A 113,963-nucleotide genomic window follows, 5' to 3' on the forward strand; every position below is an offset into this window, starting at 1 on the left:
CGGAGGGGCGATGAGCCAGGTAGAGTTAAACGGTGAGTTATTCACATTAGAGCGGTTCCCACCTAACGCTGAAGAAGAAGCGCTTCAGGCATGGGAAGCGGCGGATGAATATCTGCTGCAACAGGTGAATGACGTCGACGGCCTGACGCTCATCTTCAACGACGGCTTCGGCGCGCTCTCCTGCGCGCTGGCGGAGCGCAACCCGGCCAGCATCAACGATTCCTTTATTTCCGAGCTGGCGACCCGCCACAACCTGCGGATGAACGGTATCGATGAAGAGAGCGTGCGCTTTCAGGATAGCCTGAGCCCGCTGCCGGCCGCGCCGGCGCTGGTGCTGATTAAGGTGCCAAAACAGCTGGCGCTGCTGGAACAGCAACTGCGCGCGCTGCGCGAAGTGGTGACGCCGGAAACCCGCATTATCGCCGCGGCGAAAGCCCGAGATGTGCACAACTCGACGCTGGCGCTGTTTGAAAAAATCCTCGGCACTACCACCACCTCGCTGGCGTGGAAAAAAGCGCGTCTGATCCACTGCGTTTTCACGGCCCCCAAGCTTGCCGATGCGCCGCAAACCTACAGCTGGAAGCTGGACGGTACGCCGTGGACCATCCATAACCACGCCAACGTTTTTGCCCGCAGCGGCCTGGACATCGGCGCGCGTTTCTTCCTTCAGCACTTACCGTCTGATTTAGAAGGCGAGATCGCCGATCTCGGCTGCGGCAATGGGGTGATTGGCCTGCAGGCGCTGGCGCAAAATCCAAACGCCAGCGTGATGTTCACCGATGAGTCGCACATGGCGGTGGCTTCCAGCCGTTTGAACGTCGAGCGCAACCTGCCGGAAGATATCGCACGCTGTGAATTCATGGTCAACAATTCGCTTTCCGGCATAGCGCCCGACCGCTTTACGGCGATTCTGTGTAATCCGCCGTTCCATCAGCAGCACGCTATTACCGACCATATCGCCTGGCAGATGTTTAACGATGCCCGCCGCAGCCTGAAATACGGCGGCGAGCTGTACGTCGTCGGCAACCGCCACCTCGATTACTTCCGTAAGCTGAAGCGCGCTTTTGGTAATTGCACGACGATTGCGACGAACAATAAGTTTGTCATTTTGAAAGCAACGAAGGTGCGTAAGCAGCGCTGATTCTTGTTGTTGTTTCCCCCCGGCTTGCGGCTGTCGCCTTAGCCGGGCTACCGACTGTCGCCTTAGCCGGGCAACCGTTCGGGATTATCGTGGTAGCCCGGGGAAGGCGCATCGCGCCGCCCCCGGGACAGGGCTAAATCGCCAGCGCCAGTTTTGTGCCCTGGGCAATCGCCCGGCGCGCATCCAGCTCCGCCGCCACGTCGCAACCGCCGATGAGATGTACCGTTTTCCCCGCCGCGCGCAGCGGATCCGCCAGCTCGCGGCGCGGTTCCTGACCGGCGCAGATCACCACCTGATCGACCGCCAACAGTTGGCGCTCGCCGCCGATAGTGACATGTAACCCTTCATCATCGATCTTTTCATAGCTGACCGCCGGGATCATTTTCACGCCGCGCGCCAGCAGCGTCACGCGGTGGATCCAACCGGTGGTTTTGCCGAGCCCTTCGCCCGGTTTGCTGGCTTTGCGCTGTAGCATCACAATCTGTCGCGGGCTTTTACTCAGCTGTGGGCCCTCAGGACTCAGCCCTCCCGCCGTTTGCAGGCTGGTATCGATACCCCATTCGCGGCAGAACTCGCCGATATCCAGGCTGGTGGCCGCGCCCGACTGGCTTAAATACATCGCGGTGTCGAAGCCGATGCCGCCGCAGCCGATAATCGCCACCTTCGCGCCAACCGGCGCTTTATCACGCAAGACATTAAGGTAGCTCAGCACTTTGGGATGATCGATCCCGTCGATCGCCGGCAGGCGCGGGGCGATACCGGTGGCGAGGATCGTCTCATCGAACGCCAGCAGATCGTCTGTCGTGACGCGGGTGTTCAGGCGTAGATCGACACCATGAAGATCGAGCATGGTGCGGTAGTAACGCAACGTCTCGTGAAACTCCTCTTTGCCGGGGATCTGTTTGGCGATATTAAACTGGCCGCCGATCTCCGGGAGCGCATCGAACAACGTGACATGATGACCGCGGGCGGCGGCGTTAACGGAGAAGGCCAGACCGGCCGGCCCGGCGCCGACCACCGCCAGCCGTTTAGGCGCGTTGGCAGGCAGGACCGTCATCAGGGTTTCATGACAGGCGCGCGGGTTGACCAGACAAGAGGTGACTTTGCCGGCGAAGATCCGATCGAGACACGCCTGGTTGCAACCGATGCAGGTATTGATCTCCCTGGCGCGATCGCGCTGCGCTTTCGACATAAATTCGGCGTCGGCGAGGAACGGGCGGGCCATCGATACCATATCGGCATCGCCGCGGGCGAGAATATCCTCCGCGACCTGCGGATCGTTGATGCGGTTGGTGGTGATCAACGGGATCGACACCGCGCCTTTCAGCTTGCGGGTGACCCAACTGAAAGCTCCGCGCGGTACCGGCGTGGCGATGGTCGGAATGCGCGCTTCGTGCCAGCCAATCCCGGTGTTGATAATTGTCGCCCCCGCCGCTTCAATCGCTTTGGCCAGTTCGGTGACTTCCGCCAGCGTGCTGCCGTCGTTGACCAGATCGAGCATCGACAGACGGTAGATGATAATGAAATCGTGGCCGGCGCGCTGGCGTACCGCCTTAACCACCTCTACGGCGAAACGCATGCGCCTGACATAATCGCCGCCCCATTGGTCGTCGCGCTGGTTGGTGCGCGCGGCGAGAAATTCGTTAATCAGATAGCCCTCAGAGCCCATCACTTCGACGCCGTCATATCCCGCTTCACGCGCCAGTTGGGCGCAGTGGGCAAAATCATCGATCAGCGTCAGGATCTCATCGTGGCTCAGTTCATGGGGTGTAAAACGATTAATCGGCGCCTGTAGCGCCGAAGGGGCTACTAGCGCGGGCTGGTAGCTGTAGCGCCCGGTGTGCAGGATCTGCAGGGCGATTTTGCCGCCTTCCTGATGTACCGCGTCGGTAATATGGCGATGGTGGGCCAGATGGCTGGCATCGTTGAGTAGCGCGCCGCCGGCCATGGTGACGCCAGAGGGCGCCGGAGCGATGCCGCCGGTGACGATCAGCGCCACGCCGTGACGGGCGCGTTCGGCGTAAAAGGCCGCCAGCCGCTGTGCGCCGTCCGGCAGCTCTTCCAGCCCGGTGTGCATTGAGCCCATCAACACGCGGTTTTTGAGCGTTGTGAAGCCCAGCTCAAGCGGGGCGAAAAGCGACGGATAGCGGCTCATAGTGGCTTCCAATGTAAAATTATTGTTATGTGGTCGGATGAGTTACTAATTTAGCCGTCGCGGAGAAAAAGGGAAAAGGGGAGTGCGGTGATTGTGATGGGATTCAAAGAACGGAAATCGTTGTCCCTCACCCCGGCCCTCTCCCAAAGGGAGAGGGGGAAAGGCGGATCGGTACCGGTGGTTAGGGTGACGGGGAAGACGCTACGCGCTGGCGGCGCTCCAGGCCCGGTGCCTGCCACATCGATGTTGTCAGCCCGCTATCGACAAGGCCAAGCTGATCGGCGTACACCGTCTGCCACTTGCTCATCATCTCCTGATACAGCTCGCGATGCTGCGGATTTGGGGTGAACTCGCGGTGCCAGCTCACTAACCGTTCTCCTGTACTGGCCATATCGCCATACAGTCCGGCGCCGGTTCCGGCGGCGATGGCGCAGCCCAGAGCGGTGGCTTCGCGGACCACCGGCACCCGCACCGGCAGGCCGATGACGTCGCTGAGGATCTGGCTCCACAGCGCGCCTTTAGAGCCGCCGCCGGCAAACACCAGGCTCTCGAATGTCACCCCGGAGAACTGTGAAATCTGCGCCAGGTTGCAGGCGGAGACAATCGCCGCGTTCTCCTCCAGCGCGCGGAACAGGGTCGCTTTGTTGCACTTCTCCGGATCGATGGAGAGGTTAATAAACGACGGCGCGGCGTGGTACCACTGCTTAAAGTGCATGGCGTCGGAAAAAATAGGCATCACGCCATGGGAACCGGCTGGCACGCGGCTGGCCATCTCTTCCAGTAGTGAATAGGCATCAACGCCGAGCCGCTCGGCAATCAGTTTTTCTTCAGCGCAGAAGGCGTCGCGGAACCAGCGCATGGTCAGCCCGGTAAAGAAGCTGATCGATTCCGCCTGCGCCATGCCGGGAATGACATGAGGATTAACACGAATATTCATCTGCGGATCGGTACGCACCTGCGGCAGGTTGACCACCTGCTGCCAGAAAGTGCCGCCGAGTACTGCAGTTTGCCCGGCGCGCACCACCCCAAGGCCCAGGCAGCCGAGCTGGACGTCGCCGCCGCCCATCACTACCGGCGTCCCGGCGCGCAGGCCGCTCTGCTGTGCCGCCGTTTCGGTGACGGCGCCCAGCAGGGTACCGGTCTCTTTGACCGGCGACAGCATATCGGCGCGCAGCCCGGCCATATCCAGCAGCGCCGGACGCCAGTCGCGGCTGAACAGGTCGAGCATGCCGGTGGTGCCGGCGTTTGACGGGTCGACCGCCAGCTCGCCGGATAGCTTCGCCGCCAGCCAGTCGCTGATCATGGTGATGGTTGCCGCTTTGCGGTAGATATCGGGGCGGTGGTGCGCCAGCCACAGCAGGCGCGGCATGGCGCTAAGCGCCAGGGTTTGTCCCGAGACCTCGTATACCTCGGATTCAAAACGATAGTCGTGGATCTCCTTAAGCTCCGCCACTTCGCGGCTGGCGCGGGCATCGACGTTGGCGCAGGCCCAGATGGCCTCGCCGTCGCGGTCATAGAGGACGATCCCTTCGCGCATCGAACAGCAGGCGACGGACTGAATATCGGCGGCAGAGAGCCGGGCGGCATCGAGCGCCTGGCGAATGCACTGGCAGGCCAGCTGCCAGTTGGTGGTAAGGTCGAACTCCATCGAGCCGGGGACGTTATCGACGCTCAGGTGTTTCCATTCGGCCTGGCCTACCGCCAGCTGGCGCCCATTAAGATCGAAAATGACCGCCCGAATGCTGCCGGTCCCGGCATCTAACGCTAACAGGTAACTCATGACATGCGCCTCGCTGTTGTCGCGCGGCGCCAGGCCGTCAGGAGGCCAGTGCGAGCACCGCGCGTGCTGTTGTCTCTTCCGTTACCAGGCCATTAATGCGCTTGCCAATCAGAGCGGCATGAATCGCCTGCGCTTTTTGTTCTCCCCCGGCGACGCCGACAATGGTTGGCAGCTGCGCCAGCTCATCAAGGGTTATGCCGAGCAGTTCCCGATGGATCTCCAGTCCTTCTACCGGCCGGCCGTCGGCCTGCAGGAAATAACCTAAAATGTCGCCGACCGCGCCTTTGCGCGCGTACATCAGCTGTTCGCCCTCGCTGATATAGCCGGAGCGTAAAATAGTGGCGTCGCGCCGCTGATCGATGGCGCCAATGCCAACCACCGCCGCGTCCGCCGCCGTCGCCGCCAGCATCACGTCGCGCACGCTCGACTCGCGGCGCAGGATCTCGGCGACCTCCGCCGAAGAGACCCGCAGCGGCGCCGGAATAATGCTGACGCTGCAGGCGGCATCAAGCTGGCCGATGCCGGTCATATAGGGGCCGACGCCGCCGGAGAGGGTCACCAGCCGCACCTGCTGCGAGCCGATAAAGCCGCTGAGATGCTGCAGGCAGCTCATGGTGGCTTCGCCGAAACCGACTGCCAATAATTGCCCCGGTTGCAGAATGCCCATCAGCGACTGCGCCGCGCCGATACCCAGCCGGGTATTCATCGGCGGGGTGTTGAGCGCCGGCAGAACGCGGGCAATCTTGAGGCCAAAACGCTGCTGGAGTTCACTTTCCAGCGCCAGACAGCCCTCATAGCGCGAGTTGATCTGCACGCGGATCACCCCGGACTGGCGGCCTTTCTCCAGCAGACGGGAAATCTTCAGCCGCGGCAGCCCCAAACGCTCGCCGATGTCATTTTGCGTCAGGCCGTCGTGGTAGTAGCACCACGCCACCCGCGCCACCAGCTCTTCCTCGGCTAACGCCAACCCGGCGTAGCGGTTCTCTTCCGTAATGCGTTTTTCGCTCATAAATTGAACTCTTATAAAAATTTAGATCATATGTTCGCTATTGCGTGATCGGAAAGTGTGAGCCGACTGGCAAAACGGATCTTTCATCGCTGGCCTATTTTTTCCTGATGATCTAAAGCACCAAAGTGTGATCTTCGCACGGTTGTAAATATAGTTCACCGTCTACGCTTTTGAACATTATTAAATTTAAAAATCATTTGTTCAATCGAGGCGCGATGATGAAGCCACTGCTTGAAGCTCGCCAGATTTGCAAACAGTTCTCCGGCGTTGCGGTGCTCAAGGGCATTGATTTCACGCTAGGCGCGGGCCAGGTGCATGCGCTGATGGGCGGCAACGGCGCGGGTAAATCGACGCTGATGAAGATCATCGCCGGCGTCGAAACGCCGGATAGCGGTGAACTGACGATCGGCGAACGCGCGTTTGCGCGCCTCAATCCGGCGCTGGCTCATCAGTTAGGCATCTATTTGGTGCCGCAGGAGCCGATGCTGTTTCCCAACCTCAGCGTGCGCGAGAACATTCTTTTCCGCCTGCCGAAGCGGGCGGATACCGCCGCGCGGTTGCAGGACAAACTGCAGCAGTTGAACTGCCAGATCAACCTCGACGCCAGCGCCAGCACGCTCGAGGTAGCCGATCAACAGATGGTCGAGATCCTGCGCGGGCTGATGCGCGAGGCCTGGATCCTGATCCTGGATGAACCCACCGCCTCTTTAACGCCGGGTGAAACTGAGAGACTGTTTAGCCAGATCCGCGCGTTACAGGCGCTGGACGTTGGGATCGTCTTTATCTCACACAAATTGCCCGAAATCCGCCAGCTTGCCAGCCATATTTCGGTGATGCGCGACGGCGCGGTGGTGCTGAGCGGCGAGACCGCGGCATACCGCGATGAGCAACTGATTAACGCGATGACGCCGGTCAGCCGCGACCATGCGCTGAGCGACACGCAAAAGCTGTGGCTGTCGCTACCGGGCAACCGCCGTACTCAACCGCAGGACTTTCCCGTGCTGCGGGTGGAAGATCTTACCGGCGAAGGCTTTATCGATCTCAATCTGGAGATCCGCGCCGGAGAGATCGTCGGTCTGGCCGGGTTGGTGGGATCCGGGCGCACCGAATTTGCTGAAACCTTATACGGCCTGCGTACACCGCGCGCCGGGCGAATCTGGCTGGAGAACCGCGAGATTAGCCGCGACAGCACCCGCGCCAGGTTGGCCAGCGGGCTGGTCTATCTGCCGGAAGACCGCCAGGTCTCGGGGCTGTTTCTCGATGCGCCGGTGCGCTGGAACACGGTGATGTTCAATCAGCCGTCGTGGTGGCAGCAGGGGAAACGGGAGGCGGCGGTGGTTGAACGCTATCACCGGGCACTGGGGATCAAGCTGGCCGATGGCGATCAGCCGGTGTGCACTCTCTCTGGCGGTAACCAGCAGAAGGTGCTGCTGGCGCGCTGTCTGGAAGCTAATCCGTTACTGCTGATTGTCGATGAGCCGACGCGCGGCGTGGATGTCTCCGCCCGCGCCGATATCTATCAACTGCTAAAAAGCGTTGCCGCGCAAAACGTGGCGGTGCTGATGATCTCTTCCGATGTGGATGAGTTCGTCGGCCTTGCCGACCGGGTGCTGGTGATGCATCAGGGCCGCTACAGCGGCGAGCTGGCGCGGCAGGCGGTGACCGTGGATCGCATGATGACCCTGGCCTTCGGAGGACAGGCATGAAAACGTTACTGAAGAATCGCGAACTGAGCGCCTTCTTTGCCATCGTGGCGCTCTTTGTCGTGCTGGTGGCGCTCAATCCAGCCTATTTCAGCCTGCAGACCCTGGCGATGATTTTCGCCAGCTCGCAGATCCTCTGCCTGCTGGCATTGGGCGCGACGCTGGTGATGCTGACCCGCAATATTGACGTGTCGGTAGGTTCGACCGTTGGGCTGTGCGCCATCGCCGTCGGCGTGGCGCTGAACAACGGTTACGGGCTGGCGACGGCTATCGCCTTCGCGCTGGCGATTGGCGCGCTGGCCGGAGCTTTTAACGGCCTGCTGGTAGTGGGACTGCGCATTCCGGCGATCGTCGCGACGCTCGGTACGCTGGGGTTGTATCGCGGGGTGATGTTGCTGTGGACCGGTGGTAAATGGATCGAAGGCTTGCCCGACAGCCTGAAATCGCTCTCGGAGCCCGCGTTTATCGGCGTGTCGCCGCTGGGCTGGCTGGTGCTGGCGCTGCTGCTGGCAGGCGGCTGGCTGCTGTCGCGCACCGCATTCGGTCGTGATTTTTACGCCGTTGGCGATAACCTCGCCGCCGCGCGCCAGCTGGGCGTGGCGGTCAACCGCACGCGGATGCTGGCCTTTACTCTCAACGGTATGCTGGCGGCCTGCGCCGGGATCGTCTTCGCCGCGCAGATTGGTTTTGTGCCTAATCAGACCGGCAGCGGCCTGGAGATGAAAGCCATCGCCGCCTGCGTGCTGGGCGGGATCTCGCTGCTCGGCGGCACCGGCACGCTGCTTGGCGCGTTTCTCGGCGCCTTTTTCCTCACCCAAATTGACACCGTACTGGTGCTGTTCCGCCTTCCCGCCTGGTGGAATGACTTTATCGCCGGCCTGGTGCTGCTCGGTGTGCTGGTGCTCGATGGCCGCCTGCGTCAGGCGCTGGCCCGCCATCAGCGGGCGCTGAAGTACAGCCGTTTTCAGCCAGGTAACAAAGGAAGCAAACAGGTTGCCCGCTTTCCCGAACGCAAAAGCAAAGAGGTGGCTTAAATGAAGCTGAAGCTTAACTGGGAAAGCGCGCTGCTGGCGTTGCTGATCGCGGAAATCCTGCTATTCGGCACCTTGAATCCGCGCATGCTGGATATCAATATGCTGCTCTTTAGCACCAGCGACTTTATCTGCATCGGCATCGTCGCGCTGCCGCTGACGCTGGTGATCATCAGCGGCGGGATCGATATTTCGTTGGGCTCGACCATCGGCCTGTGCGCCATCGCCCTCGGGGTGATGACCCAGGCGGGCTGGCCGCTGTGGCTCGCGGTATCGCTGACGTTGCTCTTGGGGCTGCTGTGCGGGTTATTCAACGCCGCGCTGATTCACTACACCGGCATCAGCCCGCTGGTGATCACGCTTGGTACGCTATATCTGTACGGCGGCGGCGCGCTGTTGCTTTCCGGGATGGCCGGCGCGACCGGTTACGAGGGGATTGGCGGTTTTCCCGATAGCTTCACCGCCTTCGCCAATTTAACCCTCGCCGGACTGCCGCTGCCGCTGGTGCTATTCGCGATTATCACCTTTTTCTTCTGGCTACTGGCCCATCGCGGGCGCTTTGGCCGCCACCTCTTTTTACTCGGGCAAAACCCGCGCGCCGCGCGCTATGCCGCGCTGTCGGTGAACGGCATCCCGTACGTGCTGTATGGCCTGGTTGGCGTCGCCTCGGCGGTCGCGGCGCTGGTGATGGTCTCCTATTTCGGCTCGGCGCGTTCGGATTTAGGCCGCGACCTGCTGATGCCGGCGCTGACCGCGGCGGTGCTCGGCGGGGCCAATATTTACGGCGGCTCGGGATCGATACTGGGTACCGCGCTGGCGGCATTGCTGGTGGGGTATCTGCAACAGGGTTTACAGATGGTCGGCATCCCCAACCAGGTGTCGAGCGCGCTGTCAGGGGCGCTGTTGGTTGTGGTGGTGATGGGGCGTTCGCTGAGCCTGCACCGTGAATGGGTGCGCGCGACCTGGCGGCGTCTTTTCTCGCATAAAACAATCGGAGCATAAAATGAAATTAAAACTGATCGTGCTGGCGCTGGCGATGAGCGTAGTCACCGCACAGGCGGCGGACCGCATCGCCTTTATTCCTAAGCTGGTCGGCGTCGGCTTCTTTACCAGCGGCGGCAACGGCGCGAAAGAGGCGGGGAAAGCGCTGGGCGTGGATGTCACCTATGACGGTCCCACCGAGCCCAGCGTCTCCGGCCAGGTGCAGCTTATCAACAACTTCGTCAACCAGGGCTACAACGCGATTATCGTCTCCGCCGTCTCGCCGGACGGCCTGTGTCCGGCGCTGAAGCGGGCGATGCAGCGCGGGGTGAAAGTCCTGACCTGGGATTCCGATACCAAGCCGGAGTGCCGCAGCATCTATATCAACCAGGGCACGCCGCAGCAGCTCGGCGGCCTGCTGGTCGAGATGGCGGAAAAGCAGGTCAGCAAACCTGCCGCCAAAGTCGCGTTTTTCTACTCCAGCCCGACGGTGACCGACCAGAACCAGTGGGTGAAGGAAGCCAAAGCCAAAATCGAAAAAGAGCATCCGCAGTGGCAAATCGTCACCACCCAGTTTGGCTATAACGATGCCACCAAATCGCTGCAAACCGCCGAGGGGATCTTAAAAGCGTATCCGGATCTCGACGCCATTATCGCGCCGGATGCCAATGCGCTGCCGGCGGCGGCGCAGGCGGCGGAGAACCTCAAGCGTCAGGGCGTGGCGATCGTCGGCTTTAGTACTCCGAACGTGATGCGCCCGTACGTTGAGCGCGGCACGGTGAAAGCGTTCGGCCTGTGGGATGTGGTTCAGCAGGGCAAAATTGCGGTTAACGTCGCCGATCGATTGCTGAAAAAGGGCGATCTTAACGTCGGCGACAGCGTTGAGGTGAAAGATATCGGCTCGCTGAAGGTCGAACCGAATAGCGTGCAGGGCTACCAGTATGAGGCGAAGGGCAACGGTATCGTGCTGCTGCCGGAGCGCGTGGTGTTCAGCAAAGAGAACATCAACAACTACGACTTCTGACGGAGGAAAAGATGGCTGATTTAGACGATATCAAAGAGGGTAAGGACTTCGGCATCGATCGCCCGCAGCAGAATACGCTGTATACCCTGAAAGGCTGTGGTTCACTGGATTGGGGCATGCAGTCACGGCTGGCGCGCATCTTTAATCCGCACAGCAACCGCACGGTGATGCTGGCCTTCGATCACGGTTACTTCCAGGGGCCAACGACCGGGCTTGAGCGTATCGACCTGTCGATTGCGCCGCTATTTGCCGACACCGACGTGCTGATGTGTACCCGCGGCGTACTGCGCAGCCAGGTACCGGCGGCCACCAATAAGCCGGTGGTGCTGCGCGCCTCCGGCGGCAATTCGATTTTGAGCGAACTCTCTAACGAATGCGTGGCGGTGGCGATGGAAGACGCGCTTCGTCTCAACGTTTGCGCGGTGGCGGCGCAGGTCTATATCGGCAGCGAATACGAACATCAGTCGATCAATAACATCATCAAACTGGTGGATGCCGGCAATCGCTACGGTATGCCGGTACTGGCGGTTACCGGCGTCGGCAAAGAGATGACCCGCGACGCGCGCTACTTCTCGCTGGCCAGCCGGATTGCCGCCGAAATGGGGGCGCAGTTTGTGAAGACCTATTTCGTTGAGGAAGGCTTTGAAAAAGTGACCGCCAGCTGTCCGGTGCCGATCGTCATCGCCGGCGGTAAAAAACTGCCGGAGCATGAGGCGCTGGAGATGTGCTGGCGGGCGATCGACCAGGGGGCGTCCGGGGTGGATATGGGGCGCAATATCTTCCAGTCCAGCGCCCCGCGCGCGATGCTGAAGGCGGTGAAAAAGGTGGTGCATGAGAATCTGAACGCGCGCGAAGCGTATCAGTTCTGGCAGGAAGAGAAACAGGGAGAGCTGAAATGAACGTGACGCTGGTAGAGATCAATATTAAACCCGAGCGGGTGGATGAGTTTCTCGAGGTGTTTCGCGCCAACCACGAGGGCGCGCTGCGGGAACCAGGCAACCTGCGCTTTGATGTCCTGCAGGATCCCGAGGTGAAAACCCGCTTTTTTATCTACGAAGCCTATAAAGACGATGAGGCGGTGCTGGCGCATAAGAAGACGCCGCACTATTTAGCCTGCGTCGAAAAGCTGGAGGAGATGATGTCGCAGCCGCGGCAGAAGCGCAGCTTTATCGGCCTGTTACCGCAGGTGTGAGGTTCCCTCTCCCCTGTGGGGAGAGGGTTAGGGTGAGGGGAAAACGCTAGGGCTTACGGAAAAACTCGTTATACAACATATATAAATGCGCCGCGCTCCACGAGAAGTTAGGCGCCCCCTGCTGGGCGCCGGTCAGCGGATTGTAGTTCTCCTGAATAGGGCCATCGGCGGTTAAGCCTTTGGCGTGCTGGAAGAAGGCGTCCGCCAGCTTCAGCGCCTCATCGCGATGACCGTAGCGCTCCATTCCCTTCAGGCCGAACCAGAACTGATCCACCCACACCCGTCCACGCCAGTAAATATCGGCGCCAAAGGCCGGGTTGGTCAGCGCGGCGGTACCCAGCGGCACAAAGGTGTTGAACTCTTTCGGGTCGAGCATCACCGAAACCACATCGTCAGCATGTTGCTGCGTCGCCGCGCCGTTAAACAGCGGCGACCAGCCTTCCGGCCCCTTGCCGCGCTCGACGATCGGTTTACCGGCGCAGCCGTTGGCCAGCGGTTGTTCTTCGATACGAATGTCGTAATAGAAACGAGTCTGCGGGTCGAACATGCAGGTATTGATATAATCCGCCAGCTTCGCCGCCAGCGCCTGATAGCGCTTTGCCTCTTCCGCTTTGCCAAGAATGGTCGCCATCTGCGCCAGATAGTGGTTATCGCTGTACATATAGCTGGCCTGATCGACCGATTCCTGGAGCAGCGAATACCCCAGCAGGTTGCCGTCGCGGTCGCGGTTTTCGGCGAATTTCACCGTCCAGTCGCTGCGTTTGCCGCCGTTGGCGACGTATTTATCCAGCTGTTCTTTATCGATAAAACCAAATACCGCCGCATCGTCGCGCCCGGACTCCCACGACGCCGCTACCTGCGCCGGAATTTCGAGGCTGTCGTAATCGCCTTTGGCCGTCACCTGTTCGTAGGCGCGAAGGCCGGAAAGCGTCTGCTCGGTTTGCCCTTTTTTCACCGTGAACAGCATGGCGCCGTCGGCGGTGTTGTGCACCTTATCGCGGGTCGCGCCATATTCCGGCACGCCGTTACCGTTATGGTCGCGATTGCGCAGCCACCAGTCGTGATAGGCCACCAGCTTCGGATACATCTCTTCCAGCCACGCTTTATCTTTGGTGACGTTATACACCTCCATCACCGACCAGGCCGCGAGGCTTGGCTTGGTGTTGCGTTCGTTCCAGTTGCCGCCGTCGCCGCCGCGCTCGGGGCTCATGTTCCAGGCAATCAGGTCGGGCACAAATCCGGCATCCTGCGGGCGCACCTTATCATTGGCTTTAATCTGCCAGGAGAAGACGGCGCGGATATTCTCTTTGGCGATATCCGGGTTGAAGTGGGCCATGGCGTAGGCCTGTTTCCAGGTATCCCACGGCCAGGTCTGGTTGCCGGAGAACCAGCGGCCGGTCACGGATGGAGTGACGGTGTGGTAATGCACCGCGCCGCCCGGCGCGCGCCAGTTGCCGTTGAGCGTCTCAATAGCTTTCACCGCCACGCGGGTCTGTTCGGCGGTAGCGTCGGGGTTGCTGAGCCCTTTTTGCAGATAACCGTCCCAGCGCTGTTCGGAGGCGGCGAGATAGTAAGCCGGCCGCGCCAGAATATCGCGGATCTGCGCTTTTTCCCGCCGCGCTTGCTCCGCAGTGAGTAGGTGCGAATAGGTGGTGTAGAGGGTGGTGGAGCCGCGGATCTCCGCGCTGCTGGTAAAGCGGTGGCCGTCGATACGGGTCTCGGTTACCAGCGAACGGTGGATCTGATACTGCGATTCGCCGGAGGTCATCAGGTCGGAGGCGGCGCGAACCTTGCCAAAGCTGACCGTCAGGCCGTCGGGCGTGGCGCTCAGACGGCGCTGATAGTCCGGGAAGGCTTCATCAATGGTTTTGTTCGATAGCGCTTTACCCTCTTTGGCGGCCAGTTTTTCCAGCAGTTCGCCATCCCACACCAGCTTCAGCGGAGTGTTGCTGGTGATTTTGGTCTCCAGCAGTGAAGTGTGGGCGCTGGCGAAGCGCAGCGTCATCTCCACCTTCACGCCGGGGGCGGTCAGCGTTTGTTTCAGCGCGCCCGGCAGGCTCCAGGCCTGCAGGGTGAAATCGACCTTTTTGCCGTTCTGATACACCGTCAGGCGATCGAAGTTGGTGGCCATAAAGTTGATGTACTCTTCGGTCAGCAGCGCCGGGCCGGGGAAGCCGCCCATGGTCGCCGGGCCGTCGGGCAGCAGGTGGCCGTGCCACGCCCCGAGGTCGAAAAAGGGGTTGAAGCGCTGGTGGTCATCGGCGTCGAAATCCTGCATATACTGCGGCGCGCCGCTGCGGTCGATGACGTTTTTAAACGCCTGCGCGGTGACGGCATGGGCGGAAAAACTCAGCATCAGCGCGCAGGCCAGCGGCGTCAGCGTAGTGGTGAAGTTCATGGTATCTCGGCTCCTTGTTACCAGTAGAAGTATTGCATCAGGAAAATTTTGTCGCTCGGGTCGCCGCTGGCGTTGCTGGTATAGAAACGGCTGTCGGCGGCGGTGGCGAAACGCCCGCCGCCGTATTCGTACCAGATGCCAAATTGCATAAACGCGGTGGTTTCATCAGCGGCGTGGTCCGGACGGTGTTTGGCGTAGCTGTATGCGGTGGAGAAGTAGAGCCCGCTTAATGCTTCATACATGGCGCTGGCCATAAAGCCGGTTTCGCTGCCGGGGACATCCAGCCCTTTGGCGCGGCCGGTATGGTGCCAGGCGCGGAAGGCCAGATTGGGCGACAGAACGCCGGTCAGGAATAGCTGCCCGGTGCCGTCGGTCACTTCAAGGCCGTTCATCCAGGTGACGTCTTTGACGATGTCGTACTGTACGTAGCCGTTGATCATCGCCGGATAGGTGTACTTATCGTCATAGCGATCATATTTGCCGAAGTGCAGCCAGGCCTTGCTTTCATCGTGATGCCCGGCCGGCGTGGCGGTGACGCTATAGCGGAAATCGCCGCTGCGGTTTTGTACTTTCAGCGCGTACATGATGTCGCGGGTATTGGGGATCACGTAACCCAGATCGGGGGTAAAGTCGCCCCACCACTGCAGGTCGTCCAGCGACGAGTCCTGGCGCAGGCTGAGCATGATCTCGGTGTTGTTATCGGTTTTATAGCCGCCATAGAGGCGGTTAAGGCCGCCTTCCACGCCGCCCCAGCTGTGGCCCGGCGTCCAGGCATTGCCCTGGCTATCGGCCTGTACCGTCCAGGCTTCGCCGTAAATCAGCCCGAACCAGTGGCCGTTTTTGACCTCCAGCCCGCCCTCGATATAGGTGCCATCGCTGTATTTATGTTTGTCCTCGCCTTCTAAATCCATGTATCCGCCAACCCCCAACTCGCCGTAAAAGCGATAGGAGGTGGTGGTTAATTCCGGCGTTTTGGTATCGTCGTGCTCGGCCGGATGGACAGTCTCAGCGGCCGCCGCAGGGGCGCAAAAAGCCAGGGCAACGAGTGCCCCGTATAAGTAAGAGTTAGTTTTCATTTTTTTAAGGTATTTAAGAGGTATGGGAAGCCGGAGCCGCTTCTATTTGTTGTTGTTCCTGGGTTAATCCTTTGACGTATCTGCTGTATTTCCACCACGCGAAGCCAAGGAAAATCACGATCCCGCCGACGTTGTAGAAAATGATGGTCAGGATGTTGCCGCCGGTTGGGAAGGTTGAGGCGACGAAACCGATGGCGAAAATCACAATCAGCATGGATACCACCACGATGCCGGTAGTACGCGAGCCCATGCGGAAATCGCGCGGCAGATGGTCGAGCTTGCGGCGCAGGTTGAGGTAGGCCAGCATGATGAACAGCGGCGGCAGCATGGAAGCGGCGGCGGTCATGTTGATGATGGTGTTCATCAGATCCTGCACGGTGTTGGATCCCAGCGTCGGGATAATCATCAGCGGAATGACGATCAGATACTGGATCCAGGCCGCGCGCGCCGGGACGCCGTTCTCATTGAGCTCGACGGTTTTCTTACCAAAGATGCCGGAGGGGATTTCCGAGAAGAAAATTTTAACCGGGGTGGCGGTCCACATCAGCAGCGAGCCAAACATCGCGGTAAACGAAACGAGGCCGACGAAGCGGTTCATCAGAATTTCCGGCAGGCCAAAGTAAGCCGCCAGGCCGTGGAACACCTGCACCGATCCGCCGGTAAACTTCAGCTCTTTACTGCTGACGAAGACGTTGATCAGCACGGAGGAGATCGAGTACAGCACGCCGATGAAGATCCCGGCGAGGATGATCACTTTGACGAAGGATTTCGAGCCGCCTTTCACATCGTTGACGTATACCGCCACCGATTCCGCGCCGCCCGCCGCCATAAAGATCCACGTGGTAATACCAAGGAACGCCCAGTTGAAGTTAGGGATCATCGCCTCGACGGTGATCGGATCCGCTGGCTGCACGCCGCCCACCAGCGCGGTACCGGCCAGCAAAATATAGGAGAGCGTCAGCAGCAGCATCAGCGATGAGGTAACGGAGGTGATAGGCCCCAGCATTTTCGCGCCGTTGGTGGAGATCCAGGTGGAGAAAGCGAACAGCGCCATGCTCAACACGGTGGTGGCGAACGGCGTCAGAATGTATTCGTAGCCGAGGAAGGCGTAAGAGGCATAGGCGATCACGCGCGGCAGCAGCGAGGTGAAGAAAAACAGGTTTACGAACCAGTAGGTATAGGCGGTGATAAACGCCCAACGGCCGCCGAGCGAACTCTTCACCCAGGCGTAAACCCCGGCCTCGGAGTTTTTATTCAGTGACACGAACTCGGCGATAATCAGGCAAAACGGAATGAAGTAGAACAGGGTAGCGAGGAAGAACATCGGCGCCGACGCCAGCCCCAGTTCGATGTTGTTGTTGATGACGTTATTGAAACTGTAAACGGCGGCAAAGGTCAGCGATAACAGGCCAAACTTGCCGATGGTATTACGTTTAGTATCAGACATAACACATCTCCACACATTGTCCTTCAGAGGGTCGCTGAAGGGGGTTGTGTTGTTTATAGGGTAGAGGTAGTTAAGAATTAATGTCGATTTTAGTAAAAGTTTTAGTAAATAGAAGTAAAGAAACCGAATAGCTTTAACTCGATCACGAAAAAGGTTGAGTAATACGTAATCAGGCGAGGGATAAAAAAATCCCGCCAGTCGCTGAGGCGCTGACGGGACGACAGGAACGTTATTTACCGGCGGCGGCAGCGTTAACCGGCGCCGCGGCGCGCAGACGTTGCTGCTTTTTTTCAAAGCGGGTGATCCACCACCACGCCAGGCCGGAGAAGACCGCGGTCATAAAGACGTTGATAAAGAAAGCGTTAACCAGATCGACGCCCGGCGGGAAGGCGGAAGCGGTCATGCTAACCACGAAAATCACTATCAGCATCGATACCACGCTCATGCCCACTTTCCTTGAGCCCATACGGAAGTCGCGCGGCGTGTCATCGTGTTTCCAGCGGAAGACGAAGTAGGCGGCCATGATGAACAGCGGCGGCAGCATGGCGGTGCCGGCGGTGAGATTAATGGCGGTGTTCATCATCTGCTGCACGCTGGCGGAACCGAAGCCGTTAACAATCAACATCAGGAAGACGAACAGGAACTGCCACCAGGCGGCGCGTACCGGCACGCCGTGAGCGTTCAACTCGGTGGTTTTCTGGCCGTAGATACCTTTCGGGATTTCCGAGAAGTGGATTTTGACCGGCGCGGCGGTCCACATCATCATGCTGCCGAAGATGGCGATAAACAGAATGATGCCGACGAAGCGGCCCATCAGCGCTTCAGAAATGTGGAAGTAGGCGCCGAGACCGGTAAAGATTTCCACCATTCCGCCGGCGTAGGTCAGGTTTTCACGGGCGACAAAGACGTTAACCAGCAGCGAACCTAAGGCATACATACCGCCAATCAGCACCCCGGCGGTGATGATGACTTTAATAAAGGATTTCTGCCCGCCCTTGGTGTCGTTGAGGTAGGCGGCAACGGTTTCCGCGCCGCCAGCGGCCTGGAAAATCCAGCACATGATACCGAGCGTCGCCCAGTTGATGGTCGGCTCCATCGCCGCCAGGGTAATCGGCTGCGCCGGGACGTGACCGGAACCCAGTGCGGTCAGCGCGCCGACGACGTAAATCGCGAACAAAGCGAACACGCCGTAGGCCACGCATTCGGAAATTTTACCCAGCCAGGTCGCCCCTTTGGTGGATATATGGGTGGCCATGGCGAACAGCACGATGGAGATAAGCGAGGTCACCATCGGCGAGAAGGGGATCGCGTACCCGGTGATCGCGTATGAGGCGTAGGCCACTACGTTCGGCAACAGCGAGAGGAAAAAGAACAGGTTCACAAACCAGTAGAGGAAGGAACCAAGATAGGCGGCGCGGGTACCCAGCGGCTGCTTCAGCCACGCGTACATCCCGGATTCGGAGTGTTTATTGGCCGAGACGAATTCGGCGATGATAAACACGAACGGGATAAAGTAAACGATAGTGGCGAATAAGAAGATAGGCGCGGAACTGAGACCTAACTCGATGTTATTATTGACGATATTTCGCACGTTAAAGACGGCGGTAAAGGCCATCGATAGCAGCGCGAACTTGCCGATTTTGGCACGTACAGACTCGGACATACGTCCTCCAATCATTCATCTACCCGTCTTAGCGGGCTGGAACCGAAAGGCCAACGGGCGTACCCGTTGACCTCCCTTGTCGCTTAACGCGGGTTTACTTATTGAGGAAGTATCCGTCTTCAACCGTGACTCGCAGCACCACTTTTTTTACCGGCGCATCGCAGATAAAGCGGTAGGCTTCGTCGATATCGCAAATCACCATCTGCCCTTCGTGAACCTTCACCGTTTCACCGATCCCTTTCAGGTACTCGCGATCGGTTTCGTCGCGGTAGCAGGCCACGGTTTGCAGATTTTCTTTGGCGGCAAACTCGATTTTCTGCTGCCCTTGCAGGTAATAGTGCACCTCAAAGTAGCGGCGGTTACCGACAAATAGCGCGTCGGTCGTACTATCGGTTTCCACCCGATAGGAGAGCGAATCGCCAATGGAATGCGCCACGCCCGGGCGGATGTTGTCGATGTTATTGATGGCTTCCACGCAGCGCTGCCATTTGCGGCCGCTATGATAAACCTGCTTAAACTGTTCTAAATTATCGAGAATTCTCATTGTTCAGCCTCGCTGTGTGCAACGGGGGAAAAGAAACCGGCGCCGAAGCTATGGTTCGCCAGTACCTGCGAGGTGCCGCATCCGCCCTCCAGCGGCAGCAGCGTAAAGCCATAGTTGAAGGTGTTGAGCCAGACGCGCCAGCTATCCAGCACTTCGCTGCCCCAGGAGTTGGAGCCGAGGCCGAGTAGTTGCGCATCGATATTCAGGGTGATGTCATCGCTGCGCTGCAGTTCGTTGCAGTGCTGGGCGGCGTGCAGGTTTTCTGCCGTAAAGTGCCATGCGCTGACGTTGAGCGGATTGCGCGGAACGACCAGCAGACCGCTGCCGTGGCGGTCGCTGAACGATGCCCAGCGCACGTGCTGACGATTAGCGTTGTTCTGCGGGAATGGATAATTGACGAACATATCGTCGACGGTGGTATGCCAGATATCAATGATGTTGCTTTGCTGGCTGTCGGCGTAGTTCTCGCCCGGCCCGCGGCCGTAGTAGTTCACCTGGTCGAACTCACCGTTAATGCCCAGCATAAAGCCGATGCACGGGACAATGTGTGGATAGTCGCCGTAGCGCTCGCCGGCCAGCTCAACGTTGATGTGGCCCTGCGGGGTAATCTGCCAGCGATAGGTACAGCGCATACCGAAGTCGAACACCGGCGGCGCAATCACGCTGCGGGTGGTGATGACCACCGTTTCGCCCTCTATTTCAGCGCTGAATTCGCGCAGATGCTCCTGCATTATCTGCAGGTGGGCCGGCTGCCACAGTCCTTCGTATTCCTGTTTATGGTTATCAATCATGGGCTTGAAGAAATTGATCTTCGGTTCGCGGGTTACCTGGTCGACGCCGTTGACCTGCCATTCGCTCAGTTTGCCGCTAACCTTGCTGAACACCACGCGGAAGTTATGGCCGCAGATGGTGTAGCTGAGGCGTTCATCGACAATCTGCAGCGGCGTGGCGCTGGCGTTTAACAGCGGGGTTCGCGCGGCGGTTCGCGCTTTAAGTGGGAACTGATAGACGGCGATATCGTGATTGGCTTCGCTATACGGAGTGCGCGAATCTTTGGTCACCATGATGTTGACGAAAGCCTCACGCTCGTCGAGCTGCGGCAGGACGATTTGCAGGTCGCGGCCGCTGTTCGGCGCCAGGTCTTTCACTTTCAGCAACTGACTCGAGAGCGTTTCGCCTTCGGCGCGCACTTCAACGCGCAGGGTGTAGTCATCGAGAGTGGAGAACCACAGTTTGTTTTCCACCCGCAGTTCGCCGCGGCAGATATCCCGTGCCTGTACTTTCACCGGGGCGATGACCTGCTTGTATTCGCGCAGGCCCGGCCCCGGCGTTTGGTCGGAGAAAATCAGACCATCGAGACAGAAGTTGTAGTTGTTCGGGTAGTCGCCATAATCGCCGCCGAATTTGTACCACACCGCGCCGTTATCGTCGCTGGCCTGAATCCCGTGGTCGCACCATTCCCACACGTAGTGGCCCTGGATACAGTCGTGCTGGTAAAAAACATTCTGATATTCAGTTAATCCGCCGGGACCGTTGCCCATCGCATGGGCGTACTCACAGATAATGCGTGGTTTTTCATGCGGATGCTCGCCAAATTCGTTCATCAGCGGCACGCGGGTGTACATGGTGGAGATGATATCCACCACCTCGGCGTCGCGATCCTCTTCGTAGTGCACCAGCCGGGTATCATCCAGCGCTTTGGTGGCGTGGTACATGGCGCGGATGTTGCAGCCATAGCCGGATTCGTTACCCAGCGACCAGATGACGATCGACGGATGGTTTTTCTGCGCGTGCACGTGGCGCACGATGCGCTCAACGTAGATGTGTTCCCAGGCCGGGTCGTCGGTGATGGCGCTGAGGTTGCCGACGTTGGCGAAACCGTGGGACTCCACGTCGGTTTCCGCCATCACGAACAATCCGTAGATGTCGCACATTTCATAGAAACGCGGGTCGTTCGGATAGTGAGCGGTGCGTACCGAGTTGATGTTGTGCTGCTTCATCAACAGCAGATCTTTTTCCACGCGATCCATGCCGACCGCGCGGCCTTTCAGATGGTCGTTATCGTGGCGGTTCACGCCGTGCAGCATTACGTAGCGGTTGTTGATGTAGAACAAGCCGTCACGCACTTTGATATCGCGGAAACCGACGCGCTGCGGAATGATTTCCAGCACCTCGCCGGCGGCGTTCTTTAACGTCAGCACCAGATGATAGAGATACGGGCATTCCGCCGACCACTGCTGCGGCGCGCTCACATCAATTGTGAAGCCGGTATTTAGCTGCTGGCTGACCTGCAGTTGACCGACGTTGCCCGAATAAAGCGCTTTTTCGCCGTCGAACAGGGTATATTCCAGCGTTGCCGCCGCCGTCTGCGGAGCCAGGTTTTCCAGCGTCAGCTGGCAGGAGAGGGTCGCGTCGATGTAGTCATCGTTAAAATCGGTGCGCACGGTGAAATCCTGCACGTGCAGCGGATTTTTCCCCACCAGATAGACGTCGCGGAAAATGCCCGCCGACCACCACATGTCCTGATCTTCAATATAGGTGGAGTCCGCCCACTGCATCACGCGCACGCACAGCAGGTTGTCGCCGGTTTTCACCGCCGCGCTGATATCGAACTCGGCGGTCAGGCGGCTGCCTTTGCTAAAGCCGATGTACTGGCCGTTAACGTAGACTTCGAAATAGGTTTCGACGCCATCGAATTTAATGATGGTTTGTTTGCCCTGCCAGCCGTCGCCGAGGGTGAACAGGCGCTGGTAGGCGCCGGTCGGGTTATCGGTCGGGACATAGGGCACGTCGATGGGGAAGGGGAAACCTTCGTCGGTGTACTGCAGCTGGCCGTGGCCTTCCATCTGCCACATGCCCGGTACGGTAATCGGCCCCCACTCGTTCTGATAGCATGAGGTAAAGCTCTCCGGTACCAGCAGCGGGTTGGTGAAGAAGCGGAAGTTCCACTGCCCGCTGAGGGACAGGAAGCGGCTGCTGGTTTCGCGGGCGAAGGTCCGCGCCTGGGCCAGTGAGTCGTAAGAGAAGAAATACGCCCGCGGCGGCAGCCTGTTTTCATGAGTGAGTTGAAGGTTTTCCCAGCGATTCATATCGCCTCCCTGAACGGCTTAATAAGATAAAACTCATTTTAGTAAAACTTTTACTAAATAAAATCGCCAGGGATGATTTACTTTAACTCGATCACAAAATGAACCGCTTTGTGTCGGGTAGCGGCTTCGCCTTACCCGACCTACAGAATGGCGTTCCGACCAGGCGCAGCGCCGCCGGGTAACAGGATGCGGGTAGCGGCTTCGCCTTACCCGACCTACGGAATGGCGTTCCGGCCAGGACCGGTAGCCCGGCCAAGCGCAGCGCCGCCGGGATGGGGTTGGATTAACGGGTGGTGCCGCGCAGCTTCAACACGCTGGGAACAAAAACGTTAAGCGGTAGGGCGCGGCCATCGCGGGCCTTCTCGATCAGCAGGTTCACCCCCTGACTACCCATCATTTCGGAGTGGATCCGCACCGTCGACAGCGGCGGGAAGGTAAAGCGCGCGGTGGGGATATCGTTGACGCTAATCAGCGAAATATCTTCCGGGATCGCCAGCCCGCGTTCGTGAATGGCGCGCAGCACGCCGATGGCGATGGAGTCCGAGGCGACAAACAGCGCCCGCGGAAACTCCGCTTGCGCCAGCATCTGCTTCGCCAGCTCATAACCCGACGAGCTGGAAAAACCGCCGCGCCAGATATCATCGGCTGAAACCACGCCCTTCAACTGGCCGTACTCCACAAACGCCACTTCGCGAATATCGGCCTTGCCGGGCTGGTCCTGGCCGCCGATAAATCCAATACGCGACGCGCCCTGCTGGATAAAGAAGTCGACCACCTCTTTAGCGATACGTACCAGGTCGATATCCACCGCATCGTACGGGCTGCCGGCTTCGTGGAAATCAATAAAGCAGATATTGTCGGTCAGCGCGCTGGCGGTCTCGCGCAGCTCGCGCGTCGGCTGGCCGATAATCAATACGCCGGTGACCTTTTTCAGCTCGGGCAGGGTGTTATTGAGATAGCAGTTGGTGAGCTCGATGGCGAGCTTTTCGCACTGGGTTTCAATACCGTGGCGAATGGCGAGATAGTAAGGGTCGTTAATTTCCAGCTCTTGCTGGTAGCTGTACAGCGCCAGGATATGATGGTGGCCGACGGGTAGGACCTGCGTTTTACGCGCGCTGCTGCTTTTATATTCAAGCTTCTCCGCAATTTCGAGAATGCGATGCTTGGTCTCTTCTTTCACGTTCAGGGTGGGATCGTCGTTTAACACCCGGGAAACCGTCGCCAGCGAAACACCCGCTTCGGTCGCAATGTCTTTTAGCGTTGCCATCTTTTTCCTTTATCGGACGTTGCCCATGTTTGCCCATCTATTGTAAAGCAAGCGTCGCGTCCTGCACCTTATTTCAGTAAAAAACGCCTGCGCGCGAGGGCTGTTTTCCCCGGCGATAGCGTGACAGAAGTAGCATTATTATCAGCATTATGCAGACGAACGGCAAAAACTTGCTATCTTTTAGTAAAAATTTACTGGAGGTGAGAGATGGATACTGTAGCTTACGCTGATTTTGCCAAACTGGAGATGCGCGTCGGCAAGATTGTCGAGGTGAAGCACCATGACAATGCTGACAAACTGTACATCGCGCGAATTGATGTCGGCGACCGCACGCTGCAGACGGTCACTAGCCTGGTGCCCTACTACAGCGAAGAGGAGCTGCTGGGGAAAACGGTGGTGGTGCTGTGTAATCTGGCGAAAGCCAAAATGCGTGGCGAAACTTCTGAGTGCATGCTGTTATGCGCGGAAACCGAGGATGAAAGCGAAAGCGTGCTGTTGACGCCGGAACGCGTCATGCCGGCGGGCGTGCGGATTGTATAACGTGAAAAGACCCTCTCCCGATGGGAGAGGGTCGGGTGTGAATTATGTCTCTTCGACCGAAATGCGCAGTGCCGCCAGCGCTTTGCGAGCCGCCTTCAGCACCTGTTCGCACTGTTCGAGGGTGAGCGTCAGCGGCGGTTCAACGCGGATCGTCTTGGCGTTGTTTAACGTCCCGGCGACCAGCACCCGCTGTCTGAACATCTCGCTGGCAAAGTTGTAGCCAATCTCGTTATCGACAAACTCAATAGCCATCAACATGCCTTTCCCGCGGACTTCATTCACCAGATCCGGATATTCGCGCGCCAGTTGACGGAAGCCGTCCAGCAACAGATCGCCTTTCTGCTCAGCCTGCGCCGGCAGGTTCTGTGAGAGCAAGACGTTGATCGTCGCCAACGCCGCCGCGCAGGCCAGCGGGTTGCCGCCGAAGGTGGTGGTGTGCAGGAATGGGTTATCGAACAGCACCGAGAAGACCTCTTCCGTCGCTACCGTCGCGCCGATCGGCATTACGCCGCCGCCGAGCGCTTTAGCCAGACACAGAATATCCGGCTGCACGTTTTCATGCTCGCAGGCGAACATCTTGCCGGTGCGGCCCATGCCGGTCTGTACTTCGTCGAGGATCAGCAACGCGCCAAACTCGTCGCACAGTTTACGGACCGCCGGTAGGTAACCCGCCGGCGGCAGGATCACGCCGCCTTCGCCCTGGATAGGCTCAAGGATCACCGCCGCGACGTCATCGCCGGTTTTTTTGCACTCGCTCAGTATGGAACGCATGGCGTTGATATCACCGAACGGCACGTGACGGAAGCCCGGCAGTAGCGGCATAAACGGTTTGCGGAAGGTCGATTTCGCGGTGGCCGACAGCGCGCCCAGCGATTTACCGTGGAACGCGCCGCTGGTAGCGACGAAGGTAAATTTGCCGCGCGGAGACTGATAGGCTTTTGCCAGCTTCAGCGCCGCTTCCACCGATTCCGTGCCGCTGTTGCAGAAGAAACTGTATTTGAGCTTGCCGGGCGTTAAGGCCGCCAGCGTTTTCGCCAGCATCGCCCTTAGCGGGTCCAGCAGCTCCTGGCTGTGAAGCGGTTGTTTCGCGAGTTGATTTTCGACGGCGGATACCACAACTGGATTACGGTGCCCTACATTGAAGATGCCAAACCCACCAAGGCAGTCGATAAACTCCTGTCCCTGGGTGTCGACAAGCGTATTTAACCCTCCCGCTTGCCACTCTACGGCTCCGTAATCCCCGCCGGCTGTGACCGATTTTCTATACTCCAGAAACCCCGGGTTCACATGTTCTTTAAAGTATTCTCTCACCTCCTGGTTCAGTGCTTTCATTTCGTCATGGGAGAGCGATTGCTTCTCAATGAGATTCAGTGCGTGCGCGCTGCAGGCCAGAGCCGATGCGCTGGAAGGTAACCTGTTCAAAATGTGCTCCTGGGGGGGCGTATCACATGATACTGAATTAAGTATTGCAGGGATTACGCCAGCCTGGCAGCGACGATGAAAATCGGGATAAACGCAAAGTTAAGGCGCAATTGTGCGAAATTTAATCTCATAACTTAAATATTGGCACGTTTTATTCCTGAGGCTGCAAGATAAACTGCCGTTGGGGTGTGAAGCGGTATGACGTGGGGTGGTGCAGGCCGCTGCGTGATGGAGCAGCCTGGGAACCATTGTGGTGCGAGAGGTTAATCGAGTTGGGAGATTTCCATCGCCGCGCGGTCAATTACGCCGATGATCTGTTTCAACTGCGCGTCGCTGATGCTCTGCTGGTTGACCTTCAGGTCCAGGACCGCTTTAAAGTTTTCCAGCGCGCGTTTCATCTGCGGATTTTTGCGCAATTCGCAGCCGACCATGCGTTCCTGCAGGCGCGTCTGAATTTGGCTTAACTGCTCGCCGCTTTCGGCGCACAGGCGGCGTCCCTCTTCGGTGATAGCGATTTTTTTACGCCCATTTTCCTCTTCTACGCTAATCAATCCCTGATCCTGCAGCAGGTCGAGCGTCGGGTAGATAACGCCGGGGCTGGGGCTGTAATTGCCCTGCGTCAGCGCCTCAATCTCTTTAATCAGCTCATAGCCGTGGCTGGCGTTGCGCGAAAGGATATCGAGGATCACCAGGCGCAATTCGCCATGGCCAAAGAAACGCTGGCGGCGTCCGCCGCCGCGACGGCCCTGTTCGCCGTGGCCTTCTTCGTGATGATGTCGCATCAGTTCTCCTGCATATTTTTGATATATCTAATTTATATCTAAATAGTAAAAAAAGACAATGTATAATTTATAATTGATTGATATTAATTGGTTTATTGTTGTTTTTAGCTTTGATGAAGCTTTCCTGTAATTTATATCAAAAAAAACTTGCCATTTTCATTAATGGCAATCATTATCATTTGCACTGAGTTTAGATATATCTATTTACCCTTCACCAAGGCGATGACGGATGACAATAATCAATCAAACTAAATACCCGCAGCGCGTGCGTAACGAACTACGTTTTCGCGAATTAACCGTGCTGCGCATTGAGCGTATCGGCCAGGCGTTCCAGCGGATCGTGCTGGGGGGCGAGGCGCTGGATGGCTTTGTTTCACAAGGTTTTGACGACCATACCAAACTGTTTTTCCCGCAGGCGGGCAGCGTATTTACACCGCCGGAAGTGACCGATGAAGGCATTAACTGGGGCGAGGGCGTGCGCCCGGCGACCCGCGACTACACGCCGCTGTACGATGCCGAACGCCACGAGCTGGCTTACGATTTTTATATCCACGATGGCGGTATTGCCAGCCGCTGGGCGCTGGAAGCGCAAGTGGGTGATACGCTGGTGATCGGCGGGCCGCGCGGCTCGCTGGTGGTGCCGGAAGATTACGCCTGGCAGCTTTATGTCTGTGACGAGTCGGGCATGCCGGCGCTGCGCCGTCGCCTGCTGGGATTACGTCAGCTGCCGGTGACGCCGCAGGTGACGGCCATCGTCACCGTCGCGGATGCTTCGTATAAAGATTATCTGGCGGATCTCGACGGCTTTAATATCGAATGGGTGGTAGGCCACAACCCGGCGTTCGTCGCCGAGCGGCTGGCGCAGGTTAAGGTGCCGTCAGAAGATTATTTTATCTGGCTGACCGGAGAAGGCGGCGTGCTGAAATCGCTGCTGGCGCGCTTTGAGGTGCCGAGTATCGATCAGCAACTGGTGCGTTCGCAGGCGTACTGGCATAGCAAATAATCGGCAGTGTGGTAAACCCGGATGGCGGCGCGTTGCGCCTTCTCCGGGCTACCTTTCAATGGTGTTATGTCGCCCCGGTAAGCGCAGCGCCACCGGGTGAGGCTTAGTGTTCTGCCAGCGCCTTAAACACCATCGCCACCGCGTGGGCGCCGGGGTCCATATTGCCGAGCAGGCTCTCGCTGTTGAGATAGGAGGCGCGTCCGGCGCCGGCTTTGCTCGACTGGCAGGTGCGATCCGCGCCGGCCTGCGCCGCGACAAAAGCGGCCTGCAGATTATCCGGTTCGGCCAGCAGCGCCGCCAGCGCCGGCTGTAGAGCGTCAATCATTGTCCGGTCGCCCTCATCGGCGCCGCCGTAAAATTTCATCTGCCCCAGACCGGCGTTCAGCGCTTCCGCCATGCTGGCGCCTTGCTCCAGCTTCTGCCCGGCGGCGGTGAAGAAAATCGACATCAATACGCCGCTGGAGCCGCCCATCACTACCGTCAGGCGTTCGCCAATTAGCGCGAACAGCGTGGGTAAATCATTTAACGGCAGTTGCTGGCGTTGCAATAGAGCGGCAATCTCACGTGCGCCAGCGGCGAAAGTGGAGCCGGTATCGCCGTCGCCCACTTTGGCGTCAAGCGCGTTGAGATGGTTTTCGAGGCCGGAGAGGGTGCTGGTCACCTGCGCCACGTAATCGCCAACCTGCGGGTTGGCCGATGGCGTAAAGGAGACGCGTGCGCTGGCGAGCGCGGACGGCATGATATTAACGGCCCGTGGCTGCACCGGCTTCTGCCAACTGGCGGTTTCGACATCCGACAGCAGCGCCTTTTCGATGCTCTCTTCCAGCACGATAGTGGTCAGCGAAAAGCCTTTCATATCCAGCGCCGTTACCAGCGAAGCCGGGCCAATCAACCAGTCAACGCGTGCATGGAGTGGGGTATTGGCCAGCTCGCGGGTCAGAATCGCCATCTCGGCCACCGACACGCCGCCGAGGTTATTGAGCATCACCGCCAGGCGGCCGGTTTCAGGTAGGGCGGCGGTCAGCTTCTCTACCATAATCTGCATGATTTCAGCGCTGTTATGGGTCGCGATCGTCGAAGCTCCTGGCTCGCCGTGGATGCCCATCCCCAGCTCGGCGTGGCCGGGCTGATGGCGCGGCGCGCTTTCCGCTTCCTGCGGCAGGTGACAGCTGGCCAGCGCCACCCCGATGCTGGCGGTATGGTTGGCGGCGTATTGCGCTTCACGCAGGACGGTGGCGAGGTTGAAGCCGCGCTCGGCGAAATAGCCCGCTACCTTATGCACCAGAATAGTCCCGGCGATGCCGCGCGGCTGTTTATTATCCGGCAGCGAAATATCGTCGCCGACGATCAGCATCTCTACGTTATAGCCAAGACGGCGCGCTTTCTCCGCCGCGAGGCCGAAGTTAAGCCGATCGCCGGTGTAGTTTTTGACGATCAGCAGACAGCCCGCCTCGCCGGTCACCGCCTGAATCGCGGTGAGTACCGCATCGACGCTCGGCGAGGCGAACAGATCGCCGCAGACCGCGGCGGTCAGCATGCCTTTACCAATAAAGCCGACGTGCGCCGGTTCATGGCCGGAGCCGCCGCCGGAAATCACCGCCACGTTGTTTTTATTCAGATCGCGGCGTACCACTACACGGATCGCCGGGTCGCTCTCCAGCCTGGCGAGGTTGTTCCACGGGCTGGCAATAATGGTTCCCTCGATCACGTCGTTAACGAGGCTGACGCGCTGGTTAAAAAAGAATTGAGACATAGTGGTTCCTGATCAGTAAGCGAAAACTCACCCTCCGGAGGCGGGCCTCCGGAGTGGTAACGGTCAAAGTGGATTTAGCGACGAATAAGACGTTGCTGACGCATATCAAGCGTGATGGCTTCGCCAGGCTGAATATCATTCAGCGCTTCGCCCTGCTGGCATAGCCAGGCGATCCCCGCCGCGCGGGCGATAATCGCGCCGTGGGCCTGTTCGCTGCCGTCGCGCAGGCACAGACCGGTGACCTTGCTGGCATCCAGTTGGAGTACGGTCGAGGGATAAATATTGTCGGCGATAATAATCGTCGGCTCACTGGCGAATGGCAGCGTCTCCTTTATACCCTGCAGATGGCGCAGCGTGCGCTGCAGAATATCGTCGACATCGATATAACGGGCCTGCAGATAGGCGTCATCCAGCTGACGATACTGCTGGCTGAGCTCCATCAGCACCTGATGCCACGCCCATTCCGCCGAGCACTGTTCGGTGAGCAGGCGATCGTTGGCGGCATCAAACAGATCTTCATCGTCGAGCAAGGTGTGATGACCGGCGAAGATCGCCGCGATATCGGCGTTAAATTTGTTTTCCGCCAGCTCGGTGAGCGCATTGAGATCGGCCAGCGTCTGGTCGATCGCCTGGCGCAGGCGCTGCTGCTCGCGAGCAACGTCGGCGGCGGCGGGGAGCGCCGGTTGGATCGGCGCCAGCGGATAAAGCAGCGCCGCGCCTTCAACACGCGCAGGTATGGCGGGTTCCGCTGTCGGCTGCGCCTCCGGCGACTCGCCGAAGTTATCGGCGGCTAGCGCCTGAAACGCCGCCAGCGCCGCATCGGCGTCCGGACCGCGGGCCAGCAGGCGCAGCTTATCGTGGCGGCGCACCTGCAGCAGAGCGATTTGATTCAGACTGTCCGGGGTGACGCATTTGCCGTTTTTCTCCAGCACCAGGTCGGCGTGAAAACCCGCCAGCGCGGCGACCAGCTTTGATGCCGGACGCACGTGCAGGCCGTTGTGATTGTTAATAATGACTGAAACCGATTTAGCATCGCCGTCGTCAGCAAGCGTTGGGGCGGCGGCGTCAGGCGTGTGCGAAGGTAAACCCAGCTGAACCCGCTTGGCTTCCAGGGCGTTCATGGCATCGGCGATAACCTTGTCGATCCCGGCGCCGGAGGCGGCGCTGACGGTGGCCGCCAGCGTCCCTTCGACCAGCGGCGCGGCGCACAGCCGCACCTTTGCCGCCATCGCCGGATCGAGCAGATCGAGTGCGGTTTCGGCGCTGAGCAGGGCGCTGCCGATATCCATCATCACCAGTACATGGTCGGTATCGGCGACGGATTCGATCGCCTCCATAACTTTAATCGGATCGGTGCCGATTGGGTTGTCGGGATCGTCGATCCCGGCGGCGATCGCCAGCTTACAGCCATCGTTCATTAACATCTGCCGGGCCAGTTCTCCGACACCTTCACCCAGCCGGGCGCTATGAGAAACAATAACCAGGTTTACCATCGCGATTTCCTTACTCTTTGGCGGCGGCAGCCAGCATCTGAACCATAAACAGCACCGAGGTCGCGCCGGGATCCTGATGCCCGATGCTGCGCTCGCCGAGATAGCTGGCGCGGCCTTTACGGGCCTGCATGGTGATGGTGGCGTGGGCGGCGCGCTCGGCCACTTCGCAGGCGGCATCCAGCGCGGCAGGGATAGACAGATGTTGCTCGCTGGAATGACGCAGGGATTCCACCACCGGCAGCCAGACGTCGCACATCGTCTTATCGCCCGGCTCCGCTTTACCACGGTTGACGACGCCGTCCGCGCCTTCGCGGATCATCTGATAAAGCTCGTCGAGGGTCAGGCTCTGATGCGCCTGGGTGACCTGGGCGGCGCGGATAAAGAAGGTGCCGAACAGCGGGCCGCTGGCGCCGCCGACGTTGGAAAGCAGCGTCATCCCGGTATTCTTGAGAATAAAACCGATGTCTTTATCGGCGATCGACGGCAGCTTTTCGACGACTTTGCTGAAGCCGCGATGCATATTGAGGCCGTGGTCGGCGTCGCCGATCTCTTTATCAAGGCCGGTGAGAAAATCGCTCTGTTTGGTGAAAATGTCGCCGCAGCGGTACAGCCAGTCGACGATTTGCGTTCTGTTCAGTGACATGTCGTGCTCCTTATTTTCCCCAGTTCAGCGCCGGGGTATGGACCGGGGCGTCCCATAACGCCAGCGTGTCATCATCCGCTTTCAGCAGGGTGATGGAGAAACCCGCCATATCCAGCGAGGTGCAGTAGCTGCCGATGAGGTTGCGTTCAATCACAATGCCGGACGCTTCGCAGCGCTGGGCGAGGCGGTTGTAAACGCCGTACAGTTCAGAAAGCGGCGTGGCGCCGAGGTTATTGACCAGCGCGATAACCCGATCGCCGTTTTGCAGCGCGGTTTTGCTCTGTTTCACTTCCTGCCACGCTCCCTTGACGTTATCCCACTGGCGCAGCGTGCGGCTGTATGCGCCGTTTTCCAGCAGGGTATCGAACATCTCATCGACGGTTTGGTCGAGCGAGCTGAAGCGGCGGCGGTCGATACCCGGCTCGCCATGGATGCCGACGCCGAACTCCATCTCATCGTCTTTCAGGGTAAAGGAGGGCTGTCCGGCGGCCGGTACGGTGCAGGCGCCCAGCGCGATGCCAATCGAGTGACCAAGGTTATTTAAACGGCGGCCCAGTTCAGCGCAGGCTTCCAGCGAGTCGCCGCGTTCGGCGGCGGCGCCGACCAGTTTTTCAATCAGCACGGTATTGGCGACGCCGCGGCGTCCGGCGGTATAGAGGCTATCTTTTACCGCCACGTCGTCATCCACCACGACGGTGGTGACCTTAACGCCGCTTTCGTGCAGCAGCTCGGTGGCGGTCTCAAAGTTCAGGATGTCGCCGGTATAGTTTTTGATAATCAGCAGGACGCCTTCGCCGCCGTCAATCTGCATCGCGCATTCGAACATTTTGTCCGGCGTCGGCGAGGTGAAAATTTCCCCCGGACAGGCGCCGGAGAGCATGCCCTGGCCGATGTAGCCGCAGTGCATCGGTTCGTGTCCGCTGCCGCCGCCGGAGAGCAGCGCCACTTTGCCGGCGACCGGCGCATCAGCGCGGGTGACATAGACCGGGTCCTGGTGCAGCGTCAGTTCAGGATGCGCCTTCGCCAGGCCGATAAGCTGTTCACTCAGTACATCTTCCACACGGTTAATCAGTTTTTTCATTGTTTATGCTCCGTAGGGTAGGGAGAGGTCGCCTGTCTATAAGGGTAGCCCGGCGATGTAGTGATTCTGGCTGAGCGGGCGCAAAATAAAATGCCGTCAAAATGTGTTCCATAACGGAACGTAGAAAAGAATTTTTGTTCCTTTATGGAACATTAATTGCCGATAAACAGGAGAAATGCGAGCCAGCGCTAATAATTTGTCCGTTTTTTTCTGCTATCAGAAATGGGGCAAGGATGATTTTTTTCGCCATTGTGCCGCATTGAGGCGATTTTCTGCGTTAAAGAAGGGAGACGATAGCGGCTTTTTTGCCAAAATGAGCCGATCGCGATCGCAATCCCATCGCTTTCTCAGTCACATTGTTTCAATGTGAAACGCATTATTTTTTTATCTGTTTCAGAACAGAACAAAAAAGGGAAAAATTTTTTTCGCCGCGGCTCGCCCTACAGTGGATGCATCGCTCCGGCAGCGTGGCTGTAAGCGCCATTGATATCAGGCGCCGCGGCATGACGGCCTGGGCTCACGTGTCAACATACGCACTTATTTGAGGGTGAAAGGAATGCTAAAAGTTATTCAATCTCCAGCCAAATATCTCCAGGGACCTGATGCCGCCATGCTGTTTGGCGAATACGCTAAAAACCTGGCCGACAGCTTTTTTGTTATCGCCGATGACTTCGTGATGAAGCTGGCGGGCGACAAAGTATTGAACGGCCTGCATAGCCACAATATTAGCTGCCATGCGGAACGATTTAACGGCGAGTGCAGCCATGCGGAAATCAACCGCCTGATCGCCATTCTTAAGCAGCACGGCTGCCGCGGCGTGGTGGGTATCGGCGGCGGGAAAACCCTCGATACCGCGAAGGCGATCGGCTATTACCAGAAGCTGCCGGTGGTGGTGATCCCGACAATTGCTTCAACCGATGCGCCGACCAGCGCGCTGTCGGTTATCTACACTGAGGCGGGCGAGTTTGAAGAGTATCTGATCTACCCGAAAAACCCGGATATGGTGGTGATGGACACGGCGATTATCGCCAAAGCGCCGGTACGCTTGCTGGTGGCCGGGATGGGCGATGCGCTCTCCACCTGGTTTGAAGCCAAGGCCTGCTTCGATGCGCGAGCCACCAGCATGGCGGGCGGGCAGTCCACGGCGGCGGCCTTGAGCCTGGCGCGCCTGTGCTATGATACGCTGCTGGCGGAAGGCGAAAAAGCACGCCTGGCGGCTCAGGCTGGAGTGGTGACCGATGCGCTGGAGCGTATTGTCGAAGCCAACACCTATCTGAGCGGTATCGGTTTTGAGAGCAGCGGCCTGGCCGGCGCGCACGCGATTCACAACGGTTTCACCATCCTTGAAGAGTGCCACCATCTGTATCACGGCGAAAAAGTCGCTTTCGGCACCCTGGCGCAGCTGGTACTGCAAAATAGCCCGCTGGAAGAGATCGAAACCGTGATGGGCTTCTGTGAAAAAGTCGGCCTGCCGATCACCCTTGCCCAGATGGGCGTGAAAGAGGGTATCGAAAGCAAAATCCACGCGGTGGCGAAAGCCACCTGCGCGGAAGGCGAAACCATCCACAATATGCCGTTCCCGGTCACCGCGGATAGCGTCTACGCCGCCATCCTTACCGCGGACCTGCTTGGGCAGCAGTGGCTGGCGCGTTAAGTCTTTCACAAGGTTCTATGCCGCGGCGCATTGCGGCATCAACTCCTCCCTCCGGCAGCCGCTGCCGGAGGGTTTTGTCGTTTTAACTGTGTTAACTCCAGCGGAAAAGGGATATGACAGCTCAGACTCAGGGTGCGGAAAATGAAGTTTCAGCCGTTATCAGCCAGTCGTGGCATCGCTGCAGCAAATTTATGCAGCGTGAAACCTGGCAGGCGCCGCATCAGGCGCAGGGGCTGACCTTTGAATCGATCTGCCGTCGCAAAACCGCGCTGCTGACCATCGGCCAGGCGGCGCTGGAAGATGCGTGGGAGTTTATGGCCAACCGTTCCTGCGCGCTGTTCATCCTTGATGAGTCGGCCTGTATTCTGAGCCGCTGTGGCAATCCGCAGACCCTGGAACAGCTGGCGGAACTGGGATTTCGCGACGGCAGCTACTGCGCGGAGAGCATTATCGGCACCTGCGCGCTGTCGCTGGCTTCGATGCTCGGACAGCCGGTCAACACCGCGGGCGACGAGCACTTTAAGCAGGCGCTGCGGCGCTGGTCGTTCAGTTCGACGCCGGTGTTCGATAACCATGGCCGCCTGTTTGGATCGATTTCGCTATGCTGCCTGCGCGAAGAGTGGGCCCCGGCGGATCTGTCGCTGACGTTGGCCATCGCCCGCGAAGTGGGTAACTCGCTGCTTACCGACAGCCTGCTGGCGGAATCTAACCGCCACCTTAATCAAATGTACGGCCTGCTGGAAAGTATGGACGACGGGGTGATGGCGTGGAACGAGCAGGGAGTGCTGCAGTTTCTCAACGTGCAGGCGGCCACGCTGCTGCATCTCGATACCCAGGCCAGCCAGGGGCGGAATATCAATGAGCTGTTGACCCTGCCGGCGTTGCTGCGCCGCGCGATTAAACAGGCCCGCGGGCTTAATCATGTGGAAGTGACCTTCGAGAGCCAGCATCAGTTTATCGACGCGGTGATCACCCTGAAGCCTATCGTGGAAGAGCAGGGCAATAGCTTCATTTTACTGCTCCACCCGGTGGAGCAGATGCGTCAATTAATGACCAGCCAATTGGGCAAAGTGAGCCATACCTTCGAACAGATGTCGGCGGATGACCCGGAAACCCGTAGGCTGATCCACTTTGGCCGCCAGGCGGCGCGCGGCGCTTTCCCGGTGCTGCTGTGCGGCGAGGAAGGGGTGGGTAAAGAATTACTGAGCCAGGCGATCCATAACGAAAGCGAGCGGGCGCCGGGCCCATATATTTCGGTTAACTGCCAGCTGTACGCCGACAGCGTACTGGGCCAGGATTTTATGGGCAGCGCGCCAACCGACGATGAAAATGGCCGCCTCAGCCGCCTTGAGCTGGCCAACGGCGGCACGCTGTTCCTGGAAAAAATAGAGTATCTGGCCCCCGAGCTGCAGTCAGCGCTGCTGCAGGTGATAAAACAGGGCGTGCTGACGCGTCTTGATGCCCGGCGGCTGATTCCGGTGGATGTGAAAGTGATCGCCACCACCACCGTCGACCTCGCGAACCTGGTGGAGCAGAACCGCTTTAGCCGCCAGCTGTACTATGCGCTACATTCGTTTGAGATAGTCATTCCGCCGCTGCGGGCGCGACGCGGCAGTATTCCTTCGCTGGTGCATAGCCGTCTGCGTCGGCTGGAGAAACGCTTTTCATCGCGGCTGAAGGTCGATGACGACGCGCTGGCCCAACTGACCGCCTACTCGTGGCCGGGCAACGATTTTGAACTCAATAGCATTATTGAGAATATCGCAATGAGTAGCGATAACGGGCATATTCGCCTGAGCAATCTTCCCGAACATCTCTTCTCAACCCGGCCGGGTAGCGAGGCGTCCTCATCGCTACTGCCATCAAGTCTCTCCTTCAGCGCCATCGAGAAAGAGGCGATTATCCAGGCGGCGCGAGTGACCAGCGGTCGGGTACAGGAGATGTCGCAGTTGCTGAATATTGGCCGTACCACGCTGTGGCGCAAGATGAAGCTGTACGACATCGACGCCGGGCAGTTTAAGCGCCGGGGGCAGGATAAGAGTTAAGCCAACGGCGTTAATATTTTTCCGGCAGCTCGTTGACAATATCGACGAGCTCGCCGTTTTTCATCGTGATATAGCCGCCGTTTTTCAGATCGGAAAGTACCTGAAACAGATAGCTACGCGACATTTTTGTGCGTCGCAGGATAAAGTTCGCCAGGCTCGGGTCGTGTAATACGCCCTCATTTTTCTGCTTGAGATAGCGATAAATCATGGAGCGAATGACAAAATAGCGGGTGCCAATAGCTCTTTCGTCGTGCGCATCGAGCAAAAACGCCAGCGTGATGGCCATCATGTTCATCAGGAAGGTAAATTTATCGGGCTGGGTAAAATGTTTCTCAAAGTATTCGAGATTACAGCTGAACACTTTGACATTTTTTTTGGCGGTATAGTGCAGCTGAATACCCGGGCCATAACTTTCGACAATACCAAAAAACATTCCTTTGATGCCTTTGCCGACCTGAAACAACTTTTTCGCCTGGGTTTTCGCTTTTCCTGGGGCGAGAATAAAGTTGTGCTCCTGCATCTCAACGGCAATAACGCCCTCAAGAACAATAATAATCTCGCCTGTACTCAGGGTGAAAGACGTATCATCGGCAATCTGGCGTATATTACTGCTATGACTTAATGAGTCTATCGCCTTTATATTCTTTGAAATCATCTTATTATATTCATCGATGATGTGGGAATAGGGCGTTTGAATACGACTCATCTTCTCTCCGGGCTTAACTCTACCGCTTTATTACTCTTTGCTATTTTGCAGTGGCGATACTTTATATTTTAATGGCGCGGAATTACGCCTGATACAAAATATCTAAATTTAAAAGCTGGCGCCAGATAGCAGGCATCACTTTTAGAGTCCGTTAACGGACTGATCTATCGCTCTTTTTAAAACACTCACTTAGACTGTTTTAGTGGGTAGTTGGGCTTCTTTTTTTAGTAACTAAGAATCCACTTAAATATTGAATGATAATATTGCTTTTGCGGCGGGTTTCTTTAGCGAAACGGTGATAGTGATTCGCTTTGCATTAATTAAAAAATAAAACCAGAACCTGTGGATTTTTATTGCTTTCTCTACTTCACTTAAGCGGAATCGCCTCAGTAGCGACAACAACATTTGCCGATGTCGCTCATCTCATATTGAGACTTATCGAATCTGACAACGCCTGCCTGATATTAGCCAAATCGTAAGTTAAATCAGGCGCATGCTGAGCAATGAGGTTTGAAGATGAATAAAAAATACAAGGGTATCGGCGTGCTGGCTTTTGCCGCCGGTTCGTTATTACCCGGCGCGACGGCCAATGCCGCCGATCAAAATGCGGCTGGCCCCAGCGATGGTGCGGCAAAGAAGCCCAATATTATCCTGATCGTCTCTGACGATACCGGCTATGGCGACCTCGGCGTCTACGGCGGCGGCGAAGGCCGCGGTATGCCGACGCCAAACCTCGACAGAATGGCCGATGAGGGGATGACCTTTTTCGACTTCTACGGTCAACCGAGCAGTACGCCGGGCCGCGCGGCGATGCAGACCGGGCGCATTCCCAACCGCAGCGGTATGACCACCGTGGCTTTCCAGGGGCAGGGCGGCGGTTTACCGAAAGAAGAGTGGACGCTGGCCTCGGTACTGAAAACCGGCGGCTATAAAACCTTCTTTACCGGTAAGTGGCACCTCGGCGAAGCCGATTACGCGTTACCTAATGCTCAGGGCTACGACGAAATGAAATACGTCGGCCTCTACCACCTGAACGCCTATACCTATGCCGACCCGACCTGGTTCCCGGATATGGATCCGCAACTGCGTGAAATGTTTACCCGTGTCACCCGCGGCGCGCTCTCCGGCAAGGCGGGCGAAGCGCCGAAGGAAGAGTTCAAAATTAACGGCCAGTATGTGAATACCCCGGTCGTTGATGGCAAAGAGGGCGTGGTCGGGATCCCATTCTTCGACCGCTACGTCGAGAAGGCCTCGCTGGACTATCTCGAAGCAAACGCAAAATCTTCCGAACCGTTCTTCATGAGCATCAACTTTATGAAGAACCACCAGCCGAACATGCCGGATCCGGATTACGTCGGCAAGTCGATGTCGAAGAGCAAATACGCCGACTCGATGGTGGAAATGGATGCCCGCGTTGGCCATATCATGGATAAGCTGCGCGAGTTGGGGATCGATAAAAACACCCTTGTGGTATGGACCACCGATAACGGCGCCTGGCAGGACGTCTATCCGGATGCCGGCTATACGCCATTCCGCGGCACCAAAGGCACCGACCGCGAGGGCGGCAGCCGCGTTCCGGCTATCGCCTGGTGGCCGGGCAAGATTAAAGAGCACAGCCGTAACCACGATATCGTTGGCGGCCTCGATCTGATGGCGACCTTTGCTTCGGTGGCCGGGATTAAATTACCCACCAAAGATCGTGCCGGGCAGCCGATTATCTTCGATAGCTACGATATTTCACCGGTACTGTTTGGTACCGGTAAAGATCCGCGTACCTCCTGGTTCTACTTCACTGAAAATGAGTTGACCCCGGGGGCGGCGCGCGTCGGTCACTATAAGGCGGTGTTTAACCTGCGCGGCGATAACGGCGCGAAAACCGGCGGCCTGGCGGTGGATTCCAACCTCGGCTGGAAAGGGCCGGAGTCGTATGTCGCAACGGTGCCGCAGATTTTCGACCTCTGGCAGGATCCGCAGGAACGCTACGATATCTTTATGAACAACTATACCGAGCATACCTGGACGCTGGTGACCTTCAATGAAGCCATCACTAAGTTGATGAAAACCTACGTCGAGTATCCGCCGCGTAAGCCGCAGAGCGAAGCCTACAGTGGGCCGATTACCCTGTCGCAGTATCAACGCTTTAGTAATATCCGCGAGCAGTTACAAAAAGAAGGGTTCCAGTTGGCGATGCCGACCGGTAATTAAAATGACGTTGGCCCGGGCGAGATGTCCGGGCCTTTTGCTGTTGTGAGCATTCTAGAGATAGGTTCTGGTCGATGAAAAAAAGCACCACCATTCCATTAACGCCATTACAGAACCAGGGGCGCTATCTGCCCGCCTATAAACGCCGCTATCACATGATGGCGAAACCCAGCGGCTCCACCTGCAACCTGGACTGTCAATACTGTTTTTATCTGCATAAAGAGCAGCTTTTACATCAGCCGCACGACAAAGGAATGAGCGACGAGGTACTGGAGAATTTCATTCGTCAGTACATCCAAAGCCAGGACGGCGAAGAGATTATTTTCTCCTGGCAGGGCGGCGAGCCAACCCTGATGGGACTGGAGTTTTTCGAAAAGGTCGTTGAGCTGCAAAAGAAATATCAGCCGAAGCACCAGCGCATTGAGAACGATCTGCAGACCAATGGCGTGCTGATTAACGATAAGTGGGCCGCCTTCTTGAAGGCGCATAACTTCCTGGTCGGGGTATCGATCGATGGCCCGCGCGAGATCCACGATCGCTTCCGCGTGACGCGCAGCGGCAAGCCGACCTTCGATAAGGTTATGGAAGGGATCGCGGCACTGAAGCGCCACGGCGTGCCGTTCAACGCGCTGGCAGTCGTTAACCGGGTGAATGCCCGTTTCCCGCGCGAGGTATATCGTTTTCTTACCCGCGAACTCGGCGCCACCTATATCCAGTTTACGCCCTGCGTAGAGGCCGCCGAGTTTAAAACTACCGCGCCGCAGTTCTGGCGCGAAGAGACGATCCCCATCACCGGCAGCCGCCGGGCGAAACCGGGGGATCTGGATTCAATCGTCACTGACTGGTCGGTGGATCCGGACGATTGGGGGCATTTTCTGACCGAAGCTTTTGATGAGTGGGTGACCTGTGATCTGGGCCGCGTGCAGGTAAATTTGTTCGAAACCGCCGTGGTACAGACTATGGGGCTTCCATCCCAGTTATGCATCACCGCGCCGTTTTGCGGCAAGGCGCTGGCGATTGAGAAAAACGGCGACGTCTACTCCTGCGATCACTACGTCTACCCGGAATATAAGCTTGGCAATATTAAGGCGCATAAGCTGGCGCATATGGTCTTTTCCGAGCGGCAGAAAGTGTTTGGCATGGGCAAGAAAGAGACGCTGCCCGCCTACTGCAAAAGCTGCCCGCATCTGAATTTATGCTGGGGCGAATGCCCGAAAAACCGCATCGTGCGCGCCCCGGACGGCGAAGAAGGGCTCAATTATTTGTGTCCTGGCTTTCGCCATTTTTACGCGACGGTTAAACCGACGCTTGAGAAGATTGCCGCCATGCTGAAGTAGGTCTGGTTTTTGGCGGTGGAATAAGAAGGAAAAACAATGAAAAAAACAGTACTGCTCGGCATGGTGCTATTGAGCTTCACCAGCGCGGCAGCCACCGATATGCTGCCGGCATGGAAAGATACCCCTGCTAAACAGGCGATTGAGCAATGGGTGCAGGGGGCGACGCGTGAAGGCGGGGCGGACTTTATTCCGCTGGATAAGCGCTACGTGGTTTTTGATAATGACGGCACCCTGTGGCCGGAAGCGCCGCTGACTTTCCAACTACAGTTCGCGGTGGATGAAGTGAAACGGCTGGTGCCCGAACATCCGGAGTGGAAAAAGGATCCGCTGGTGGCGGCGGTACTGAACAACGATTTGAAAACGGTAGCGGCGGGCGGCGAAAAAGGGTTGCTCAAGCTGCTGGCGTTAACCCATAGCGGCATGACCACCGAAGAGTTTAGTCAGCGGGTCAGCGCATGGTTTGACAGCCATCAGGATAAACGTACCGGCTGTCGCTACGACCAGTTGGGATATCAGCCGATGCGCCAGTTGCTGGACTATCTGCGCGCCAATGGTTTTAAAACGTGGATCGTTTCCGGCGGTGGAATTGACTTCATGCGCGTGGTATCGGAGAAAATGTACGGTATCCCTCCGGAGCAGGTTATCGGTTCGTTCGCGCTCAGCGAATTTAGTCTGACGGACAATGGCACCCAGCTTCGCAAAACGATGAAAGGCGCATTTAATGATGACGCCGCGGCCAAGCCGGTGGCGATCCACCTGTTTATGGGTCAGCGCCCGGTTGCGGCTTTCGGCAACAGCGACGGCGATCTGGCGATGCTACAGTACACCGCAGCCAACCCGAACTATAAAACCTTCGAGCTGCTGGTACACCATACCGATGCGGCGCGGGAGTATGCCTACGACAGCCATCCTTCCGCCAGCGGCAAGCTGGTGAAAGGATTGACCGAGGCGAAACAGAAGGGCTGGACGGTTGTCGATATGCAGCAGGACTGGAAGACGGTATACGACCCGGCGCAGTGTCAGGCGAAATAAAAAACGCCGCCGGGCCGTCTGGTAGCCCGGATAAGGCGCAACGCGCCGCCTCCGGGAAAATCCCTGGTGGCGACGGGCCGCCCTCTGTGCGCTCCCTGCGCCACGGAAAATTGCCTAAGGGGCCAGCGGTGGTAACGGCTGCGGCTGCCAGAAACGCCGCCAGCGTCGACTAATGCCGAGAAGCGTTCGATAACACCAGCGGCGGCCAAACCATCCGCCTCCGACCGCGGCGGCGGCAATCACTATCCACATCAGGCTCTGCCAGGTGACCATTCCCGTGGTACCGCGCAGCGCTTGCTCCGCGCCGCCCTGTCGCGCCGCGGCGACGTTCAACGTTTCTCCCGCCAGCTTTGCCGTTTGCCATTGATGATTAACGGTATCCCACCAGCGCAAGCTAATCGGTGGTAGCGTCAGCGTGCCGCTATGGCTGGGCAGATAACGCAGCCGCTCCACCCGATGAGCGCCTATGATATCGCCGCGCTCGCTTTTTAATGCCTCACTGACCGGCGCCAGACGCTGGCTTTCGCTACCGCTAATGGCGTACAGCAGCGGTGGAATTTGCCCCGGTAGCGCATCCCGCGCCTCGACGGTCACGATACGGTCAACGACATCACCAACCCTCAGCGTGGCGTCTTTCCCCGCGTGGTACTGTTGAATTTGCTGGCTGAGCGTCAGCTGGCTGGCCGGTAAAAAATGGTCCGCCTGAGTGGTATTGGCCGGCCAGTTTACCGGGCGTTCCAGCGCCGGAAGATGTACCGTGACCGGAGCCTGATTGGCGGAGGTCGCGGTAATGTCGATCGCCGGCAGGCGTAGCACGCCCTGCTGCCAGGCGCTGATCTGACGTTCAAGGCGAATGCCGCTCCAGACGATCCCGTTCTTCTTGCGCGTCACCAGCTGTGAAGGCAACGCGGTATTCAGGAGTTCGCCGTTTTTGACGGCAAACTCGGGCCACTGCGGCGGCGGGTTAAACCAGCTATCGGTCCACCAGGTGATCGCCACCCGAACCGGCTGGCCGGGGACGATCTGCGCCGGCGCTTCCAGTTCACGGGTGATGTCCATCGCCGCATGCGCCGGCAGGGTGGCGGCCAGCAGAAAAAGTAGCGCTTTGTTCATGGCGTGGTATCTCCCGAGCCGTTGCGATACAGGCTTTTCAGTAGCCCCGTTGGCGAAACCTCCAGCGCATCAAACCATTGATTAACCTGCGGACTCTCCCCGGCGATAGCGCCGATTTGCTGCTGATTGATGCCCTGGTTTTTCTGCAGGTCGTGGACCACCTTATCCGGGCCATCGTCCATCGCATCGCCCTGCGCCTGTTGGCGCTCGCGCTCTTGCTGGCGAATGCCCATCACAATCTGCGAGATTTTATCGCGATTTTGCAGCGCCATGGACCAGTCAGGATGTAGGTAGAGGGCGCGATCGTAGCTGTCGAGCGCCTGCTGCCACTGCTTTTGCTGAGCATAGCTGTTGCCCAGCCACAGCAAGGTTTCCGCGGTTGGCGGCGCGGCGCGAAACGCGCTGGCGGCGGCAGGATAGTCGCCCGCCCGATACCAGGCGATACCTTGCCATAACGGATCGCGATAATGCCCGGCGGCAGCGGCGTAGTCGCCGCGGCGAAAGGCGTGCTGCCCCTGAATATCGGGGCGAACCCAGGCATCGAGCCAGGCGGCATCGCTGTGCGGCGACCACAGCAGCGCGGGAAATAGTAGCGCTACCATCAGTAACTGGCGTCGCCAGAACAGCAGCAGAAACAGCATCGGCGCAATCAACAGGTAGCCGCTGTTTTTCCAGTGAAGATCCTCGCGGGCGTTATTTTGCTGAGTCACCGATTGTTGAATGTGGCTGGCGATGATCGGCAGATCGTAGCCATCATCGCTGGCCAGCGTCACCGGGATCCCGGCGTCGCGCAGCTGACGGAAACGATCGACGTTTAGTCGGGTATCGATGCCGAGGCTGGCGTACTTATCCGGCAGCGTTCCACCCGTGGCGGTGCCGGGGACCCAAATTTGCAGCGGTAGATGTTGCCCTTTCAGCCAGGTGACATCGGCAGGCGACAGGGTATCGGCAACGAGGATTAGGCTACGCGGGCTGTCTTTGTCTGTAGGCAGATTTTTTAACGCCAGTGCGACGGCCTGCGGCAGGGCGGAACCGCTACCTTCCGGCAGCAAAGAGGGCGACTGGGCGTTGAGAAATAGCTGATAAAACTGCGGATCCTGCGTTAACGGCGTGGTGAGAAAGGCCTGGCTACTGTAGACCACCAGACCGAAATGCGAACCGGGCTGCCGTTGCATCAGCGCGGAGATTTTATGCTGCATGCGCTGATGACGCGAGGGGGAAAGATCCTGGGCATACATCGCCAGATCCTGCTGCAGAATCACCATCACGTTGCTTTGCGGCGTCAGCGCCGCCGGGAGTTCGCGCTGCCAGCTTGGGCCCGCCAGTGCGATGACACCGAGTGTGAGTAGCCACGGCAGCAGCCGGGTTAACCTGCGACGGCGTTGAATAATCAACGCGCGAAAAGGTTTATCCATTAGCGTTGACCAGGCGGAAGCGCCGTAGCCAGGAAGCCAGGCCACCAGCAGACACAGCAGCAGCGCGGTTAAGCGCCACGGATAGAGGAAGTGAAAATCGCTCATGCCATTTTCTCCCTGAGGACACGGCCGCAGGCGGCCAGCAGTAGCAATAGCAGCGCGACGGCGAGCGGCCACGGATAGAGCGCCTGATGCCAGGACCAGCCGAGGCTTTTGACCTGCGCCGGAGTGAGGGCGTCGATTTGTTGCCAGACGCTATCCAGCGCGCTGCCGGAATGCGCGGCGGTCCAGCTCTGGCCGCCGGTGGTTTTCGCGATGCGCTGCAGTAGCGGCAAATCGACTTTGTCTTTGCTGGTATCGCTGAGGTCGCCGAAGGCGATGGTATGAACCCGGACATGGTGGTCGGCAGCAAGCTTTGCCGCCAGTTCAGGCGACAGCTGCGAAGCGGTATCATTGCCGTCGGTGAGTAAAATCGCCAGCTTATCGGCCTGCTTATCGGGGCCATTATCCAGTACCTTAACCGCCACGCCCAGCGCATCGCCGATAGCGGTTTGCTGGCCAATCATGCCCGGCGCTAGCTGATTGATGCGCGTTTGCAGCGCCTGTTTATCTTCGCTTATCGGGGCGAAGGGCCAGGCTTTGCTGGCGAAGATGACCATGCCGATGCGGTCGGATTGGCGGGCGGCGACAAACTTGCGCACCGATTGCTGTACCGCCTGCAGGCGCGTATTACCGCCCTGGACGTCATTTTTCGCCATTGACCCGGAGACATCGAGGATCAGCACGATGTCGCGCATCGGCTTGCTGACGTACTGCGGCGGCGTCAGGTATTCCGGCCGCGCCAGCGCGCAAACCAGCAGCGACCAGATAAGCCAGAACAGCACGGCGCTGGCCCCACTTCCGCGTTTTGGCCGGGTATCGAGCTGTAGCGCGTCAATGAGCGAGGGTAAAAACGGTACCCGCACGCGCTCGTCGGTGGCTTTTGCCGGTAGCGGGAGAAAACGAGTGAGCAGCGGCAGAGCCAGCAGTAGCGCGGCCCAGGGCCAGGCGAAATCAATGTGGGCGAGCCATTCAGACATGTGGAAGCTCCTTTAGCCACTGCGCCAACTGAGCGCGAAGCCGCGCCGTCTGCTGGTCGTTCAGGGCGTTGTCGGCCCGGCAGTAGCGGGCGATGAGCTGGTCGCGCAGGTCAGCATCCAGCGTCAACGACGCCAGCACGGCTTCCGGCACCAGCGTTTGGCTAACCATCTGGCGCGGCTGGTGGACCAGCTGCACCCGTTTAATCAGCTGCATCCAGCTATCGACGGTATGCGGATGATTGAGCGCCAGCAGCGCTTCTCGTCGCCAGCGGTTGCGCCGCCAGCGGGCGTAGCGGATAAGCAGGAACAGCGCCGCCAGGCCTACGGCAATCGCGAGCAGAATCAGCCAGCCGATTGGTAGCGGAAACCAGCTGGGGGCGGGGGGCAGCGCGGGCGTTAGTAGCTCCGGCACCGCATAGCCTTTCTCAAACATTTAAAGCCCTTTTTGTAACTGGCGCAGCAGGTCCTGAGTTACCGTCAGATGATTAACCCGAATACCCAACTGGTTGAGTTGCTGCTGCTGACGCGCCAGCCGACCGATGATGTGTTGACGAATATCGGCGCTGAGCGCGGAGGTGAGGGTGACGCTGGCGCTGCGCCCGCCGTAGCAGGCGGCCAGCGTGCCGGAGCGCGGCAGGCGAAGGTGTAAGTCGTCGAACAGCACAAATGCGCTGACCTCGCAGCGACGGCGCAGATGCGCCAGCATGGCCTTCGCTTGGGCGTCGAGATCGTGAAAATCGCTGAGGATCGCAACCCAGGCGCCGCGCGGAATCGTGCTGACCGCGCGCTGTAGCGCCTGCGAAAGCGTCTGCGTACGCTCCGGCTCGAGAGGATATTGCTGCGCCAGCAACTGGTTGTAATGCGTCAGATCATCCAGCAGCGCGGGTAGAGTGCTACGCGGGGCGCGGCAGGGGTGTAGCGCCAACGTGGTATCGTTAAATACCAGGCTGCCGAGGCGATCGCCATCGTGATGGCTACGCCAGGCCAGCAGCGCGGCGGTTTTGGCCGCGGCGCTGGCTTTAGTTTGCCCGCGGGTGGCGAAATGCATATCTAATCGTTGGTCGACCAGCAAAAAGACCGGGCGCTCGCGCTCTTCATTGTACTGGCGCACCCACGGCGTACGTAGACGGGCGGTCGTCTGCCAGTCGATCATGCGTATGTCGTCGCCGGGTTGATAACGACGCAGGCTGTCGAAATTGAGCCCACGGCCCTGCTGGCGGGAGGCGCGTTCGCCGGATAACGCCCCTGGTGGGATCTGTCCCGGTGGGTTAACCATCAACCGCGCCTGCGGCGCGAGGTCGAGCAGCATCTGGCGATTCACGCAGAGTTCGTTCATTAGATCACCACGGCGTTCAGCAGCATGGTAATCACATCGTCGGCGCTGCAACCATCGGCGCTGGCCTGATAGCTCAGCATCAAGCGGTGGCGCATCACCGCCGGCGCGATAAAGCGCACGTCTTCCGGGCGAACCGCGTCACGTCCCGCGAGCCAGGCCTGCGCGCGGGCGCAGCGCTCCAGCGCTAAGGTGCCGCGTGGGCTCAGGCCGTAAGCCAGATAGCTGGCTAACTGCTCGCTGATGTGCTGAGGCTGGCGGGTGGCGTTGACCAGCTCGACTATCCAGGTTTCGACAATCGGCGCGACGTGGATGGCGCTAATTTCCTGCCAGCAGGAGGCAATTTCCTGTTGGCTGAACCGCAGTGATTCCGCTTCTGGCGCGGGGGCGGTTTTTGCCGCTACGCCATATTTCGCCTGTTGCTCGGCGCGAACCAGCTGCATCACCTGCCGCTCATGCTCTTTTGATGGATAGTCGACCAGTACTTTCATCAGAAAGCGGTCGAGCTGAGCTTCCGGCAGCGGCCAGGTGCCTTCCTGGTCGACGGGGTTCTGCGTCGCCAGCACCATAAACACGCCCGGCAGCGGCCAGCTTTTGCCCGCCACGGTGACGTGGCGCTCTTCCATCGCCTCCAGCAGCGCCGACTGCACGCGGGCCGAGGCGCGGTTGATTTCGTCCGCCAGAATCACGTTGCCGAAAACCGGTCCCGGGCGAAAACGAAACTGCTCCTCTTCGCGGCTGGCATTTTGCTGATAAATCTCGCTGCCGGTGATATCCGAGGGCAGCAGATCCGGAGTGAACTGGATACGGCGAAACTCGCCGAGGATATGTCGCGCCAGCTCGCGGACGGCGCGGGTCTTCGCCAGCCCCGGCAGCCCTTCGAGCAGGATATGCCCATCACAGAGCAGGGCGATAAGCAGCATTCGCACGACGTTTTCCTGGCCGAGCACCTGCGCATTCATGCGCTGCTCCAGCTGTAACATTTTATCGCGAAGGTTCATCGGCTAACTCCTTTAAAATCTCGTTTCACCAGCGTGACGATGCCCGCCAGAATCGGCTCGGCATAGTTGAAAAAGGCTTTAATGCCCGGGCAGAGATAGTTCAAACCGGCTTCGCCGTCGGTGGTGAGCACCAGACGGTTTTTCGGGCACTCGCCGTGGCAAAGCTTCAGGTAAGGGCACTGCTTGCACTGCTGGGGCAGCGTGTCGCATTTACCCATACCGAAAGCCTGCTGACGTTCGGAGAAAGCCATTCGCGCCAGGCTGTTATCGGCGATATTGCCGATTTGATACTCCGGATAGACGTAGTGATCGCAGGAGAAAACGTCGCCGTTTTTCTCGACCGCGAGCCCTTTGCCGCAAAACTCCGCGGTGGTGCAAATTTGCGCCGGCAGACCCATCATCTGGGCGACGGCGGTTTCGAACAGATTGACCTGTACGCGGCCAAGGTCGTTGTTCACCCACTCTTCGAAGGTTGCGATCAGGAAGCGTCCCCAATCGTCCGGGTCGACCGACCAGTCGGTGACGATGGAGTCTAAATCGCCGGGGCGCGCGCGGCGGCTACCGACGGTGGGGATGCTGTCATCACGCCAGAAATGAGGCGCGGTTTGGGTAAAGTCCACCGGTTCGACGCAGGGGTTAAACTGCACGTAGGTCGCCCCCAGTTCGCGGGTAACAAAGCGGTAAACCTCTAATGGGAAACGGGCGTTGGTACGGTTGACGGTGACCAGCGCATTGAATGGAACGCCGTGGCGCTTCAGGGCGTCGACGCCGGCCATCACTCTATCAAACGTTGGTTTGCCGCTGCGGGTGATGCGATAGCGGTCGTGCAACTCTCGCGGGCCGTCAATCGACAGGCCGACAAGGAATTGATTCGCTTTGAGGAATTCAGCCCAGGCATCGTTAATCAGGATACCGTTGGTTTGCAGATCGTTTTCGATCCGCTGGCCGGGCTTTTTATATTGCTGTTGGAATTTCACCACTTTGTGGAAAAACTCCAGTCCCATTAGGGTCGGTTCGCCGCCCTGCCAGGAGAAGACCACCTGTTCGCCATCCTGACCGTCGATGTACTGGCGGATAAAGTTTTCCAGCGTTTCATCGCTCATGTAGCAGCGCTTCTCCTGCTGGAGTAAGTGTTCTTTGTGCAGGTAGAAGCAGTAGCTACAATCGAGATTACAGGCGGAGCCGGTGGGTTTCGCCATCACATGAAAGCGACGTTGGTAAGCGGGGCCGTTACCCGCGTACTTTTCTGCCGAAGGTAATGCGTTAACAGGCACGGTGGTGCTGTGTTTCATAAATAACTCCCGGATTAGTCAGGTCGAGGGTAAGGCGAGAAGAAAACAGGGCGGCGGACCGCCCTGAAGTTGGTAACAGGGTTATTTGCGCGCGCTCTGGTCAAGCATCGCGCTGACATCGGAGACGGTGAAGGAGCCCGGTTTCTGACGCGGTGGGAATTCTTTAAACGTCGCCAGCATTTCTTTTGCCGACTTCTGCGCGCCGCCCATCAGGAACATGCGATCGTAGAACCAGGATTGGTAGCCCATCCCCTGGTCGCCTTTCTCCAGTGGATCGACGGCAAGGTCAAAGATCATCGGCGCACGCAGTTTGGTGAACGGATAGCGCCACAGATCGAGACCGGTGTGTTCCTGGATCATAAAGTGGATCTTCCAGCGGCCCTGACGCATTGCCAGCAGATCGCCGTCATCGCTCCAGTAGAAGAATTCGTTACGCTGGTCTTTCCCTTTGCCCTGCAGGAAGTCGAGCTGGTTATAGCCATCAAGGTGAACCTTGTAGGTGATGGACGGCGTTTTATAACCTTTCAGCATCTCTTGCTTGATGTTGCTGTCGCCGGCAGCGGCAACCAGCGTCGGGAACCAGTCGTAGCTGGCGAACATGTCGCTCACCACGGTGCCCGGTTTGATGTGGCCTGGCCATTTGATCATCGCCGGAACGCGGAAGCCGCCCTCCCAGCCGGTGTTTTTCTCACCGCGGAACGGAGTTTCGCCTGCGTCCGGCCAGGTGGCGGTCATCGGGCCGTTGTCGGTGGTGTAGATAACGATGGTGTTATCTTCGATGCCGAGATCTTTAATTTTCTGCAGCACCTGGCCGACGATTTTATCGTGCTCAACCATGCCATCGGCATAGGTTCCCAGCCCGGTGACGCCAACGCTGTCGTCTTTGAGGTGGGTTTTGTTGTGCATACGGGTGGTGTTAAACCAGGTAAAGAATGGTTTACCGGCTTTCACCTGACGCGCCATAAAGTCGTTGTTGGCGGCCAGAGTCTCTTCATCCACGGTCCCCATACGCTTCACAGTCAGCGGACCGGTATCTTCGATCTTGCCGTCAGCGGTACTCTTAATTACCCCGCGCGGGCCAAACTGTTTGCGGAAGTTGGGATCTTTCGGGTAATCCGGATTTTCCGGCTCTTCTTCGGCATTCAGGTGATAGAGATTGCCAAGGAACTCATCGAAACCATGTGCAGTCGGCAGGAATTCATCGCGATCGCCAAGGTGGTTTTTACCAAACTGCCCGGTGGCGTAACCCAGTTGTTTGAGGACGTTGGCGATGGTCGGATCTTCTTTCTGCAGACCCTGCGGCGCTCCCGGCATCCCGACTTTACTCATCCCGGTACGGAACGGCATCTGGCCGGTAATGAAGGCGGAACGACCCGCGGTGGAGCTCTGCTCGGCGTAGTAGGAGGTAAACTTCGCGCCCTGGGCGGCGATGCTGTCGATGTTTGGCGTCTGGTAGCCCATCAGACCCTGATTGTAGGTGCTCAGGTTCAGGTAGCCGATATCATCGCCAAAGATAACTACGATGTTAGGCTTTTTAGCATCCTGCTTCGGCGCTGCGGCGTCGGCTGCGTGAGCAACGGTCACCGCGCCGGAAGCTAATGTCAGCATACTGGCCAACATTGTTCTCTTAAAGGGAATATTTTTAAACATAGCTCGCTATCCTTTTATTTTTCCGGGTTTTTAAATGATCTGGAAAAATAGGTTGTTAACGAAGCGTCTAATTTATTTTTAAATTAGCAAGGATGTTTTCGGTTAAAAATAAATTAGACGCTTCAATGGGCAAGAAAACGTTAAACGGTTCTCGTCGGTGTTGGTATTTTATTTAGACGTATCGGTCGATACGAGAGTGGAGTCTCTAAACGGACTGAAATAAATGGCAGGATGAACTAAAAATGCTATCTTTAATTGACAGGGTTAACTTTGCCAGATTATTTTTATGCATATTTAAATAAATAGGCATTAATGAGGCAACATGAAAACGACTTATTCCGATGTTATTGATCAATATAACCATGTTGTCGCCAGCGATCTTGAGTTGATTCAACCGCTGATCTCGGCAAATCAGCCACGAATCATCAAAGATAACGGTGTGTTTAAAATAGAACCCGGCGAAGTGGTTATTGTTGTTGAAGGCATTATTGCGATAGAGGTGGAATACAACGCGGGCTTTGGTTCCGCGAGTAAACGCGGCGCGCGGAGTAAAACGCTGGACATGCTGCAGATCGGTAAGGGGATCCGCGGTATGATCTTTGGCATTATTGAAAGCTATGGTCCAGCGTTATCGCTAAAATATACGGCGAAGAAAAATGTCAAAATAGTGACCTGCGGTAAGGAAGCGTTTGAACACTATTTTATTCAACGCGATCGGTTTGCTTATCTGATGGAAATCATGGCATTTCAGCTATCGCTGATTATTGATGCGCATCACGAAAAGAATTTACCTTCACGCTATGATACGATTAAATCAATGATCTACCGTTACAAAAAACAGCAGGATGCGGGAGTATTACATGATAGAAGCCTGGCTAGCTTTATTCTGAAAAGAACCAAAATGTCGCGTAGCTACCTTTTCAAAATTCTTGCTGAGCTTAAAGAAGGGGGATATATCAAAATGGAGAACGGTGAACTGATCGATATTGCGCACGAACTGCCGGAGAAATTTTAACCTCCTGTGACTGGGCGCGAACGTCATTTCAGTGGCGCAGAGGCCGTCTAACAGATCCTGGGATTACTTTACTCTTTATTACGCTTGCCTGCTGGGCGACGAATCATGTTTGCCGAAGCCAGTTGCCGTGCGGAATCTAGCCCGTCGTGTTTCTCTTACCGCGATGAGAATGGGGAGATAGTTGCTCTACAATGACCGTTTTTAGGTTTGATTTTATTTGTTGTTATATCTAAAATGCAGTTAATTATTCTGTCATAAATTCATCCTGCTAGTGAAATAAACCATTGTTTTTTCGTTTTAAGGGATACGATTTTGCTGAGAAGGGAGGCTTCTTTGTGTTCAATGGTGCAGCGCGCTCTGACGTAAACAATTTCGTTAATATAGAAAAGGGAAGGCGCGGTAGAAAGAGTCAGCCGTTTATCTCTTTCTCCAAAAATGGGGGGCATGTCAGGATCGCAGCTTTCATTGCTCGTCACGGAGAACATGTTGATATTCAAATAGATTATTCCACCAGAACCATCAGGGTTAAGAAGGTGGAACATCACGGCGTGCGTATTAACGTCGGCGGCGTCTTTACTCGTAAGGTACTGGTGAAGCAGTTTCTGTTTGGCGAGAAGAAGACCATCCGTGTCGATCTCACCCAACAGGACGATGGCTGGTTTTATGGCGACTTGCCGGTAGAGTTCACGGCCAATTGCGCATAGTGCGTTATTGCCTGAATTAGCCATTATCCAGTTATGTTGATACAGAGATAGTGGATAATGGCTTTTTTATATCAATGAGATATAAATACGAGTCATTATAGTTTCGTATTAAAAATTTATTTTTAAGTAAATAAGTACCATTAAATCCTATTAAATAATAGTTATTTCCAATGATATCTTTGCAATAATTAAGGGAAAATAGAGACTCAAAAAAGGAAACGATAATTAATGGAACATTTACTCAGACATTGTGAACAGGTTGCCGTTGGCCCCTATAGCCGCGATGCCCGGGCGCTGGCGCATGAAGTGATCGATACCATTTCGGCGGGCGTTCCGCCGGAGCAACTGATTCTCCCCTGGATGTCGGTTAAAGAGGGGCTGCCCGACGCCAATAGCGGGCGCTACGTGTGCGCTTATACACCCGCGAAATCTCAGGACCGCCGCTATCAGCTGGTCTCCGCTGCCATGTTCCGCACCGTTTGTCGGGACGCCACCCACTGGTTTTATATGTGGGAAGCGCTGTGATGGTGGGGGTGTGGGGGGATTTGTAGTGGTTTATGCTTCAATGCATAGATTATTTTACTAGTACAGTGAATCAAACTTTAACAACGTCAATATAAAAATATTTGGTAGTTAAATCATTCGCACCGCTAAATCCTTATATAATAAATATACTATTGAGATAGTCGTTAGGGAGCAGGATTGGACTGTGGTTTTTTTTTATACAAGTTGTTGAGGGGAAGCATGATCGAAATAATAAGTGATAAGAAAATATTAAGAATCTCCGCATTTGAAAGAGAAAATACACCTAATGCACCTGCTTATGATTGGATAAAAACCTACGTCGAATATCACCTCCCTGAATTGAATGTACAATATCAAGCTTCTTTCAACGTTGGTGAACTTTCCGAACTGAAAGATAAACTTATCGCGTTACATACCCACTTAATAAATGAAAATGCCCATACCGATGTTATTTTTGAAAGCACCGAAAATCAGCTAAATCTGGTATTTACACCATCATCTTTTGGCCATGGAGCACTTATGTCGTTAACGTTGAGGCCAGAAAACCCGGCTGAAAGCGTAGTGATCAGTGATTGTTTGGGGCTTGATGAAAGCTATTTTCCCGCGCTCATTGCTGGTCTGGAAGAGATCATCAATTTACAAAGATGATGCATTAGAGTATTGATAAGTCAGATATTTAATTAGAAGCCGCCAGGATGCTACTCTATGAAATCTGCTCTTGCTAATCTATGCCAATCCATCGGGATTCAGTCCGCGAGTCTGCTGGAAGCTATCACAACCTGCCTTTGTTCTATCGCCGCGCTGGGTAGCCTTTTTGTGCTTGAAGGCTGGGGCATGAAGATGGCTGGTTTTGTCGGGTTTTTGGCGCTGGCTTACGTGGTAGCCTGGATAGTGGATATAGTAAAAGGCGAAAAGTAGAGCCAAACATTTTGATTCATTACTCAGATTCTTGAGATTTGGACGGATTGGACTTATCACTATCAGAGGATCTTTTTTGCCGGAGGGTGTGAGCACATGTAAGAGGGGCTGCCAGATAAAAAATCAGCCATTTGTGCATAGCTCACATTTGAACAATTAAATGGATAAACCTTTTGATATTTAAGCAAAATATAGTCCATATTATAGCCTTGTACCGAACGTGGATATTTTAAGGATAAGAATATGTCAGCAGTAATTGATAAAGCACTGGATTTTATTAATGGCATGAACACGTCATCTTCAGCACCGCACACCATGGATGAAAGTACGGCTAAAGGCATTTTCAAGTATCTTAACGAGTTAGGCGCTCCGGCCAGCGCGGCTGATGTATATGCCCGGGGCACTCAAGAGGGCTGGGATCCCGAATTTACTAAAACGTTAGCGGGATGGGCGGAACGAATTGAGTCCGGCGAGCGTATAGTTATTAAGAATCCTGAGTACTTTTCTTCATACATGCGCGAGGAACTGCGGGCTCTGGTATAAGATGAACTCTGCTCAACCGTGAGCGGACTGGAATGCGTTGCGCTTTCGCTATATTGCAAGCTTCTAACCCGGCGCGTTTATACTCCGCAGTACTTGCCTGCCGTATTCTGTAGGTATCCTGGAAAAGACTAAGGGCTTACGATTACTCGTAAGCCCTTGATATTTGGTGGCCCCTGTTGGGTTTGAACCAACGACCAAGCGATTATGAGTTAGAGAACAACTTCTTACCTGAAAATACTTATATATTATTTTCAATAAGTTAACTGTTTTATGATTACTGTATAAATAACCAGAAATACTCTAAAATACTCCTTTGCGGTATCCTATAGGTATCCTAGAGCAAAACAAGCGATTCCCAGGATACTTTCATCGCTTGGTATGGGGTGTTTGTGGAAACATTCAAATTTACGAAAACTAAGCTAGAAAGCTTGCCACCTGCCGAACGTGGTCAGGTTGAGTACGGCGATGCCATTGTTAATGGTCTGCGCATCCGTATTGGTACCAGTGGCGTGAAAAGCTTCTGTATCTCCCGCAAGAGAAACGGCAAATTCATTCGTGCCACCCTTGGCCGGTTCCCCGACCTGACCATTGATAATGCCAGGGCAAAAGCCCTCGAGCTGCTGGGGGATGTTGCCACTACCGGCAAAAACCCGAATGCCGTAAAGCGAATTAATGATAAAGCCTCGGTGACGCTCCATGAGGCGCTGGAAACGTACATTAGCAGCCGCGCTCACCGGCTCAGCAGCAGCTCAGCAAAACAATACCGCTCGACTCTGGAGAACTTCTCCGGCGACTGGATGAAACAGCCTATCGGCTCTATATCTCGCGAACGTGTTGAAAACCGCCATAAGGCCGTTACGGATGGAACCGCATGGTTTGGCCCGGACAAATCTACCCTAAGGGCTGGTGTTGGTTCTGGTAGCAAAGCACAGGCTGACTTGTGGGCTCGTGTGCTGCGGGCAATTTACCGATTTGCTCATGATCACTATCGGGATGATGAAGGAAAGACTCTACTACCAGATCCTCCTACCCAGGTTCTCAGCACAAAAAGACAGTGGCACGGCACGGTCAGGAAAACAGATCGCATTCGTACTAATGAGCTGGCCAGATGGTTTAAAGCGCTGGTGGCAGTCCGTGACAGAGCAGAGGAGGGGCGCGATGATATTGCTGCGGCTGTATGCGATGCCGTAGAAATGGATATTTTTACCGGGTTGCGTAAGTCGGAGATTCTGGGATTAACCTGGGATCGCGTGAATATTGGTGCCCGGTACTTCTGGATCGACACCTCGAAGAACGGCGACCCGTTGGAGTTGCCTATCACCGAAACTCTGCGAAAACTTTTCCGCCGGCGCATGAAGATGAAGACGGGAGAGGAGCTTTATGTGTTTCCCGGCATTAACGGTGAGATCAAAGAATACCGGCATGTTATCGACCGTATCAGTGCGGCCACCGTTCCAGACCCTAATCCGGATATGGTGAAGCCAATTCCTTTCAAGTGGCATGATGGCCGCCGGACGTTCGGCACGGTCGCTGAGCTGGTGGGCGTTGGTAACTATATTCTGAAGCGGTTGCTGAACCACCGCACGATGAGAAGTGCTGATGTTACCCAGGGTTATCTCCATTTCAGCGCTGATGAACTGATGGAGCCAGCATCGAGGATTGAACGGGCCATACTTGAGCACGCTGGACTTATTGAACGAAAAAAGGGATTGGATGCGCAGCTTGTATCCGTACTGGGAAGTCTCAGTGATGAAGAAAAACGAAAATTAATATTTTCAATACTGCAAAACAATAAAGGTGAAGCCAATGAAATTTAAAAAGACTACTCCTCTGGTCAGGGATAAATGGTCTTACTCTGAGGCTGAGATACATGAAAAGATAGCAGCAGACTCTGCGCGAGCTGCGATGAAATTTGCTAGTGGAAGTATTAGTGGGTTGGAATTATTGAATGATACTCAGCGCCTTGAGTTGGTCAGGGAAATGGATTCATGGGATTATTCAGAAGCTTTAAAGGGCGGCAGGGCTAATGAAGCTATAAACAGAATGGTCTTTATATTTCAGATGTTGGGGCTAAAAGAGAGTGCGTTTTTTTTGGGTGTTATAGCATGTCATGCGGTTGGATTACGTCAATTTGACGATGTGCTCGACGAATTAAAAGGTAAGAAATTTATTTCCCAAGTAAATAAAAAGAAAGCCAGTAAACCAAGAAACAAATACTATTATGAGGTGATGGAGGTCATTAGGTTGACATGGGAGAAATATCCCGCAGCCAGCCCAACAGGAATACAGGAAAAATTGTCCGTCCATTACCACGGAAAGGTAAGTCGTGGTGCTTTGGGTAACTGGGTGAACAGGCATGAAGCACGGCCGGCAAAGCCTGAAAAGTATCAGCGTTTTGACTTGGTTTTCCCCCAATAGCCAGCTATTGAGGTTATTTACTGGGTAAAGAGGTGCTTATCTAGTTATTGCCCCTCAGTGCTGGTTACTAGTCTATTTTGTTGATAATCAATGATTAATAGTTATCACCGTCGTTAACCAATAATACGCGGTGATAATTATGAATGTGGTTTCTCAATCCTCTAAAAAACTAACCCGCAGCGAAGCCGCTGAGGCATTGGGTATAACAACCCAGACGCTGGCGAACTGGGCCTGTACTGGCCGGGTGAAAATTCCTTTCCATAAAGTTGGCCGCAAGGTTATCTATCTGCAATCCGATCTGGACGCTTATCTCGCATCAACTCGCAGAACGCAAACGGCGTAGGGGGGGAGGATATGGCACATAAAACAAAGGCGGCCATGCCGGGCCGCCAATGCAATAACACTAAACATATTCAGGATACCAGGCTTGCTGCTGGTGGTCAAAGCTTAGGCGCTCCTGAGATTACAGGAACTGCGCCATTGGCGCGGTTAGGGGGTATGTCCAATAATGGCTACACCCCCTTTGGGTATACGAACTTCTCCGCACACCTGCAAACTACCCAGGCATTGGGGTGTACGGCGTTGGCGCATACCCCAGATAAACTCCGTAGTTTCGACCGTTACCTAAATTCTGGGTATCGATGCAATGATCGTTGCAACGTCCAGCATTGGCGGAAGTGTCAGCCTTTTGGTTCTGATTTCAAACTGAATGAGGCATTAGCCCTATCGTTTGAATTTGGGTCATGGGTAACTTTTATGTCACCAGACACAAGCCCTTTAAGCCCCCAGTATGCAAATAGCCCGAAGATAAACACTAAAATAACAATCCATTTATTCGGCATAGTACACCTCCTTTTCTGGCCTTATGGTTTTTGCTCAATACCACGCTGTTGTAGCTCTTTGCGGATGATGCGCTTAATCCAAGCGGCTAATGATTCATCACCATCCTGCTGTTGGGCTTGCTCCATTAGTTCACGTAACTCAGGGTCAAGTCTGAATTGGAATGGTGGATTACCACGTCTTTCATTTTTGTGTGTTGACACGTCAATTACACCCGATGTATTGTTTTTATGTGTAATGACACATTACATACAAGCGATAAAAAAAGCAACGCCCTGGACTGTTAGAGCAGTACCAAGGCGTCTAACCACAAACCGTTATACGAGGTAACAGTTATGGCTGAATTACAGCATACCCAAACTCACCCAAAATTTACATGGCTCTTTCTGGCAACCCCTAAGAGCCATCCAGACTGTTCGCCGGTAGTTCTGCGTTTTGATACTGATACTGAGGAGAATGCCCGCGCCGCTTTCCCCGGCTGGGAAATGGTATTCGCCGCCAAAATTCGGGCAGAAGCACCATGTCGGGTCGCGTTCTTTGACTACAACACCCGCCGCGGTTGGGCTTTTGATAGCGCCTCAGATAGAGAGGTAGTTGGCCATGATTAATACATACCGCACTAAAAGCGATCTTCTGACATTAGCTCAAGAGATCGCCGCGCTTCTGTCATGCGCTTCTTATTTGGCAACGATCAGAGGGGATGAAGAGCGTCTCCATGTAATGAGTTTAACTGGCCTTGCTTACCGCCTTGCTGATGAACTGGCCAATGAGCTGGATATCTCGGATCTCGACCAGATTAAGTCTTGCAAGGATGGCGCCCAATGATCAGCAACGTGAAATTTAATGAGCTGGCTGGTCGTGTTGAGCAACTGGTGGGCAAGGTGGAAGAACTGGAAAATTGTATCAAGGCGCTGGCAGATAGTCAGGGTGGCGATATACCTCCGGGCATGTCTCCGGTTTCCACGCTGGCGGCCGAGTTCGGCATAAGCACTAAGAAAGCCGAGGAACTGGCGAAAAGCTCCGGCGTGTTGTTGGTTAAGCATAAAGGCGGCGGTTATCTGGCCCATGACGAGAAATTCAGGGAGGCGGCGCGGCTGATACTGCGCAAGGCAACCCGGCGTCGCGGTTCGGCCTACTGGTTTCATCCGTTGATCGGCAAATTCCAGATGAGCGGGGGGATCCCGAAATGAAGAACGCCCCGAATCTGAAACATCTGCCAAAGGATAAATTTGTCGAAGCGGTTATTTTTGCCGGCGCTGATGCATGGAGCCACGCCAAAGGCTGGGAAGAGGGGTTAGGTAAGCGGATCGCGGAAGATACCACGCCTCCTGTCTATCTGGGGCCGCGGCAACTGGAAGAACTGGACAACCTGCGCATTATCGATGATGGCCGCCGAGCTGCGCGGGTGTACCTGGCTGGCGATATCGAGACGTCGATGATTAGTGCCATTGGTGCCAAGCTGGCACAGGCCGGGGTACAGGACGCAAAACTTTATAAGGGTATTCCCGATACTCATCCGGAGGACTGGCGCGATCATCTTAATCGGATTAGAGAAGGAAAAAGCACAGTAGTAAATCTGCCAGTGACGAAAAGAGAACCAGTGCATGATGAAGTTAGCCCGGCTCTTAATCAGATGGGGGCCAGCCAGCGCGGGCAAGTGTTGCTGGCCCATTACGATGGTGACCTGGCTATTCATGCTGATTCGGACATGGTTCACCACTATAACGGTGTGATCTGGAATCCACTCCCGGATAAAGAGCTGCAACGGGCAATGGCGCAGATTTACATTGATGCTGAGGTAGCCTATTCGCAGAACGCCATAAAATCGGCGGTGGAAACCATGAAGCTGAGCCTGCCGGTGATGGGAATAACGGCACGCAATCTTATTGGCTTCAGCAATGGCGTATTTGATACCCGAACGGGAATATTCAGGGAGCACAGCAAAACCGACTGGCTGCTGATCGCCAGTGAGCTGCCCTTCAGCCCACCAGCGGAGGGAGAGACGCTGGCCAGCCATGCGCCGAACTTCTGGAAGTGGTTACGACGTTCTGTGGCCAACAATGACCGGAAGACAGATCGTGTATTGGCTGCCCTCTTCATGGTGCTGGCGAATCGGTACGACTGGCAGTTGTTCCTTGAGGTTACGGGGCCAGGCGGTAGCGGGAAAAGTGTGATGGCGGAAATCTGCACCATGCTGGCGGGTAAGGCCAATACAGTATCAGCCAGCATGAAAGCGCTGGAGGATGCCAGAGACAGAGCGCTGGTGGTTGGGTATTCATTGATCATCATGCCGGATATGACCCGCTATGCTGGCGATGGCGCCGGGATTAAGGCCATTACGGGCGGTGATAAGGTTTCTATCGACCCGAAACATAAAGCACCATACTCAACCCGTATTCCTGCGGTGGTACTTGCCGTAAACAACAACGCTATGACCTTCAGCGACCGTAGTGGGGGAATATCGCGTCGGCGGGTCATATTCAACTTCACGGAAGTTGTTCCGGAAAACGAGCGCGATACGATGCTGGCTGAAAAGATAGAAGGTGAGCTGGCCGTCATCATTCGCCACCTGCTGACCCGCTTTTCCAGCCAGGACGAAGCCAAACAGCTGCTGCACGAACAGCAGAAATCAGAGGAGGCGCTGGCTATCAAGCGTGAAGGTGATTCGCTGGTGGATTTCTGCGGTTATCTGATGGCGTCGGTAGTGTGTGATGGGATGTTTATCGGCAATGCGGAGATTGTGCCATTCAGCCCGCGCAAATATCTGTATCACGCCTATCTGGCATACATGCGGGCCAATGGTCTGAGTAAGCCAGTCTCTCTGATGCGGTTTGGTACCGATATGCCAGGCGCAATGGCTGAGTACGGCAAGGAGTACCAGAAGCGAAAGACTAAACACGGGATACGTTCCAATGTCACCCTGCATGATGATTCCGGAGAGTGGATGCCGTCATGTGCAACTACCTCAGAGAGTGCAGGGGGGGAGTAAAGTTACAGATAAAGTGTTCACCAGTATTCACCATGTTAAAAAATCCATTTATTACATGCTGTTAAGGGGTGAACACTTATTTATAAAGTATTCACCAAAGTATTCACCTGTTCACCTTTTGGTTGTTTTTTGCTCTAAAGGGTGAATGGTAGGGTGAACACTTGTGAATACCTGAAAGAAAGGTGTACACCACTTAACTTTATGAATTATTTGATTAAAATTGACAGGGTGAACGGGTGAACACTTAAGCGTATATTTTTATTTTTTTAGCACCAGCAATTCCTGGGGGAACAATGCAACGACTGAATGAAATCAAAAAGCGGCTTGAAACTATTGATCGGGCCCTCAACGAACAGGGAGACCGTTTCAGGGATGACCCGGTCATAAAAACACAAATCAGAGACCTGAAAGATTATGTTGACGCTGAACGCAAGAAAATCCAGAGGCAGGAGACAAATGGAGAGCTTACCGATTTTGAAGCAAAATTTATTCTGGGGGCAATCGATGATGTTTACACGGCCTCGCTTAGTCAGATAAGACGTGGTGCGAGTATAAATGTAGAGTTAAGTGACAAAATAAATAATACATTATACTCACTCAATTATTGGCTATCCGAGATTAATGGTCATACGAAGAAAAAATCTGAATAAAAACGTTAAATAATAAAGCGGGTCCGACGCTGACCCGCTTTTAATTACACTGAAGGAATTACTTCTTTTATTACCATTGGAGGAACAGTAACCACAGAAGAGTAACAGATGTATTTTTTTTATGTAATGCTGGTTATGGAATATTGCACAACATTGCACACTATTGCACATGGTTGCACTCAATCAATTTTATATGGATGGTGATAGCATTATTACCGTTCCTGTTCCTGTATTGATTTTTTGAGGTAAAAACATGCCTGATTTATATTCACCGGCCCAGCTTGTAAGAGTAGTAGGCGCAGAGGATATTCAGAAGCAACTGAAAACACTGTTTACTGATTTATTTTTTACGCGTGCAGTCACTTTCGAAACCCGCGATATCATTCTGGACACAATTGATGATCCAAATATCCCTATTGCTGCGTTCTGTTCTCCCATGGTGGGGAGTAAAGTAGCGCGTGATGAGGGTTATGAATCGAAATCCATCCGCCCGGGATACATGAAGCCCAAGAGCAGTATTGATCCTAATAAGCTGGCTGTTCGTCCGGCTGGAGTGACCCCAGAGCAATACAACACTCTCAATACCCGCAACATCAAAGTAAAACAGTCCATTCTGAAACAGTCGATAGCCATCCGGGCGCGTATCGAGTGGCTGGCGGTTCAGGCCGTAACCACCGGGAAAAACATTATCGAAGGTGACGGAATTGAGCGCTACGAACTGGACTGGAATATCAAATCCCAGAACATTATTACTCAGGCTGGCGCTGCTGCCTGGTCAGGCAGGGACAAAGCAACCTTTGATCCGAATGATGATATTGAAAACTATTCGGAACTGAGTGAAGGGGTAACAAATATCATCATCATGGGCGGCAACGTCTGGAAGAAATACCGTGCTTTCAGAGCGATTAAAGATGTACTCGATACCCGCCGCGGTTCTAATGCCCAGCTTGAAACAGCACTTAAAGACCTGGGCGATTCAGTGAGCTTTAAGGGATACATGGGCGACGTTGCAATCGTAGTTTATAGCGGTCGCTATACCGATGAAGACGGTACAGAAAAGTATTTCCTCGATCCTGATTTGATGGTGCTGGGTAATACCGCTTTACAGGGCATTGTGGCTTACGGTGGTATTCAGGATCCCGAGCTTATCCGCATGGGAATCACTAAAGCTGAACTGGCGCCAAAGAACTACATCGTTCCTGGCGATCCTGCTATTGAGTACGTCCAGACCCATTCCGCGCCGCAACCTATCCCGGCTCGTATTAACCGTTTTGTTACCGTCCGTGTGGCTTAAGGAGCATTTATGACTGCGAATTACATTGAGCTGGTGGCCGGCACTGAAGCGCTGGTAACTACGCTGGGTATGTTTGCCAGCGGTAAAGGCGTAATTCCGGCGCTGACACCATTGATGCAGGATGACAATGGCGCTCTTGTCGTATGGGATGGCGTTAAGGCAGGGCAGGCAGTCTATGTCTCATGCTTTACGGTTGATACTGCCAGCCAGACGCAGGCGCAGGTCTACAAAGCCGGAGTGCTGAATGTTGATGCACTCAACTGGCCGGAGGCGGTGACAACCCTTTCCGCGAAGATTGCCGCCTTTGTTGGGTCCGGTATTTCTGTTCAGCCTCTGGCAATGGTGTGAGGTGATATCGATGCAAGATAAAGATAACAGCCTGATGGTAACAGCGGATGCACTCTATCCGGATCCGGTGGTGCACGAACTGCAGGAGCTCGCAGATAAGATGAACGTCAGCGAACGTCTGGTTGATATGAATCAGGTGATTGAGCTCACGACGCTAAGCCGCCGTACATTGCTGAACCTTGAGGCCCGTGGCGAGTTTCCTGTGCGCGTGCAGGTCACTGAGGGCCGTAAGGCATGGTATTTGAGTGAGGTAATCGAGTGGATCAATAACATTCCGCGTTGTTCTGACACCTGCCAGATCCCTGTTCCAGCTAAACCAGATGCCTCGCTGTGCCTAAAGGCTGAACGGGTACGCCGACAGGCCCGAGGCGGGAAAAGTGAGTTGATTGGCTGAACGGACAGACCCGATTGGACCGGCGAAAGTGCACGGGTCCTTTCGGGGTGTTCGAGCCGTTACGGGGCGGCGACCTCGCGGATTCTCGCTACATATGAAGATTTTCTGTGATTTGCCATTTCCGTACTTCTTCGTTGTAACTATATGTTTTAAATGAAAACACACCATAAAAAGAAAGGAAATAAAAAGCACTTAATATGGCCTGTGACAGCAAAACCGTTTCCTTTCTCCTGAAATTGAAGAGGTATCTATGAGTGCAGACAAAGAAGTGATGACCCGCATTGAACTTAGTGGTGTATTGGCTAAGACGTTCGGCCGTGTTCACCACCGAGTAATCAGAACGACTCAGGAAGCAGGCGTGGCATTAGCGGCGACAATTCCGGGTTTTGAGCGATTCATGATTGATAGCAAAGATAAGGGGCTGACCTTTGCTGTTTTCAGGGGCAAGACAAATATTGGTGCCGATGATTTGGGTTATCCGGTAACGGGTGAGGCCATTCGCATTGTCCCGGTTATTGCCGGCAGCAAAAAATCCGGTTTGCTTCAGACAATAATGGGTGCCGTGCTCGTCGCCGCGGGAGCTATTGCAACCTTTGTTTTCGATCAGCCATGGGGTGTTAACCTGATGGTCGCTGGTGGCTCTATGATGGCTGGCGGTGTTATCCAGATGCTTTCCCCTCAACCCGGAGGTTTAGCCCGTAAAGAGTCCTCCGATAATAAAGCCAGCTATGCCTTTGGCGGTGTCACTAATACAGCCTCGCAGGGCTACCCGGTAGGCCTTCTATACGGCAAACGCCGAATTGGTGGCGCGATTATCTCCGCTGGTATCTATGTGGAGGATCAGCTTTGACAAATCAGGCGAGGCTCTGGCCGGAAGGAGAGGTATTTACTCGTAAGGTGTTGATACCGACAAATTACGATCCACTACCCGTTGAGGTGGTTTATGTTGTCCCACCGTTCGAGGTCGTCGTTGCTCTATGGCAGAACAAGGAACATGAAAAAACTTATCCGCTGTTCCGTCAGTTTATTCAGGGCTGGAGCCTGGAAGAAAAACTCACCGATAACGTACTTAAAGCTTTTCTGGCGGCTTACTCGGGTACTGCGGATGCTATTTTTTATGGCTGGTCAGAATATATGAAAGTCTTTATAGCTGAATGTCAAAGAGAGTTAAGCTTTACGACACTTACTATTAATTGAACTTTTGAAATCATATGACCACAACAACGGTCATATGATTTATATGGAAAACATTAAAAAACAGTTTTTGTTATTTTATCAATGCCAGCTATGAGTTCACTTACTTCTTCTTTAGTCGGTTCTCTATCTTTTCCATGATCACAAATATTTCTAATATCCCCTAAATGTTGAATGAATCTCCATGTTGGAGTATCTAAAATATCATTGTCTTTTAGTATTTGGTTGTATTCGGATATGGAAGGGTGGGCCTTCCTTGGTTTGAATTTATGGAGCTCACAGACATGTGCTAAATGCTTTTCTAACACAACTCCAGCAACTGCACCTGCGGCACGAATGAATCCTTTTTTATTAAGCTCTCTAGCAGTATCTAGCTCTGAGTCAAAGATATCAGCTTGTACAATGTCTTTTATATCAAATAGAACGCTTTTAAATCTTTCTTTTGCGGATGAGAGGATTTTATATTGAATTTCCATTTTACTTATAGCGTCGCTTGGTTTCCTTACAAGCTCTCCTAATCCGTTTTTTCGTATTAATCCAATTAAATAGTCTGAAATACAATAGTTACCATACGTAACTTCTTTTCGTTTGGGATCTCCTTTATATAATCTTTCAAACTCTTCCAGTCTCTCAGGAATTATCTGGGAAACGACTCGATAAGCTTTTGTATACCATTGTTGATATTCGTTAGCTACCTTAACAAAGGTCCAACCATTTTTTTCAATTTCTTTTATTGTTTTTTCATCAAGTTGGTCACATTCTTTATACATTGAGAAAAAGAGTTGATGGCCCATTTTGTCTAGTTCGGCAAGTTCTTCTTTAAGTTTTTCAAATTGTGTAGCCATGTCAGGATCCTGATATTTAATAGGTAATGAAGACATCAGAAGTGAAAGGTGGCCTAACTTTCGTTAGGCCGGGCTTGTTACGCCATCATCTACGTAGCAGAAAGACCAGAACGATGCTTACAAGGATAACAAGAGAGGCATTAAGCCCGGCACTTGCTAGAGCCATGATAAGACCGCTCATAGCATAGATACGCTTAGACAGCAGGTCTGAGCCCTTTTCGACAGTATCCATAGAATACTCCTTGAGGTTGCCTATGAGGGGCACTCAAACCCGTAGCACTTTCTTAAATTTCAGTTGAACGGCTGCTACGACCCAACTGTATAACACTGAGGAATACTCGGTTTTACCTGGCTACGGTATCCTATGAGTATCCTAGAAAAGCGTGAGAACTTAATGTGGCACGTAAGTCCTTGAAAATTGGTGGCCCCTGTTGGGTTTGAACCAACGACCAAGCGATTATGAGTCGCCTGCTCTAACCACTGAGCTAAGGGGCCGTGGCGAGGGATTATAATGTAACTGCACGCTGCAATCCAGCGTAAAGCGCTCGGCTGCTGTTTTTATAAACAATGCATTTTCAATCCTTTATAATCAGCTTTTTAGTCATTCAGCCGGAGAAATTATGATTAGTGATATCCTGGCGCCGGGGCTGCGGGTGGTCTTTTGCGGGATCAATCCGGGGAAGTCCTCCGCGCATACGGGGTTCCATTTTGCCCATCCCGGCAATCGTTTCTGGAAGGTCATTCACCAGGCGGGGTTCACCGAGCGACAGCTGAAGCCGGAAGAGGAGCAGCATCTACTGGATACCGGCTGCGGTATCACCATGCTGGTTGAGCGGCCGACGGTACAGGCCAGCGAGGTTGCCCTGCTGGAGCTGCGTAATGGCGCGCAGGAGCTAATAAGCAAAATCCAGGACTATCAGCCGCAGGCGCTGGCGGTGCTCGGCAAGCAGGCCTATGAGCAGGCGTTCAGGGTGCGTGGCGCAAAGTGGGGAAAGCAGGAAGCGACCATCGGTGAAACCGAAATCTGGGTGCTGCCCAATCCCAGCGGTTTGAACCGGGCGACGCTGGACAAGCTGGTTGAAGCCTATCGCGAACTGGATGAGGCGCTGGCGGGGCGAGGGCGGTGATGGCGCCCGAACAGCAGGCATAAAAAAGCTCCCCGCGGGGAGCTTTTTACTCTCTTTGCAGCGCGACGATTAATCGTCGAGGAAGCTACGCAGCACTTCAGAACGGCTTGGGTGGCGCAGTTTACGCAGCGCCTTGGCTTCGATCTGACGAATACGTTCGCGGGTAACGTCGAACTGTTTACCTACTTCTTCCAGCGTGTGGTCGGTGTTCATGTCGATACCGAAACGCATACGCAGCACTTTCGCTTCACGAGCGGTGAGCCCCGCCAGTACGTCGTGCGTTGCCGCACGCAGGCTCTCGGTGGTCGCAGAATCCAGCGGCAGCTCGAGGGTGGTATCCTCGATGAAGTCACCCAGATGCGAATCTTCATCGTCGCCGATCGGCGTTTCCATGGAGATTGGCTCTTTGGCGATTTTCAGCACCTTACGGATTTTGTCTTCCGGCATCAGCATGCGCTCAGCCAGCTCTTCCGGCGTCGGCTCGCGGCCCATTTCCTGCAGCATCTGGCGGGAGATACGGTTGAGCTTGTTGATAGTCTCAATCATATGCACCGGAATACGGATGGTGCGCGCCTGATCCGCGATGGAACGGGTAATAGCCTGACGGATCCACCAGGTCGCGTAGGTGGAGAACTTGTAGCCACGACGGTATTCAAACTTATCTACCGCTTTCATCAGGCCGATGTTGCCTTCCTGAATCAGGTCGAGGAACTGCAGACCGCGGTTGGTGTATTTCTTGGCGATAGAAATAACCAGACGTAAGTTCGCTTCAACCATCTCTTTCTTCGCACGACGTGCTTTTGCTTCGCCGATGGACATGCGACGGTTGATATCTTTAACCTGCTCGATGGTCAGACCGGTTTCTTCTTCAATCTGCTGCAGTTTCTGCAGGCCGCGCTGAACGTCTTCTTTAACGTCATGCAGCTTCTCGGACCACGGCTTGTTCATCGCCACGGCGGCGTTGAACCAGGTTTCGCTGGTTTCGTTGCCGGTGAACAGAGTGATGAAGTTTTTCTTCGGCATTTTGCACTGTTCAACGCACAGCTTCATGATGATACGTTCTTGAGTACGAACGCGATCCATCATGCTGCGCATGCTGTTGACCAGGTAATCGAACTGTTTCGGCACCAGGCGGAACTGTTTGAAGACCTCGGACAGCTTGAGGATCTCTTCCTGCGCGGCGGCGTGGCTGCGACCTTTCGCTTTGATGGTGTCGCGAGTCAGCTCGTACTGGGTGCGCAGCTCGGCGAATTTCTCGCGGGCCAGCTCCGGGTCGATGCTGTTATCGTCATCGCTGTTGTCGTCGTCATCATCTTCTTCTTCATCTTCGTCGTCGTCCATCTCTTCCTGAGACAGCTCGGAACCGACGTGAGTGGCGGTCGGCGCCATATCTTCTTCAGCGTTCGGATCGACGAAGCCGGTGATCAGGTCAGACAGGCGAGCTTCTTCAGCTTCGACGCGATCGTACTGTTCCAGCAGATAGGTGATGGCTTCCGGATATTCTGCAACGGAGCACTGGACCTGGTTGATCCCGTCTTCGATGCGTTTAGCGATGTCGATTTCGCCTTCGCGGGTCAGCAGTTCAACGGTACCCATTTCGCGCATGTACATGCGCACCGGGTCGGTCGTACGGCCAATTTCAGATTCAACGCTCGACAGCACCTGGGCCGCCGCTTCTTCTGCGTCTTCATCGGTATTATTGGAGGTTTCAGCAAGCAGCAGATCATCGGCATCCGGTGCTTCTTCCATCACCTGAATACCCATGTCGTTGATCATTTGGATGATGTCTTCGATCTGATCGGAGTCGACGATATCTTCCGGCAGATGGTCATTGACCTCGGCATAGGTCAGATAGCCTTGCTCCTTACCACGTTGGACAAGAAGCTTCAGCTGTGACTGCGGGTTTTGCTCCATAAGACGGTATCCACACTTAATTCGTTTGATTGGTGCAGGCAGACGAACTGCCAACATTTAAAGCGAGGGCGTACTTATATTATTGCCGCTGCGCCTCAGCGCGGCTGTCGGGGGCTTCCCGATCGATATTCGGCACTTAAGCCGTTAAATTCATTTTTTGGCCAGTTCCTGGCTGATAGTCCAGAGTTCCCGGCGCTCCTCACTGCTTAAACCGTGTGTGCGATCGCGAGCTATCAACTCTTCTTGTCGCAGTTCCAGCAGTGAGTCAAACATATGGTTGAGCGAGTCGGTGAAGGTTTGTTCAGCGATATCCTTATCTGCTATATCGTCCCACATCGACAGTTTTTCAAGGGTTGCTGCTTCATTTGTCCCGCGATACTGCTCTAAAAGTTGCCCGGTGGTCAGACCTGGCTGCGCCAGACACGTATTGACCAGTTCGCTGAATAAACCAAGCCCTGGCATCTTCTGCTGATCCAGACCCGTTAAGGGCGGAACCAGCGGCGCCAGATCGGGGTTCTGCACCAGTAACCCTATAAGTATACGCATGGTCGTGCGTTTTAGCTGCGGCGCCGGGCGTTGAGCGCTATTTTCCGCCTGTTTCGGCATTAAACGTTCAAGCTGGGCGTCATCCAGAATACCCAGCTTGTTACCCAGCTCCTGACGCAAATAGATGCGCAGCGTTTCACCCGGCACTTGGGTTATCAGCGGCAGCGCCAGCGTACTCAGCTGCGCGCGCCCATCCGGAGTGCTCAGGTCGACCTGCGGCATCAGGCTATTGAATAAAAACGTGGAGAGCGGCTGTGCCTGCTCCATCCGCGCTTCAAACGCCTCTTTGCCCTCTTTACGCACCAGCGTATCCGGGTCTTCGCCATCAGGTAAAAACATAAAACGCAGCTGGCGGCCATCGGTCATATACGGCAGCGCCGTTTCCAGCGCGCGCCATGCCGCATCGCGGCCAGCCCGGTCGCCGTCGTAACAGCAGATGACCTGATTGGTCGCCCGGAACAACAGCTGAATGTGGTCGGCGGTCGTCGAGGTGCCCAGCGAGGCCACGGCATAATTAATGCCGTACTGCGCCAGCGCGACGACATCCATATAGCCTTCGACCACCAGCAGACGCTGAGGTTCGGCGTTATCCTGCTGCGTTTCATACAGGCCGTACAGCTGGCGGCCTTTATGGAAAATATCGGTCTCCGGGGAGTTCAGGTATTTTGGCAGCGCATCGCCCAGCACGCGCCCGCCAAAACCAATCACCCGGCCTCGCTTATCGCGGATCGGGAACATTACCCGTTCGCGGAAGCGGTCGTAACTGCGCCCCTGATCGTTGGTGACCAGCATGCCTGCATCAATAAGCGACTGGCGGTTTTCCTGATTGCCGCCAAAACGTTTTAAAACGTTATCCCAGCCAGGGGGAGCGAAGCCTATTGCGAAGCGGGTAATCACCTCGCTGCTTAAGCCGCGTTTTGCCAGATACTGGCGCGCGGGTTCGGCGGCGGGTTGATTCAGAGACTGTTGGTAAAACGTGTTCAGACCGTCCAGCAACTGATAGAGATTTTGCCGCTGATGCCGTTCTATCTGGCTCGGTCCATTACCTGCTTCATAGGGCACTTCAAGGTTGTGCATGGCGGCCAGCTCTTCGACGGTTTCGACGAACTCGAGCTTGTCGTAGTTCATCAGAAAGTCGATGGCGTTGCCGTGCGCACCGCAGCCGAAGCAATGGTAAAACTGTTTTTCACCGTTGACGGTGAAGGAGGGGGTTTTTTCGTTATGGAATGGACAACACGCGTGATAATTCTTGCCCTGCTTTTTCAGCTTCACCCGAGCATCGATCAGATCGATGATGTCGGTGCGCGCCAGCAGGTCATTGATAAATACGCGTGGGATTCGTCCAGCCATATGCCCCGTAATCTATACACTGCATCCTGCAAACGGCCTCGATGTATTGCCTGAAGACAGTTTGAACGATCTCGTGTATCTGCTAATGCATAAACGAAAATAAGCCGCGCATTCCTTTCGGAAGCACGGCCTTACAACTACAACTCGGTCTGAATTGAGAGCTTCGCTCTCAACAGATTAGTACAGACGAGTGCGGCGTGCGTTTTCGCGAGCCAGTTTCTTCGCGTGACGTTTCACTGCAGAAGCTTTAGCGCGCTTACGTTCGGTAGTCGGTTTTTCATAGAACTCACGACGACGAACTTCCGCCAGAACACCTGCTTTTTCGCAGGAACGCTTGAAGCGACGCAGAGCTACGTCGAACGGCTCGTTTTCACGTACTTTAATTACCGGCATGTGCCTCTCACCTTTGATTAATTCGGTTTGCCGCTGGCCGCAATGCCAGCTTATTTCAAAATGGTGCGGAATTTTACTGCAACTACTGCTGCTTTGTAAAGCACCGGCGCCTTTTTTGAAAGGGGACTTTTATAAGGGTGAGGAGTATACACGAAGAGAACACCAGGGGTGAGCAAAGTTTTACATCGCCGGTCATTGGTCCTACACTGCGCGGTATTGAAACGAGGTAAAACAACTCATGCGTGTACTGGGAATTGAAACATCCTGCGATGAAACCGGCATCGCTATTTACGACGATAAACAAGGTCTGTTAGCCAACCAACTGTATAGTCAGGTGAAATTACATGCTGACTACGGCGGCGTGGTGCCTGAGCTGGCGTCGCGCGACCACGTACGTAAAACCGTTCCGCTGATTCAGGCGGCGCTCAAAGAAGCGGGCCTGACGGCGAAAGATATTGATGCCGTTGCCTATACGGCAGGCCCTGGCCTGGTGGGCGCGCTGCTGGTCGGCGCGACCGTTGGCCGCTCCCTGGCGTTCGCCTGGAACGTGCCGGCGATCCCGGTACACCATATGGAAGGGCATCTGCTGGCGCCGATGCTGGAAGATAACCCGCCGGCGTTCCCGTTCGTCGCTCTGCTGGTTTCCGGCGGCCACACCCAGCTGATTAGCGTCACCGGCATTGGTCAGTATGAGCTGTTGGGCGAGTCAATCGACGATGCCGCTGGCGAAGCCTTTGATAAGACGGCGAAACTGCTGGGGCTGGATTATCCCGGCGGGCCGATGCTGTCGAAAATGGCGTCCCAGGGCACGGAAGGTCGCTTCGTCTTCCCGCGGCCGATGACCGATCGTCCAGGGCTTGATTTCAGCTTCTCCGGCCTGAAGACCTTCGCCGCCAATACCATTCGTAACAACGGCGACGATGAGCAAACCCGTGCCGATATCGCCCGCGCATTTGAAGACGCGGTTGTCGATACGCTGATGATTAAATGCCGCCGCGCGCTGGAGCAAACCGGCTTTAAGCGTCTGGTGATGGCGGGAGGCGTGAGCGCTAACCGTACGCTGCGCGCGAAGCTGGCGGAAATGATGAGCAAACGCGGCGGCGAAGTATTTTATGCCCGCCCTGAGTTCTGTACCGATAACGGCGCGATGATCGCTTACGCCGGGATGGTCCGCCTGCAGGGCGGTGCTAATGCCGGCCTCGGCGTCACCGTGCGTCCGCGCTGGCCGTTGGCAGAACTGCCGGCCGCCTGATAAGCCTGTTACAAACAAAAGCCGCCCATCGAGGCGGCTTTTTTACGCGTGGATTAAGGCTGCTGATAATCTTCGGCGTCGATGTCGTAGCCCGACGGCTCCCAGCGGATAGCCAACAGCGACAATAGCCCAATCAGCGGCGCCGCGGCGATGATCCAGAAGACGCGGGTATCCAGCGCGGCGACCAGCAGCGGGAAGAGGAATAAAGAAAGCGTCGAGCTTCCGCGCATGAGCGTCTGGTTGAGCCCGACGCCAACGCCGCGCAGCGATGTCGGATAGCTTAACGAGGCGAAGGTCATGGTGTGCGCGCCGGGGCCGAATCCCTGGCCGAAAAGGAACAGCGCCAGCATCGCCACGGCAGCGACGCCTTCACCTGCGCCATCAGGGCGGCCAATCAGCGCCAGGCCGAGCAGCGCCGTCAGCTGGCAGCCATAACCCGCCAGCGACATCCGCCACGCCCCGAAGCGCGGTACCAGGCGTACCGCCAGTATCCCTCCCACGAAAGCGAACAGCAGATTCAGCGCCAGCGAAATCAAAATCGTCGTCAGCATCGATTGCACGAAGAAGCTGGAGATGATCACCGGCAGACCGAACGCGACGGCGTTATAGGCAAACGAGGAAACCACTGACAGCAGGGTAGAGAGCGTCGTGCGGCGCAGGTAGACGCCGCGGAACAGGCGCAGATAGTTACTCCATTGGGCGCTACGAACTTTGGGCGCCGGTTTTTCCAGCGCGTCCTGGGCAACGTGTGCGTTGATGTTGTACGCCTGGCGTAGAATAGAAGCAGCTTCACGCAGGTTACCCTGGTTGGCGGCCCACACCGGCGATTCGCTCATGTAGCGGCTGCGGATGGCGATAATCACCAGCGCCGGGATGGCGCCAAAACCAAGGATAATCCGCCATAGCCAGTCACTATGGCTTTCCGGCAGGACGGCATAAAAAAAGAGTACCAGCAGATATGAAATGCTGATCGCCGCGTACCACGTTGGGCACCACATCGCCACGCTGGCCGCCTTGTTGCCGGGACCTTTGAGCCTCGCGAATTCGCTGAGAAACGCCATCGCCACCGGCAGGTCGATCCCGACGCCCAGCCCCATCACGAAGCGCGCGCCGGTAAGGACGTATTCATTCGGCGCCAGCGCGCAGGCGATGGCCGCTACCACGAAGAACAGCATATCCGCCATAAACACGCGGTAGCGGCCAATTTTGTCGGTCAGATAACCGCCGAGCAGCGCGCCAACGATAGCGCCGAAGGTGATGGCCGAGGCGACCATCCCGGTACCGGCAGGCGTCAGGTTGAATTCCCGGGTGATATCTTTCAGCCCGAAGGCCAACGAGCCAAGATCGTAGGCATCAAGGAAAATACCGCCGAGGGCGATTCCCATGACGATACGCGCGTTATTGCGCCCGCTGCTGCCTTCGTTGATGAGGCGCGAGACGTCCGCCGCGCTGCCGATCCATTTTACTTCCCCGCCGGGCGACGCAGAGGTTGCCGCAGGCGTCGCGTTAATTACATCAGTCATGGTGTTGTGCTTTTTTCTCTTATAAAGAGTTTCAGAGTAAACAGCGACGCGGGGGTGAAAAAATCACTTTTGGTTATAACTCATAACTAAGTCATTGTAGTGAAAGGATTATCTTTGGTTTTCTCATTTGCCGCTATGATTGGCTAAAAAAGTGGGAAATAGAATGCGTTTGTGGCGGCAAAACGGCCCGGCCCAGGCGGCCGGGCGCGGGGATTATTTCTGCTCTGGCGTTTTTTTCTTCTTCTTAAAGCGTGACCAGATTTTCGTTTCCTGACGGCGCCACAGACGCTGGATATTGTCGTGATGGCGTAGCAGGATAAGGCAGGAGAGCATGGAGACCGGGAAAGTATACTGCGGTTTGAACCACCAGACGTAGAAAGGGGCTACCAACGCGCTGACGATAGCGCCCAGCGAGGAATACCCGCTGAGCAGAATAGTCAGCAGCCAGGTACCGGCCATTACGCCGGTGAGATCCCAGCCGATGGGCGCGATAGCGCCAAATGCGGTCGCCACGCCTTTACCGCCGCGGAAATTAAAGAACACCGGCCAGATATGGCCTACGCAGGCGGCGATCGCCACCAGCCCGAGCCAGAACGGCGTCAGACCGAGCGCCCAGGCGCCCCAAACCGGCAGCATCCCTTTCAGGACATCAAAAATTAATACCGTTACGGCTGCTCCCTTGCCGCCAATTCGGAGTACGTTCGTCGCCCCGGGGTTGCCGGAACCGCTATCGCGAGGGTCGGGCAAACCAGCAAGACGGCACACCAGAATGGCGCTGGAAATTGAGCCGCAGAGGTAGGCGAGGATAACTAGTCCAGGCGCGATTGCACTCATCAGCTGTTCCATTTTGAAAACGTCGTTAGAACCCCACCCATTTTCGTGTTAACAGCTTGTTGGCTTTCTCTGCGCGATAGGTTACATAGTGATGCTGCTATGTTCCCGTAATCTTGCTGCGTCACCGCTGTCAGGGCACGTGAATTCTTTAGGGGATGTCTTTGCATCTGTGGATAATACGCATAATTCGCCGGAAGTGGTATCCGGTTTAGCCAAAAAGCAGGCAGGTCGTGATGGATATTGTATTTATAGAGCAACTTTCGGTAATCACCACTATCGGTGTTTACGACTGGGAACAGACCATCGAACAGAAGTTAGTGTTCGATATCGAAATGGCGTGGGATAACCGCAAAGCGGCCGCCAGCGACGATGTGAGCGATTGCCTGAGCTATGCTGATATCAGCGAGTTGGTTATCAACCACGTTGAGGGCGGGCGTTTTGCGCTGGTAGAACGGGTGGCGGAAGAGATAGCCGATCTACTGTTGCAAAAATTCAATTCTCCGTGGGTGCGGATTAAAGTCAGCAAGCCTGGCGCGGTGGCCCGTGCGGCCAACGTTGGCGTGATCATTGAACGTGGCAGTAATCTGAAACAAAACGTTTCTCGTCATAATGTTTAAACAAATTTGTTTTATACCGGTCTTAGTGCCTGGATTTTAATTTTACTTTTTATTTTAAGGGTTTATTGAATGGGCGATTTACACTCGCTGCTGATAGCGGCAATTTTGGGTGTGGTTGAAGGGTTGACGGAGTTTTTACCGGTTTCCAGTACAGGTCATATGATTATCGTTGGTCATCTCCTTGGTTTTGAAGGGGATACCGCCAATACTTTTGAAGTTGTAATTCAATTAGGATCTATTCTCGCCGTCGTCGTGGTGTTCTGGCGTCGACTGTTTGGCCTGATCGGCATTCATTTTGGCCGTCCTCTGCAGCATGAGGGCGTAAGCAAGGGGCGCTTGTCGCTGATTCATATCCTGTTAGGCATGATCCCGGCGGTGGTGCTGGGGCTGGTGTTTCATGACCTGATTAAATCGCTGTTTAACCCGGTTAACGTGATGTACGCGCTGATTGTCGGCGGCTTCCTGCTGATCGCGGCGGAGCTATTCAAACCGAAAGAGCCGCGCGCGTTGGGTCTTGACGACATGACCTATGGTCAGGCGTTTGCCATCGGCTGCTTCCAGTGTCTGGCGCTGTGGCCGGGCTTCTCTCGCTCCGGAGCGACCATTTCCGGGGGCATGCTGATGGGCGTTAGCCGCTATGCGGCATCCGAGTTCTCATTCCTGCTGGCGGTACCGATGATGATGGGCGCCACCGTGCTGGACGTCTACAAGAGCATCGGCTTCCTTAATACCGGGGATATTCCGATGTTTGCCGTCGGTTTTATCATGGCGTTCATCGTGGCGCTGATTGCGATTAAAACCTTCCTGCAGCTGATTAAACGTATTTCGTTTATTCCGTTCGCAATCTACCGCTTTATCGTCGCGGCAGCCGTCTACGTGGTCTTCTTCTAAGGCCCAGGCCCTCAGCCTTGCGGCTGGGGGCAACGTTGTTCTTTCCACTGCCCCACGGCCGCAATTCTGCGCCGCGTCAGCTCTTCGCGAATCTCCGGCCCTTTGAAACCTTCCGCTACCACCTCTTTAGTGGAGACCGACTGCGCCACTTCCCAGGCTTCAAGCAGCAGGCGCCCCTGCGGATAATCGCAGGATTCAAAACCGGTACGCCCGCGCACGTCGGCCTCGCTGGTGAGGGCGATTTGCTGTACACGCTGCGGCTTGCGCCAGGCATCGATGCTATCAAACAGCTTCACGATGGTTTTTGGCTGCAGGATCGGCAGGGTGTGGATCAGATCGTGGAATTCGGCGACCAGTCTGGCCAGATCGCGGATATCGTTCGGTACCCGCAGGCGCTGGCAAATCTGTTCCACCAGTTTTACACCCGCCGGGCCGTGGCCATGGTGGCGCGGCCAGAACTCTTTGGGCGTTAAGCCCTTGCCAAGATCGTGGCACAGGGTGGCGAAACGGACATCGATGGCCGGTGATAGCATCGCCGCCATGGTGAGCGTCATCAGGGTGTGAACGCCGGTGTCGATTTCCGGATGCCATTTGGCCGGCGCGGGGACGCCGTACAGGGCGTCGATTTCCGGGAACAGAACCTTCAGCGCGTGGCAGTCGCGCAGGGTCTGGAAAAAGACCTGCGGATTACGCGTGCCAAGCGCGTTTTCCGTCTCTTTCCATACCCGCTCCGCCGTCAAATGCGCCAGTTCGCCGGCGTCCGCCATCGCGCGCATCAGCGCCATGGTTTCATCGGCAATGCGAAAACCGAGATGGGCATAACGTGCGGCAAAACGCGCGACGCGCAGTACACGTAGCGGATCTTCGCTAAAGGCCGGGGAGACGTGGCGCAGCAGGCGCTGGCGTAAATCGGCCTGGCCGCCATAGGGATCGTAAATCTGACCGTCAGTGTCCTGAGCCAGCGCGTTAATGGTGAGATCGCGGCGCAGTAGATCTTGCTCAAGGGTGACGTCAGCGGCGGCATAACAGGTGAAACCGGTATAGCCGGAACCGGATTTACGTTCGGTACGCGCGAGGGCGTACTCTTCACGGCTTTGCGGGTGAAGAAACACGGGAAAATCGCGGCCTACCTGCTGGTAGCCCGCGTCGAGCAACTGCTGGGGCGTGGCGCCAACCACCACCCAGTCTCTGTCTTTGACCGGTAGTCCTAATAACGCATCTCGTACCGCACCACCGACCAAATAAATCTTCACGCCTGTTTCTCCCGCATCGACTTTTCGCAAGATGATACGTAAGTCTGGCAGAGAAGACGAATTAGTTCATCCACCGGTCTTTACGCTTGCGGCTCGGTACCAGATGCGGCAGCACCAGACCAAGGATCAGACCGACGCCAAGCACGCCGCCGCCGTACATAAACCACTGCATGATAATGGTGCGCTGTTTATCATCAAGCTGCAGATTCGCCGCGTTCACCTTTTTCTGAGCGACAACCAGCTCGTTTTTCAGCTTTTGGTTCTCTTCTTTCAGGGCATTGATCGCGCCATCGCTACCGGCGACTTTTTTCTGCATGTCGGCGGTACGCTGGTTCCAGGTGGCGTCAATATTGTTCAGCTTGTCGGTCAGCGTTTTGACCTGATTTTCCAGATCCGGCACGCGAATGCGCAGGCTGGGCTCGTTGCTCAGCTCTTTCAGCGGGATCCAGGCGGTACGGCCGTTGCTATCGCGTACCTGCGCGTAATTCGTGCTGTCGTTGGTTTGCAAAACGTCGACGGCTTCGCCGGCGTTAATGGTGCCGACCAGACGATAGTTATCGCCAGGACCGCTGCGAACCCAGGTGCTCAGCTCATCGGAAACGTAGCGCTTTTCTTCTGCGTGAACCGCCGTAGCGGCGCTAAGCGCTAGCAATGTAAAGGTAATAAGGCGTAATTTTGGCATCAGGTCATCGTTTGGTCATAAAAAGTTGAACGATAGTAGTGGCATCGCCAGAGCGACGCAAAGTTTTCCGCCACAATCGGAATCATCCAAATGCAGCTGGCAAATGCGCATTGCATGGCGATTCGCCGCAAAATACTATTTACTGACAAAAAATATCGTCATTAGTTCGCCGCATTTTCCCGGCGACGCTTATCAGGTGGAAGAATTCAGCCATGGCTCAAGAAATCGAACTGAAGTTTATCGTTGCCCACGACGGCGTTGAGGCGCTGCGCCAGCATCTCAATTCGCTGGATGCGCAGCACACGCCGGCAGGCCAACTGCTGAATATTTACTACGAAACCGCCGATAACTGGCTGCGTCGGCACGACATGGGGCTGCGGATCCGCGGCGATCGGGAGCGTTATGAAATGACGCTGAAAATTGCCGGTCGGGTGGTGGGCGGCCTGCATCAGCGTCCGGAATACAATATTCCGCTGGAAAAAGCAGAGCTGGCGCTGGATAAACTGCCGGCAGAAGTCTGGCCGCAGGGGCAGTTGCCGGCAGAACTGGCGCAAAATGTGCAGCCGCTGTTTAGCACTGATTTCCTTCGCGAAAAATGGGTGGTGAAAGAGGGCAGCAGCCAGATTGAGATAGCTCTTGACCTTGGCGAAGTGAAAGCCGGTGAGCATCAGGAAGCCATTTGCGAACTGGAGCTTGAGCTGTTGAGCGGCGATACCGCCGACATTCTGGCGCTGGCGCATCGTTTACTGGCAACCGGCGTGCTGCGTCAGGGCAGCCTGAGCAAAGCGGCGCGCGGCTATCAGTTGGCGCAGAGCAACGAAGCGCGTCCGGTTAAATCGTTAACGGTAGTAGGCGTGGCGGCGAAAGCCAGCGTCGAGCAGGGGCTGGAAGCGGCGCTGGAAAGCGCGCTGGCGCACTGGCTCTATCATGATGAAGTCTGGAACCAGGGCAATGCGGCAGCTAAGCGTGAAATCCAGCGGGCGATGGCTCGCGTACGCCATGCGCTGGTGTTGTTTGGCGGCATTGTGCCGCGAAAAGCCACCGTGCTGTTACGTGAATCGCTCACTGAGGCCGAAGCGGCGCTGGACGGCGCAGAGAAAGCCGAAGCGGTGTTGTTCAACCGCGCCACGGTTGGCGCCAAATTGCTGCTGACCGAATGGCTGGTTACCCGCGGTTGGCGTTCGTTCCTCAACGAGGCGGGGCAAAAGAAAATCGCCGGTTCGTTCAAACGCTTTGCCGATATCCAGCTGTCGAGAGCGGCGGCGGAGCTGAAAAGCAACTTCCAGCAGACGCAGGACGACTACAGCGATCGGCTCACGCGTCTGGCGCGTGAGATCGACAGCATTCAATTGCTTTCCAGCGCCTATGCCGGGGTAGCCGAGGCCTGGCTGGAAAACTGGCAAGAGGTGCGCCGCGCTATCGAGAACAATGACCGCAGCGTCATCGAATATTTCCGTCGTCAGGCGCTGGCCGCGGAACCATTCTGGCTGCATAGTGGAAAACGATAATTTCAGGCCAGGGAGACCCCTATAATGGCGCTTTCTTCGCAGTTACAGCAGCACTGGCAGACGGTTGTAAACCGGCTTCCGGCAGATTTTCCCCTGCAAACATTAAGTTCGCAGGCGCAGTCGGTGATGACATTCAGCGAGTTCGTTGAACAGAGTCTGGTCGCTCAGCCGCAGTGGCTGGCTGAACTGGAAAGCGCGCCGCCGCAGGCCGACGAATGGCGCCATTACGGCGACTGGCTGGCGGAACAGCTACAAGAGGTGACTGACGAGGCCGCGCTGATGCGCGAGCTACGCCAGTTCCGCCGCCGGATGATGGTGCGTATCGCCTGGGCGCAGGCGCTGCTGCTGGTGAGCGAAGAGAGCAGTTTGCAGCAGCTCAGCGCCCTGGCGGAGACCTTAATCGTCGCCGCCCGCGACTGGCTGTACGCCGCCTGCTGCCGGGAGTGGGGGACACCGTGCAATGCGCAGGGCGAAGCGCAGCCGCTAATGATCCTGGGCATGGGGAAACTGGGCGGCGGAGAGCTTAACTTCTCTTCCGATATCGACCTGATTTTTGCCTGGCCGGAACACGGCGCCACCCAGGGCGGACGCCGCGAGCTGGATAACGGCCAGTTCTTTACCCGTCTGGGCCAGCGATTAATCAAAGTACTCGATCAGCCGACGCAGGATGGCTTCGTCTACCGCGTGGATATGCGTCTGCGACCATTTGGCGACAGCGGCCCGCTGGTGTTGAGCTTTGCGGCGCTGGAAGATTATTACCAGGAGCAGGGGCGCGACTGGGAGCGCTACGCGATGGTAAAGGCGCGGATCATGGGCGATAACGACGGCGTGTACGCCAACGAACTGCGCGCCATGCTGCGCCCGTTCGTCTTCCGCCGCTACATTGATTTCAGCGTCATTCAGTCTCTGCGTAACATGAAAGGGATGATCGCCCGTGAAGTGCGCCGCCGCGGCCTGACAGACAATATCAAGCTCGGCGCGGGCGGCATCCGCGAAATCGAATTTATCGTTCAGGTTTTCCAGCTGATCCGCGGCGGTCGCGAACCGGCCTTGCAGCAGCGCGCGCTGTTGCCGACGCTGGCGGCGATTGACGAGCTGCATTTGCTACCGGAAGGCGATGCCGCCCAGCTGCGCGAAGCCTACCTGTTCCTGCGCCGTCTCGAAAACCTGCTGCAGAGCATTAACGACGAGCAAACCCAAACCCTGCCGCAGGATGAGCTCAACCGCGCGCGCCTGGCGTGGGGGATGCGCGTCGCCGACTGGCAGACACTCAGCGCACAGCTTGAAGAGCAGATGCGCCGCGTGCGTCGCGTCTTTAACGAACTGATTGGCGACGATGAAGCGCAATCGCCGGATGAACAGCTGGAAGAGTACTGGCGCGAACTGTGGCAGGACGCGCTGGAAGAAGACGACACTACGCCGGCGCTGGCGCACCTTGATGACAACGATCGGCGCAGCGTGCTGGCGTTGATCGCCGATTTTCGCAAAGAGCTCGACCGGCGCACCATTGGCCCGCGCGGGCGGCAGGTACTCGACCAGCTGATGCCGCATCTGCTCAGCGAGGTCTGCTCACGGGCGGATGCGCCGCTGCCGCTGGCGCGAATCACCCCATTACTGACCGGAATCGTCACCCGTACCACCTATCTGGAGCTGCTCAGCGAATTCCCCGGCGCGTTAAAACACCTGATTAGCCTGTGCGCCGCTTCGCCGATGGTTGCCAGCCAGCTGGCGCGCCACCCGCTGCTGCTGGACGAACTGCTGGATCCGAACACGCTTTATCAACCGACGGCGACCGATGCGTACCGCGATGAACTGCGCCAGTATTTGCTGCGCGTGCCGGAAGAAGATGAAGAACAGCAGCTGGAAGCGCTGCGTCAGTTTAAACAGGCGCAATTGCTGCACATCGCCGCCGCCGATATTGCCGGCACGCTACCGGTGATGAAAGTGAGCGATCACTTAACCTGGCTGGCAGAGGCGATGATCGACGCGGTGGTGCAGCAGGCGTGGCTACAGATGGTCGCCCGCTACGGTCAGCCGACCCATCTTCGCGACCGCCAGGGGCGCGGTTTTGCGGTAGTAGGTTACGGTAAACTCGGCGGTTGGGAACTGGGTTATAGTTCCGATCTCGATCTGGTCTTCCTCCACGACTGTCCGATGGAGGTGATGACTGACGGCGAGCGGGAAATCGATGGTCGCCAGTTCTATCTGCGCCTTGCCCAGCGAATCATGCATCTTTTCAGCACCCGCACCTCGTCGGGCATCCTGTATGAAGTGGACGCTCGCTTACGTCCATCCGGCGCGGCGGGCATGCTGGTGACCACCGCCGATGCCTTCGCCGATTATCAGCGCAATGAAGCCTGGACCTGGGAGCATCAGGCGCTGGTTCGCGCCCGGGTGGTGTATGGCGACCCGGCGCTGCAGGCGCGCTTTGATGCGATCCGCCGCGATATCCTGACCACGCCGCGTGAAGGCGCGACGCTGCAGACCGAAGTACGTGAGATGCGGGAAAAGATGCGCGCTCATCTCGGCAATAAGCAGCGCGATCGCTTTGATATCAAAGCCGATGCCGGCGGGATCACCGATATTGAATTTATTACCCAATATCTGGTGCTGCGCTACGCGCATGAAAAGCCAAAGCTGACGCGCTGGTCCGATAATGTGCGTATTCTGGAACTGCTGGCGCAGAACGACATCATGGATGAGGACGAGGCGCGGGCGCTTACCCATGCCTACACTACGCTACGCGATGCGTTGCACCATCTGGCGCTGCAGGAGCTGCCGGGCAACGTTGCGCCGGATGCTTTCGACGGCGAACGTCAGCAGGTGAGCGCTAGCTGGCAGAAGTGGTTGATGGCTTAACTAACAAATCGGGTGTGCTATTATCGCGCGCAAAGTTTGCATCTCGCAGGAGAGAGTAATGAAAGTAACGCTGCCAGAGTTTGAACGTGCAGGAGTGTTGGTGGTAGGCGATGTGATGCTGGACCGCTACTGGTACGGCCCCACCAGCCGTATTTCCCCGGAAGCCCCGGTGCCGGTGGTAAAGGTGGAAAATATCGAAGAACGCCCTGGCGGCGCGGCTAACGTGGCGATGAACATTGCGTCGCTCGGCGCGACTTCTCGTCTGGTCGGCCTGACCGGTATCGACGATGCCGCGCGCGCGCTTAGCAAAGCGCTGGCTGACGTAAAAGTGAAGTGTGATTTCGTGTCGGTACCGACGCATCCGACCATCACTAAGTTGCGCGTGCTGTCGCGCAACCAGCAGCTGATCCGCCTCGATTTTGAAGAGGGTTTCTCCGGGGTTGATCCACAGCCGATGCATGAACGTATTCAGCAGGCGCTGGGTTCGATCGGCGCGCTGGTGCTGTCAGACTACGCGAAAGGCGCGCTGGCCAGCGTGCAGACCATGATTAAGCTGGCGCGGGATGCCGGCGTTCCGGTGCTGATTGATCCGAAAGGCACTGAATTTGAACGCTACCGCGGGGCAACGCTGCTGACGCCGAACCTGTCTGAATTCGAAGCGGTCGCCGGAAAGTGTAAAGATGAAGCGGAAATCGTCGAACGCGGGATGAAAATCATCGCCGACTTCGAGCTTTCCGCACTGCTGGTAACGCGCTCCGAGCAGGGTATGACGCTGCTGCAGCCGGGTCGTCCGCCGCTGCATATGCCGACCCAGGCGCAGGAAGTGTATGACGTCACCGGGGCAGGCGACACGGTTATCGGTGTGCTGGCGGCGACGCTGGCGGCGGGTAACACCCTGGAAGAGGCCTGCTATTTCGCTAACGCCGCGGCCGGTGTGGTGGTCGGCAAGCTGGGGACTTCCACCGTTTCGCCAATCGAGCTGGAAAACGCGGTGCGCGGGCGTGCCGATACCGGTTTTGGCGTGATGAGCGAAGAAGAGCTGAAACAGGCGGTCGCCGCGGCGCGTAAGCGTGGCGAAAAAGTGGTGATGACCAATGGCGTCTTCGACATTCTGCACGCGGGTCACGTTTCGTATCTGGCCAATGCGCGCAAGCTGGGCGATCGTCTGATCGTCGCCGTCAACAGCGATGCCTCAACCAAACGTCTGAAAGGCGAAACCCGCCCGGTGAACCCGCTTGAACAGCGGATGATCGTGCTGGGAGCGCTGGAAGCCGTCGATTGGGTCGTGTCGTTTGAAGAAGATACGCCGCAGCGGCTGATTGCCGGGATCCTGCCGGATCTGTTGGTGAAAGGCGGTGATTACAAGCCGGAGCAGATCGCCGGCAGCGAAGAGGTTTGGGCCAACGGCGGCGAAGTGCTGGTGCTCAACTTTGAAGATGGCTGCTCGACTACCAATATTATCAAGAAGATTCAGAAAGATAGCGACAAGTAATCAATACGCTTTACCGCTCTGAACGGAGCGGTCTACAACGGCCTGCGGGGATACCTTCGCGGGCCGTTTTTATTTAATCATGCGGAAAATGATTTAGCGCAATAAATAACCCGGTTAAGCGCATTTTTCGTACAAAGTACGTTAAGGTAAGCGTAAATACTGAAGTGAGTAAAAGGCATATGACCAATCAGAACGCCAACGGCTGAAGGAGTATGCGGATGAACCATAACGATATGTATTCTATGAAGAACTTCGATTTTCTGGCACGTAGTTTCGCCAGGATGCACGCGCAAGGCCATTCGGTTGATCTTCAGGCTATTGTCGGCAATATGGATGAGGAACATCGTGAATGGTTTTGCCAACGCTATGAGCTTTATTGTCGTCAGGTGAATAGCCCGGCCGAGTTAGAGCACTAAGCTAAATGAAAACGGGCCATTCAGGCCCGTTTTTTTATTGCTGTTCTTCGCTCTTCGGCGCAGCTGAACGGCTTTCCAGATCGCTAATGCGCTGCTCCAGTAAAGCCAGCTTTTCGCGGGTGCGCAGCAGAACCTGAGTTTGCACATCGAACTCTTCGCGGCTGACCAAATCCAGACGAGTTAACTGCGATTGCAGTACCTGGCGGATTTTCTTTTCTACGTCATCTCCAAGATCGCGAAGGCCTTTCGGCATCGATTCATGGACCTGGCGGGCGATTTGTTCAATTTTTTTCGGGTCAATCATGGCGGATTCCTGCACTGGTCTAGTTAGCGTTCATTGTAGTGCGAACGGGAGCGCCTATAAACCACAAATGTAAGATGTCGAGTGAGTAGCCATTGATGAAGATAGTTAATGGCGTTATAGTTATCTCGCTTATTCTCAGGGCGGGGCGAAATTCCCCACCGGCGGTAAATCAACCTGCGCGTTGAAAGCCCGCGAGCGCTTCCAGTGAAAACGGGAAGGTCAGCAGATCCGGTGTAATTCCGGGGCCGACGGTTAAAGTCCGGATGGGAGAGAGTAACGGCTCAGTCGGGTTACGATCCGCTTGCGTTGACTTTTGCCGCTAAACCGGCACTCCTAAGACTGCCCTGATTCTGGTAACCATAATTTTAATGAGGTTTTTTTACCATGAATCAGACGCTCCTTTCTTCTTTTGGTACCGCTTTTGAACGTGTGGAACACGCTTTAGACGCACTGCGCGAAGGCCGCGGTGTGATGGTGCTTGATGATGAAGACCGTGAAAACGAAGGCGATATGATTTTCGCCGCCGAAACCATGACCGTTGAGCAAATGGCGCTGACCATTCGTCACGGCAGCGGCATTGTCTGCCTGTGCCTGACCGAAGATCGCCGCAAGCAGCTTGACCTGCCGATGATGGTGGAGAACAACACCAGCGCCTACGGCACCGGCTTTACCGTGACCATTGAAGCGGCAGAAGGCGTAACCACCGGCGTATCCGCCGCTGACCGCATCACGACCGTGCGCGCCGCCATTGCCGATGGCGCGAAACCCTCCGATCTCAACCGTCCGGGCCACGTCTTCCCGCTGCGCGCGCAGCCAGGCGGCGTAATGACCCGCGGCGGCCACACTGAAGCGACCATCGACCTGGTGACCCTTGCGGGCTTTAAACCGGCAGGCGTTCTCTGTGAACTGACTAACGACGATGGCACCATGGCGCGCGCGCCGGAGTGCATCAAGTTCGCTCAGCAGCACAACATGGCCGTGGTCACCATTGAAGACCTGGTGGCTTACCGCCGCGAGCACGATCGCAAAGCCAGCTAAGTTACCGCTGTTCTGATGACAAGCCCACTTTACGGTGGGCTTTGTTGTTTCTGGGTCGAGCTAATATGCTTTCTCTGCGGGTACATGGGAGAGATTTTCCACCTTCAAATTTTCTGATGATGATCATCACGCTTATCTGAGTTTATCTGCGGCTAAAAGGGCGTAATGTGAAGGAATCAAATACTCCCTACTGAAGGATACCATCATGTCCCGTACCCGTATGCCAGCGTTGTTTTTAGGCCATGGTAGCCCGATGAACGTGCTGGAAGATAATATCTATACCCGCGCCTGGCGTCATCTCGGCGAAACGCTGCCGCGGCCGAAAGCTATCGTGGTTATTTCCGCGCACTGGTTTACTCGCGGGACGGGCGTGACGGCGATGGAAGCGCCGAAAACCATTCATGATTTTGGCGGTTTCCCGCAGGCCTTATACGATACGCACTACCCTGCGCCGGGATCGCCGGAGCTGGCGCAGCATCTGGTTGAACTGCTGGCGCCGGTGCCCGTCGCCCTCGATAAAGAGGCGTGGGGTTTTGACCACGGTTCGTGGGGAGTGCTGATAAAAATGTACCCTGATGCCGATATTCCCATGGTTCAGTTAAGTATCGATAGCACTAAGCCCGCGGCATGGCATCTGGAGATGGGGCGTAAGCTGGCGTCGCTGCGTGATGAAGGCATTATGCTGGTGGCGAGCGGCAACGTGGTGCATAACCTGCGTACCGCGCGCTGGCATGGCGAAAGCACGCCGTATCCGTGGGCCCAGTCGTTTAACGACTATGTCAAAGCGAATCTGAACTGGAAAGGGCCGGTCGAAGCGCATCCGCTGGTGAATTATTTAAGCCATGAAGGTGGTTCGCTCTCTAACCCAACGGCTGAGCACTTCCTGCCGCTGCTCTATATTCTGGGAGCGTGGGATGGTGAAGAGCCGATAACGATCCCGGTCGAAGGGATGGAAATGGGGTCGCTGAGCATGCTGTCAGTGGTCGTGGGAGCCGCGTAACGGCAGCTATCGCACATGAAAAAACCCCGGCTACTCAGGTTGCCGGGGTTTGCCGTTATTCGACGAAAATGTGCGGATAGAAACGCGAAAGATCCTGGGTGATCAGCGCCCGATCTTCACGGATGCCGATCCCGGCAGGCTGGTCGTTAATAAGCCAGCTGCCAATCAGCGTATAGCTATCGCCAAATTTCGGCAGCGGATAAAACTCCTGCACGATGGTGCCTTCTTCCCCGTACGGACCTTCCACCGCCTCCACCACTTTGCCATTTTCAACGATCGACACGTTGGCGCCTTCGCGGGAAAAGATCGGCTTAATGACGTACTTCTCAAGCTGCGGATGGTTATCTTCGCTGAAGTAAGCCGCCAACAGGTTAGGGTGGTTGGGGAACATTTCCCACAGCATCGGTAGCAGCGCCTTGTTGGAGATAATGCTCTTCCATGCAGGCTCCAGCCAGCGTACGCCGGCGTCTTCCAGCTTGGTGGAGAACATCTCGCGCAGCATAAATTCCCACGGATAGAGCTTGAACAGATTACCGATGACCTGATCCTGTAAATCGGTAAACTGACCTTTTTCGCCAAGACCGATATCTTCGATATACAGGAACTCGGTGGCGACGCCCGCTTCTGCCGCGCAGTCCTGCAGATACTGTACGGTGCCGCGGTCTTCAACGGTATCGCGGCAGCAGGCCATATGCAGCAGCTGGAAGCCAAATTGTTCACGCAGCTCGCCGAAGCGTTCAATCAGCTTTTCCTGCAGGCTGTTGAACTGATCGCTGTCGGCAGGCAGATTACCGGCGTTAAGCTGATCTTCCAGCCAGATCCATTGAAAGAACGCTGCTTCATATAGCGAGGTTGGCGTATCCGCGTTGTTTTCCAGCAGCTTCGGTTCGCCCACGCCATCCCAGGCCAGATCCAGACGCGAGTACAGCGACGGCTGGTTGGTTTTCCACGACTGACGCACAAAGCCCCAGGTGTGCTTAGGGATGCGGAATTTGGTCATCAGCTCGTCGCTGGCGATCACTTTCTCAACGACCTGTAGACACATTTGATGCAGCTCGGCGGTGACCGCTTCGAGCTTTTCAACCTGCGCCAGTGTCAGCTTGTAGTAGGCCTCTTCGCTCCAGTATGGCTCGCCGTACATGGTGTGAAAGTTGAAGCCATACTCGGTCGCTTTCTCGCGCCAGTCCGGGCGCTCGGTAATGCTGATTCTTTCCATGCCGCTTAACCGCCCATCGAGCGTGAAGAGGAGCTGGAGCCCGCGGCGCTACGCTGCATCGTCGATTGCTTAGCGACGGATTCGCCGAAACCGCCGCGGGTGACGGTCGTGGTGGTTGCCGGTTTCGGCGCCATCGCGGTTTTCGGCACGTTCATGGTACGGCCCGGTTGCGCCGCGCCATAGCTCTTACCGCTGGCATCGGTGTACTGGCCGTAGGCCGGGCTGGCCGGGTTCTTCGAGCTAAACAGCGGCTGCTGCGCGGCCATGCCGCCGCCCATCAGACGACCCATCATGTAGCCGGCCATCAGTGGCATCCAGAAGCTGCCGCTGCTTTGCGCCTGCGCCTGGTTTTCCGGGGCGACGCCCGCCTGAGCCGGCGCCTGCTGGCATTGGCCTTCGCCGAACTCGGCGACGCAGTCTTCACGGCTGGCGTATTTCGGCGCGGTGCGCGCGGCTTCTTTCACCGCGTTATTGTAGGCGGTGGTGCACTCTGCGGCTTTGCTTGGGTTAGCCGCGGAGCAGTCATCGGCGTTCTGATACAGAGAAACCGTCTCGTCAGTTTTTTCGCAACCGGCGAGCATAAAGACGGCGGTGACGGCAAGGGCGACCGGCGTCAGGTGGCGAGCGCTCCAGCTTTTGCGGAACGACGCATGATTAATATTTTTTGTCCGTTTCATATTTGTCTTCCAGGACCCAGTGGTAGTGCGTTTGTCAACGCTCAGGATAGAGTATGAGTGGTGGAAAATGAAGCGAAAGAGGGGAAAAGCGGAGGTCTTTACGTTGCCTTACGTTTAACGCCCCGCCTGACCCGAAGGCCAGACGAGGCGTCATCGCGTTCAACGATTAGTGGCTAAACGGATTAGAACCGCTGGTCTTCGTCGTACGGGCGGCAGCCGGCTGTGCGGAAGCGGTGTTCGCATAACCGTCAGCGGCGGCGTCCTGCTGCGGATTTTCCGGCGCGACGCTGTCCGGTGAAGTCGGAATCGCTTTACCCAGCGTGTTGTTCAGCGCGATCAGATCCTGCTCGTTCAGCGTGCCGAGAGCGGACTTGATGTTCAGCTCGTTGATCAGGTAGTTATAACGGGCGTTGGAGAGCTGCTGCTTGGCGTTGTACAGCGTGGTGGTCGCATCCAACACGTCAACGATGGTACGCGTACCCACCGAATAACCCGCTTCCATCGCATCCAGGGAGCTCTGCGCAGAGACAACGGCCTGTTTGTAGGCATTGATGCTGCTGATGGAGGCATTCACGTTGTTAAACGACGAACGCACGGTCTGCACCACGCTGCGGTGCGCGCTTTCCAGCTGCTCGCTGGCGCCGACGAAGTTGTACTGCGCCTGTTTCACCTGCGAGTTAACCATCCCGCCCTGATACAGCGGCAGGGAGAAGCTCAGGCCGACTTTGTTTTGCCCGACATCGGCGTCCTGGGAAATGTTTTTGGAACCGCTGTAACGGTTATTAGAGACGCCGGTAGAAGCATTCAAATCAAGAGTAGGTAAATGACCATCCTGCGCCTGGCGAATCTGCTCACGCGCCAGATCCTGGTTCAGACGCGCCTGCAGCAGCGACAGGTTGCGGTTTTCCGCTTCCTTCAGCAGCGCGTTCACCGCCTGCGGTTTGCTGGTTTTGAAGCCGTTAACGTTCAGCGACGCCAGCTCCGGGTAGTAGTTGCCGGTGACCTGACGAAGCTCTTCAACGGCGTTGTCGAGGTCGTTACGCGCGGTCACTTCATTTGCCAGCACGGCGTCGTATTGCGAGCGGGCGTTTTGTACGTCGGTGATGGCAACCAGGCCCACGTTAAAGCGCTGGGTGGTTTGGTCCAACTGACGATAGATGGCCTGTTTCTGTGCTTCGGTATAGGAGAGCGTATCGATAGCGGCCAGGACTTTAAAGTAAGCCGTCGCGGTATTCAGAATCAGCGTTTGCTGGTCAGTCTGATAGGTGACATCCTGAATGCCCGCCGCTTTTTCCTGCAGGGTCAACGCGCGCCATTTCGACATATCGAACAGGGTTTGCGTTAACTGCAATGAACCGCTGGTGACGTTGGAGTTCTGGTTTTTGTAATCACGGAACCCGCTGGTATAGGTATAATCCGCGCCCAGACCGAGTTGCGGCAGTAATGGGCTTCGCGCTTCGTTGATCTTTTCGAATGCAGCATCGCGATCGGCTGCCGATTTACGCAGGTCAGGGTTGCTAATACGCGCCTGCTGATAAACCTGCAACAGGTTCTCTGCCTGGCTCATGGCGCTGAAGCCAGTCAGGCCCAGGCCGATAAGGATGGGAAAAAGTTTCTTCATTTGCATTCCTTGTTGTGAAGCATTTAGCGCTACTCAAATTCTAAAAATAATCGCTGATTGTATCGACTCTGTCGCCGTAAAAAGTTGGCGTTACGTGCCATAGGGCGGTAATTTGCACCAATCTAACATACGGGCTGTAAAACGGTAGCCAAACGGCCTATAAATCCCTACTTTCGGATGAGCAGGACACAGACAATGAGCAAACCTAATCAGCAGGGAATTACCTTCTCTAAAAACGATGTAGAAATTATTGCACGGGAAACGCTCTATCGCGGTTTTTTTTCGCTCGATTTGTATCGTTTTCGCCATCGCCTGTTTAACGGCGGGATGAGCGGTGAGGTTACCCGCGAAATTTTTGAGCGCGGGCACGCCGCCGTCTTGCTACCCTTTGACCCGGTACGCGATGAAGTTGTGCTGGTCGAGCAGATCCGCATTGCCGCCTATGATACCAGCGAGAGCCCGTGGCTGCTGGAAATGGTCGCCGGGATGATAGAAGAAGGCGAAACGGTAGAAGATGTCGCCCGCCGGGAAGCGTTGGAAGAGGCCGGGCTTGAAGTTGGGCGCACCAAACCAATATTAAGCTATCTGGCAAGCCCAGGCGGCACCAGCGAGCGGTTATCGATCCTGGTGGGCGAAGTTGATGCATCGACGGCAAAAGGCATTCACGGCCTGGCCGAAGAAAACGAGGATATTCGGGTGCATGTGGTGAGCCGGGAACAGGCTTACCAGTGGGTAGAAGAGGGGAAAATCGACAACGCGGCTTCTGTCATCGCCCTGCAATGGCTGCAGCTGCATTATCATAGCTTACGAAACGAGTGGAAATAATATGAAGCGTTATACACCTGACTTCCCGGAAATGATGCGCCTGTGCGAAACCAATTTCGCCCAGCTGCGCCGCCTGTTGCCTCGCACTGAGGCGGTCGGCGATATGGCGAACTATCAGGTGGGGGCGGCGCAATATCGATTAACGGTGGTCGAATCGACCCGCTACACTACATTAGTGACAATAGAACAGACTATGCCTGCGGTGAGCTACTGGAGCCTGCCGTCAATGACGGTGCGCCTGTATCACGACGCCATGGTGGCTGAAGTGTGTTCAAGTCAGCAGATTTTTCGCTTCAAAGCGAGATATGATTACCCTAATAAAAAGTTGCATCAACGCGACGAAAAGCATCAAATTAATCAGTTTCTGGCCGACTGGCTGCGTTACTGTTTAGCACATGGAGCGATGGCGATTCCGGTTTGTTAGCGTCGTGAAACCTAAGGACACCATTTGGAAAGCCTGTTAAACCTACCTCTGGCTGGTGAGGCCAGAGTCAGGATATTACAAATTACTGATACTCACCTGTTTGCTGAAAAACATGAAACGCTGTTGGGTATCAATACCTGGGAAAGTTATCAGGCTGTATTGGATGCGATACATGCCTCACAGCGTGAATGCGACCTGATTGTAGCAACAGGCGATCTGGCGCAAGACCACTCTGCCGCGGCCTATCAGCATTTCGCTGAAGGCATCGCGAGCTTTGCCGCACCCTGCGTCTGGCTGCCGGGAAACCATGATTTCCAACCGGCGATGTACAGCACGCTGCACGATGCCGGCATCTCTCCCGCAAAACGCGTCCTGTTGGGCGATCATTGGCAAATCCTGCTGCTGGACAGCCAGGTCTTTGGCGTGCCTCACGGCGAGCTGAGCGATTTCCAACTGGAGTGGCTTGAGCATCAATTGAATGCGGAACCTGAGCGCTACACGCTGCTGTTACTGCATCATCATCCGCTGCCGGCGGGCTGCAGCTGGCTCGATCAGCATAGCCTGCGCAACGCCGGGGAGTTAGACCACATCCTGAGCAACTATCCGCGGGTTAAGCACCTGCTATGCGGCCATATTCACCAGGAGCTGGATCTCGACTGGAACGGGCGGCGGATGATGGCGACGCCATCGACCTGCGTGCAGTTTAAGCCGCACTGCGCTAATTTCACCCTCGATACCGTCTCTCCAGGCTGGCGCTGGCTTGAACTGCATCCTGATGGCGTGTTGACGACTGAAGTCTGTCGTCTCAGCGGCGCCGAGTTTCACCCGGATATCGCTTCAGAAGGATACTGATGTCTACTCTTCTTTATCTGCACGGATTTAACAGCTCGCCGCGCTCGGCAAAAGCGACGGCGCTGAAAACGTGGCTGGCGCAGTACCACCCGGAAATTAACATGGTGGTGCCGGAACTGCCTGCTTTCCCGGCGCAGGCGGCAGAGATGCTGGAAGCCATCGTGCTGGAGCACGGCGGCGAGCCGTTAGGCGTGGTGGGGTCGTCGTTGGGCGGCTACTACGCCACCTGGCTGTCGCAATGTTTTATGCTGCCGGCGGTGGTGATTAACCCGGCGGTGCGGCCATTTGAACTGCTGAACAATTTTCTTGGCCCCAATGAGAATCCGTACACCGGGCAGCAATATGTGCTAGAGTCTCGCCATATTTACGATCTTAAAGTCATGCATATCGACCCGCTGGAAGCGCCTGACCTTATCTGGTTATTGCAGCAAACGGGCGATGAAGTGCTTGATTACCGCCAGGCTGTTGACTACTTCGCCTCCTGCCGTCAAACGGTCGAGGAGGGCGGTAATCACGCATTTGTTGGCTTTGAAGATCATTTCACCCAGATTATCGATTTTCTGGGCCTGCGCTAAGCGGTTCAGAACGACCTACGAATACACACCATGACGCAATCTTCATATAACGCTGATGCCATTGAGGTACTCACCGGGCTTGAGCCGGTTCGCCGCCGCCCGGGAATGTACACCGACACAACCCGTCCTAACCATCTTGGTCAGGAAGTTATTGATAACAGTGTGGATGAAGCACTGGCCGGCCACGCCAAACGCGTGGAGGTCATCCTCCATGCCGATCAATCGTTGGAGGTTATCGACGACGGGCGCGGGATGCCGGTTGATATCCACCCGGAAGAAGGGGTTCCGGCGGTTGAGCTGATCCTTTGTCGGCTGCACGCGGGCGGGAAGTTTTCTAACAAAAACTACCAGTTCTCCGGCGGCCTGCATGGGGTGGGGATTTCTGTCGTCAACGCCTTGTCTAAGCGCGTGGAAGTCAACGTGCGCCGCGATGGTCAGGTCTACAGCATCGCCTTTGAAAATGGGGAAAAAGTTGAAGACCTGCGCGTCACCGGCACCTGCGGTAAACGCAACACCGGGACCAGCGTCCATTTCTGGCCTGACGAAAGCTTCTTCGATAGCCCGCGTTTCTCCGTCTCGCGGCTAACTCACCTGTTAAAAGCGAAAGCGGTGCTGTGCCCGGGCGTGGAAATTGTTTTCCGCGACCAGGTGAACAACAGCGAGCAGCGCTGGTGCTATGCGGACGGCCTAAATGATTATCTGTGCGAGGCGGTCAACGGCCTGCCGCTGCTGCCGGAAAAACCGTTTGTCGGCAACTTCTCCGGCGAAACGGAAGCGGTGGATTGGGCGCTGCTGTGGCTGCCGGAAGGCGGCGAGCTGCTGACCGAAAGTTACGTCAACCTGATCCCGACTATGCAGGGCGGTACGCACGTTAACGGTCTGCGTCAGGGGTTGCTCGACGCGATGCGCGAGTTTTGCGAATACCGCAATATTCTGCCGCGTGGCGTGAAGCTGTCGGCGGAAGATATCTGGGATCGCTGCGCGTACGTACTGTCGGTGAAGATGCAGGATCCGCAGTTCGCCGGGCAGACGAAAGAACGTCTGTCGTCGCGCCAGTGCGCGGCATTCGTCTCCGGGGTGGTTAAAGACGCCTTCAGCCTGTGGCTGAATCAGAACGTACAGGCGGCGGAGCTGCTGGCGGAAATGGCCATTTCCAGCGCCCAGCGTCGCCTGCGCGCCGCCAAGAAAGTGGTGCGCAAAAAGCTCACCAGCGGCCCGGCGCTGCCGGGAAAGCTGGCGGACTGCACCGCGCAGGACCTGAACCGCACCGAACTGTTCCTCGTCGAAGGGGACTCGGCGGGCGGTTCGGCGAAACAGGCGCGCGACCGTGAATATCAGGCGATTATGCCGCTGAAAGGCAAGATCCTGAACACCTGGGAAGTCTCTTCCGATGAAGTGCTGGCTTCGCAAGAAGTGCACGACATTTCGGTGGCGATTGGTATCGACCCGGATAGCGATGACTTAAGCCAGCTGCGTTACGGTAAAATCTGTATTCTCGCCGATGCCGACTCGGATGGTCTGCACATCGCTACCCTGCTGTGCGCGCTGTTCGTGAAGCATTTCCGTACCCTGGTGAAAGAGGGTCACGTGTACGTCGCGCTGCCGCCGCTGTATCGTATCGACCTGGGTAAAGAGGTTTACTACGCGCTGACGGAAGAAGAAAAAGCCGGCGTGCTGGAGCAGTTGAAGCGTAAGAAGGGTAAGCCGAACGTACAGCGCTTTAAAGGGCTGGGCGAGATGAACCCGATGCAGCTACGTGAAACCACGCTCGACCCGAACACCCGCCGCCTGGTGCAGCTCATCATCACCGATGAAGACGAGCAGCAAACGACCGCGGTGATGGATATGCTGTTGGCCAAGAAGCGTTCTGAAGACCGCCGCAACTGGCTGCAGGAAAAAGGCGATATGGCGGATCTCGAAGCCTAAGCCGACGTCAGCCGCCAGATGCGAAAAAGGGAGCCTCAGGCTCCCTTTTTACTTCTTACTTCTGTCGGGCTTATACGCCAGCCTGCAAAATGCGGATACTGGTTTCCAGCACGTCGCCTTTTACCGCTTCGGCGTAAGCCTTCATGTGCGGCGTTTGCAGATGCGCTTCGAGATGCGCGACGCTTTCCCACTGCTCGACCATTACGATCGAATCCGGGGCGGAGGTCTGGAAACTCACGCCGGCGGCGTGGTCAACCAGCGGCGCGTAGCCGTGGCAGCCTTCTTCCTGCAGTACCACAGGGACAATTTTAGCGAACTGATCCAGTACCGCCTGACGGTGGTGTTGGCCCGGACGAGTACGAATTTCGGCAATCACTGTTAACATGGTTAACTCAACTCCTTCTGTGTGTAGGCTTCTAGTTAACCAAAAATCTCGGCCAGATGCTTGCGATATTCTGCGATGACGTGTGGAACGTCAGGCATTTTAATTACGTCGTTGGCGATAAAGGTCGGCATCGCGCTCATGCCAAGGAACTGATTGGCTTTGTGGAACGGCAGGTAAACGCCATCAACGCCGACGCCGTGGAAGAACTGATCTTTATCGGTGAAGGCTTCCATTGGCGCGTTCCAGGTCAGCGACAGCATATACTGTTTGCCCTGAATCAATCCGCCGGAGCCATATTTTTTGCTGTCATCGGAGCGGGTACGGCCATCGCTGGCGTACAGAGCGCCATGGCCTTCGGTGAAGACGTCATCCATGTACTTTTTCACGGTCCAGGGCGCGCCCATCCACCAGCCCGGCATCTGCCAGATAACCACATCGGCCCACAGGAAATTCTGCACTTCTTCTTTTACATCGTACTCGCTCTCCGCGCGGACGATTTTAACATCATGCCCGACGTCGCGCAGATAACCATCCGCGACCTCGGTCAGGGTGTCGTTCAATTGGCCATTAGAGTGAGCGAATTTTTTCGCCCCGTTGATAATCAGGATGTTGCTCATTTTTTGCCCTCAACCTATTAAATTTGTCAGCAATTTTACCCCGCGAAGCGGGGCAGTAAAATGAGCAAAATGTGCAAAGTCTTTTGCATTTTTGGCAATAATGTGGCTACCAGTAAACGCGCGCCTCGAAGCCGCCGTCGCGCGCGTTAGCAAAATCAACCCGCATGCCGTGCAGTGCGGCGATGCGGCGAACGATCGATAAGCCTAATCCGCTGCCGGGGGCATCCTGGCCCGGCGGGCGATAAAAACGCTCGCCAATGCGCGCCAGCGCTTGCGGGCTAATGCCTGGACCATTGTCGCGAACCCGGAATTCGCGGGCGGAAAGCGTAATATCCACCCGGCTACCGCGCGGGCTATAGCGCACGGCATTATCCAGCAGATTGCGTACCAGCAGGCTGAGCAGCAGCGGCTGGCCGGTGCAGACGATATGGTTGGCACTCAGATGCAGGCGTAGCTCAATGGCGGACTGCTGCGCATGGTGATACATCTCCATTACTGCCGATTGCAACAGGTCGTCGATGGCGACCGGCTGCACGTCATCCAGTTGCGCAAGGGAATCCAGCCGCGACAGCGTAAGTAATTGATCGACCAGCCGAGTGGCGCGGTCGATGCCCTGATGTAATTGCGCCAACGCTTTATCCCGACCTTCGGGATCGTCCATTGAAAGCTGGGCGACTTCGGTTTGCACCTTCAGCGCCGCCAGCGGGCTGCGCAACTCATGGGCGGCATCAGAGGTAAAGCGACGCTCGCGTAGCATGGTTTCGTGGGTACGGCTGAATAGCTGATTCAGGGCATCGACCAGCGGGCGAACTTCTGAAGGGATTTTGTCGTCCGACAGACGTTCCGCCGAATCCGGCGCGCGCTGGCGCAGGGTTCGAGCCAGTTTCTTCAATGGCGCCAGCTCACGGCTTAATAGCACGATGAGCAGCACGAACATCAGCGGTAGCGCGACCAGCCACGGCGTGAGCTGCGAGGTAACGATATCCATCGCCATTTCCCGGCGATAATCCCACTCCTGGCCGACGGCGATACGATGACGGCCGTCAGCGGTGGTCAGCCACAGAAAACGCCATTCGTCGTCATCGCCGCGCAGGTAGCCATCGCTGAAGCCTTCGCGTTGCGAACCCCATTGAATATCTTCGCCGTTTTCGCCATCGTTAAGTACCATTTTTCCGTCGCGGGTGAAGATAGCGAAGGCCAGCGCGTCATCATCAAGATGGCCGTGTTTAACTTTTTTCTTTTCGCGGATCTGCGCCGGCCGCGCCTGCAGCTCATCGACATTCATGGCGCTCAGGCGGCGGGCGAAGAGCAGTTGTTGGGTATCAAACAGCTTATCCAGCTTTTCGCTGGTCTGCTGCCAGGCGATCACGCTGGCAATCCCCCAGGCGGCGCTGGTGAGCAGGACAAACAGCAGCGTCAGGCGCAGGCGCAGGCTCAGACGGGCGAGTCGTTTCATGCGTCACCCAGGGTATAGCCGATGCCGTGCACGGTGCGGATAAAACCGCTGCCGAGTTTGCGCCGCAGATGATGAACGTGAACTTCCACGGCGTTGCTGGAGACCTCGTCGTCCCAGTTATAAAGCTTTTCCTCGATAAGCTTACGCGGCAATACGCGCCCCGCGTTGCGCATAAGCAGTTCCAGCAGGGCGAACTCCTTCGGCTTTAGCGCCAGGCTTTCGCCATCAAGGCTGGCGGTTAAGCGGTTCGGGTCGAGGGTCACCTTACCGTGGCGTAGCTCGCTGCTGCTCTGGCCGTGAGCGCGGCGGATCAGCGCCTCGAGACGCGCCGCTACCTCAATCAGGGCGAAGGGTTTACACAGATAGTCATCGGCGCCAAGCTGTAGCCCTTCGACCCGCTGGCTCAGCGCGTCGCGGGCGGTGAGGATCAGTACGGGTTCATTACGACCTTTATCGCGCCATTCGCGCAGAATATCGAGACCATCAATGCCGGGGAGAGTCAGGTCAAGTATCGCGGCGTCGTAAGGGGCGCTATACAGGGCGTTTTTGCCCTCCTGGCCTGCGGTGAACCAGTCGATGCTGAAGCCCATTTTGCTCAGCCCGGCTTTGATGCCGTCGCCGATCAGTTTGTCATCTTCCACCAATAATATGCGCATGTTTCCCTCCGACGATCCCGTTTCTTTGCGCAGTAAACCGCGTTGATGCAGGGGATGTACAGCATTAAAATTTCTTTTTTCCGCTTAAGAAGTCGTTAAGTTTTGTCAGGCGTAATAGGAGCCATACCAACACATAAGGGAGATTATAAAATGAAAAAAATTGCTGCGATGACCGCGATTATTGCTTTGGTTTCCATGCCGGTACTGGCCGCCGGGCAGGGTGGATTCACCGGACCGTCTACTACCACTACCTCGCAGGCCGGCGGCTTCACCGGGCCGAGCGGCGCGGTGACCACCGTGGCGAACGCCAAGTCGCTGCGCGATGACACCTGGGTGACCCTGCGCGGTAAAATCGTCGAGCGCATCTCTGATGATCTGTATAAATTCCAGGATGCCTCCGGCGTGGTGAACGTCGATATCGACCACAAGCGCTGGAACGGCGTGACCGTCGGCCCGCAGGATACGGTAGAAATTCAGGGTGAAGTCGATAAAGACTGGAACTCGGTAGAGATTGACGTGAAGCAGATCCGTAAAATCGCGCCATAACGCCCGCGCCGGAGAGTGCGCAAGATCGGTCAGGAATCGCTATCCTCGCTCTGGCAGAGTGTGTCGCGTGGAGGAGACGATGAACGATATTAAGGCCAGCCCGGCGTACGTCGGGCGTTTTCAGCGAGTCTGTTTGTACATTGAGAACCATCTTGATGAGCCGCTAACGCTGGAGGCGCTGAGCGCGATTGCGTATAGCTCGCCTTACCATTTTCACCGGCAATTTAGCGCGTATACCGGCGTTCCGCTGTACCGGTATATTCAGTGGTTACGCCTGCGGCGCGCCTGCTGGCGCCTGGCCTTCAACCCGCAGGATAAAATCATCGATATTGCCCTTGATGCCGGATTTCAAAATTCGGAGTCGTTCAGTCGCGCCTTCCGTACCGCGTTTGATCAAAGCCCGACTCAGTTCCGTCAGCGACCGGATTGGGCCGAGTGGCATCGACGCGTACCGAAACATACGCTACAGGAGCAAACTTCGATGGACGTAAACATCATTCAATTTCCAGCCACAAGGATCGCCGTATTGCAACATCGCGGGAGCCCGGACCTGGTCAACGCCACCGCCGCGCGTTTTATCGCATGGCGCAAAACGAGCGGGCTGTCGCCAGTCGCCACCAGCGAAACCTGGGGCATTGCCTGGGACGATCCGCAAACAACGCCAGGCGACGCGTTTCGTTTTGATATCTGCGGCACCGTTGAGCGACCGATTCGCGAAAACGCGTTTGGCGTGATTAACGGCGAGATCCCGGCAGGCCGTTGCGCAGTGGCCCGCCATCACGGTTCGCTGGACACGCTGGCGCAAAGCGTTTGGTTTCTCTATCGCGACTGGCTGCCCGCCTCCGGGGAGACGCTAAGGGATTTTCCGGTGTACTTCCGCTACCTCAATTTTGTGCATGAAGTTGGCGAGCATGAACTCCGCACCGATATTTATTTACCGTTAGCCTGATTGATATCCTCATCCTCTTTAACCGATCTCACTTCCTGTGACTCAGGGCGTGAGATCGGGTATTATCGCGGGTAGTTTTGCCGCCGCAATGGCCGCGTCCCAGATTGAGGATCCACGATTAATGAGCGATATGGCAGAGCGCCTCGCGCTACATGAATTCACGGAAAATGCCTACCTGAACTACTCCATGTACGTCATCATGGACAGGGCATTACCGTTTATTGGCGATGGCTTAAAGCCGGTTCAGCGCCGCATTGTCTATGCAATGTCCGAGCTGGGCCTGAACGCCAGCGCCAAGTTCAAAAAATCCGCCCGCACCGTCGGCGACGTGTTGGGTAAATATCACCCGCACGGCGACAGCGCCTGTTATGAAGCGATGGTGCTGATGGCGCAGCCGTTCTCTTACCGCTACCCGCTGGTAGACGGGCAGGGGAACTGGGGCGCGCCGGACGATCCGAAATCCTTCGCGGCGATGCGTTACACCGAATCCCGCCTGTCGAAATACGCCGAACTGCTGCTCAGCGAACTGGGTCAGGGCACCGTCGATTGGGTGCCGAACTTTGACGGTACGCTGCAGGAGCCAAAAATGCTGCCGGCGCGTCTGCCGAACATCCTGCTGAACGGTACCACCGGCATTGCGGTCGGTATGGCTACCGATATTCCGCCGCACAACCTGCGTGAAGTGGCGCAGGCGGCGATTACGCTGCTGGAAAAACCGAAAACCACGCTCGATGAGCTGCTGGATATCGTGCAGGGGCCGGACTACCCGACCGAAGCGGAAATCATTACCCCGCGCGCGGAAATTCGCAAAATCTACCAGAACGGCCGCGGTTCGGTGCGCATGCGCGCCGTGTGGACGAAAGAAGACGGCGCGGTGGTGATTAGCGCGCTGCCGCATCAGGTGTCCGGCGCGCGCGTGCTGGAACAGATCGCCGCGCAGATGCGTAACAAAAAGCTGCCGATGGTTGATGATCTACGTGATGAATCGGATCATGAAAACCCGACCCGTCTGGTGATCGTGCCGCGTTCCAACCGCGTGGATATGGAGCAGGTGATGAACCACCTGTTCGCCACCACCGATCTGGAAAAGAGCTACCGCATCAACCTCAACATGATCGGCCTGGACAATCGTCCGGCGGTGAAAAACCTGCTTGAAATCCTGACGGAGTGGTTGACCTTCCGTCGTGATACCGTGCGTAACCGTCTGAACTACCGTCTGGAAAAAGTCCTCAAGCGCCTGCACATCCTCGAAGGTTTGCTGGTCGCGTTCCTCAACATTGATGAAGTGATTGAGATAATCCGCCACGAAGATGAACCGAAGCCGGCGCTGATTGCCCGCTTCGGCATCAGCGAAACCCAGGCGGAAGCGATTCTGGAATTAAAACTGCGTCATCTCGCCAGGCTGGAAGAGATGAAGATCCGCGGCGAGCAGAGCGAGCTGGAAAAAGAGCGCGATCAGCTGCAGGCGATTCTGGCCTCCGAACGCAAGATGAATAACCTGCTGAAGAAAGAGCTGCAGGCCGATGCCGATACCTTTGGCGACGATCGCCGTTCGCCGCTGCGCGAGCGCGAAGAAGCGAAGGCGATGAGCGAGCACGATATGCTGCCGTCCGAGCCGGTCACTATCGTTCTGTCGCAGATGGGTTGGGTGCGTAGCGCCAAAGGCCACGATATCGACGCGCAGGGACTGAGCTACAAAGCCGGTGATAGCTGGAAAGCGTCGGTGAAAGGCAAGAGCAACCAGCCGGTGGTGTTTATTGATACCACCGGGCGCAGCTACGCCATCGACCCGATTACGCTGCCTTCTGCCCGCGGCCAGGGCGAGCCGGTCACCGGTAAAGTGACGCTGCCGCCGGGCGCCAGCGTAGAACATATGCTGATGGAGTCAGACGATCAGAGGCTGCTGATGGCCTCCGATGCCGGCTACGGTTTCGTCTGTACCTTCAACGACCTGGTGGCGCGCAACCGCGCCGGTAAGGCGCTGATTACGCTGCCGGAGAACGCGCATGTGATGCCGCCGCTGGTCATTGAAGACGATGCCGATATGCTGTTGGCGATTACCCATGCCGGGCGCATGCTGATGTTCCCGGTGAGCGATCTGCCGCAGCTGTCGAAAGGCAAAGGCAACAAGATTATCAACATTCCGTCGGCGGAAGCCGCCTCCGGCCAGGATGGTCTGGCGCACCTGTTTGTCCTGCCGCCGCAGAGCACGCTAACTATCCACGTCGGCAAGCGTAAGATCAAACTGCGTCCGGAAGAGCTGCAAAAAGTCACCGGCGAGCGCGGCCGTCGCGGTTCGCTGATGCGCGGCCTGCAGAAAATCGACCGCGTGGAGATCGACTCCCCGCGCCGCGCCTCAGCTGGCGACAGCGAAGAGTAAGATCCGCATCCTTCACCCGGCTGGAGGATGCGAAAATTTGCCGCAAAATCGTTGTTTATTCAGGCATTGCGATTAACATGTCCTCCAGGGGCGGAGATTTTCCGCCCCGCGTTGAGAGGGCAGCGGTGTCCTGAGCCTGTGATTCAACGGGTATAACGCTAAGCGGTTTGGGTTTCAGAGGAAGCTATGTTATTTATTTTTCGACTAATTTTTGTTGTCATTTATTGCATCGTCGTGTGCATATTTGGCAGTCTTTACTGCTTGTTCAGCCCGCGCAACCCTAAGCACGTCGCGACGTTTGGTCATCTGTTTGGCCGCCTGTCCCCGGTATTTGGCCTGAAAGTCGAACTGCGTAAGCCTGCGGACGCGGAAAGCTACGGCAATGCGATCTACATCGCTAACCACCAGAACAACTATGATATGGTGACAGCGTCGAACATCGTGCAGCCGCCGACGGTTACCGTGGGTAAAAAAAGCCTGTTATGGATACCGTTCTTTGGCCAGCTTTACTGGCTGACGGGCAACCTGCTGATTGACCGCAATAACCGAACCAAAGCGCACGGCACTATTGCCGAAGTGGTGAATGCGTTTAAAAAGCGTAAAATTTCGTTCTGGATGTTCCCGGAAGGGACCCGCAGCCGCGGCCGCGGTCTGCTGCCCTTTAAAACCGGCGCGTTCCACGCGGCCATCGCCGCTGGCGTACCGATTATTCCAGTATGCGTGTCGAATACATCGAACAAAATTAAACTCAATCGCTGGAACAATGGTCTGGTGATTGTCGAGATGCTGCCGCCGGTCGATACCAGTCAGTTTGGTAAAGATAACGTGCGCGCGCTGGCGACACACTGCCGCGAGATGATGTCCGCTAAAATCGCCGAGCTGGATAAAGAAGTGGCCGAGCGCGAAGCGGCTGGAAAGAAATAATACAGGAAACGCCGCGAACGCGAGCGTATTGCTGGCGGGAAACGAATTCCCTTTTTGCATTGTCAGTATTTCATGGAGTTAATATGTCACTCAGTCGGCGTCAGTTTATTAAGGCTTCAGGTGTAGCGCTGTGCGCGGGCGCCGCGCCGCTGAAGGCTCATGCCGCCGGCCAGCAGCCGGTGCTCCCCATTCCGCCTCTGCTGGAATCCCGTCGCGGTCAACCGCTGTTTATGACCCTGCAACGTTCTCACTGGTCATTCACCCAGGGAACGCGCGCGCCGGTATGGGGCATCAATGGCCGCTACCTGGGGCCGACCATCCGCGTCTGGAATGGTGATGACGTCAAACTTATCTACAGTAACCGCCTGACCGAAAATGTTGCCATGACGATTCGCGGCCTGCAGGTGCCGGGGCCGCTGATTGGCGGCGCGGCGCGCATGATGTCGCCGAATGCGGATTGGGCGCCGGTATTGCCGATTCGCCAGAGTGCGGCCACTTTGTGGTATCAGGCGAATACCCCGAACCGGATGGCGAAACAGGTTTACAACGGCCTGGCGGGAATGTGGCTGGTAGAAGACGAGGTCAGCAAAAACCTGCCGATCCCGAACCACTACGGCGTTGATGACTTCCCGGTGATTATTCAGGATAAGCGGCTGGATAACTTCGGCACTCCGGAATATAGCGAACCGGGCAGCGGTGGTTTCGTGGGCGATACCCTGTTGGTCAACGGCGCGCAGGGGCCTTATGTCGAAGTCTCTCGCGGCTGGGTACGACTGCGTCTGCTGAACGCGTCTAACTCGCGCCGCTATCAGCTGCAGATGAGCGATGGCCGCCTGCTGCACGTTATCTCAGGCGATCAGGGCTTCCTGCCGGCGCCGGTCTCACTTAAGCAATTGTCGCTGGCCCCCGGCGAGCGGCGTGAAATTCTGGTCGATATGACCAACGGCGATGAAGTGTCGATTACCTGCGGCGAAGCGGCGAGCATTGTCGACCGTATCCGCGGTTTCTTCGAGCCGTCGAGCATTTTGATCTCCACGCTGGTGCTGACGCTGCGTCCGACCGGGCTGCTGCCGCTGGTTACCGATAGCCTGCCGGTGCGCCTGCTGCCGACCGAGCTGCTCTCCGGTACGCCGCTGCGCAGCCGTGATATTACTCTTGGCGACGACCCAGGCATCAATGGCCAACTGTGGGATCCGCAGCGCATTGATATCACCGCTCAGCAGGGAACGTGGGAGCGCTGGACCGTGCGCGCCGACCGCCCGCAGTCGTTCCATATTGAAGGCGTGATGTTCCAGGTCCGTAACGTCAACGGGACCATGCCGTTCCCGGAAGATCGGGGCTGGAAAGATACGGTGTGGATTGATGGGCAGGTGGAACTGCTGGTGTATTATAACCAGCCTTCCTGGCCGCACTTCCCGTTCCAGTACCTGAGCCAGACGCTGGAGCTCGCCGACCGCGGCTCGATTGGCCAGATCCTGGTGAATCCGGCGCCGTAATATCCGCAACCCTGGCCGCAACCCGGTCAGGGTTTGAGAAAATCCTCCTTCATTTCCACTATCATTCCGGCTTATAATCCACGCCCTTTTGGTTATTTTTTTATCATTTTCCCCGGAAGCAATATGAGCGCAATATCCCTGATCCAACCGGATCGTGACCTATTTTCCTGGCCGCAATACTGGGCTGCCTGTTTTGGCCCTGCGCCATTTTTACCAATGTCGCGTGAAGAGATGGATCAACTTGGCTGGGATAGCTGCGACATTATTCTGGTGACCGGCGACGCCTACGTCGACCATCCAAGTTTCGGCATGGCTATCTGCGGCCGTATGCTGGAAGCGCAGGGATTCCGCGTAGGGATCATCTCCCAGCCGGACTGGAACAGCAAAGAAGACTTCATGCGCCTGGGTAAGCCGAATCTGTTCTTCGGCGTCACTGCGGGCAATATGGACTCAATGATCAACCGCTATACCGCCGACCGTAAGCTGCGCCATGACGACGCCTATACCGCCGGCAACGTCGCGGGTAAGCGCCCGGACCGCGCGACGCTGGTCTATACCCAGCGCTGTAAAGAGGCGTGGAAAGACGTGCCGGTGATCCTCGGCGGTATTGAAGCCAGCCTGCGCCGTACCGCGCACTACGATTATTGGTCCGATACCGTACGCCGCTCAGTGCTGGTGGATTCGAAAGCCGATATGCTGATGTTCGGCAATGGCGAGCGCCCGCTGGTAGAAGTGGCGCATCGTCTGGCGATGGGCGAGGCCATCGGTGATATTCGCGATGTGCGTAATACCGCGATCATGGTAAAAGAAGCGTTGCCGGGCTGGAGCGGCGTTGACTCCACGCGTCTGGATACGCCGGGCAAAATCGACCCGATTCCGCATCCGTACGGTGAAGACCTACCGTGCGCCGATAACAAACCCGTGCCCCCGAAAAAAGCCGAGGCCAAAGCCGTTGTCGTGCAGCCGCCGCGGCCAAAACCGTGGGAAAAAACCTACGTGTTGCTGCCATCCTTCGAGAAGGTCAAAGGCGACAAAGTGCTCTATGCCCACGCGTCGCGCATTCTGCACCATGAAACCAACCCCGGCTGCGCCCGTGCGCTAATGCAAAAGCACGGCGAGCGTTATATCTGGGTTAACCCGCCGGCGATCCCGCTGTCGACTGAAGAGATGGACAGCGTCTTTGCGTTACCGTACAAGCGTGTGCCGCATCCTTCTTATGGCGATGCGCGTATCCCGGCCTACGAGATGATTCGCTTCTCCATTAACATTATGCGCGGCTGTTTCGGCGGCTGTTCTTTCTGCTCGATCACCGAACACGAAGGGCGCATCATCCAGAGCCGATCCGAAGATTCGATCATTAATGAAATCGAAGCGATTCGCGACACGGTCCCCGGCTTTACCGGCATTATTTCCGATCTTGGCGGCCCAACCGCCAATATGTATATGCTGCGCTGCAAATCCCCACGCGCCGAGCAGACCTGCCGCCGTCTCTCCTGCGTCTACCCGGATATCTGCCCGCACATGGACACCAACCATGAGCCGACGATTAATCTGTACCGCCGCGCTCGTGACCTGAAAGGCATTAAGAAAATCCTTATCGCATCGGGTGTGCGTTACGACATCGCCGTAGAGGATCCACGCTATATCAAAGAGCTGGCGACCCACCACGTCGGTGGCTATCTGAAGATCGCTCCGGAGCATACCGAAGAGGGGCCGCTGTCGAAGATGATGAAGCCGGGCATGGGCAGCTATGACCGCTTTAAAGAATTGTTTGATACCTATTCGAAGCAGGCGGGTAAAGAACAGTACCTGATCCCGTACTTTATTTCCGCCCACCCCGGGACGCGCGATGAAGATATGGTGAATCTGGCGCTGTGGCTGAAGCGTCATCGCTTCCGTCTCGACCAGGTACAGAACTTCTATCCGTCGCCGCTGGCGAACTCAACCACCATGTATTACACCGGCAAGAACCCGCTGGGTAAAATCGGCTATAAGAGCGAGGACGTGGTGGTGCCGAAGGGCGATAAACAGCGCCGTCTGCATAAAGCGCTGCTGCGCTATCACGATCCGGCAAACTGGCCGCTGATCCGTCAGGCGCTGGAAGCGATGGGTAAAAAGCATCTGATTGGTTCACGCCGTGACTGCCTGGTGCCGGCGCCGACGCTGGACGAGATGCGTGAAGCGCGTCGCCAGAACCGTCATACCCGTCCGGCGCTGACGAAGCATACGCCGGTTGCGCATCAGCGCCAGACGCCAGCCGCCTCGGGGGCGAAAAAGCGTATCAAGCCGAAGACGGCGTCCCGCTAAGCCGCTTCCCCGGCGGTTCCGATCGCCGGGGGAAAGCCTGTCACACAAGGAGAGAGAACGATAATGACGCCGGTAATCCTGTCACGACAGCAGCTGGATAGGTTGTGGGAGATAGACCGCAGCGAAATTATCGACACCCTTTATAAGCTCGATAATGGCCAACTCCAGGCGTACCCGCAGTATTATGATGTGCGAGGTTGGGATCCTCACGATCGACAGATTTATACGCCTATTCACGAGGCCTGCTACGATCGCGGCGGTATATTTTTCGCCTTTTTCGAGCAGAATAAAATTATTGCCGCGGCGGCGATGGATACTTTGCCAAGGGGTGAAAAGGGCGATCTGCGCCAACTGTTATTCTTTTATGTGGGCGCGGCGCAGCGCGGCCAGGGATGGGGGCGACGTCTGTTTGACTATGCGCTGCAGCAGCTTCCTGCTCTTGGCGCATCCGGCCTGTATATTTCGTCCATCCCCAACAAAAGCACCGTTGATTTTTATCTCTCACAGGGCTGTCGTTTAATTGATAAGCCCGACCCGGAGCTGTTTGCTCTGGAGCCTGAGGATATTCATTTAATTTGCGAAAGCCTTTAGCGCCGCGCGGCGCTAAAGGCAAAAGTTAAGGGGATTAACCGCCGAACTGATCCGGGTCGGGGCCGAGACGTTTGCCCTGGTCCAGCTTAGCGATTTCACTAAGTTCGTCTTTGTCGAGACGGAAGTCCCAGACGTCAAAGTTTTCCGCAATACGTGATGGCGTGACGGATTTCGGGATCACCACCAGTCCGCTGTCGAGATGCCAGCGAATGACGATTTGCGCTGGCGTTTTGCCGTATTTATCCGCCAGATGGTGAATAATTTTCTGCTCGAAGACCCCTTTGCCGCCTTGCGCTAATGGGCTCCAGGATTCGGTCTGGATTTTGTGGGTGGCGTTCCATGCATGCAGTTGACGCTGCTGCATTAACGGGTGGAGCTCAATCTGGTTGATCACCGGAGCGACGCCGGTTTCATCAATCAGCTTTTGCAGATGTGGCACCTGGAAATTACATACCCCAATGCTTTTTGCCAGCCCTTGCTGCTGCAATTCGATCAGCGCCTGCCAGGCTTCGACGTAATGGCCTATCGCTGGCACCGGCCAGTGAATTAAATAGAGATCCACATAGTCCAGTTTCAGCTTGCTCAGGCTCTCTTTTAGCGCTTCATGCGGCCGTTTTTGATCGTCGTTCCACAGTTTGGTAGTGATGAAGAGCTCATCGCGATTGACGCCCGCGCTGCTTAACGCGTTGCCGACGCCAGCCTCATTTTGGTACGCGGCGGCGGTGTCAAAAGAACGATAACCGACTTCCAGCGCCTTATGAATGGCGGAGACGACTTCCTCGTTGCCTGCTTTCCACACGCCGAGACCCAACTGCGGCATCAGGTTGCCGTCGTGTAGTTTTATAACGGTTGGATGTGTCATGCCTTCCTCCTGTTAATGAACTCAGCGTGAAAAATCCGCCGAGGGGTAGCATTAAGTCTGGACGAAATAGCTAAAAACGGTAGTAAAAACACCTCTCCCCGGCGTTTGTTTAACGTAAGGAGAGGTGAATCAGGTGGGGAGAACTTAGCGGGCAGCCTCGTAAATACGGCGGCTGACGTCCAGAGTGATATCCTGATTTTCGCCAAGTTTAGTCATGCCGTGCTCTTCCAGTTTCGCCAGCAGCGCCGGGATGGAGCTACCGTCGAGACCGTAATCGGAAAGGCGAGTCGGCACGCCCATCTGCTCGAAGAAACTCCGGGTTGCGGCGATAGCGGCATCGATACGTTGCTCTTCGGAACCTTCGGTAATATTCCACACGCGCTCGGCGTACTGCAGCAGCTTAGCGCGCTTGGTATCGCGTTTCTCATTCCACAGCGCCGGCAGCACGATAGCCAGCGTCTGAGCGTGATCCAGGCCGTGCATCGCCGTCAGTTCGTGGCCGAGCATATGCGTCGCCCAGTCCTGAGGGACGCCTGCGCCAATGAGGCCGTTCAATGCCTGCGTCGCCGCCCACATAATGTTGGCGCGCACGTTGTAGTTCTCCGGCTCCTGCAGCGCTTTCGGGCCATCTTCCACCAGCGTTAGCAGAATGCCCTCCGCGAAACGGTCCTGAATTTTACCATCAACCGGGTAGGTCACGTACTGCTCAACGGTATGGACGAAAGCGTCAACGACGCCGTTAGCGACCTGGTGTGGCGGCAGGGTGTAGGTATAAACAGGATCGAGGATCGCAAAGACCGGCTGAACGTGTTCGGACATAAACGCGCGTTTATCGCCGGTGGTTTTACGCGAGATAACCGCGCCTTTATTTGATTCGGAACCGGTCGCCGGCAGGGTCAATACTGAGCCCATCGGAATAGCGCGGGTAATCTTGCTGCCGTAGGTTTCCAGAATTTCCCACGGATCGATATTCGCGTCATAGTGCGCGGCCGCGGCGATAAATTTGGTGCCGTCGAGCACCGAACCGCCGCCAACCGCCAGCAGGAAGGTCACGTTCTTTTCACGAGCGATTTTCACCGCGTTCATCAGCGTTTCGTAAGACGGGTTTGGCTCAATTCCGCCGAACTCCAGCACGTCAAAGCCAGCCAGCGCGCTCAGTACCTGGTCCAGTACGCCGGTTTTCTTCACGCTACCGCCGCCGTAAGTCACCAGCACGCGAGCGCCGGCTGGGATTTGTTCGCGCAGGTCGGCGATGGCGCCTTTGCCGAACAGAATGCGGGTTGGGGTATGTAAATTGAAGTTATTCATGGCTGGTGCCCTCATAAAGATGAAACTCCCGGCAGAAAGGACGACTCTCTACCCGATGGCGGCTATTGTGTTCCTGCGACCGTTTCCTCTCAATGCACATTCCTGCCATTGTCTTGCCCATTTCTCCATTGGGCTGGAGAAAAAGAAGGAAACTACGCACAATAAGCTTGTAGAAAAGTCGTCGGAGAAGCAGCGAAAATGAACCGTGCCGAGATATGCCAGCTATTAACAGATAAAGTTAACAAGCTGAAAGATAAGCAAGAAATGCTAAGTGAACTGTTGCCGGATATCCGTCTGCTGTACGGGACGCAGCCGGGCACCCGTACGCCGGTGATGTACCAGCCGGGGATCGTTTTTCTCTTTTCCGGCCATAAAATTGGCTATATCAATGAACGAACTTTCCGTTATGACACCAACGAATATTTATTGTTAACCGTCCCGCTGCCGTTCGAATGCGAAACCTTCGCGACCCCGGAAGTGCCGCTGGCGGGAATGCGGTTGAATGTCGATATTTTGCAGTTGCAGGAGCTGCTGATGGATATCGGCGAAGATGAGCTTTTTCAGCCGTCGGTCGCCTCCAGCGGGATCAACTCGGCGGTGTTATCAGAAGAGATCCTCTGCGCGGCGGAACGCCTGTTAGACGTGATGGAGCGGCCGCTGGACGCGCGCATTCTCGGCAAACAGATTATCCGCGAGATCCTTTATCACGTCCTGATTGGCCCCTGCGGCGGCGCGCTGCTGGCGCTGGTCAGCCGACAGACGCACTTTAGCCTGATTAGCCGCGTTCTGAAGCGTATTGAAAGCCAGTACACCGAAAACCTTAGCGTTGACCAACTGGCAGCGGAAGCGAATATGAGCGTCTCGGCGTTTCACCATAATTTTAAATCGGTCACCAGCACCTCGCCGCTGCAGTATTTGAAGACCTATCGTCTGCATAAGGCCAGAATGCTGATGATCCATGACGGCATGAAAGCCAGCGCGGCGGCGATGCGCGTCGGCTACGAAAGCGCCTCGCAGTTTAGCCGCGAGTTTAAACGCTATTTCGGTATTACGCCGGGTGAAGATGCCGCGCGTATTCGCACGATGCAGGGGATTTGATAAGGATGCGGCGCCTGTAGCCCCGGTAAACGGTAGCGCTACCGGGGATTTTGAGGCCATCCGGGGCGAGTGAATCAGGCGCTGCAGTATTTCTTCTTGATAACCACAATAACCGTACCAACGAGGCCGGTTACCAGCAGGGCGATCGGCAGCACCATCAGGCAGGTCATGACCTGGTCTTCGTGGTTTTTCACGAACGGGATCATGCTCAGCGCATAGCCAAGACCGGTGACGACACCAACCCACAGCAGGCCGCTCAGCCAGTTAAAGAACTGGAAACGACGATTCGGCAGGCCGGAAATGCCCGCCATGGTTGGCAGCAGAGTGCGGACAAACGCCAAAAAGCGCCCGGCCAGCAGCGCCAGCAGGCCGTGTTTATCAAACATGTTGGTGGCGCGCTGGTGATATTTGTGCGGCAGATGCGACAGCCAGCCTTTCACCATATTGGTATTACCCAGCCAGCGCCCCTGTAAATAGCTCAGCCAGCAGCCGAGGCTGGCGGCGGCGGTTAGGATGGCGAGAGTGGGGACAAAATCCATGACGCCTTTAGCGATTAGCGCGCCGGCGAGCAGCAACAGGCTATCGCCCGGTAAAAACGAAGCCGGCAGCAGCCCGTTTTCCAGAAACAGGGTCGCGAACATGACCAGATATACAAAACCCACAACGTGAGGGTTTGCCAATGCGGCAAAATCATGTTGCCACAACGCGGCGACAATCTCTTGAATGACAACCATGGACTTTCCTAAGTGGTACCGTTTTTCGACTAGTGTACTCCTGAAGCGGCCCGAGCACCTTGATCTCGGGCGCAACAAAAGCGGCCGCTTTTCTGAAAGCGTCCGCTTTTGTTGCCACTTCCTGTCACTTTACACGATACGCGCGAAGCCTGCCGTTAAATCCGCCAGCAGATCGTCAACATTTTCTAAACCTATGTGCAGTCGAATAAGGGTACCGCTGAAATCCACTTCCGCCTCGGGGCGGATGGCCGCGATATGTTCCGGCTGGTTGGCGAGGATCAGCGATTCGAACCCGCCCCATGAGTAGGCCATGCTGAACAGACTGAAGTTGTCCAGATAGGCTGCCAGCTCGGCGTCGGTGAGGCGCTTATTGAGAACGAAAGAGAACAGGCCGCTGCTGCCGCTGAAGTCGCGCTTCCAGAATTCGTGGCCCTTGCTGCCCGGCAGCGCCGGATGATTGACCCGCGCCACCTGTGGGTGCTGCGCCAGCCATTCGGCGACGCGCAGACTGCTTTCGTGATGTTGGCGCAGGCGGACGCCAAGCGTGCGTAAACCGCGGCTGGTCATATAGGCGGTGTCGGCATCGACCATCTGGCCCATTAGATAGGCGTTTTCACACAGTTGCTCCCAACAGCGGGCGTTGGCCACTGCGGTGCCGATCATTCCGTCGGAGTGGCCAATTAAATATTTCGTTGCCGCCTGGATAGAGATATCGATACCAAAATCGAGCGCTTTAAACAGCACCCCTGCCGCCCAGGTGTTATCGATCATGATAATAGCTTCCGGCGCGACGCGGCGCACGGCGGCGACGATGGCCGGCACATCATGCACTTCCATGGTGATCGAGCCGGGGGATTCGAGGAACACCACTTTGGTATTGGGTTGAATCAGATTGGCGATATCCGCGCCGATGAGCGGATCGAACCAGCCGGTGGTCACCCCGAGCTTTGCGAGGATCTTAGTGCAGAAGTCCTGGCTGGGTTCATAGGCGGTGTTGGTCATTAACACGTGGTCGCCCTGTTCGACGAAGGCCAGAATCGTGTTGGCGACCGCGGCCGCGCCGCAGGGGAAGAGGGCACAGCCGGCGCCGCCTTCCAGTTCGCACATGGCTTCCTGCAGCGAAAAGTGGGTCAGCGTGCCGCGGCGGCCATAAAACAGCTCGCCTTTGGCGCGGTTACGGGTGGCGTGTTTTTTAGCCTCGACGGTATCGAACACCAGCGATGAGGCGCGCTGGATGACGCTATTCACCGAACCCTGAGTATATTTTTTGCGGCGCCCGGCGTTGACCAGCGCGGTATCAAGATGTTTATCAGCCATGTTCTGCAAACCTGTTTTTATACGTCTGGACGTCTAAACTACCATGAATCCCGGTTTGTGTACCGGGTCGTAAACGATACAGGCAAAAATTTTCCCGAAACCGGCGTCAGCCGCTTTTTTACTGCGTAAGCGCAAAGAAAATAAACGTGATTTGCTGCACAGTGTAAATACTAATGAGAACCACTATCAATTCGATGCCGTTTTGATATTATTATGCTCAGTTTTTGTGATTGATGTCCTGGAGAAACAGTGTGGGTAATAATTTGATGCAGGCGGATCTCTCCGTTTGGGGTATGTATCATCACGCCGATATTGTCGTTAAGGTTGTGATGATTGGCTTGATTCTGGCTTCGGTAGTCACCTGGGCTATCTTCTTCGGCAAGGGCGCCGAAATGTTGTCCAGCAAGCGTCGCCTCAAGCGTGAGCAGCAGCAGCTCAGCGAAGCGCGTTCTCTCGATCAGGCTAACACTATCGCGAATGGATTCCATGCTAAAAGCCTGACCACTCAGCTGATTAACGAAGCCAATAATGAGCTGGAACTGTCGGCAGGCGTGGATGATAACGAAGGTATTAAAGAACGTACCGGTTTCCGCCTTGAGCGTCGTGTGGCGCAGGTTGGCCGCTATATGGGCCGCGGTAACGGTTATCTGGCGACTATCGGCGCTATTTCCCCGTTCGTCGGCCTGTTCGGTACCGTCTGGGGCATCATGAACAGCTTTATCGGTATCGCGCAAACGCAGACCACTAACCTCGCGGTTGTCGCGCCGGGTATCGCGGAAGCGCTGCTGGCAACGGCGATTGGCCTGTTTGCCGCGATTCCGGCGGTGGTTATCTATAACGTCTTCGCCCGCATGATTGCCAGTTACAAAGCGTCTCTTGGCGACGTGGCCGCGCAGATTATGTTGCTGCAAAGTCGCGATCTCGACCTGAACGCCAGTGGTTCTCAGCCGCTGCGTCCGGCGCAGAAATTACGGGTAGGTTGATCCGCTATGGCAATGCATTTTAACGAAAACCTCGATGATAATGGCGAAATGCACGACATTAACGTGACGCCGTTTATCGACGTCATGTTGGTGCTGTTGATTATCTTTATGGTGGCGGCGCCGCTGGCTACCGTGGACGTCAAAGTCAATCTGCCTGCTTCATCCAGCCAGCCGCAGCCGCGTCCGGAAAAACCGATTTATCTGTCGGTGAAAGCCGACAAATCGATGTTCCTCGGCAACGATCCGGTGACTGAAGAGAGCGTGATTGCCTCGCTGGATGCGCTGACTCAGGGCAAGAAAGACACCACCGTCTTCTTCCGCGCTGACAAAACCGTCGACTACGAGACGATGATGAAAGTGATGGATACGCTGCATCAGGCCGGATATCTGAAGATTGGTCTGGTGGGCGAAGAGACCGTCAAAGCGAAGTAATTTTTCCCAGGATATCTCCCGAAAGGCCAACACTGCGTTGGCCTTTTTTATTTCCCCGGCGCCTGCGCATCGTTTTGATATGGGCCAGCTGCGATATAATGGCGGCCATTTTTACAAACTGACAGGACCTTATGGAACGCTTTCTGGAAAACGCTATTTATGCTTCGCGCTGGCTGCTGGCGCCGGTTTATTTCGGCCTCTCGCTGGGGCTTATCGCGCTATCGATAAAATTTTTTCAGGAGATATTCCACATCCTGCCGCATATCTTCAGCGTCAGCGAGTCGGATCTGATTCTGACGCTGCTTTCGCTGGTCGATATGACGCTGGTGGGCGGGCTGCTGGTGATGGTGATGTTTTCCGGTTATGAAAACTTCGTCTCGACGCTGGATATTAACGAAGGCAAAGAGAAGCTCAACTGGCTTGGCAAAATGGATGCGACATCGCTGAAAAACAAGGTGGCGGCGTCGATTGTGGCTATCTCTTCCATTCACCTGCTGCGGGTGTTTATGGATGCGAAGAACGTGCCGGATAATAAGCTGATGTGGTACGTCATTATCCATCTCACCTTTGTGCTATCAGCCTTTGTGATGGGCTATCTCGATCGCCTGACTAAGGTAAAGCACTGATGTGATAAATTACCCGGCAGCTTCGCGCCGCCGGGTAAAGGCATTACGCCTGACGTTTGTCTTCGGTCTGGGTGTCGAAATCGCGGGCGTCATGGCGCTCGTGCAACTGCTCGTCGAGCGGGCCATTGGTGCGGTTAACCATCCGTCCGCGCTTCACCGCCGGGCGATTGCCCACATCCTGCGCCCAGCGCAGCACGTTAACGTAACTGCCGGCATCGAGGAATTCCGCGGCGTTATAGACGTTGCCCAGCACCACGTTGCCGTACCACGGCCAGATCGCCATATCGGCGATGGTGTACTCTTCCCCCGCCACAAAGCGGCCGCGCGCCAGCTGCTTATCCAGCACGTCGAGCTGACGTTTCGCTTCCATGGTAAAGCGGTCGATGGCGTACTCGATTTTTACCGGCGCATAGTTATAGAAGTGGCCA

General features: G+C 56.0%; 108 protein-coding genes, 1 tRNA gene, 1 pseudogene and 1 riboswitch (1 of these 111 running past the window's edge). Of the genes and pseudogenes, 59 read left to right on the forward strand and 51 right to left on the reverse strand.

The features are described from left to right. The first annotated feature begins 10 nt into the window (after positions 1 to 10). Positions 11 to 1,141, forward strand: coding sequence for a 23S rRNA (guanine(1835)-N(2))-methyltransferase RlmG (gene rlmG, locus ABLV08_RS12565; RefSeq protein ID WP_348855904.1), 1,131 nt, complete (start codon positions 11 to 13; stop codon positions 1,139 to 1,141). Positions 1,142 to 1,274: 133 nt separating this feature from the next. Here the strand turns inward: rlmG and ABLV08_RS12570 are convergent, their stop codons facing one another. The 3 genes from ABLV08_RS12570 to lsrR all read right to left on the reverse strand — a co-directional run bounded on the left by ABLV08_RS12570 (position 1,275) and on the right by lsrR (position 6,085). Continuing rightward, positions 1,275 to 3,296, reverse strand: coding sequence for an NADPH-dependent 2,4-dienoyl-CoA reductase (locus ABLV08_RS12570; RefSeq protein WP_348855905.1), 2,022 nt, complete (start codon positions 3,294 to 3,296; stop codon positions 1,275 to 1,277). Positions 3,297 to 3,477: 181 nt separating this feature from the next. Continuing rightward, the gene (gene lsrK / locus ABLV08_RS12575) at positions 3,478 to 5,076 is read right to left on the reverse strand and encodes an autoinducer-2 kinase (RefSeq protein WP_032712563.1); all 1,599 of its coding nucleotides are present in this window, start codon (positions 5,074 to 5,076) and stop codon (positions 3,478 to 3,480) included. A gap of 37 nt (positions 5,077 to 5,113) precedes the next feature. Continuing rightward, positions 5,114 to 6,085, reverse strand: a complete 972-nt coding sequence (gene lsrR / locus ABLV08_RS12580; protein WP_020077877.1) for a transcriptional regulator LsrR — start codon at positions 6,083 to 6,085, stop codon at positions 5,114 to 5,116. Positions 6,086 to 6,303: 218 nt separating this feature from the next. Here lsrR and lsrA point away from each other — a divergent pair, with 218 nt between their 5' ends. From lsrA to lsrG, 6 genes are read left to right on the forward strand one after another with little or no spacing between them, the layout of a single operon-like run. Next, entirely contained in the window at positions 6,304 to 7,791 is a 1,488-nt protein-coding gene (gene lsrA, locus ABLV08_RS12585) for an autoinducer 2 ABC transporter ATP-binding protein LsrA (RefSeq protein WP_348855942.1), read from the forward strand. Continuing rightward, the gene (lsrC, locus tag ABLV08_RS12590) at positions 7,788 to 8,822 is read left to right on the forward strand and encodes an autoinducer 2 ABC transporter permease LsrC (RefSeq protein ID WP_012967197.1); all 1,035 of its coding nucleotides are present in this window, start codon (positions 7,788 to 7,790) and stop codon (positions 8,820 to 8,822) included. Before lsrA ends, lsrC begins: the two co-directional genes overlap by 4 nt. Then, entirely contained in the window at positions 8,823 to 9,821 is a 999-nt protein-coding gene (lsrD, locus tag ABLV08_RS12595) for an autoinducer 2 ABC transporter permease LsrD (RefSeq protein WP_015703557.1), read from the forward strand. 1 nt (position 9,822) lies between these two features. Continuing rightward, positions 9,823 to 10,824 (forward strand): autoinducer 2 ABC transporter substrate-binding protein LsrB, encoded by a 1,002-nt coding sequence (lsrB, locus tag ABLV08_RS12600; RefSeq protein ID WP_004144833.1) that lies wholly within the window; start codon positions 9,823 to 9,825, stop codon positions 10,822 to 10,824. Positions 10,825 to 10,835: 11 nt separating this feature from the next. Then, positions 10,836 to 11,723 (forward strand): 3-hydroxy-5-phosphonooxypentane-2,4-dione thiolase, encoded by an 888-nt coding sequence (gene lsrF, locus ABLV08_RS12605; protein ID WP_002917724.1) that lies wholly within the window; start codon positions 10,836 to 10,838, stop codon positions 11,721 to 11,723. After that, positions 11,720 to 12,016, forward strand: coding sequence for a (4S)-4-hydroxy-5-phosphonooxypentane-2,3-dione isomerase (gene lsrG, locus ABLV08_RS12610; protein WP_004181386.1), 297 nt, complete (start codon positions 11,720 to 11,722; stop codon positions 12,014 to 12,016). Before lsrF ends, lsrG begins: the two co-directional genes overlap by 4 nt. 46 nt (positions 12,017 to 12,062) lie before the next feature. Here the strand turns inward: lsrG and ygjK are convergent, their stop codons facing one another. The 7 genes from ygjK to ebgR all read right to left on the reverse strand — a co-directional run bounded on the left by ygjK (position 12,063) and on the right by ebgR (position 23,500). After that, positions 12,063 to 14,414 (reverse strand): alpha-glucosidase, encoded by a 2,352-nt coding sequence (gene ygjK / locus ABLV08_RS12615; RefSeq protein WP_348855906.1) that lies wholly within the window; start codon positions 14,412 to 14,414, stop codon positions 12,063 to 12,065. Between the two features lie 17 nt (positions 14,415 to 14,431). Next, complete coding sequence (gene ygjJ, locus ABLV08_RS12620) at positions 14,432 to 15,490, reverse strand: protein YgjJ (RefSeq protein WP_020317097.1); 1,059 nt, start codon at positions 15,488 to 15,490, stop codon at positions 14,432 to 14,434. Positions 15,491 to 15,503: 13 nt separating this feature from the next. After that, entirely contained in the window at positions 15,504 to 16,937 is a 1,434-nt protein-coding gene (locus ABLV08_RS12625; protein ID WP_015369594.1) for an amino acid permease, read from the reverse strand. Positions 16,938 to 17,166: 229 nt separating this feature from the next. Next, positions 17,167 to 18,600, reverse strand: coding sequence for an amino acid permease (locus ABLV08_RS12630; protein ID WP_009485171.1), 1,434 nt, complete (start codon positions 18,598 to 18,600; stop codon positions 17,167 to 17,169). Between the two features lie 94 nt (positions 18,601 to 18,694). Further along, a complete protein-coding gene (locus tag ABLV08_RS12635) occupies positions 18,695 to 19,144 on the reverse strand; it encodes a beta-galactosidase subunit beta (RefSeq protein ID WP_004900777.1) in 450 nt (149 codons plus the stop codon). Continuing rightward, on the reverse strand, positions 19,141 to 22,233 hold the full coding sequence (gene ebgA / locus ABLV08_RS12640) for a beta-galactosidase subunit alpha (protein WP_063421900.1): 3,093 nt from the start codon (positions 22,231 to 22,233) through the stop codon (positions 19,141 to 19,143). The genes ABLV08_RS12635 and ebgA overlap by 4 nt, the downstream gene beginning before the upstream one ends. 283 nt (positions 22,234 to 22,516) lie before the next feature. After that, positions 22,517 to 23,500: a transcriptional regulator EbgR gene (ebgR, locus tag ABLV08_RS12645; protein ID WP_009485173.1), complete on the reverse strand. Its 984-nt coding sequence runs from the start codon at positions 23,498 to 23,500 to the stop codon at positions 22,517 to 22,519. A gap of 207 nt (positions 23,501 to 23,707) precedes the next feature. On the opposite strand from ebgR, the gene ABLV08_RS12650 reads away from it, so the two are divergent. Continuing rightward, on the forward strand, positions 23,708 to 24,040 hold the full coding sequence (locus tag ABLV08_RS12650; RefSeq protein ID WP_348855907.1) for a tRNA-binding protein: 333 nt from the start codon (positions 23,708 to 23,710) through the stop codon (positions 24,038 to 24,040). A 42-nt stretch (positions 24,041 to 24,082) separates the two neighbouring features. Here ABLV08_RS12650 and ygjG read toward each other — a convergent pair whose 3' ends face one another. Next, a complete protein-coding gene (ygjG, locus tag ABLV08_RS12655) occupies positions 24,083 to 25,462 on the reverse strand; it encodes a putrescine aminotransferase (protein WP_020077886.1) in 1,380 nt (459 codons plus the stop codon). A 263-nt stretch (positions 25,463 to 25,725) separates the two neighbouring features. Next, entirely contained in the window at positions 25,726 to 26,244 is a 519-nt protein-coding gene (locus ABLV08_RS12660; RefSeq protein WP_032712554.1) for a PadR family transcriptional regulator, read from the reverse strand. Between the two features lie 229 nt (positions 26,245 to 26,473). Between ABLV08_RS12660 and ABLV08_RS12665 the strand changes: the two genes are divergently transcribed. Next, positions 26,474 to 27,247, forward strand: coding sequence for a siderophore-interacting protein (locus tag ABLV08_RS12665; RefSeq protein WP_348855909.1), 774 nt, complete (start codon positions 26,474 to 26,476; stop codon positions 27,245 to 27,247). Positions 27,248 to 27,350: 103 nt separating this feature from the next. Here the strand turns inward: ABLV08_RS12665 and ABLV08_RS12670 are convergent, their stop codons facing one another. The 4 genes from ABLV08_RS12670 to dhaK form a co-directional block, all read right to left on the reverse strand. Beyond that, positions 27,351 to 29,000, reverse strand: a complete 1,650-nt coding sequence (locus ABLV08_RS12670; RefSeq protein ID WP_348855910.1) for a glycerone kinase — start codon at positions 28,998 to 29,000, stop codon at positions 27,351 to 27,353. A gap of 74 nt (positions 29,001 to 29,074) precedes the next feature. Next, a complete protein-coding gene (gene dhaM / locus ABLV08_RS12675; RefSeq protein ID WP_348855911.1) occupies positions 29,075 to 30,493 on the reverse strand; it encodes a dihydroxyacetone kinase phosphoryl donor subunit DhaM in 1,419 nt (472 codons plus the stop codon). 10 nt (positions 30,494 to 30,503) lie between these two features. Beyond that, positions 30,504 to 31,136, reverse strand: coding sequence for a dihydroxyacetone kinase subunit DhaL (gene dhaL, locus ABLV08_RS12680; RefSeq protein WP_007372179.1), 633 nt, complete (start codon positions 31,134 to 31,136; stop codon positions 30,504 to 30,506). Between the two features lie 10 nt (positions 31,137 to 31,146). Next, the gene (gene dhaK / locus ABLV08_RS12685) at positions 31,147 to 32,217 is read right to left on the reverse strand and encodes a dihydroxyacetone kinase subunit DhaK (RefSeq protein WP_020077889.1); all 1,071 of its coding nucleotides are present in this window, start codon (positions 32,215 to 32,217) and stop codon (positions 31,147 to 31,149) included. Between the two features lie 556 nt (positions 32,218 to 32,773). Here dhaK and ABLV08_RS12690 point away from each other — a divergent pair. Then, positions 32,774 to 33,871: a glycerol dehydrogenase gene (locus tag ABLV08_RS12690; RefSeq protein ID WP_007372182.1), complete on the forward strand. Its 1,098-nt coding sequence runs from the start codon at positions 32,774 to 32,776 to the stop codon at positions 33,869 to 33,871. A gap of 113 nt (positions 33,872 to 33,984) precedes the next feature. Next, positions 33,985 to 35,916, forward strand: a complete 1,932-nt coding sequence (dhaR, locus tag ABLV08_RS12695) for a dihydroxyacetone kinase operon transcriptional regulator DhaR (RefSeq protein WP_020077890.1) — start codon at positions 33,985 to 33,987, stop codon at positions 35,914 to 35,916. Between the two features lie 10 nt (positions 35,917 to 35,926). Here dhaR and ABLV08_RS12700 read toward each other — a convergent pair whose 3' ends face one another. Continuing rightward, the gene (locus tag ABLV08_RS12700) at positions 35,927 to 36,622 is read right to left on the reverse strand and encodes a helix-turn-helix domain-containing protein (protein WP_015369605.1); all 696 of its coding nucleotides are present in this window, start codon (positions 36,620 to 36,622) and stop codon (positions 35,927 to 35,929) included. Positions 36,623 to 37,138: 516 nt separating this feature from the next. Between ABLV08_RS12700 and ABLV08_RS12705 the strand changes: the two genes are divergently transcribed. The 3 genes from ABLV08_RS12705 (at position 37,139) to ABLV08_RS12715 (ending at position 41,193) form a co-directional block, all read left to right on the forward strand. Continuing rightward, on the forward strand, positions 37,139 to 38,827 hold the full coding sequence (locus tag ABLV08_RS12705; protein ID WP_015369607.1) for an arylsulfatase: 1,689 nt from the start codon (positions 37,139 to 37,141) through the stop codon (positions 38,825 to 38,827). Between the two features lie 71 nt (positions 38,828 to 38,898). Continuing rightward, positions 38,899 to 40,161: an anaerobic sulfatase maturase gene (locus ABLV08_RS12710; RefSeq protein WP_015369608.1), complete on the forward strand. Its 1,263-nt coding sequence runs from the start codon at positions 38,899 to 38,901 to the stop codon at positions 40,159 to 40,161. A 36-nt stretch (positions 40,162 to 40,197) separates the two neighbouring features. After that, positions 40,198 to 41,193, forward strand: coding sequence for an HAD family hydrolase (locus ABLV08_RS12715; RefSeq protein ID WP_348855912.1), 996 nt, complete (start codon positions 40,198 to 40,200; stop codon positions 41,191 to 41,193). Positions 41,194 to 41,307: 114 nt separating this feature from the next. On the opposite strand, the gene ABLV08_RS12720 is transcribed toward ABLV08_RS12715, so the two are convergent. The 8 genes from ABLV08_RS12720 to ABLV08_RS12755 form a co-directional block, all read right to left on the reverse strand. After that, on the reverse strand, positions 41,308 to 42,306 hold the full coding sequence (locus ABLV08_RS12720; protein WP_348855913.1) for an oxygen tolerance domain protein: 999 nt from the start codon (positions 42,304 to 42,306) through the stop codon (positions 41,308 to 41,310). Then, positions 42,303 to 43,826 (reverse strand): VWA domain-containing protein, encoded by a 1,524-nt coding sequence (locus ABLV08_RS12725; RefSeq protein WP_348855914.1) that lies wholly within the window; start codon positions 43,824 to 43,826, stop codon positions 42,303 to 42,305. Before ABLV08_RS12725 ends, ABLV08_RS12720 begins: the two co-directional genes overlap by 4 nt. Then, complete coding sequence (locus tag ABLV08_RS12730) at positions 43,823 to 44,800, reverse strand: VWA domain-containing protein (protein WP_348855915.1); 978 nt, start codon at positions 44,798 to 44,800, stop codon at positions 43,823 to 43,825. The genes ABLV08_RS12725 and ABLV08_RS12730 overlap by 4 nt, the downstream gene beginning before the upstream one ends. Beyond that, positions 44,793 to 45,233: a DUF4381 family protein gene (locus tag ABLV08_RS12735; protein WP_047039145.1), complete on the reverse strand. Its 441-nt coding sequence runs from the start codon at positions 45,231 to 45,233 to the stop codon at positions 44,793 to 44,795. The genes ABLV08_RS12730 and ABLV08_RS12735 overlap by 8 nt, the downstream gene beginning before the upstream one ends. After that, entirely contained in the window at positions 45,234 to 46,136 is a 903-nt protein-coding gene (locus ABLV08_RS12740; RefSeq protein WP_015369614.1) for a DUF58 domain-containing protein, read from the reverse strand. It abuts the gene before it with no gap. Then, positions 46,136 to 47,134 (reverse strand): MoxR family ATPase, encoded by a 999-nt coding sequence (locus ABLV08_RS12745; RefSeq protein ID WP_045387422.1) that lies wholly within the window; start codon positions 47,132 to 47,134, stop codon positions 46,136 to 46,138. The genes ABLV08_RS12740 and ABLV08_RS12745 overlap by 1 nt, the downstream gene beginning before the upstream one ends. After that, positions 47,131 to 48,426, reverse strand: a complete 1,296-nt coding sequence (locus tag ABLV08_RS12750; RefSeq protein ID WP_047039150.1) for an anaerobic sulfatase maturase — start codon at positions 48,424 to 48,426, stop codon at positions 47,131 to 47,133. Before ABLV08_RS12750 ends, ABLV08_RS12745 begins: the two co-directional genes overlap by 4 nt. Positions 48,427 to 48,507: 81 nt before the next feature. Continuing rightward, positions 48,508 to 50,076: an arylsulfatase gene (locus ABLV08_RS12755; RefSeq protein ID WP_348855917.1), complete on the reverse strand. Its 1,569-nt coding sequence runs from the start codon at positions 50,074 to 50,076 to the stop codon at positions 48,508 to 48,510. 322 nt (positions 50,077 to 50,398) lie between these two features. Here ABLV08_RS12755 and ABLV08_RS12760 point away from each other — a divergent pair, with 322 nt between their 5' ends. The 9 genes from ABLV08_RS12760 to ABLV08_RS12800 all read left to right on the forward strand — a co-directional run bounded on the left by ABLV08_RS12760 (position 50,399) and on the right by ABLV08_RS12800 (position 56,542). Then, positions 50,399 to 51,091, forward strand: coding sequence for a helix-turn-helix domain-containing protein (locus ABLV08_RS12760; RefSeq protein WP_015703536.1), 693 nt, complete (start codon positions 50,399 to 50,401; stop codon positions 51,089 to 51,091). 533 nt (positions 51,092 to 51,624) lie between these two features. Next, entirely contained in the window at positions 51,625 to 51,795 is a 171-nt protein-coding gene (locus ABLV08_RS12765; protein ID WP_015369621.1) for a hypothetical protein, read from the forward strand. A 228-nt stretch (positions 51,796 to 52,023) separates the two neighbouring features. Next, a complete protein-coding gene (locus ABLV08_RS12770) occupies positions 52,024 to 52,320 on the forward strand; it encodes a hypothetical protein (protein WP_015703534.1) in 297 nt (98 codons plus the stop codon). Positions 52,321 to 52,539: 219 nt separating this feature from the next. Continuing rightward, positions 52,540 to 52,968 (forward strand): hypothetical protein, encoded by a 429-nt coding sequence (locus tag ABLV08_RS12775; RefSeq protein WP_015703533.1) that lies wholly within the window; start codon positions 52,540 to 52,542, stop codon positions 52,966 to 52,968. Between the two features lie 57 nt (positions 52,969 to 53,025). Continuing rightward, on the forward strand, positions 53,026 to 53,238 hold the full coding sequence (locus ABLV08_RS12780; RefSeq protein ID WP_015369625.1) for a hypothetical protein: 213 nt from the start codon (positions 53,026 to 53,028) through the stop codon (positions 53,236 to 53,238). A gap of 243 nt (positions 53,239 to 53,481) precedes the next feature. After that, on the forward strand, positions 53,482 to 53,781 hold the full coding sequence (locus ABLV08_RS12785; RefSeq protein WP_015369626.1) for a DUF1889 family protein: 300 nt from the start codon (positions 53,482 to 53,484) through the stop codon (positions 53,779 to 53,781). 389 nt (positions 53,782 to 54,170) lie between these two features. Further along, positions 54,171 to 55,598: an integrase family protein gene (locus tag ABLV08_RS12790; protein ID WP_063447638.1), complete on the forward strand. Its 1,428-nt coding sequence runs from the start codon at positions 54,171 to 54,173 to the stop codon at positions 55,596 to 55,598. After that, positions 55,588 to 56,199 (forward strand): hypothetical protein, encoded by a 612-nt coding sequence (locus tag ABLV08_RS12795; RefSeq protein ID WP_348855919.1) that lies wholly within the window; start codon positions 55,588 to 55,590, stop codon positions 56,197 to 56,199. Before ABLV08_RS12790 ends, ABLV08_RS12795 begins: the two co-directional genes overlap by 11 nt. A 139-nt stretch (positions 56,200 to 56,338) precedes the next feature. Continuing rightward, entirely contained in the window at positions 56,339 to 56,542 is a 204-nt protein-coding gene (locus ABLV08_RS12800; RefSeq protein ID WP_063447613.1) for a helix-turn-helix domain-containing protein, read from the forward strand. A gap of 337 nt (positions 56,543 to 56,879) precedes the next feature. On the opposite strand, the gene ABLV08_RS12805 is transcribed toward ABLV08_RS12800, so the two are convergent. Both ABLV08_RS12805 and ABLV08_RS12810 read right to left on the reverse strand, forming a co-directional pair. Then, positions 56,880 to 57,041 (reverse strand): hypothetical protein, encoded by a 162-nt coding sequence (locus ABLV08_RS12805; protein ID WP_179134796.1) that lies wholly within the window; start codon positions 57,039 to 57,041, stop codon positions 56,880 to 56,882. 21 nt (positions 57,042 to 57,062) lie between these two features. After that, positions 57,063 to 57,242: a hypothetical protein gene (locus ABLV08_RS12810; RefSeq protein WP_348855920.1), complete on the reverse strand. Its 180-nt coding sequence runs from the start codon at positions 57,240 to 57,242 to the stop codon at positions 57,063 to 57,065. A 132-nt stretch (positions 57,243 to 57,374) separates the two neighbouring features. Here ABLV08_RS12810 and ABLV08_RS12815 point away from each other — a divergent pair, with 132 nt between their 5' ends. From ABLV08_RS12815 to ABLV08_RS12860, 10 genes are all read left to right on the forward strand, one after another. Then, positions 57,375 to 57,647, forward strand: coding sequence for a host cell division inhibitor Icd-like protein (locus ABLV08_RS12815; RefSeq protein ID WP_049139215.1), 273 nt, complete (start codon positions 57,375 to 57,377; stop codon positions 57,645 to 57,647). Continuing rightward, entirely contained in the window at positions 57,640 to 57,864 is a 225-nt protein-coding gene (locus ABLV08_RS12820; protein ID WP_048979893.1) for a hypothetical protein, read from the forward strand. The genes ABLV08_RS12815 and ABLV08_RS12820 overlap by 8 nt, the downstream gene beginning before the upstream one ends. Next, the gene (locus ABLV08_RS12825; RefSeq protein ID WP_348855922.1) at positions 57,861 to 58,229 is read left to right on the forward strand and encodes a hypothetical protein; all 369 of its coding nucleotides are present in this window, start codon (positions 57,861 to 57,863) and stop codon (positions 58,227 to 58,229) included. Before ABLV08_RS12820 ends, ABLV08_RS12825 begins: the two co-directional genes overlap by 4 nt. Next, positions 58,226 to 60,028: a DUF5906 domain-containing protein gene (locus tag ABLV08_RS12830; RefSeq protein ID WP_348855923.1), complete on the forward strand. Its 1,803-nt coding sequence runs from the start codon at positions 58,226 to 58,228 to the stop codon at positions 60,026 to 60,028. Before ABLV08_RS12825 ends, ABLV08_RS12830 begins: the two co-directional genes overlap by 4 nt. Positions 60,029 to 60,321: 293 nt before the next feature. Further along, positions 60,322 to 60,678: a hypothetical protein gene (locus ABLV08_RS12835; RefSeq protein WP_348855924.1), complete on the forward strand. Its 357-nt coding sequence runs from the start codon at positions 60,322 to 60,324 to the stop codon at positions 60,676 to 60,678. Positions 60,679 to 60,931: 253 nt separating this feature from the next. Beyond that, on the forward strand, positions 60,932 to 61,972 hold the full coding sequence (locus ABLV08_RS12840) for a major capsid protein (protein WP_348855926.1): 1,041 nt from the start codon (positions 60,932 to 60,934) through the stop codon (positions 61,970 to 61,972). A gap of 9 nt (positions 61,973 to 61,981) precedes the next feature. After that, positions 61,982 to 62,320: a head decoration protein gene (locus ABLV08_RS12845; protein WP_316934651.1), complete on the forward strand. Its 339-nt coding sequence runs from the start codon at positions 61,982 to 61,984 to the stop codon at positions 62,318 to 62,320. Positions 62,321 to 62,330: 10 nt separating this feature from the next. Then, complete coding sequence (locus tag ABLV08_RS12850; protein ID WP_111526516.1) at positions 62,331 to 62,714, forward strand: AlpA family phage regulatory protein; 384 nt, start codon at positions 62,331 to 62,333, stop codon at positions 62,712 to 62,714. A gap of 250 nt (positions 62,715 to 62,964) precedes the next feature. Beyond that, positions 62,965 to 63,564, forward strand: coding sequence for a tail assembly protein (locus ABLV08_RS12855; RefSeq protein WP_348855928.1), 600 nt, complete (start codon positions 62,965 to 62,967; stop codon positions 63,562 to 63,564). Further along, positions 63,561 to 63,911 carry a hypothetical protein gene (locus ABLV08_RS12860; RefSeq protein ID WP_063447607.1) on the forward strand — a complete coding sequence of 117 codons (351 nt, stop codon included), beginning with the start codon at positions 63,561 to 63,563 and terminating at the stop codon, positions 63,909 to 63,911. The genes ABLV08_RS12855 and ABLV08_RS12860 overlap by 4 nt, the downstream gene beginning before the upstream one ends. A 53-nt stretch (positions 63,912 to 63,964) precedes the next feature. Here ABLV08_RS12860 and ABLV08_RS12865 read toward each other — a convergent pair whose 3' ends face one another. From ABLV08_RS12865 to ABLV08_RS12875, 3 genes are all read right to left on the reverse strand, one after another. Next, the gene (locus ABLV08_RS12865; protein WP_063447606.1) at positions 63,965 to 64,753 is read right to left on the reverse strand and encodes a hypothetical protein; all 789 of its coding nucleotides are present in this window, start codon (positions 64,751 to 64,753) and stop codon (positions 63,965 to 63,967) included. A gap of 85 nt (positions 64,754 to 64,838) precedes the next feature. Beyond that, the gene (locus ABLV08_RS12870) at positions 64,839 to 64,985 is read right to left on the reverse strand and encodes a hypothetical protein (protein WP_196798189.1); all 147 of its coding nucleotides are present in this window, start codon (positions 64,983 to 64,985) and stop codon (positions 64,839 to 64,841) included. Positions 64,986 to 65,172: 187 nt separating this feature from the next. After that, a tRNA-Ile gene (locus ABLV08_RS12875) sits at positions 65,173 to 65,248 on the reverse strand. Between the two features lie 125 nt (positions 65,249 to 65,373). On the opposite strand from ABLV08_RS12875, the gene mug reads away from it, so the two are divergent. Beyond that, positions 65,374 to 65,880, forward strand: a complete 507-nt coding sequence (gene mug, locus ABLV08_RS12880) for a G/U mismatch-specific DNA glycosylase (protein WP_020077903.1) — start codon at positions 65,374 to 65,376, stop codon at positions 65,878 to 65,880. Positions 65,881 to 65,949: 69 nt separating this feature from the next. Here mug and rpoD read toward each other — a convergent pair whose 3' ends face one another. The 3 genes from rpoD to rpsU all read right to left on the reverse strand — a co-directional run bounded on the left by rpoD (position 65,950) and on the right by rpsU (position 70,083). Continuing rightward, entirely contained in the window at positions 65,950 to 67,794 is a 1,845-nt protein-coding gene (gene rpoD / locus ABLV08_RS12885) for an RNA polymerase sigma factor RpoD (protein WP_015369628.1), read from the reverse strand. Positions 67,795 to 67,944: 150 nt separating this feature from the next. Beyond that, positions 67,945 to 69,690 (reverse strand): DNA primase, encoded by a 1,746-nt coding sequence (dnaG, locus tag ABLV08_RS12890; protein WP_048229497.1) that lies wholly within the window; start codon positions 69,688 to 69,690, stop codon positions 67,945 to 67,947. 177 nt (positions 69,691 to 69,867) lie between these two features. Continuing rightward, on the reverse strand, positions 69,868 to 70,083 hold the full coding sequence (gene rpsU, locus ABLV08_RS12895; RefSeq protein WP_001144069.1) for a 30S ribosomal protein S21: 216 nt from the start codon (positions 70,081 to 70,083) through the stop codon (positions 69,868 to 69,870). 238 nt (positions 70,084 to 70,321) lie between these two features. On the opposite strand from rpsU, the gene tsaD reads away from it, so the two are divergent. Next, on the forward strand, positions 70,322 to 71,335 hold the full coding sequence (gene tsaD / locus ABLV08_RS12900; protein WP_032712539.1) for a tRNA (adenosine(37)-N6)-threonylcarbamoyltransferase complex transferase subunit TsaD: 1,014 nt from the start codon (positions 70,322 to 70,324) through the stop codon (positions 71,333 to 71,335). A 53-nt stretch (positions 71,336 to 71,388) separates the two neighbouring features. Here the strand turns inward: tsaD and ABLV08_RS12905 are convergent, their stop codons facing one another. Both ABLV08_RS12905 and plsY read right to left on the reverse strand, forming a co-directional pair. After that, complete coding sequence (locus tag ABLV08_RS12905; protein WP_020077904.1) at positions 71,389 to 72,858, reverse strand: MFS transporter; 1,470 nt, start codon at positions 72,856 to 72,858, stop codon at positions 71,389 to 71,391. Positions 72,859 to 73,071: 213 nt separating this feature from the next. After that, positions 73,072 to 73,692, reverse strand: coding sequence for a glycerol-3-phosphate 1-O-acyltransferase PlsY (plsY, locus tag ABLV08_RS12910; protein ID WP_015703522.1), 621 nt, complete (start codon positions 73,690 to 73,692; stop codon positions 73,072 to 73,074). A 233-nt stretch (positions 73,693 to 73,925) separates the two neighbouring features. Between plsY and folB the strand changes: the two genes are divergently transcribed. Together folB and bacA are read left to right on the forward strand one after the other, a co-directional pair. Next, positions 73,926 to 74,309, forward strand: coding sequence for a bifunctional dihydroneopterin aldolase/7,8-dihydroneopterin epimerase (folB, locus tag ABLV08_RS12915; protein WP_020077905.1), 384 nt, complete (start codon positions 73,926 to 73,928; stop codon positions 74,307 to 74,309). 69 nt (positions 74,310 to 74,378) lie between these two features. Then, a complete protein-coding gene (gene bacA, locus ABLV08_RS12920) occupies positions 74,379 to 75,200 on the forward strand; it encodes an undecaprenyl-diphosphate phosphatase (protein ID WP_348855929.1) in 822 nt (273 codons plus the stop codon). A gap of 11 nt (positions 75,201 to 75,211) precedes the next feature. Here the strand turns inward: bacA and ABLV08_RS12925 are convergent, their stop codons facing one another. Then, positions 75,212 to 76,453, reverse strand: coding sequence for a multifunctional CCA addition/repair protein (locus ABLV08_RS12925; protein WP_015703520.1), 1,242 nt, complete (start codon positions 76,451 to 76,453; stop codon positions 75,212 to 75,214). A 61-nt stretch (positions 76,454 to 76,514) separates the two neighbouring features. Continuing rightward, positions 76,515 to 77,135: a TIGR04211 family SH3 domain-containing protein gene (locus ABLV08_RS12930; protein WP_015369636.1), complete on the reverse strand. Its 621-nt coding sequence runs from the start codon at positions 77,133 to 77,135 to the stop codon at positions 76,515 to 76,517. A 212-nt stretch (positions 77,136 to 77,347) separates the two neighbouring features. Between ABLV08_RS12930 and ABLV08_RS12935 the strand changes: the two genes are divergently transcribed. From ABLV08_RS12935 to hldE, 3 genes are read left to right on the forward strand one after another with little or no spacing between them, the layout of a single operon-like run. Next, complete coding sequence (locus ABLV08_RS12935; RefSeq protein ID WP_045359808.1) at positions 77,348 to 78,643, forward strand: inorganic triphosphatase; 1,296 nt, start codon at positions 77,348 to 77,350, stop codon at positions 78,641 to 78,643. Between the two features lie 21 nt (positions 78,644 to 78,664). After that, complete coding sequence (glnE, locus tag ABLV08_RS12940; RefSeq protein WP_191905589.1) at positions 78,665 to 81,502, forward strand: bifunctional [glutamate--ammonia ligase]-adenylyl-L-tyrosine phosphorylase/[glutamate--ammonia-ligase] adenylyltransferase; 2,838 nt, start codon at positions 78,665 to 78,667, stop codon at positions 81,500 to 81,502. A 58-nt stretch (positions 81,503 to 81,560) separates the two neighbouring features. Next, positions 81,561 to 82,994, forward strand: coding sequence for a bifunctional D-glycero-beta-D-manno-heptose-7-phosphate kinase/D-glycero-beta-D-manno-heptose 1-phosphate adenylyltransferase HldE (gene hldE, locus ABLV08_RS12945; RefSeq protein WP_015369639.1), 1,434 nt, complete (start codon positions 81,561 to 81,563; stop codon positions 82,992 to 82,994). Positions 82,995 to 83,071: 77 nt separating this feature from the next. Here hldE and ABLV08_RS12950 read toward each other — a convergent pair whose 3' ends face one another. Then, the gene (locus tag ABLV08_RS12950) at positions 83,072 to 83,221 is read right to left on the reverse strand and encodes a hypothetical protein (protein ID WP_162184137.1); all 150 of its coding nucleotides are present in this window, start codon (positions 83,219 to 83,221) and stop codon (positions 83,072 to 83,074) included. On the opposite strand from ABLV08_RS12950, the gene glgS reads away from it, so the two are divergent. Further along, a complete protein-coding gene (gene glgS / locus ABLV08_RS12955) occupies positions 83,213 to 83,410 on the forward strand; it encodes a cell surface composition regulator GlgS (protein ID WP_015369641.1) in 198 nt (65 codons plus the stop codon). The two genes, ABLV08_RS12950 and glgS, sit on opposite strands and share 9 nt — an antisense overlap. Before the next feature lie 34 nt (positions 83,411 to 83,444). Here glgS and ABLV08_RS12960 read toward each other — a convergent pair whose 3' ends face one another. Then, a complete protein-coding gene (locus ABLV08_RS12960) occupies positions 83,445 to 83,714 on the reverse strand; it encodes an accessory factor UbiK family protein (RefSeq protein WP_015369643.1) in 270 nt (89 codons plus the stop codon). A 127-nt stretch (positions 83,715 to 83,841) separates the two neighbouring features. After that, positions 83,842 to 83,993: riboswitch (FMN riboswitch) on the forward strand. 105 nt (positions 83,994 to 84,098) lie between these two features. Here ABLV08_RS12960 and ribB point away from each other — a divergent pair. Further along, positions 84,099 to 84,752 carry a 3,4-dihydroxy-2-butanone-4-phosphate synthase gene (gene ribB, locus ABLV08_RS12965; RefSeq protein WP_015703517.1) on the forward strand — a complete coding sequence of 218 codons (654 nt, stop codon included), beginning with the start codon at positions 84,099 to 84,101 and terminating at the stop codon, positions 84,750 to 84,752. Positions 84,753 to 84,957: 205 nt separating this feature from the next. Next, positions 84,958 to 85,752, forward strand: a complete 795-nt coding sequence (gene ygiD / locus ABLV08_RS12970) for a 4,5-DOPA dioxygenase extradiol (protein WP_045364182.1) — start codon at positions 84,958 to 84,960, stop codon at positions 85,750 to 85,752. Between the two features lie 55 nt (positions 85,753 to 85,807). Here the strand turns inward: ygiD and ABLV08_RS12975 are convergent, their stop codons facing one another. The 3 genes from ABLV08_RS12975 to tolC form a co-directional block, all read right to left on the reverse strand. After that, the gene (locus ABLV08_RS12975; RefSeq protein ID WP_015703515.1) at positions 85,808 to 86,968 is read right to left on the reverse strand and encodes a glutathionylspermidine synthase family protein; all 1,161 of its coding nucleotides are present in this window, start codon (positions 86,966 to 86,968) and stop codon (positions 85,808 to 85,810) included. Positions 86,969 to 86,973: 5 nt separating this feature from the next. Further along, entirely contained in the window at positions 86,974 to 87,645 is a 672-nt protein-coding gene (locus ABLV08_RS12980) for a DUF1190 family protein (RefSeq protein ID WP_015369647.1), read from the reverse strand. A gap of 166 nt (positions 87,646 to 87,811) precedes the next feature. Next, the gene (gene tolC / locus ABLV08_RS12985) at positions 87,812 to 89,266 is read right to left on the reverse strand and encodes an outer membrane channel protein TolC (RefSeq protein ID WP_015703513.1); all 1,455 of its coding nucleotides are present in this window, start codon (positions 89,264 to 89,266) and stop codon (positions 87,812 to 87,814) included. Between the two features lie 195 nt (positions 89,267 to 89,461). Between tolC and nudF the strand changes: the two genes are divergently transcribed. The 5 genes from nudF to parE are packed head-to-tail and all read left to right on the forward strand — an operon-like array spanning position 89,462 to position 93,868. Next, entirely contained in the window at positions 89,462 to 90,091 is a 630-nt protein-coding gene (gene nudF / locus ABLV08_RS12990) for an ADP-ribose diphosphatase (RefSeq protein ID WP_015369649.1), read from the forward strand. A 1-nt stretch (position 90,092) separates the two neighbouring features. After that, positions 90,093 to 90,515, forward strand: a complete 423-nt coding sequence (locus tag ABLV08_RS12995) for a DUF1249 family protein (protein WP_015703512.1) — start codon at positions 90,093 to 90,095, stop codon at positions 90,513 to 90,515. Positions 90,516 to 90,539: 24 nt separating this feature from the next. Beyond that, positions 90,540 to 91,367, forward strand: coding sequence for a 3',5'-cyclic-AMP phosphodiesterase (cpdA, locus tag ABLV08_RS13000; protein WP_348855930.1), 828 nt, complete (start codon positions 90,540 to 90,542; stop codon positions 91,365 to 91,367). Further along, entirely contained in the window at positions 91,367 to 91,942 is a 576-nt protein-coding gene (yqiA, locus tag ABLV08_RS13005) for an esterase YqiA (RefSeq protein WP_015369652.1), read from the forward strand. Before cpdA ends, yqiA begins: the two co-directional genes overlap by 1 nt. 30 nt (positions 91,943 to 91,972) lie before the next feature. Further along, complete coding sequence (gene parE, locus ABLV08_RS13010) at positions 91,973 to 93,868, forward strand: DNA topoisomerase IV subunit B (RefSeq protein ID WP_015369653.1); 1,896 nt, start codon at positions 91,973 to 91,975, stop codon at positions 93,866 to 93,868. Positions 93,869 to 93,938: 70 nt separating this feature from the next. Here the strand turns inward: parE and ABLV08_RS13015 are convergent, their stop codons facing one another. The 4 genes from ABLV08_RS13015 to qseB form a co-directional block, all read right to left on the reverse strand. Next, positions 93,939 to 94,253 (reverse strand): putative quinol monooxygenase, encoded by a 315-nt coding sequence (locus ABLV08_RS13015; RefSeq protein WP_015369654.1) that lies wholly within the window; start codon positions 94,251 to 94,253, stop codon positions 93,939 to 93,941. A 35-nt stretch (positions 94,254 to 94,288) separates the two neighbouring features. Next, positions 94,289 to 94,870 (reverse strand): NAD(P)H-dependent oxidoreductase, encoded by a 582-nt coding sequence (locus ABLV08_RS13020; RefSeq protein ID WP_015703509.1) that lies wholly within the window; start codon positions 94,868 to 94,870, stop codon positions 94,289 to 94,291. 106 nt (positions 94,871 to 94,976) lie between these two features. After that, positions 94,977 to 96,326, reverse strand: coding sequence for a quorum sensing histidine kinase QseC (gene qseC / locus ABLV08_RS13025; RefSeq protein WP_348855931.1), 1,350 nt, complete (start codon positions 96,324 to 96,326; stop codon positions 94,977 to 94,979). Continuing rightward, a complete protein-coding gene (gene qseB, locus ABLV08_RS13030; RefSeq protein ID WP_015369657.1) occupies positions 96,323 to 96,982 on the reverse strand; it encodes a quorum sensing response regulator transcription factor QseB in 660 nt (219 codons plus the stop codon). The genes qseC and qseB overlap by 4 nt, the downstream gene beginning before the upstream one ends. 150 nt (positions 96,983 to 97,132) lie before the next feature. Here qseB and ABLV08_RS13035 point away from each other — a divergent pair, with 150 nt between their 5' ends. The 7 genes and pseudogenes from ABLV08_RS13035 to ABLV08_RS13065 all read left to right on the forward strand — a co-directional run bounded on the left by ABLV08_RS13035 (position 97,133) and on the right by ABLV08_RS13065 (position 106,175). Beyond that, positions 97,133 to 97,528 carry a YgiW/YdeI family stress tolerance OB fold protein gene (locus tag ABLV08_RS13035; protein ID WP_015703508.1) on the forward strand — a complete coding sequence of 132 codons (396 nt, stop codon included), beginning with the start codon at positions 97,133 to 97,135 and terminating at the stop codon, positions 97,526 to 97,528. Between the two features lie 79 nt (positions 97,529 to 97,607). Next, on the forward strand, positions 97,608 to 98,477 hold the full coding sequence (locus ABLV08_RS13040) for an AraC family transcriptional regulator (protein ID WP_196521930.1): 870 nt from the start codon (positions 97,608 to 97,610) through the stop codon (positions 98,475 to 98,477). Positions 98,478 to 98,598: 121 nt separating this feature from the next. After that, positions 98,599 to 100,857 (forward strand): DNA topoisomerase IV subunit A, encoded by a 2,259-nt coding sequence (parC, locus tag ABLV08_RS13045; protein WP_032712532.1) that lies wholly within the window; start codon positions 98,599 to 98,601, stop codon positions 100,855 to 100,857. Between the two features lie 186 nt (positions 100,858 to 101,043). After that, on the forward strand, positions 101,044 to 101,781 hold the full coding sequence (gene plsC / locus ABLV08_RS13050) for a 1-acylglycerol-3-phosphate O-acyltransferase (RefSeq protein WP_015369660.1): 738 nt from the start codon (positions 101,044 to 101,046) through the stop codon (positions 101,779 to 101,781). 83 nt (positions 101,782 to 101,864) lie between these two features. Next, a complete protein-coding gene (ftsP, locus tag ABLV08_RS13055) occupies positions 101,865 to 103,277 on the forward strand; it encodes a cell division protein FtsP (RefSeq protein WP_042897823.1) in 1,413 nt (470 codons plus the stop codon). A 33-nt stretch (positions 103,278 to 103,310) separates the two neighbouring features. Beyond that, a pseudogene (locus tag ABLV08_RS13060) lies at positions 103,311 to 105,648 on the forward strand (YgiQ family radical SAM protein). Next, positions 105,648 to 106,175 carry a GNAT family N-acetyltransferase gene (locus ABLV08_RS13065; RefSeq protein WP_348855932.1) on the forward strand — a complete coding sequence of 176 codons (528 nt, stop codon included), beginning with the start codon at positions 105,648 to 105,650 and terminating at the stop codon, positions 106,173 to 106,175. The pseudogene ABLV08_RS13060 and the gene ABLV08_RS13065 overlap by 1 nt, the downstream one beginning before the upstream one ends. A gap of 34 nt (positions 106,176 to 106,209) precedes the next feature. On the opposite strand, the gene dkgA is transcribed toward ABLV08_RS13065, so the two are convergent. Continuing rightward, positions 106,210 to 107,037, reverse strand: a complete 828-nt coding sequence (gene dkgA, locus ABLV08_RS13070; protein WP_213315204.1) for a 2,5-didehydrogluconate reductase DkgA — start codon at positions 107,035 to 107,037, stop codon at positions 106,210 to 106,212. A gap of 144 nt (positions 107,038 to 107,181) precedes the next feature. Beyond that, a complete protein-coding gene (gene yqhD / locus ABLV08_RS13075) occupies positions 107,182 to 108,345 on the reverse strand; it encodes an alcohol dehydrogenase (protein WP_047077660.1) in 1,164 nt (387 codons plus the stop codon). Positions 108,346 to 108,543: 198 nt separating this feature from the next. Here yqhD and ABLV08_RS13080 point away from each other — a divergent pair, with 198 nt between their 5' ends. Further along, entirely contained in the window at positions 108,544 to 109,443 is a 900-nt protein-coding gene (locus ABLV08_RS13080) for an AraC family transcriptional regulator (RefSeq protein ID WP_015703501.1), read from the forward strand. A gap of 74 nt (positions 109,444 to 109,517) precedes the next feature. Here the strand turns inward: ABLV08_RS13080 and yghB are convergent, their stop codons facing one another. Both yghB and metC read right to left on the reverse strand, forming a co-directional pair. Next, on the reverse strand, positions 109,518 to 110,177 hold the full coding sequence (gene yghB, locus ABLV08_RS13085) for a DedA family general envelope maintenance protein YghB (protein ID WP_015369667.1): 660 nt from the start codon (positions 110,175 to 110,177) through the stop codon (positions 109,518 to 109,520). Positions 110,178 to 110,306: 129 nt separating this feature from the next. Next, entirely contained in the window at positions 110,307 to 111,494 is a 1,188-nt protein-coding gene (metC, locus tag ABLV08_RS13090; protein WP_100279449.1) for a cystathionine beta-lyase, read from the reverse strand. 251 nt (positions 111,495 to 111,745) lie between these two features. Between metC and exbB the strand changes: the two genes are divergently transcribed. From exbB to ABLV08_RS13105, 3 genes are all read left to right on the forward strand, one after another. After that, on the forward strand, positions 111,746 to 112,477 hold the full coding sequence (exbB, locus tag ABLV08_RS13095; RefSeq protein ID WP_015369670.1) for a tol-pal system-associated acyl-CoA thioesterase: 732 nt from the start codon (positions 111,746 to 111,748) through the stop codon (positions 112,475 to 112,477). Between the two features lie 6 nt (positions 112,478 to 112,483). After that, positions 112,484 to 112,909 carry a TonB system transport protein ExbD gene (gene exbD / locus ABLV08_RS13100; protein ID WP_015369671.1) on the forward strand — a complete coding sequence of 142 codons (426 nt, stop codon included), beginning with the start codon at positions 112,484 to 112,486 and terminating at the stop codon, positions 112,907 to 112,909. 131 nt (positions 112,910 to 113,040) lie between these two features. Beyond that, the gene (locus ABLV08_RS13105; protein WP_015369672.1) at positions 113,041 to 113,535 is read left to right on the forward strand and encodes a TIGR00645 family protein; all 495 of its coding nucleotides are present in this window, start codon (positions 113,041 to 113,043) and stop codon (positions 113,533 to 113,535) included. Positions 113,536 to 113,578: 43 nt separating this feature from the next. Here the strand turns inward: ABLV08_RS13105 and yghU are convergent, their stop codons facing one another. Beyond that, positions 113,579 to 113,963, reverse strand: the 3' portion of a protein-coding gene (yghU, locus tag ABLV08_RS13110) for a glutathione-dependent disulfide-bond oxidoreductase (protein WP_020077919.1). It continues 482 nt past the right edge of the window; 385 of the gene's 867 nt are visible here — the last part of the coding sequence; its start codon lies beyond the right edge, outside the window; it ends in the stop codon at positions 113,579 to 113,581.

This window comes from Klebsiella sp. CN_Kp088, from assembly GCF_040064335.1.
In the GTDB taxonomy this organism is placed as follows: Bacteria; Pseudomonadota; Gammaproteobacteria; order Enterobacterales; family Enterobacteriaceae; genus Klebsiella; species Klebsiella aerogenes.

Coding starts and splice junctions, on each gene's coding strand:
- rlmG (WP_348855904.1), top strand. CDS start 11: ATGAGCCAGGTAGAGTTAAACGGTGAGTTATTCACATTAGAGCGGTTC.
- ABLV08_RS12570 (WP_348855905.1), bottom strand. CDS start 3,296: ATGAGCCGCTATCCGTCGCTTTTCGCCCCGCTTGAGCTGGGCTTCACA.
- lsrK (WP_032712563.1), bottom strand. CDS start 5,076: ATGAGTTACCTGTTAGCGTTAGATGCCGGGACCGGCAGCATTCGGGCG.
- lsrR (WP_020077877.1), bottom strand. CDS start 6,085: ATGAGCGAAAAACGCATTACGGAAGAGAACCGCTACGCCGGGTTGGCG.
- lsrA (WP_348855942.1), top strand. CDS start 6,304: ATGAAGCCACTGCTTGAAGCTCGCCAGATTTGCAAACAGTTCTCCGGC.
- lsrC (WP_012967197.1), top strand. CDS start 7,788: ATGAAAACGTTACTGAAGAATCGCGAACTGAGCGCCTTCTTTGCCATC.
- lsrD (WP_015703557.1), top strand. CDS start 8,823: ATGAAGCTGAAGCTTAACTGGGAAAGCGCGCTGCTGGCGTTGCTGATC.
- lsrB (WP_004144833.1), top strand. CDS start 9,823: ATGAAATTAAAACTGATCGTGCTGGCGCTGGCGATGAGCGTAGTCACC.
- lsrF (WP_002917724.1), top strand. CDS start 10,836: ATGGCTGATTTAGACGATATCAAAGAGGGTAAGGACTTCGGCATCGAT.
- lsrG (WP_004181386.1), top strand. CDS start 11,720: ATGAACGTGACGCTGGTAGAGATCAATATTAAACCCGAGCGGGTGGAT.
- ygjK (WP_348855906.1), bottom strand. CDS start 14,414: ATGAACTTCACCACTACGCTGACGCCGCTGGCCTGCGCGCTGATGCTG.
- ygjJ (WP_020317097.1), bottom strand. CDS start 15,490: ATGAAAACTAACTCTTACTTATACGGGGCACTCGTTGCCCTGGCTTTT.
- ABLV08_RS12625 (WP_015369594.1), bottom strand. CDS start 16,937: ATGTCTGATACTAAACGTAATACCATCGGCAAGTTTGGCCTGTTATCG.
- ABLV08_RS12630 (WP_009485171.1), bottom strand. CDS start 18,600: ATGTCCGAGTCTGTACGTGCCAAAATCGGCAAGTTCGCGCTGCTATCG.
- ABLV08_RS12635 (WP_004900777.1), bottom strand. CDS start 19,144: ATGAGAATTCTCGATAATTTAGAACAGTTTAAGCAGGTTTATCATAGC.
- ebgA (WP_063421900.1), bottom strand. CDS start 22,233: ATGAATCGCTGGGAAAACCTTCAACTCACTCATGAAAACAGGCTGCCG.
- ebgR (WP_009485173.1), bottom strand. CDS start 23,500: ATGGCAACGCTAAAAGACATTGCGACCGAAGCGGGTGTTTCGCTGGCG.
- ABLV08_RS12650 (WP_348855907.1), top strand. CDS start 23,708: ATGGATACTGTAGCTTACGCTGATTTTGCCAAACTGGAGATGCGCGTC.
- ABLV08_RS12660 (WP_032712554.1), bottom strand. CDS start 26,244: ATGCGACATCATCACGAAGAAGGCCACGGCGAACAGGGCCGTCGCGGC.
- ABLV08_RS12665 (WP_348855909.1), top strand. CDS start 26,474: ATGACAATAATCAATCAAACTAAATACCCGCAGCGCGTGCGTAACGAA.
- ABLV08_RS12670 (WP_348855910.1), bottom strand. CDS start 29,000: ATGTCTCAATTCTTTTTTAACCAGCGCGTCAGCCTCGTTAACGACGTG.
- dhaM (WP_348855911.1), bottom strand. CDS start 30,493: ATGGTAAACCTGGTTATTGTTTCTCATAGCGCCCGGCTGGGTGAAGGT.
- dhaL (WP_007372179.1), bottom strand. CDS start 31,136: ATGTCACTGAACAGAACGCAAATCGTCGACTGGCTGTACCGCTGCGGC.
- dhaK (WP_020077889.1), bottom strand. CDS start 32,217: ATGAAAAAACTGATTAACCGTGTGGAAGATGTACTGAGTGAACAGCTT.
- ABLV08_RS12690 (WP_007372182.1), top strand. CDS start 32,774: ATGCTAAAAGTTATTCAATCTCCAGCCAAATATCTCCAGGGACCTGAT.
- dhaR (WP_020077890.1), top strand. CDS start 33,985: ATGACAGCTCAGACTCAGGGTGCGGAAAATGAAGTTTCAGCCGTTATC.
- ABLV08_RS12700 (WP_015369605.1), bottom strand. CDS start 36,622: ATGAGTCGTATTCAAACGCCCTATTCCCACATCATCGATGAATATAAT.
- ABLV08_RS12705 (WP_015369607.1), top strand. CDS start 37,139: ATGAATAAAAAATACAAGGGTATCGGCGTGCTGGCTTTTGCCGCCGGT.
- ABLV08_RS12710 (WP_015369608.1), top strand. CDS start 38,899: ATGAAAAAAAGCACCACCATTCCATTAACGCCATTACAGAACCAGGGG.
- ABLV08_RS12715 (WP_348855912.1), top strand. CDS start 40,198: ATGAAAAAAACAGTACTGCTCGGCATGGTGCTATTGAGCTTCACCAGC.
- ABLV08_RS12720 (WP_348855913.1), bottom strand. CDS start 42,306: ATGAACAAAGCGCTACTTTTTCTGCTGGCCGCCACCCTGCCGGCGCAT.
- ABLV08_RS12725 (WP_348855914.1), bottom strand. CDS start 43,826: ATGAGCGATTTTCACTTCCTCTATCCGTGGCGCTTAACCGCGCTGCTG.
- ABLV08_RS12730 (WP_348855915.1), bottom strand. CDS start 44,800: ATGTCTGAATGGCTCGCCCACATTGATTTCGCCTGGCCCTGGGCCGCG.
- ABLV08_RS12735 (WP_047039145.1), bottom strand. CDS start 45,233: ATGTTTGAGAAAGGCTATGCGGTGCCGGAGCTACTAACGCCCGCGCTG.
- ABLV08_RS12740 (WP_015369614.1), bottom strand. CDS start 46,136: ATGAACGAACTCTGCGTGAATCGCCAGATGCTGCTCGACCTCGCGCCG.
- ABLV08_RS12745 (WP_045387422.1), bottom strand. CDS start 47,134: ATGAACCTTCGCGATAAAATGTTACAGCTGGAGCAGCGCATGAATGCG.
- ABLV08_RS12750 (WP_047039150.1), bottom strand. CDS start 48,426: ATGAAACACAGCACCACCGTGCCTGTTAACGCATTACCTTCGGCAGAA.
- ABLV08_RS12755 (WP_348855917.1), bottom strand. CDS start 50,076: ATGTTTAAAAATATTCCCTTTAAGAGAACAATGTTGGCCAGTATGCTG.
- ABLV08_RS12760 (WP_015703536.1), top strand. CDS start 50,399: ATGAAAACGACTTATTCCGATGTTATTGATCAATATAACCATGTTGTC.
- ABLV08_RS12770 (WP_015703534.1), top strand. CDS start 52,024: ATGGAACATTTACTCAGACATTGTGAACAGGTTGCCGTTGGCCCCTAT.
- ABLV08_RS12775 (WP_015703533.1), top strand. CDS start 52,540: ATGATCGAAATAATAAGTGATAAGAAAATATTAAGAATCTCCGCATTT.
- ABLV08_RS12780 (WP_015369625.1), top strand. CDS start 53,026: ATGAAATCTGCTCTTGCTAATCTATGCCAATCCATCGGGATTCAGTCC.
- ABLV08_RS12785 (WP_015369626.1), top strand. CDS start 53,482: ATGTCAGCAGTAATTGATAAAGCACTGGATTTTATTAATGGCATGAAC.
- ABLV08_RS12795 (WP_348855919.1), top strand. CDS start 55,588: ATGAAATTTAAAAAGACTACTCCTCTGGTCAGGGATAAATGGTCTTAC.
- ABLV08_RS12800 (WP_063447613.1), top strand. CDS start 56,339: ATGAATGTGGTTTCTCAATCCTCTAAAAAACTAACCCGCAGCGAAGCC.
- ABLV08_RS12805 (WP_179134796.1), bottom strand. CDS start 57,041: ATGCCGAATAAATGGATTGTTATTTTAGTGTTTATCTTCGGGCTATTT.
- ABLV08_RS12815 (WP_049139215.1), top strand. CDS start 57,375: ATGGCTGAATTACAGCATACCCAAACTCACCCAAAATTTACATGGCTC.
- ABLV08_RS12820 (WP_048979893.1), top strand. CDS start 57,640: ATGATTAATACATACCGCACTAAAAGCGATCTTCTGACATTAGCTCAA.
- ABLV08_RS12825 (WP_348855922.1), top strand. CDS start 57,861: ATGATCAGCAACGTGAAATTTAATGAGCTGGCTGGTCGTGTTGAGCAA.
- ABLV08_RS12830 (WP_348855923.1), top strand. CDS start 58,226: ATGAAGAACGCCCCGAATCTGAAACATCTGCCAAAGGATAAATTTGTC.
- ABLV08_RS12835 (WP_348855924.1), top strand. CDS start 60,322: ATGCAACGACTGAATGAAATCAAAAAGCGGCTTGAAACTATTGATCGG.
- ABLV08_RS12840 (WP_348855926.1), top strand. CDS start 60,932: ATGCCTGATTTATATTCACCGGCCCAGCTTGTAAGAGTAGTAGGCGCA.
- ABLV08_RS12845 (WP_316934651.1), top strand. CDS start 61,982: ATGACTGCGAATTACATTGAGCTGGTGGCCGGCACTGAAGCGCTGGTA.
- ABLV08_RS12850 (WP_111526516.1), top strand. CDS start 62,331: ATGCAAGATAAAGATAACAGCCTGATGGTAACAGCGGATGCACTCTAT.
- ABLV08_RS12855 (WP_348855928.1), top strand. CDS start 62,965: ATGAGTGCAGACAAAGAAGTGATGACCCGCATTGAACTTAGTGGTGTA.
- ABLV08_RS12865 (WP_063447606.1), bottom strand. CDS start 64,753: ATGGCTACACAATTTGAAAAACTTAAAGAAGAACTTGCCGAACTAGAC.
- ABLV08_RS12870 (WP_196798189.1), bottom strand. CDS start 64,985: ATGGATACTGTCGAAAAGGGCTCAGACCTGCTGTCTAAGCGTATCTAT.
- mug (WP_020077903.1), top strand. CDS start 65,374: ATGATTAGTGATATCCTGGCGCCGGGGCTGCGGGTGGTCTTTTGCGGG.
- rpoD (WP_015369628.1), bottom strand. CDS start 67,794: ATGGAGCAAAACCCGCAGTCACAGCTGAAGCTTCTTGTCCAACGTGGT.
- dnaG (WP_048229497.1), bottom strand. CDS start 69,690: ATGGCTGGACGAATCCCACGCGTATTTATCAATGACCTGCTGGCGCGC.
- rpsU (WP_001144069.1), bottom strand. CDS start 70,083: ATGCCGGTAATTAAAGTACGTGAAAACGAGCCGTTCGACGTAGCTCTG.
- tsaD (WP_032712539.1), top strand. CDS start 70,322: ATGCGTGTACTGGGAATTGAAACATCCTGCGATGAAACCGGCATCGCT.
- ABLV08_RS12905 (WP_020077904.1), bottom strand. CDS start 72,858: ATGACTGATGTAATTAACGCGACGCCTGCGGCAACCTCTGCGTCGCCC.
- plsY (WP_015703522.1), bottom strand. CDS start 73,692: ATGAGTGCAATCGCGCCTGGACTAGTTATCCTCGCCTACCTCTGCGGC.
- folB (WP_020077905.1), top strand. CDS start 73,926: ATGGATATTGTATTTATAGAGCAACTTTCGGTAATCACCACTATCGGT.
- bacA (WP_348855929.1), top strand. CDS start 74,379: ATGGGCGATTTACACTCGCTGCTGATAGCGGCAATTTTGGGTGTGGTT.
- ABLV08_RS12930 (WP_015369636.1), bottom strand. CDS start 77,135: ATGCCAAAATTACGCCTTATTACCTTTACATTGCTAGCGCTTAGCGCC.
- ABLV08_RS12935 (WP_045359808.1), top strand. CDS start 77,348: ATGGCTCAAGAAATCGAACTGAAGTTTATCGTTGCCCACGACGGCGTT.
- hldE (WP_015369639.1), top strand. CDS start 81,561: ATGAAAGTAACGCTGCCAGAGTTTGAACGTGCAGGAGTGTTGGTGGTA.
- glgS (WP_015369641.1), top strand. CDS start 83,213: ATGAACCATAACGATATGTATTCTATGAAGAACTTCGATTTTCTGGCA.
- ABLV08_RS12950 (WP_162184137.1), bottom strand. CDS start 83,221: ATGGTTCATCCGCATACTCCTTCAGCCGTTGGCGTTCTGATTGGTCAT.
- ABLV08_RS12960 (WP_015369643.1), bottom strand. CDS start 83,714: ATGATTGACCCGAAAAAAATTGAACAAATCGCCCGCCAGGTCCATGAA.
- ribB (WP_015703517.1), top strand. CDS start 84,099: ATGAATCAGACGCTCCTTTCTTCTTTTGGTACCGCTTTTGAACGTGTG.
- ygiD (WP_045364182.1), top strand. CDS start 84,958: ATGTCCCGTACCCGTATGCCAGCGTTGTTTTTAGGCCATGGTAGCCCG.
- ABLV08_RS12975 (WP_015703515.1), bottom strand. CDS start 86,968: ATGGAAAGAATCAGCATTACCGAGCGCCCGGACTGGCGCGAGAAAGCG.
- ABLV08_RS12980 (WP_015369647.1), bottom strand. CDS start 87,645: ATGAAACGGACAAAAAATATTAATCATGCGTCGTTCCGCAAAAGCTGG.
- tolC (WP_015703513.1), bottom strand. CDS start 89,266: ATGAAGAAACTTTTTCCCATCCTTATCGGCCTGGGCCTGACTGGCTTC.
- nudF (WP_015369649.1), top strand. CDS start 89,462: ATGAGCAAACCTAATCAGCAGGGAATTACCTTCTCTAAAAACGATGTA.
- ABLV08_RS12995 (WP_015703512.1), top strand. CDS start 90,093: ATGAAGCGTTATACACCTGACTTCCCGGAAATGATGCGCCTGTGCGAA.
- yqiA (WP_015369652.1), top strand. CDS start 91,367: ATGTCTACTCTTCTTTATCTGCACGGATTTAACAGCTCGCCGCGCTCG.
- parE (WP_015369653.1), top strand. CDS start 91,973: ATGACGCAATCTTCATATAACGCTGATGCCATTGAGGTACTCACCGGG.
- ABLV08_RS13015 (WP_015369654.1), bottom strand. CDS start 94,253: ATGTTAACAGTGATTGCCGAAATTCGTACTCGTCCGGGCCAACACCAC.
- ABLV08_RS13020 (WP_015703509.1), bottom strand. CDS start 94,870: ATGAGCAACATCCTGATTATCAACGGGGCGAAAAAATTCGCTCACTCT.
- qseC (WP_348855931.1), bottom strand. CDS start 96,326: ATGAAACGACTCGCCCGTCTGAGCCTGCGCCTGCGCCTGACGCTGCTG.
- qseB (WP_015369657.1), bottom strand. CDS start 96,982: ATGCGCATATTATTGGTGGAAGATGACAAACTGATCGGCGACGGCATC.
- ABLV08_RS13035 (WP_015703508.1), top strand. CDS start 97,133: ATGAAAAAAATTGCTGCGATGACCGCGATTATTGCTTTGGTTTCCATG.
- ABLV08_RS13040 (WP_196521930.1), top strand. CDS start 97,608: ATGAACGATATTAAGGCCAGCCCGGCGTACGTCGGGCGTTTTCAGCGA.
- parC (WP_032712532.1), top strand. CDS start 98,599: ATGAGCGATATGGCAGAGCGCCTCGCGCTACATGAATTCACGGAAAAT.
- plsC (WP_015369660.1), top strand. CDS start 101,044: ATGTTATTTATTTTTCGACTAATTTTTGTTGTCATTTATTGCATCGTC.
- ftsP (WP_042897823.1), top strand. CDS start 101,865: ATGTCACTCAGTCGGCGTCAGTTTATTAAGGCTTCAGGTGTAGCGCTG.
- ABLV08_RS13065 (WP_348855932.1), top strand. CDS start 105,648: ATGACGCCGGTAATCCTGTCACGACAGCAGCTGGATAGGTTGTGGGAG.
- dkgA (WP_213315204.1), bottom strand. CDS start 107,037: ATGACACATCCAACCGTTATAAAACTACACGACGGCAACCTGATGCCG.
- yqhD (WP_047077660.1), bottom strand. CDS start 108,345: ATGAATAACTTCAATTTACATACCCCAACCCGCATTCTGTTCGGCAAA.
- ABLV08_RS13080 (WP_015703501.1), top strand. CDS start 108,544: ATGAACCGTGCCGAGATATGCCAGCTATTAACAGATAAAGTTAACAAG.
- yghB (WP_015369667.1), bottom strand. CDS start 110,177: ATGGTTGTCATTCAAGAGATTGTCGCCGCGTTGTGGCAACATGATTTT.
- metC (WP_100279449.1), bottom strand. CDS start 111,494: ATGGCTGATAAACATCTTGATACCGCGCTGGTCAACGCCGGGCGCCGC.
- exbD (WP_015369671.1), top strand. CDS start 112,484: ATGGCAATGCATTTTAACGAAAACCTCGATGATAATGGCGAAATGCAC.
- ABLV08_RS13105 (WP_015369672.1), top strand. CDS start 113,041: ATGGAACGCTTTCTGGAAAACGCTATTTATGCTTCGCGCTGGCTGCTG.